Here is a 98055-nt window from a genome sequence, read left to right as displayed (position 1 = left end):
GTGAGGGAGGCGGGTCGCGGGGTCAGTCGAGGCCCAGGGCGCCGGAGAAGACGGCGTAGGGAACGCTGTCGGCCGGGGTGCCGGCGACGCCCTTCAGCGGCAGGGGTTCGAGGCTCTTGGCGAGATCGATGCGGTAGGCCACGACGGCCGTCGACACCGAGGCGGCGGTGCCGACGTACCAGGCCGCGGTGTCGTCCTGGGTGGTGCCGGTCTTGCCGGTGACGCGCGGGGCGGAGGCGGCGGTGGCCGGATGGGCCAGCGCGAAGGCGTCCCGCAGCGCGGACCGGACCTGCTCGGCCACCTTCGCCGGCACCGCGCGCCGGGAGGCGGGCCTGGCCAGCCGCACCTCGGAGCCGTTGCGGGTGATCCGGGCCACCGAGTACGGCTCGACATGCGTGCCGGCGGCGGCGAACGTGGCGTATCCGCTCGCCATCCGGATCGCGCTGGGCGTGGCACTGCCCAGGGACAGCGCCGGGACCTGCGGCCCGAAGCTGGAGCCGAGCAGCCCGGCCGCCTCGGCCGTCCGGCGCACCCTGTCCAGGCCGGTGTCCATGCCGAGCTGCATGAACGGCGTGTTCACCGACAGGGCGAGCGCCCTGTGCAGACTGATCCGCCCGTGGTCCTCCCCGCCGTCGTTGCGGGCCTTGACCTGCTTGCCGCCGCGGTCCCAGTAGGGGCCCTCGGGCGTCATGACCGGGATGCCGTCGTCGCCGTCGTACAGCGTCTGCGGCGTCACCTCGGTCGCGGCGCCGTCGCGGGTCTTGCGGACACCGTGGTCGAGGGCGGAGGCGTAGACGAAGGGCAGGAAGGCCGAACCGGCGGGCACGGTGGTCGCGTTGGACTCGTTGTAGCCCTGCGTACGGTGGTCCGGGCCGCCGTAGACCGCGAGGATCCGTCCGTCGGCGGCGACCGACGCGGCGCCGTAGTGCGCGGTCTTCGCCGTCGCCGGGTGGTCCTTGCGCGCCTGCTCGCGGGCCTTGGTCACGGCGTCGGTGAGCGCGGTCACCCTCTTGCGGTCGAACGTCGTGTAGATCTGGTAGCCGCCGAGGTCGAACTGCTGGTCCGTCAGACGCGCGGCCTTCTTGGCGTACTGCGCGGCCAGCTCCACCAGGTAGTCGCTCTGCTTGCCGGTGTCGTAGCCCTGCGCCTGCCGCAACGGCTCGGGGAACGTCCGGTACCGCGCCCGCTCGGCCGGCGACAGCCTGCCGATGTCGACCATGCGGTCGAGGATCCAGGACCAGCGCTCCACCGCCCGCGCGTGGTTGGCCCGGCTCAGCGCGGGGTCGTAGAGGGCGGCGCCCTTGAGGAGGGAGGCGAGGAACGCGGCCTCGCTGACGTTCAGCTCGCCCACGTCCTTGCCGTAGTAGGCCTGGGCTGCGCGCTGCATGCCGTAGGTGCCGCGGCCGAACCAGCTGGTGTTGAGGTAGCCCTCCAGGATGTCGTCCTTGCTCATCCGGTTGTCGAGCTTGAGGGCGAGCATGGCCTCGGTGAACTTGCGGCCCACCGAGCGGTCCTGGTTGAGGTAGACGTTCTTGACGTACTGCTGGGTGATCGTGGAGCCGCCCTGGGTGTCGCCCTCGCCGAGGGTGCGCCACACGGCTCGGGTGACGCCGCTGAGCGAGATGCCGGCGTCGGAGTAGAAGCCGGCGTTCTCCGCGGCGAGCACCGCCCAGCGGACGTCCTCCGGTATGTCCTCCAACGGCATGTCCTGCCGCCGCACCCAGCCGGTGCGGGCCATGGGCGTCCCGTCGGACCAGAAGTAGACGTTGTCCTGCTGGGTCGCGTACGCGTTGAGGTTCTCCGGGATGTCCGTGGCGGCGTACGCCACCGTCAGGGCCGCGGTGGTCAGGCCGAGGAAGGTCAGCGCGGCCCCGAGCCACTGCCGCCAGGAGGGCACCCAGCGGCGCCAGCCGGTGCGGCCGGGGCGCGGGTACCGGGGCCGCAGGCGGCGCAGGCGGCGCAGGCGGCGCAGGTGCGGTGCCCATCGGGCGGCGGCCGTCCTGAGACGGGACAGGGCCGCCTCGCGCGTGGCCTTCCGGCGGTGCCCCGGGGTGCGGGGCTCCCTTGTGTCGCGTTCGCCCGTGCGGGATAACTCCGCATCCACCGTCCGCAATTGCACGGTCTCGTCCGGCGGGAGCGCGGGGACCTTCAGCTGCATGGTCTCGTCCGGCTCCTGCCCAGCCCTGGTCACGGCTGCGCCCCTCCCCGCATTCGGTCGTGCCCGCGAGGAAGGGCATGGCCGCCGCGGTCAACGGCAGCGCGCCCCCTGTTCCCCCGGCCTTACGGCTCCTCGCGGCGATCGAAAAGTATCAGTGACCTTTTCAAATTCTCCACACCGGTACCGGACAGGGTTGACCGTGAGCTGATCGCAAACGGTCGCAGAGAGGGGTGTATCCGGTCAGGCCGATTAGTCTTTGACCATGCCTCGCTATGAGTACCGGTGCCGCAGCTGCGGTGACACGTTTGAACTGAGCCGTCCGATGGCGGAGTCCTCCGCGCCCGCCGCGTGCCCTGCGGGGCATGAGGACACGGTGAAGCTTTTGTCGACGGTGGCTGTGGGTGGGACGGCGTCCGCCCCCGCGGTGCCCAAGGCGGGCGGCGGGGGCGGTGGGTGTTGTGGTGGGGGCTGTTGCGGTTAGTCGCCTACGGGGGTGCCGCGCGGTGCCATCATGCGGGTGCGGCCTCGTTGTGGCTGGTCGCGCAGTTCCCCGCGCCCCTATTGGGGCGCTGTCGTACGGGTTGCCTTCAAGAACTCCCTGAGGATGCGCTCGCCCGCCAGTGCTCCCCGTTCCGGGAGGGCGGTGATCATTGGGGCCGTCCAGTTGGCGTCCGCCAGCTCGCCGTGTCCAGGCCGCCAACCCCGGTCCGCAGCAAGCAGCAGGTCGGCGTCCAGCAGGGAGTCGCCCGCGGCCAGTGTCAGGTCGGCGCCCGTGCGGCGGGCGACCTCGTGCATGGCGGCGCTCTTGGTGAGGGGCTTGGGGACGGCGTAGATCTTGCGGCCCTGCAAGGAGACCGTCCAGCCGCGGTTCTCCGCCCACACCGCGAGCTCCTTCACCCACTCCTCGGGCAGCAGCTCGCGCTCGACGACGAGGTAGGCGAAGAGGTCCTCGGCGATGCGGTGCTTGCGCACCCATGCCGGGGACGCCGTGGCCATCAGGTGGTCCTGGATCTCCGCGAGGGGCGCGCACTGTTCGGCGAGGCGGGCCTGGACCTGGGCGTGCCAGTCGGGGTCGGTGACGCCGTCCACGAGCAGATGGCCGCCGTTGGCGCAGATCGCGTACTTCGGGGCGGGCCCCGGCAGGTTGATGCGCTGGTACTGCTTACGGGTCCGGGTCGTCGTCGGCACGAAGACCGCCGCGTCGCCGAGGTCCGTGAGCAGCTGGGCCGCCGTCTCCGTCATGTACGACAGGGGCCGCGCCTCGTGCACCTCCACGCACAGCAGCCTGGGCGCCCGCGCGTCCGGCATGGTCAGCGCGAGGGCCGCGGCGGAGTAGATGAGCGTACGGTCGAGGTCGCTCGCCACCAGCACCGGCATCAGAGGTTCACCGCCCTGCCGTCGGCACCCGTCGCGCCCCGCGTGTACTTGGGGTGGATCAACCCCACGCAGGTGTACGGCAGTTCGGTGACCTCTTCCACCGGTACCCCTCTCTGTTCGGCCAGCAGACGTACATGGTCCAGGTCGGCGCCGGCACCGGCCCGCGCCAGGATCTTCCAGGGCACCCGGCGCAGCAGCACCCGCGTGGTCTCGCCGACGCCCGGCTTGACGAGGTTCACGTCGTGGATGCCGTACTCCTCGCTGATCCGCTCGACGGCGGCCCAGCCCTCCCAGGTCGGCGCGCGGTCGGCGGACAGCAGCTCCTTGGCGGTCGCCTCGACGGCGTCCACGACCTCCGGGAAACGGGCGGAGACGGCGTCCAGGAAGGCCACGGAGACGTCCGCGTCGGCGAGTTCGCGGTAGAACTTCGCGCCGTGGTAGTCATGCGGGCCGACCAGGTCGGCGCGCAGGACGGTGCGCGAGATCAGGCCGGAGACGGTGGAGTTGAGGCACGCGGACGGGATGAGGTAGTCGTCGCGGGTGCCGTACGTCCGTACGCACGAGCCCGGGTCGGCCAGTACGGCGATCTCCGGGTCGAAGCCGGTGATGCCGTCGGATGCCTCGAACTCCCGTATCGCCTCGGCCAGTTCGCGGGTGATGGCGCCCTTGCCGGTCCAGCCGTCGACGAAGACGACGTCACGCGGGTCGTGGTGGGCGGCAAGCCAGCGCAGGGCGTTGGCGTCGATGCCGCGGCCGCGCACGATCGACACGGCGTAGTGGGGCAGTTCGAGGCCGTGCCGGAACTGGGCCCAGCGGCGCATGAGGACGCCGACGGGGGTGCCGGCGCGGGCCAGGGAGACGAGCACGGGGCGCGGTGACCGCTCGGCGAGGACGAGCTCGGTGACGGCACCGGCCGCCTGTGCCAGGCGCGCCGCCGTCTCCTCCAGCGCGGCGTGGAACAGCGCCTGGTACTGCTCGCTCGGCTGGTACTCCACCGGCAGCGACTCGGCGTAGTGCGCGCCGCCGCTCTGGATGGCTTCCTCGCGCTCCTCGGTCGGCGCCTCCAGCGTCACATCCGAGAGGTCCTGGAGCAGCCAGCCGACCTCTTCGGGGTCGTACGAGGAGAAGGCGGGGCCGCGGAGGGGCTCGGGCAGCATCGGGGGCCTTTCGGGACGGGCTGAGGGTGCGCCGGGGACGTACGACGGTACGACCGCGAGCAGGACGTGCGGGGTGTGCGCGGCGAGCTGCGCCAACAGGCCCTCGGGGGCGTGCAGTTCGGGGGTGTCGGCGGCCGAGTCGACGACGGCTATGACGGCGTCGAAGCCGGCGCCGGCGACGTTGTAGGCGTAGCGCTCGCCGGGGCCGTCGGCCGGGTCGTCGTGGGCCGGGAACGCGAGGCGGGTGCGTATCGCGTACCCCGGGTCGTCGACCGCGAGGACGGGTGAGCGGGTGGTGGTCGAGTAGCGGACCTCCACGTCGGCGCTCCGCTCCAGCTCGCGGGCGATGCGCAGGGGGGCGTACATCAGCTCCTCGAAGCCGAGGACGAGGACGCGGCGGGTGTCGGCGGGGAGTGCCTCTGCCAGGCGGGCGGCCATGGCGGGGAGGGCGGCTTCCAGCCGGATGCGGTGAGCGGGCGTGAAGCCGTGACGGCCGCCGTCGGGGAGGCCGGGGGGCCAGTGCAGATCGATGCGGGCGGGGTCGTTCGTCGCCTGCGGGCCGGTGGGGGCTGGTCGCGCAGTTCCCCGCGCCCCTGGGGGGTTGCCCTGCTGGTCGGCTTCAGCGGCAACGCCGCCGCTCGGGGGCGCGGGGAACTGCGCGACCAGCCCCGACGCACCCGCACCAGACGACGAACCCTCCGCAGCAACGCCACCGCTCGGGGGCGCGGGGAGCTGCCCGGCCGACCCCGACGGCGCCGCAGACGACAAACCACCCTCCGCGACAACGCCGCCGCTTGGGGGCGCGGGGAACTGCGCGACCAGCCCCGACGCACCCGCACCCGACGACGAACCCTCCGCAGCAACCCCGCCGCTCGGGGGCGCGGGGAACTGCGCGACCAGCCCCGACGGCGCCGCAGACGACAAACCACCCTCCGCAGCAACCCCGCCGCTCGGGGGCGCGGGGAACTGCGCGACCGACCCCGACGCACCCGCACCCGACGACGAACCCGCACCCGCACCCGCACCCGCACCCGACGACGAACCCGCCGCAGCACTCTCGGCCTCGTACCGCGCCACCAACGCCTGCCCCCGCTCCAACACCCCCTCCGGCAGCCGCACGGTCCCAGAAGCGGCCGCCACCAGATCCACCCGCGCCCCGATCTCCCGCGCGAACTCCTCCAGCCGCCCCACATCCGCCGCCGACCGCATGTCCACCAGCGCGACCACCACATACCGCCGCCGCGGATACCGCGCATGCAGATCCCGCACGGTGTTCAGCACGGTGTTCCCCGTGGAGAACTCGTCGTCCACCAGGACCAGCGGCCCGTCGCCGGCCAGCAGGCCGGGATCCTCGGGCAGCAGCAAGTGCGACGTGGCATGCGAGTGGGACTCCTCGAAGCCCCCCGCAGGGGCGACCCCGGCGACCGGACGCCGCGTCGAGTGCAGATACGGCGCGTCCCCCACACCGTCGGCGACGGCGTGCCCGAGCCCGGTCGCGGTCTCCGCGTAACCGAGGACGACCGCGTCGCCCGCTTCCGCCGCCCCCAGAAGCTCCCGCACCCGGCGCCCGAGGGCGAACCCGGCGCCGTACACGACGGACGGCGACTGCGGCACATGCTTGCCGAGCACGTTGGAGACCAGCAGATGCGCCCGCTTGGGGTTGCGGCGCAGGGCGAGCCCCAGCATCTGCTTGAGCTCGTCGTCGCCCACGAGCTGGACTCCGAGCCGCTCGGCGACCCAGCTCCCGGACCAGACCCCGTTGTTCACTGCGTTGTTCATACGTCCCTTGGGTTGAGAAGCCGGTCGGCCCGGTCAGGCCGGGATGCCGGCGGCGAGCAGCTCCACGAAGCCGATGTCCTCGTTGGCCACACCGAAGACCTCGGCCCGCAGCAGGGTCCGCTCGGCCCAGGCGCGGTGCGGCTTCACCTCGTTCATCTTGTTCGTGTACTGCGACCTCAGTACACCCCCGCCGCAGCGCTCCGGCCGCAGGATGTCCTGGGCGTCGCTGAACTCCTCGTGACTGACCACGGACAGCGCGTGCACGGGCAGTACGTGGGAGGGGTGGATGCAGGTCTTGCCGAGGAGGCCGTTGGCGTGGTCCATGGTGATCTCGCGCAGCAGGCCGTCCATGGAGTGCTCGATGAGGGCCTCGCGCAGCTCCTCGGCCTGGCCCTCCAGGAAGGGGCTGCGGCGCAGCAGGGGCTTGAACATACGTTCCTGCACCCGGAAGTACTCCCACACCGGCCCGGTCACCGTGAACCCGGTGCCGTCGGCTCTGCCCAGCATGTTCACCACGTCGGCGATCACGGAGGCGACGATCTGGACGTCGTACGCCGTCATGTCCGGGGCCCGCCGCAGGCCGTACGACGAGCAGAAGTCGGTGACCCCGAGCCGCAGCGCCAGCACCCGCTCGCGGTACTTGTCGACCGCGCGGGAGACGCCCTCCAGGGTCTCCACGCGCGACTCCCGGTACATCAGCTCGGGCGACTCCAGCACGGGCATGGCGAACAGCCGCCGCCCGCTCTGCGCCTCGGCGCTCGCGAGGGCCTCCAGGAAGGGCATGCCGCGCTCTTCGGTGAACTTGGGCAGCACGAACCCGGACAGCAGCCGTACGGCGGGTCCGAGCCGTCGTACGAGGTCGGGGATCTGCTCGGGGGTGCGGACCCGGACGAAGAGCAGCGGCGGCTCCACCGGGCCCTGGCGTCCGGCGAGGTCGGCGAACTGCCGGACGAGGTTCTCCTCGCCCTCCGCCACGTCCTCGTCGCCGATGGAGTCCTCCAGGCACAGCACCATCGAGACCACGCCGCGCCCGGTCTGCTTGACGATGTCGTCGGCGAGCCGCGGCCGGGTGGCCGGACTGTAGAGCGTGGCACCCAGGGCCGCGGAGAGCAGCCGGGCCGGGGAGTCGGCGGAGAACTCGCACGGCTCCTGGTGGAACAGGCGCTGACGCACCTCTGGGGCGATGTGCCCGAAATGACGCATAGAGCTCCCCCGTGGTGACTCAGTGTCCCCTGTGACTGGTTCACAGGTGGCCGGTAATAGTACGTAGATACCCATGTCAGGGGTTCCCGCAGGGCATGAATTTCGGGTAACGCGGACGAACACAGGCGCGCACGGTCCGTCGCACCCCCGCGTTGTCGTGACCAGGACGGAGAGGGCAGGATGACCGTATGACGCACGCGATGTTGAAGGGGTCGAACGTCCCGCTCGAAGCCACGACGGTACGCGCCGTGCTGCGCTGGACGCCCGGGCAGGGGGTCCCGGATGTCGACGCCTCGGCACTCCTCCTCGGCCCCGACGGTCGTGTGCGCTCCGACGAGGACTTCGTCTTCTACAACCAGCCCCGGCACCCCTCCGGGAAGGTCTGGCGACTCGGCAAGAAGCGGGGCGCCGAGGGCCTCACCGACACGATCCAGACAGATCTGGCCGGTGTCGAGTCCGGCGTCGGTCAGATTCTCCTGGTCGCTTCGGCGGACGGCGTAGCCTTCGACCGCGTACGGGATCTGCGCATCGTGCTGTACGACGCCGCGGCCGCCGACGCCGATCCGCTGGCGTACTTCGACATCAAGCCGGAGACGGGCCAGGAGACGGCCCTGATCTGCGGCGAGCTGTACCGCCGCGGCGAGGGCTGGAAGTTCCGCGCCCTGGGCGAGGGCTACTCGGACGGCCTCAAGGGCCTGGCCACGGACTACGGCATCTCGGTGGACGAGTCCGAGGCGATGGACGGCCCCGCCCCGGCGCCCGCACCGGAGGTCTCCCAGCCCCTCCCACCGGAGCAGCCCACGACCGTGGTCCCACCCCAGCCGTCCTACGGCTACCCCCAACAGCCCCCACCGACCCAGCCGGCCTACGGCTACCCCCAGCCCACCTCCCAGTCGGGCTACGGCTACCCGCCCCCGGTGACGGCAGCAGCCCCGGGCCAGGAGTTCCGCCTGCCCCCACAGGGCCCGCAATTCATCGGACGGTGAGGGATGCGCCTTCAGGGGCGCGGGGAACTGCGCGATCAACCACGATCAACCCGCAGTCGCCACACAACACCAGGCCCCGAGCTCTCAGGCGACTACTTCTCCGCTTTGGTCTTGTATCCACGCCCCCACTGCAGCCCCCACCCGAACAACCGATCCAGCTCGGCCTGAAACCCGTAGACGAACTTCACCTCACGCCGAACCCAGATCTCGCCCTTCACGTTCTCGATCATCACCACCGCACAGGACCGAGCCTGCGGATGCCGCTCGTCGAGACCTATCTCGATCCGGGGCCCGTTGCTGGGATACAGCGTGACGATCGCATGCGTACGGTCGAACGCCGGCGTCTGGTCGTAGATGTACACGAAGACCAGCAGCCGCTTGATGTTCTCCTTGTGATCGAGGTTGACGTAGATCGTCTCCCCGGACGCCGACCCGAACCGGTCGTCCCCGCTGAGCTTCACGTACGGCGGCGCGTTCACGTCCCCGAGGAACCCGCCCAGCGGCTGGACGACCCCCTTCGTCCCGTCGGTCAGCTCGTACAGCGCCCCGAGGTCGAGGTCGACGTTGACCATGCTCTGGCTGTGCCCGAGCACCTCCGGCGGCTTGAGCGCCTTGAACGGGTGCCGCAGCAGACTCTCCCGCTGTGACCCCCCGATGTCGGACGTCCGCATCCGCCAGGTCAGGTTGATCCGCAGATGCCCGGTGGCGGCGCCCTGCTTGGTGAGCGACACCCGGTCGTGCCGTTTCGTCAGCTCTATCGAGTTCGATGACGCGCTGCCCGAGTCGAACTCGGCAGCCCGGCCACGCCAGAGTCCGTCCAAGAAGCCCATTCCGCCCCCACGTCCCACACGAAAGACCCACGTTCACTGGAAAACCAGCGGGGCGGCCGGAGGCCCGGCCGCCCCGCTGAGAGCGTTCCTCAACCGCAGGGTTGTCACACCCCGGACGAGACCTCAGTCTTCTCGTCCGAGGCCTCCGCTTTTCCCTCCGCGGCTGCCAGCGCGCGGTTGCGGCGCACCGAGGACCAGAAGGACCAGCCGATGAGGATCACACCGATCGAGCCGGTGATGAGCTCGTGGATCTCGTACTGGATGGTGACCAGCAGGATCATGGCGAGGGCGCCGATGGCGTAGTGCGCGCCGTGCTCGAGGTAGACGTACTCGTCGAGGGTGCCCTGGCGGACCAGGTACACGGTCAGCGAACGGACGTACATCGCGCCGATACCGAGACCCAGGGCCATCAGGACGATGTCGTTGGTGATGGCGAAGGCGCCGATGACGCCGTCGAAGGAGAAGGACGCGTCCAGGACCTCGAGGTAGAGGAACATGAAGAAGGCGGCCTTGCCGGCCATGGCGACCGCGGAGCGGGGCTTGCCGGTGCGCTCGGCCTCTTCCTCGGCCTCGTGCTCGCGCTCCTCCTCTTCTTCGAGCTTGTCCTCGAAGTAGCCGGAGAGTCCGCCGACGATCATGTAGGTGATGAGGCCGGCGATGCCGGAGAGCAGGACCGTCTCGGCCTTGTCGACGTGGGCGCCGCCGTGCTGGTGGGCGTGGGTCGCGAAGGTCATCGCGCTGATGAGCAGGACGATCAGGGCGATGCAGACGGACAGCATGTCGACCTTGCCGAGCTTGGCGAGCGGGCGCTCCAGCCAGGCCAGCCACTTGATGTCGCGGTCCTCGAAGATGAAGTCGAGGAAGATCATCAGCAGGAACATGCCACCGAACGCGGCGATGGCCGGGTGGGCGTCGGTGACGAGCTGCTGGTACTGGTCCTTGTCGCTCAGGGCCAGGTCGACGGCCTCGATCGGCCCGAGCTGGGCGCTGATGGCGACGATGACGACCGGGAAGACCAGTCGCATACCGAACACGGCGATCAGGATGCCGATGGTGAGGAAGATCTTCTGCCAGAAGGCATTCATCTTCTTCAGGATTCCGGCGTTGACCACCGCGTTGTCGAAGGACAGCGAGATCTCGAGCACGGAGAGGATCGCCACGACCCCCAGGGCGGTCCACCCCCCGAAGAGGAGCGCCGCAACCAGACCGAGCGCGGTGACCGCGAACGACCAACCGAAGGTTTTCAGAACCACTGGCTACCCAATCCTGTGTGTACGGGGCTCCCCCGCGCCGCACTCGGCTTTACGAACTTTTGAAGCCGAAGTCTAGTTCGGCACCTCTTCGCACCCCACCCGGGCCCGGCTTTTGCTCATATCGCGTTATGAGACGTTGACCCCGAAGTCGAGTGCGATGCCCCGCAGACCGGAGGCGTAGCCCTGTCCCACGGCCCGGAACTTCCATTCGCCCTGGTAGCGGTAGACCTCGCCGAAGATCATGGCGGTCTCGCTGGAGGCGTCCTCGCTCAGGTCGTAGCGGGCGAGTTCCTGCCCGTCGGCCTGGTTGACCACGCGGATGAAGGCGTTGCTCACCTGGCCGAACGTCTGGCCGCGCTCGTCGGCCATGTGGATCGAGACGGGGAAGACGATCTTGTCGCAGTGGGCCGGCACCTTGGAGAGGTCGATCAGCAGCGACTCGTCGTCGCCGTCGCCCTCGCCGGTGAGGTTGTCGCCGGTGTGCTCCACCGAGCCGTCCGGGCTCTTGAGCTGGTTGTAGAAGACGAACCACTCGTCGCCCAGGACGCGTCCGCCGCTGCACACCAGTGCGCTGGCGTCGAGGTCGAAGGGGGCTCCGGTGGTGGAGCGCGCGTCCCAGCCGAGCCCGATCATCACCTGGGTGAGATTCGGTGCGGCCTTGGACAGGGAGACATTTCCTCCCTTGGCGAGCGTGACGCCCATGTGCTGGTCCTCCCCGCGTGTTGCTTCTTTGGTTGTCCTGCGCATCCGGCGCCGCACCCAAACGAATGCGGCGCCGGACTCAGCCGGTGGTGTCCTGGACGGTCCCCCCTCGGATCGAACTCAGACGTTCACACCGAAGTCCTGCGCGATGCCGCGCAGACCCGACGCGTAGCCCTGGCCGATGGCGCGGAACTTCCACTCCGCGCCGTGCCGGTACAGCTCGCCGAAGACCATCGCGGTCTCGGTCGACGCGTCCTCCGAGAGGTCGTAGCGCGCGATCTCGGTGCCGCCGGCCTGGTTGACGACGCGGATGAACGCGTTGCGCACCTGGCCGAAGGACTGCTGGCGGTTCTCGGCGTCGTAGATCGAGACCGGGAAGACGATCTTCTCCACGTCGGCCGGGACGCCCGCGAGGTTGATCTTGATCTGCTCGTCGTCGCCCTCGCCCTCACCGGTGAGGTTGTCGCCGGTGTGCTCGACGGAGCCGTCGGCGCTCTTGAGGTTGTTGAAGAAGACGAAGTTCGCGTCGCTGCCGACCTTGCCTTCCGGGTTCAGCAGCAGCGCGCTGGCGTCCAGGTCGAAGTCGGTGCCGGTCGTGGTGCGGATGTCCCACCCCAGACCGACGATGACCGCAGTGAGGCCCGGGGCCTCCTTGCTCAGTGATACGTTGCCGCCCTTGCTGAGGCTGACTCCCACGAGTCCTCCATTGGTTTCCAGGGGCGGGGAGCCCCGCCGTGCGTTTGATATCGGATCAACGACTCGATCCTAGTGACGGGTTCCCGTGGCTCGCATGCCTTGGTACCGAAGAATCAGAGGGTGTCGAGCGCCTTGACGTACTCGTTCAGGTCGCGCGCGTCCGGCAGGGCGTTGACGACCGTCCAGCGGACGACGCCCTCCTTGTCGATAACGAAGGTGCCGCGCACCGCGCAGCCCTTGTCCTCGGCGAAGACGCCGTAGGCCCGGCTGACCTCGCCGTGCGGCCAGAAGTCGCTGAGCAGCGGGTACTCCAGGCCCTCCTGCTCGGCGAAGACCCGCAGGGTGTGGATGGAGTCGTTGGAGACGGCGAGCACCTGGGTGTCGCGGTCCGAGAACTGCGGCAGGTTGTCGCGCACCTCGCACAGCTCGCCGGTGCACACGCCGGTGAAGGCGAAGGGGTAGAAGAGCAGGACGACGTTCTTGGAACCGCGGAAGTCGGAGAGCTTCACGGTCGCGCCGTGGTTGTCCTTGAGCTCGAAGTCGGGGGCCTTGTCGCCGACCTGGATCGCCATCGTCGTAGATGTCCCTTCGTGGGGCTGTTCGGGTGGAACCCACCCTACGCAGCGATCACCGGGGGCCACGCAGGAGGCGGGGGCGGGACGCGGACGCCCGGCCCGGCCGGGCGCAGGGGCGGGGGCGGGCGTGGATGCACGGGCGGGACACGGATGCCCGGCCGGGCGCAGGGGTGGGGGCGGGGGCGGGGGCGGCCGTGGATTCGGGGCCGGGCGCAAGGCGGGGGCGAGACGCGGGTGCGGGGGGGGCCGGACGCAAGGCGGGGGCGAGACGCGAAAGCGGGGCCGGACGCAAGGCAGGGGGCGAGACGCCCATGCGGGGCCATGACGCAAGGCAGGGAACGAGCGCCCATGCGGGGCCGGACGCAAGGCGGGGGCGAGACGCGAAAGCGGGGCCGGCACAAGCCAGGGGACGAGACGCCCATGCGGGGCCGGACACAAGCCAGGGGACGAGACGCGGATGCGGGCCTCGGACGCAGACGCCGGGCCGGACGCGGATGCGAGGCCACGCAAGTGCCGGGCCGCCCGGGGATGCCGAGGCGGTGGCGGACGTGGATGCCAGGCCGCACGGGTGTCGGGCAGGGCGCAGAATGCTGGGCGGTACGCAAATGCCGGGCCGGGCTTCTCAGCCCGGCCCGGCACCATCAGCCCGTCCGGCGATTGAGGACGAGGCCCTTTCAGGGCCGATGCGGGGGTCTGGGGACGCGGCCCCCAGGGACGGCCACCCCAGTGGACGGCAGCGTTTCAGCCGACGGCCACTTTCGAACCGCTACTTCTTGGACTTCGCGGCCTTGGGCGTCACCAGCCGACTGCCGCTCCAGTCCTTGCCGACGCTGACGCTCTTGGATGCCGACAACCCCGCCGTGGTGGAGGCTTCCGAGATTTCGCTGGGCTCCACGTAGCCGTCACGGCCGGTCTTCGGCGTCAGCAACAGGATCGCGCCGCCCTCTTCGATGTACGTGGTGGCGTCCACCAGTGCATCCGTCAGGTCGCCGTCCTCGTCGCGGAACCACAGCACCGCGGCATCGGCGACGTCGTCGTAGTCCTCGTCCACGAGCTCTGTGCCGGTGACTGACTCAATGGCCTCGCGGAGTTCCTGGTCTACGTCGTCGTCGTAGCCGATCTCCTGGACCACCTGCTCGGGCTGGAACCCCAGCCTCTCGGCAAGGGTCCGCTCCTCCGCGTGGTCCGCGGTCGCGCTCACGGTTTGCCTCCTGATCATGTTTTGGGAATGTCTCAGCCACGCGCGTGCGCGAAGCATTGGCCGTAGTCCACACGGGCGGGGCGGATCGCGCAAGTACCCGGCCGTTCAGACCGCCGAAACGGTGACGATCGTGAACGTGTCACCGCAACTCCAGGCACGCCCTCATCGTCTCAGGGTGACGCGCACCACACCAATCTGCCCCCTTTGTGCGTTTGGGAATCATCGGTCACGGCTCCACCGTTGGCCAGGAAACGGTTACCTCGCAGTAGAGATGACGTTTGGCCCCCCGAGGTACACGATGGGGAGCGGTGCAGACGCCCAGAAACCCCCGAAACACAGCCCTCTGACAGGTAAGGACCAGCGTGGCTTCCGGATCCGATCGCAACCCGATCATCATTGGCGGCCTTCCGAGTCAGGTTCCTGACTTCGATCCCGAGGAAACCCAGGAGTGGCTCGACTCCCTTGACGCCGCTGTGGACGAGCGCGGCCGGGAGCGGGCCCGCTACCTGATGCTGCGGCTGATCGAGCGGGCCCGCGAGAAGCGTGTCGCCGTCCCCGAGATGCGCAGCACGGACTACGTCAACACGATCGCCACCAAGGACGAGCCGTTCTTCCCGGGCAACGAGGAGATCGAGCGCAAGATCCTCAACGCCACCCGGTGGAACGCCGCGGTGATGGTGTCCAGGGCCCAGCGTCCCGGCATCGGCGTCGGCGGTCACATCGCCACCTTCGCGTCCTCCGCCTCACTCTACGACGTGGGCTTCAACCACTTCTTCCGGGGCAAGGACGAGGGCGACGGCGGCGACCAGGTCTTCTTCCAGGGCCACGCCTCGCCGGGCATCTACGCCCGCGCGTTCCTGCTGGACCGCCTCAGCGAGCAGAACCTGGACGCGTTCCGCCAGGAGAAGTCGAAGGCGCGGTACGGCCTGTCGAGTTACCCGCACCCCCGCTCGATGCCGGACTTCTGGGAGTTCCCGACGGTGTCGATGGGCCTCGGCCCGATCGGCGCGATCTTCCAGGCCCGGATGAACCGCTACATGGAGGCGCGCGACATCGCGGACACCTCCAAGTCGCATGTGTGGGCGTTCCTGGGCGACGGCGAGATGGACGAGCCGGAGTCGCTCGGCCAGCTGTCCATCGCCGCCCGCGAGGGCCTGGACAACCTCACCTTCGTGGTCAACTGCAACCTGCAGCGCCTCGACGGCCCGGTACGGGGCAACGGCAAGGTCATCCAGGAGCTGGAGTCGATCTTCCGCGGCGCCGGCTGGAACGTGATCAAGCTGATCTGGGACCGCACCTGGGACCCGCTGCTCGCGCAGGACCGCGACGGCATCCTGGTCAACCGGATGAACACCACGCCGGACGGCCAGTTCCAGACCTACGCCACCGAGACCGGCGCGTACATCCGGGACCACTTCTTCGGTGACGACCAGCGGCTGCGCGCCATGGTCGAGGGCATGACCGACGACCAGATCCTGCACCTGGGCCGCGGCGGTCACGACCACAAGAAGATCTTCGCGGCGTTCTCGGCGGCCAAGGCGCACAAGGGCCAGCCGACAGTGATCCTCGCCAAGACGATCAAGGGCTGGACGCTCGGTCCCAACTTCGAGGGCCGCAACGCCACGCACCAGATGAAGAAGCTGACGGTCGACGACCTCAAGCGCTTCCGCGACCGGCTGCACCTGCCGATCGCCGACAAGGACCTGGAGAGCGGGGTGCCGCCGTACTACCACCCGGGGCGGGACTCCGAGGAGATCCAGTACATGCACGACCGCCGCCAGGGGCTCGGCGGTTACGTCCCGACGCGCGTCGTGCGGTCGAAGCCGCTGGCGCTGCCGGAAGACAAGACGTACGCGACCGTGAAGAAGGGCTCCGGTCACCAGTCGATCGCGACGACCATGGCCTTTGTCCGGCTCCTCAAGGACCTCATGCGGGACAAGGAGATCGGCAGGCGTTTCGTGCTGATCGCGCCGGACGAGTACCGCACGTTCGGCATGGACTCGTTCTTCCCGAGTGCGAAGATCTACAACCCGCTCGGCCAGCAGTACGAGTCGGTCGACCGTGAGCTGCTCCTCGCCTACAAGGAGTCGCCGCAGGGCCAGATGCTGCACGACGGCATCTCGGAGGCCGGCTGTACGGCCTCGCTGATCGCGGCGGGTTCGGCGTACGCCACGCACGGCGAGCCGCTGATCCCGGTCTACGTCTTCTACTCGATGTTCGGTTTCCAGCGCACCGGCGACCAGTTCTGGCAGATGGCGGACCAGTTGGCGCGCGGTTTCGTACTGGGCGCGACCGCCGGCCGTACGACCCTGACCGGTGAGGGACTCCAGCACGCGGACGGCCACTCGCAGCTGCTCGCCTCGACCAACCCGGGCTGTGTCGCGTACGACCCGGCGTACTCGTACGAGATCGCGCACATCGTGCAGGACGGTCTGCGGCGGATGTACGGGGGCTCCGAGGAGCACCCGCACGGTGAGGACGTCTTCTACTACCTGACCGTCTACAACGAGCCGATCCAGCACCCGGCCGAGCCGGAGAACGTGGACGTCGAGGGCATCCTCAAGGGCGTCCACCGGGTCGGCGAGGGCACGGCGGGTTCCATCCCCGCGCAGATCATCGCGTCCGGTGTGGCCGTTCCCTGGGCGGTCGAGGCGCAGAAGATCCTCGCCGAGGAGTGGAACGTGAAGGCCGACGTGTGGTCGGCGACCTCGTGGAACGAGCTGCGGCGTGAGGCCGTGGAGTGCGAGGAGCACAACCTGCTGCACCCGGAGGAGGAGCAGCGGGTGCCGTGGGTGACGCGGAAGCTGAGCGGGGCCGAGGGGCCGTTCGTGGCCGTTTCCGACTGGATGCGGTCGGTGCCGGACCAGATCGCGCGGTGGGTGCCGGGTACGTACCAGTCGCTGGGCGCGGACGGTTTCGGCTTCGCGGACACCCGTGGCGCGGCTCGCCGCTTCTTCCACATCGACGCGCAGTCGATCGTGGTGGCGGTCCTGACCGAGCTGGCGAAGGAAGGGAAGGTGGACCGGTCGGTGCTGAAGCAGGCGATCGACCGGTACCAGCTGCTCGACGCGTCGGCCGCGGACCCGGGGGCGGCGGGCGGCGACGCGTAGCCTCCGGCGTCCGTCAACCGTTTGACGGGGTGGTGTGCCCGTGGGTGACCCGCGGGCTACACCACCCCTTCACATTTCCTACGATGCGGCCATGAAGCGAGCGGTGGCACAAGCGCGTTGGGAACGGCACACCCAGCGGCCCCTTTTCGGTCTGGCCCTGGCGTTCGCCGTGGCCTACGCGGTGCCGATCGTCGACCCCGACGCGAGCGCCTCCGTGGTGGAGGTGTGCCTCGCGGTGGAGTGGGTGGTGTGGGGCGCCTTCGCGCTGGACTACGTCGTCCGGCTCGTACTCGCCGGGCGGCGCCGGGAGTTCGTACGGTCGCACTGGCTGGACCTGTGCGCGGTGCTGCTGCCGTTGATACAGCCGCTGCGGCTGCTGCGGCTCGTCTCGACACTGCTGTTGGTGGGGCAGCGGGCGCGGATGGCCTCGCAGATACGGCTGACCACGTATGTCGCCGGGGCGGTGGTGGGGCTGCTGATGTTCGGGTCGCTGGCCGTGCTGTCCGTGGAACGGGACTCGCCGAACGGGAACATCAAGACGCTGGGTGACGCGGTGTGGTGGTCGTTCACCACGATGACGACCGTCGGGTACGGGGATCACGCGCCGACCACGGGCGTGGGGCGGATGCTCGCGGTGGGGCTGATGCTGTCCGGGATCGCCCTGCTGGGCGTGGTGACCGCGAACATCGCCGCGTGGTTCATAGCGCGGTTCGAGATGGACGACGTGGAGGAGCGCCGCCAGACGGAGGCGATACACCTGCTGACGGAGGAGGTCCGTGCCCTGCGCGCGGAGGTCGCCTCGCTGTCGGGGGCGAGGGTGCCGGGGCAGATGGGTGAGGAGAGGGGGCGGTAGGGGACGCCTACGGACTCGGGGCCCTGGGTGCGACGGCGGCCGCGGGTGGTATGTGGCTGGTCGCGCAGTTCCCCGCGCCCCTGGGTGGGCCGCCGCAGCGCCGGCCGTCCAGCTGCTGTGGGCGCGCAGCGCCCTCTGTCCTGGGTGCGACGGCGGCCGCGGGTGGTGTGTGGCTGGTCGCGCAGTTCCCCGCGCCCCTGGGTGGGCCGCCGCATCGTCGGCGGTCCGGGTGGTGTGGGCGCGCAGCGCCCTCCTGGGGGCGGGGGGAACTGCGCGGCCAGGCACACACCACCCGCAGCCCGCGACGGTCGGTACCCCTACGGCGTTTCCGGCCGGCCCGGCCCGCCGCAGGCGAACGCGCGATCCGGCCCGGTCCGTGACCACGTCCGGCCACGTGAGCGGGGGCGCCTGCGCGTACCGTCAACTCCCTGATTCGGCGTTCGACTTGGCGAGTACCCACGGTGCGCTTCTCATGCCTGCGTGTCCGGGCCGCGGCGCGCTGACCCCCTCCGGCAGCGCGCCGCAGGCCCTGGCTTGACCCACTGTGACCTGCGGCGCACCCCGGCTGGGAGGGATCTTCAGGGCTGTCACCCTGATAGGGGAACTCAGATGTGCGCGGCCCCCGCGCCCGCCTCCGCGTTCTCCCCTCGCTTGGTGAGGAAGGCCACGAAGACCGCGACGACCGCAACGCCCGCGGCGACCAGGGACGCCAGGCTCATGCCCGAGATGAACGTGTCACGCGCCACGTCCGTGATCTTCGCGGCGATGGCGTCCGGCGTGCCCGGGGCCAGCGGCGCCACGCCGACCTGGACCGCCTCGGAAGCCTGGGCCTCCTGCGCGGCGGTCAGCGGCGGCAGCCCCGCGGACGTCCAGTTGCCGGCGAGTTCGCTGTCGACCTTGGAGGCCATGACGGCGCCGAGGACGGCCGTACCGAGGCTGCCGCCGATCTGCATCGCGGCCTGCTGGAGACCGCCGGCGACACCGGACAGCTCCATGGGCGCGTTGCCGACGATGACCTCCGTGGCGCCGACCATGACCGGCGCGAGACCGAGGCCGAGCAGGGCGAACCAGAGCGACATCACGCCGCTGCCGGTGTCCGTCTCCAGCGTGGACATGCCGTACATGGCGATGGCGGTGAGCGCCATGCCGCCCGCCAGCGGGACCCGCGGGCCGAGCTTGGTGATCATCGCGCCCGCGAGCGGGGAGCCGACGATCATCATGCCGGTGAGCGGGAGCAGGTGCAGACCGGCGTAGATGGGGCTCATGTCGTGGACGTTCTGGAGGTAGAACGTCACGAAGAACAGGCCGCCCATGAACGCGATGGCCATCAGGACCATCAGCACCACGCCCGCCGACAGCGGGATCGAGCGGAAGAGGGCGAGGGGGATCAGCGGCTCCCTCACCTTTGTCTCCCAGAGGGCGAAGAGCGCGAAGCCCACCACCGACCCGGCTATGAACAGCCATGTCTTGCCGTCGGCCCAGCCCCACGCCGGGGCCTTGATGAGCGCCCAGACCAGGCAGAACATCGCGGCCGACAGCAGGACGATGCCCAGGATGTCGAAGGAGCGCGGGGCGTTCTCGGCGCGGTGGTCGAGCAGGATCAGCACACCGAGGACGACGGCGAGGATGCCGACCGGCACGTTGATGAAGAACACCGACTGCCAGTTGACGTGCTCGACGAGGACGCCGCCGAGGATCGGGCCGCCGGCGGTGGAGGCGCCGATGACCATGCCCCAGATACCGATGGCCATGTTGAGCTTCTCGGCCGGGAAGGTCGCCCGCAGCAGACCGAGCGCGGCCGGCATCAGCAGCGCGCCGAACAGGCCCTGGAGGACACGGAAGACGACGACCGCGCCGATGCTGCTGGACAGGCCGATCGCTCCGGAGGCGGCGGCGAAGCCGACGACGCCGATGAGGAAGGTCTGCCGGTGGCCGAACCGGTCACCGAGCTTGCCCGCGGTGACCAGGGAGACCGCGAGGGCGAGGAAGTAGCCGTTGGTGATCCACTGCACCTCGGCGAAGGACGCGCTCAGGTCCTTCTGGATCGCCGGGTTGGCGATGGCCACGATGGTGCCGTCGAGGGCCACCATCATGACCCCGACCGCGACGGTGATGAGGGTGAACCAGGGGTGGCCGCGCAGCCCCTTGGCCGGCGCCGCGTCCGACGGGGCTTCTGGTGCCCGGTCCCCCGTCCCGGTCGTCTTGATGGTGGTCCGACTAGTCATGTGTTCGAGGCTAGTGACAGCCACTGACAATTGACAAACCATTTCACAAGTCGCTAACTGACACCTATGGAATCACTGCGCGAACGCAAGAAGCAGCGCACCCGGGAAGCACTGCTGCGTACCGCGCTGGAGCTCTTCACCACCGAGGGGTACGAGCGCACCACGGTCGACGACATCGCGGAGGCCGTCGATGTGTCGCAGCGCACGTTCTTCCGTTACTTCGCCGGCAAGGAGGAGGCGGCCCTCGCCCTGATGGAGGTGACAGTCGCGCACTTCCTCCAGTCGGTGCGCGAGCGCCCGCCGCACGAGGCCCCGATGGAGGCGCTGCGGCAGGCGGTGCTGGAGGGCTGGGACACGCTCAACGACGTGATCGAGGCCATCGCGCCGGTCGAGCTGTATCTGCGTATGTGCCGGGTGGTCGAGTCGACGCCCGCCCTGCTCGCCGCCCATCTGCGCCGCTCGGCCGAGGTCGAGGAGACGCTGGCGGCCGTCCTCGCCGAGCGTGAGGGCGTCGACCTGGACACGGATCCGCGGCCGCGGCTGGCGGTGGCGGTCTTCGGCGGCGTGATGCGGCTGACGGAGCGTCAGTGGAGTGTCGGGGAGGATTTCAGCCTGGACGCCATGCGGGCACTGACCGTCTCATATCTCGAACAGGTCGGCCCGGCACTCAGCGAGAGCTGGCGAACACACTGAGGTCATGGGCGTGTTGCCGCCACCTTGATCAAAACGTGATACCCATCACTTGGTTAACGCGAGACCCTCTCGTTCTCCTAGTGTGTCCTCCCAGTGACTTCCTTCGACACGTCCCCGCAACTGAACGTCTGGCGCGCTCTGCTCGCACTGGCCGTGGTGTTCGTGATGCTGGCGACCACGGGCTGGACCGCCCTGCGTCACCACCGGACCGCCTCTCCGCTCCAGGCCTCGCTCAGCGCCTGGGAGGACGGCAGCGTCGCCGGACACCGACTGCCGACCGCGACGTCCTCCCCCACGCGGCTCGCCCGGTTCTTCACCTCGCTCACCGACACCCAGCGCACGGATCTCGTACGCCGCTATCCGCTCGCGGTCGGCAACATGAACGGCGCTCCGGTCGACCTGCGCTACCGCGCCAACCGGCTCGCCCTCCACGAGGCACGCGAGGTCGAGCGCAAACGCATGTACGACAAGAAGCTCACGCCCGACGGGCAGCGCGAGGCGGGCCGCCGTATGCACCGCTTCGAGTCGATGATGCGGACGGACCGGAACATCCTCGCCTTCGACCCCGAGGGCTCGGGACGGGCCGCCGAGGTGTTCGGCGACCTGGCCAAGGCCGAGCGGATCTCGGTCGTCGTCCCCGGCGTCGACACCGACCTGCTGACCTTCCAGCGCACCAGCCGCAAGTACTCCGCGCCGGTCGGCATGGCCCAGTCCCTGTACGACGCCGAGCGCGAGGCCAGCCCGTCGACGCGTACGGCCGTGATCGCCTGGGCCGACTACACGGCGCCGAGCGGGCTGGGCATCGACTCGGCGACCGCGATGCGGGCCGCGGGCGGGGCCGTACGACTGGAAGCACTGGTGCGGGCCCTGCCCGGCGTCTCGCCGGTCTCCCTCTTCTGCCACAGCTACGGCTCGGTGCTGTGCGGGATCGCCGCGCCCGCGCTGCCGGAGCGAGTGGCCGACATAGCGGTGGCCGGCAGCCCCGGCATGCGGGTCTCGAAGGCCTCCCATCTGCGTACGTCCGCCCATGTGTGGGCGATGCGGGACGCCGACGACTGGGTGCAGGACGTGCCGTATCTCGAGGTCGGCGGGCTGGGACACGGGGAGGACCCGGTGTCCTCGGTGTTCGGCGCCCGGGTGCTGTCGGCGCGGGAGGCCAAGGGGCACGGCGGCTACTTCGAGCCGGGCACGGACAGCGTGGCGAACTTCGCCGAGATCGGGGTTGGCGCGTACCGCTCGGTGCGGTGCGCGGACGATGCCGAGGCCTGTCGGGCGGGTTTGTCCGACACGGCGTCGGCCGGACGCGCGTAGAGGCGCAGGAATTGCGGTGTGCGCGGGGTGGCGACGGAGGAGCACGTGCCGCATACGATGAGCCGCATGGGTGACGTACTGGCCGGATTTCATGCCGCCTGGGAGTTCGAGTCCGACTCCGTGCTCATCCGTTACGAACGTGGCATTCGAACACCCAAGCTGTTCCAGGCACTCGGGGAACGCCGGGTGCCTCTTGAGGCGATCGGCGGGGTGACGCTGACGCCGGGGAAGCGCGGGACGGTGGTGCTGCGCCTTGAGCTGCGGCCCGGGGCCGATCCGTTGATGGAGGCGGCGGCGGGGCAGCTGAAGGAGGGCGGCGACCCGTATCGGCTGGTGCTGCCGGCCGAGCGCGAGACGCTGGCCGAGTACTACGCCGACGAGCTGCGGGCGGAGCTGAAGGAGTCGGGGCCGGCCGAGGAGTTCCTCGTGGGTGCGCCCGAGGTGCCGATGCAGTTCAAGGCGTACGACGGGAAGGCGTCCTTCGACGGGCAGACGGTGCGGTTCCGGTGGTTCTGGACCGGGGCGTCCTCGGCGAAGTGGAAGGCCGGGGACCAGAGCTTCTCCGTCGCCGAGTTGAGCGGGGTCGAGTGGCGGTCGCCCGAGGTCTTCGAGGGGTACCTGCGGTTGCTCCGGCGGGACGGCGTCGACGGGCGGCCCGTGCCCGAGCAGGTCGACCACGATCCGGCCGCGGTGGTGTTCGGGCTGGGATACGGGCCGGTGCACGAGTCGTTGCCGTTCGCCGCGGCGGTGTTGTCGGCAGTGCGCTCCGCTGGGGGCGCGGCTGTCCCGGCCGGGGCTGTGCCGCGCCGGGACCCCGCGGATATCGCTGAGCGGATTCGGCACCTCGGGGAGTTGCATCAGGCGGGGCTGGTGACGGATGAGGAGTTCTCCGTCAAGAAGGCCGAGTTGCTGGCGGAGCTGTAGCGCGGAGCGTCTGCCGGGTTCGGCTGTCGGGCGGCGGCGGGGCGGTTGTGGCTGGTCGCGCAGTTCCCCGCGCCCCTGGTGGGGCTAGGCGGTGGCGTAGTCGGACAGGGCGGGTTCCAGCAGGCCGAAGACGTGGGCGGCTTCGGCGGTGATGGTCTGAGCGATCCGGTCGTTGGGGTGTCCGGCGAGGGTGAGCTCCTGGATGCGCTGGAACAGCGTGCGGTGAACGGTGCCCAGCAGTTCGGCGACGGTGCGGACGGTGATGTCGTCGGGCTGAGCACCGGTGGCCTCGGCGAGTGCCTGAGCGAGGTGGTGTGCGCGCTGGTCGTGCAGGCCGCGCACACAGGTGCTCAGGGTCGGACTGTCGGCGATCATGCGGGCGAACTCCTGACCGGAGAACCCGGCGACCGGGTCCTGGGAGGCGACGGAGTCGGCGAAGGCGCGGCGCAGCGCGGCCAGCGCTGATTCCCCCGGGAGTCGAGCGTCCACGGCTCGGGCCAGCGAGGCGGCGAACTGCTCCTGATGGTCCAGCGCCAGGTCTTCCTTGCGGGGGAAGTAGTTGGTGACGGTCTTCTTGGCGACGCGGGCGGCTGCGGCGATCTCGGCGATGGTCGTCTGCTCGAAGCCCTGGTCGATGAACAGTCGTGTCGCGTGGTCGGAGATGAGCTGCCGGGTCTCCTGCTTCTTCGTCTCACGAAGCCCGGCCGGGGGAGCCGGCATCTGGCCGCCTCCGCCGTCTCGCTGACCGTTGACGACGTCACCCGTTCACAGACGTTCTTCACCACCCACCTGGGCTACGTCGTCCGGCATGCCGCCGACGGCTTCGTGTCCCTGTCGCACGACGACGCGATCGACGTCATCCTGCTCGCCCGCGGTATCGAGGTACTGCCGCCCGAGCAGCGTGAGCAGCGCGCGAGCGGTCTGATCCTGGCCTTCACCGTCGCCTCCGGCCTGCAGGAGCAGGAAGAGCGGCTGCGTGCGGCCGGAGTTCGGATCACCATGCCGCTGCGCCAGGAACCGTGGGGCGAGCGCCTGTTCCAGGTCACCGACCCCAACGGAGTGATCATCCAGTTCGTCGAGTGGGCTGCTTCCGAGCAGAGCTGACCCCGTCCGGCACAAAGGATCGCGGGCTTGTCGCCCGACCCTCGCCGCTCACCGCCCGCTACCCGCTGCCCGCTGCCCGCTGCCCGCTGCCCGCTGCCCGCTGCCCGCTGCCCGGCAACCGACCCACAAGGAACCCTCTGTGCGCAAGCTCGTGTACTACATCGCCGCCACCCTCGACGGTTTCATCGCCGGGCCCGACGGCGCCGACCCCACAGGACCTGACGGCTTCTGGCCGATCCCCGGCGACTATCTGCGGCACCTGGCCGCGGAGTACCCCGAGACCCTGCCCGCCCCGGCCAGGAAGGCCCTGTCCATCACCGCGGAGGGCACGCACTTCGACACCATCCTCGAAGGGCGCAAATCGTACGAGATAGGCCTCGAAGCCGGTATCACGGACGCCTACCCGCATCTGAGGCACCTGGTGTTCTCCACCACCTTGGCCAAGAGCCCCGACCCGGCCGTGGAACTGGTCACGGGCGACCCGGTGGCGAGGGTGCGGGAGTTGAAGCAGGAGGACGGCAAGGACATCTGGCTGGTCGGCGGGGGCGGACTGGCGGGCGCCCTGTACACCGAGATCGACCAGCTGATCGTCAAACTGGGCCCCTTGACCATCGGCATCGGAATCCCGCTCTTCGGTCGCACAGCCGCATTCGATCCGCGTACCTGGAATCTGACGGACCATGTCGTCCTGGAGAGCGGGACAGCGTTCCTCACCTACACCCGCGACTGAGGGCGAGAGCCTCTACTCCCCGCCCGCCGACTACTCCCCGCCCGCCGACTACTCCCTGCCCGCCGACGCGAACCGCATGTCCGCGTACCTGTCGCCTGCCACCTGTGCCGCGATCGGGTCCAGGAGGGCCAACTCCTCCTCGGTCAGGACGATTCGCGTCGCCCCGGCGTTCTCCTCCACTCGGGTCGCCTTGCGGGTGCCCGGGATGGGGATGACGGGGAGGCCGTGCAGGGCTGCCTGTTGCTGGACCCAGGCCAGGGCGATCTGGCCCGGGGTGGAGCCGTGGGCCTCGGCGACGGTGCGGATCGGGGTGAGGAGCGCGGCGTTGGTCGTGGCGTTCTCGCCGGTGAAGCGGGGCTGTTGGCGGCGGAAGTCGTCGGTCGTCAGGTCCTCGGCCTTGGCGAAGGAGCCCGTGAGGAAGCCCCGGCCCAGCGGGGAGTACGGGACGAGGGCGACGCCCAGTTCGCGGGCCGTCGGCACCACGTTCGCCTCGATGTCGCGGCTGAACAGGGACCACTCCGACTGCACGGCCGCGATGGGGTGGACGCCCTGCGCGGCACGCAGTTCCGCACCCGTCACCTCGCTCAGGCCCAGGTGCTTGACCTTGCCCTCGCGGACCAGGTCGGCCATCACGGCGACCGTCTCCTCGATGGGTATGTTCACATCCCGGCGGTGCATGTAGTAGAGGTCGATCACGTCGACGTCCAGACGGCGCAGGCTCGCCTCGACGGCCTGGCGGATGTACGGCTCGTCGTTGCGGATGACGCGGCGGGTCGGGTCGTCCGGCGGGATCGCCAGAGCGAACTTCGTGGCGATGACGACCTCGTCCCGGTGCGCCTTGAAGAACGGCGACAGGAACCTCTCGTTCTCCCCCGCCCCGTACGCGTCCGCCGTGTCGTACAGCGTGACGCCCAGTTCCAGCGCGCGTTCCAAGGTCGCCCTGGACTCGTCCGCGTCGGCGGGACCGTACCCGAAGCTCATGCCCATGCAGCCGAGGCCCTGGACGCCGACCTCGGGGCCCGTCGCGCCGAGTCGTGCCGTCGCGATCCTGCTGTCCGTCATCCGGCCTTCTCCACCTTCTCCGTGCTGTTCTGCTCGTACGTCTTGTCCTGCTCGTACAGACGCCCCGCGTCCGCGTAGAAACTGATCTTCCGGTCGAGTACGGCCAGCGTGTCCTGGAGCTCGGCGATCCGGGCGAGGACGTCGCGGCGGGTCGTCTCCAGCAGCTCGAAGCGCTCGCCGAACGTGTGGTCGCCCTCGCGCACCAGCTCGGCGTACCGGACCATGTCGGCGACCGGCATGCCGGTGAGGCGCAGCTTGCCGACGAGGTCGAGCCAGTCCAGGTCGCGGTTGCTGTAGCGGCGCTGGCCGGTGTGCGAGCGGTCGACGTGCGGCATGAGGCCGATCCGCTCGTACCAGCGCAGGGTGTGGGCCGTCAGACCGGTGAAGGCGACGACCTCGCTGATCGTGTAGCTGTCCTGGCCCTGCGGCCGCCGGTGCGGATGCGGCGGAGCCGCACAGCTGTCGGTCCTGGTACTCGTGGTCTCCATCACCGTCATGCGCTCAACGCTATGGCCTTGGAGTGCGCTCCAAGCAAGCGGAAACGGTAAGAAAAGCACGGGACATGGCGTGATCGTCGACGCCTTGCGGAACACGGACCCTCGATGCGGCCGTACCGGTAGGCCGCTTAGGCTCGTGGGCATGTCCTTGCAGAGCCTCGCGTTGATCGAAGACTGGCCGGTTCCCACCGCCGCGGCGGGTGTCGTACGGGCGGACGGGACCGTCCTCGGGACCCACGGCCCCGTCGGGCACCGTTTCCCGCTCGCCTCGGTCACCAAGCCGCTGGCCGCCTACGCGGTGCTCGTCGCGTACGAGGAGGGGGCGGTCGAGCTCGACGAACCCGCCGGGCCGGAGGGGGCGACCGTACGGCATCTGCTCGCGCACACCTCGGGGCTGGCCTTCGACGAGCACCGGGTGATGGCGCCGCCCGGGGCGCGACGGTTGTACTCCAACGCCGGGTTCGAGCAGCTCGGGGACCATGTCGCGAAGGCGACGGACATTCCGTTCGCGGAGTATCTGCGGCAGGCGGTCCTGGAGCCGCTGGGGATGACGGCCACCTCCCTGGAGGGCTCCCCGGCGAAGGACGGGGTGTCGACCGTCGAGGATCTGCTGCGGTTCGCGGCGGAGGTGCAGGCGCCCAGGCTGCTGGACCCGCGGACGGTCGCCGAGGCGATGACCGTGCAGTACCCGGGGACGAAGGGCGTGCTGCCGGGGTACGGGCACCAGAACCCCAACGACTGGGGGCTCGGCTTCGAGATCCGGGACGGCAAGTCGCCGCACTGGACGGGCGCCTCGTCCTCGCCGCGCACCTTCGGGCACTTCGGGCAGTCGGGGACGTTCCTGTGGATCGACCCGGACGCCGGCGCGGCCTGTGTCGCGCTGACGGACCGGGCGTTCGGACCGTGGGCGGTCGAGGTGTGGCCGGGGTTCACGGACGCGGTGCGCGCCCAGCTGTAGTCCCGGCCGTGCCGAGGGCCTCGCCCGCTCCCTCGGTGTCGATGTGCGGGAGGATCCTGTCCAGCCACCGGGGCGTCCACCAGGCGTGTCTGCCCAGCAGCGTCATCACGGCGGGCACCATCAGCAGCCGGACCACCGTGGCGTCGATGAGCACACTGACGGCGAGTCCCAGGCCCAGCATCTTGACGACGATGTTGTCGCTGATGATGAAGGCCGCGAACACGCTCACCATGATCAGCGCCGCGCAGGTGATCACCCGCGCGGTGATCTCCAGGGCATGGGCGACCGAGTCCTTGGCGTCCCCGGTACGCAGCCACGCCTCGTGCACCCGGCTGAGCAGGAAGATCTCGTAGTCCATGCTGAGCCCGAAGATGATGGCGAACATCATCATCGGCACATAGCTCTCGATGGGCACCTTGCCGTGCACCCCCAGCGCGGGCCCGCCCCAGCCCCACTGGAAGACCGCCACGACGACGCCGTACGAGGCCGCGATCGACAGGACGTTCAGGACGGCCGCCTTCACGGCGACCAGCAGGCCGCGGAAGACAGCCAGGACGATCAGGAAGGCGAGGCCCACCACGACGGCGATGATCAGCGGCAGCCGCTGCGCGACGATGTCGCGGAAGTCGACCTGGGCGGCCGTGGTCCCGGTGACGTAGCCCTTGGCGTCGGTGCCGGCGGCCGCGTCGGGGAGGGTGTGGTCGTAGAGCCGGTTGGTGAGGTCGGTGGTGTCCTTGTTCTGCGGGGACACCGACGAGTAGACCGTGCCGACCAGGACGTCGCCGTCCTGCGTCGGCTGCAGCGGGCTGACGAAGGAGGTCCCGGACGCGTCGTTCAGGGCCTGCTGGGTCTTCGAGGCCAGGTCGGAGCGTTGCGAGTCCGGTACGTTCGTCTGGTCCACGACGACGGTGAGCGGCCCGTTGGAGCCCGCGCCGAAGGCGTCCGTCATCAGGTCGAAGGCCCGGCGGTCGGTGAAGGACGTGGGGTCGGCGCCGTCGCCGATGTGGCCGAGCTGGATCGAGAACACGGGGATGGCCAGCACCGCGACGGTGACGATGCCGGCGGACAGGTACCGCCACGGATGGTGCTCCACGCGCTTGGCGTACCGGTGCCAGGTGCCCTGGGACGTGTCGCCCCCGGCCGCTGCCTCGGTCTCGGCGATGGGCTTGCGCACATGCCAGCGGTCGACGTTGCGGCCGATCAGCCCCAGCAGGGCCGGGACCAGGGTCAGCGCGCCGAGGACGGCCGAGACGACCGTGACGGCCGCGGCGACGCCGAGCAGGCCGATGAAGTCCACGCCGGACACCCACAGGCCCATCAGGGCGACGATCACCGTCGTACCGGAGACCAGGACCGCGCGTCCGCTGGTGGCGGCGGCGTGCCCGGCGGCGCGCACCGGGTCGGCGCCGTCCATCAGGTTCTGCCGGTGCCGGGTCAGCAGGAAGAGGGCGTAGTCGATGCCGACGCCGAGGCCGATCATCGTGGCCAGCGTGGGCGAGACGGTGGCGAAGGTGAACGCGATGGCGAGCAGCCCGAGGCAGGCCAGTCCGCCGACCACGCCGATCAGGGCCGTGACCAGTGGCAGTCCGGCCGCGAGCACACTGCCGAAGCCGATCAGCAGGACGACGATGGCGACGCCGAACCCGATCGCCTCGCTGATCCGGTCGTTGCCGGCGGGCCGCTCCAGCTCGCCGAGCGATCCGCCGTACTCGACGTCGACGCCGGCCTGTCTGAGCGGCTCCACGGCGCTGTCGACGCCGTTCAGATAGCTGTCGCCCAGCAGGGAGGGCTGCTCGTTGAAGCGGATGGTGATGTAGCCGGTCTTCCCGTCCGATGACAGCGGCCCGACCTTCGAGGAGGTGGCCTCCAGCGGGTTCTGCACGCTCAGCACGTGCGGCAGCTTCTGGAGGTCGGCGACGGTGGTCGACATCTGCGAGCCGACCGAGGTCAGGGACTTGTCCGCGTCGTGCATCACGATCTGGCTGCTGTAGCCGCCGGCCTGCGGATCGTGCGCCTTGAGGACGTCCAGGCCCTTCTCGGACTGTACGTCGGACAGGGCGAAATTGTCCGAGTACTCGCCGCCGTGGATGTGGTTGAGGGCCTGGAGCACGCCGAGCGCCACGACCCAGGCGACGATGACGATCACGAAGTGGTGGGCACACCACTCACCGAGCCGTCGCAGGCCCCCCTTTTTCGGGGCGTCGCCCCGTCCCCCCTCGCTCGTGCGTCTCGCCATGGGCTCGGCTCTTCTCTGCCGGGCGGGTTGTCAGACACCTCCATTTGACGTCGCTCCGACCACTTAGGCATCTCGAGCCCCACCACTACCCGGGCTACCCGGGCTACCCGGAGTGCAAGGACTGCCCGGACTGCCCGGACTGCCCGGACTACCCGGCCATCTCCCAGATCAGCAGCTCCGCCGCGCCCATCCCCACCGCCTCAATCCCCTCGGCGCCGGTGATGCGTGCCGCGTCCCCGGCGCCCAGTTCCTCGCCGCCCAGGCGCACCGCACCCCCCACGACATGCACGTACAGGTACGCCCCGTCCGGGACCGCCGTCCGCTCCCCCGCCGCCAGCCGCCGCACATGGAGCATCGTGCCCGCCTCCGGGACGGCGTACGGCGTCGAGTCCGCGATGCCGTGGACGATCTCGTACGCCGGGTCGCCGCCCGGGGTCAGCGGGGCGAGCCAGGTCTGGACGAAGGTCAGGGGTACCTCGGCGTCGTTGCGCTCCACGTGCCGTACGCCGCCGGCCGAGCTGAGCCGCTGCACGTCGCCGGGCCCGACCCGCGTCTCGTGTCCCGTGGAGTCCCGGTGCGTCAGTTCGCCCTCCACCACCCACGTCACGATCTCGGTGTGGCTGTGCGGATGTTCGTCGAAACCGGCGCCGGGTTCGAGGCGCTCCTCGTTGCAGGCGATCATCGCGCCGAAGCGGAGGTTGTCGGGGTCGTAGTGCGGTCCGAAGGAGAAGGCGTGGCGCGACGAGATGCCTGCTGCCGGATCCCCTCCGGGGTAGCGCTCCGCGGCGCGCCGTACGTCCATCACGGCCCCACGGTATCCCTGCCGGGCCGGACAGCCGGGCCTCGACGCCACGCCCTCCGGTGCGTTTCCTCGCCCCCGCCGCCCCTACCCGTCCCATCCCTTGAAGGGGCTCCGCCCCTTCGACCCCACTGGGGCTGCCGCCCCAGACCCCGCCATCGGCCCTTCGGGCCTCGTCCTCAAACGCCGGACGGGCTGAAAGTGCGCCTCGTCCTCAAACGCCGGACGGGCTGGGGGTGCCCGGGCGGGCGGAGTCCCCTCGGGTTCCCACCCACCCGCGCTGTCTGCCGGACACCGGCCGCGAAGAGAGCCGCAGGCGACATGTGGCGCCCCGAAGGCGAACGAAGCAAGAGATTCAGCACCCCACCCCCGAAAGCACAACACAGCCCACCGAGCCACGAACCCCCACCACAACCCCCTCCGACACGCACCCCCGTCCCGATAAGGCAGTCTTGTCCCCGTGCCCGAACCCGTAGCCCGTAAGTCCGAACCCGCCGCGCACGACGTCCACCCGCACTCCGCGACCTTGAAGCGGCTCGAGAAGTCCTCCGGTTCTCTCGCCGCGCAGGCCATCGCGCGGATGGACGAGACGCTGCCGTGGTACCGGGCCATGCCCCCGGAGAACCGTTCCTGGATCGGTCTGGTCGCCCAGGCCGGTATCGCCGCCTTCACCGAGTGGTTCCGGCATCCCGACGCGCCCCAGGCGATCTCCACCGATGTCTTCGGGACCGCGCCGCGCGAGCTGACCCGCGCCATCACGCTCCGTCAGACCGTGGAGATGGTGCGCACCACCATCGAGGTGATGGAGTCGGCCATCGACGAGGTCGCCGCTCCCGGTGACGAGAGCGTGCTGCGGGAGGCGCTGCTCGTCTACGCCCGTGAGATCGCGTTCGCCACCGCCCAGGTCTATGCCCAGGCCGCGGAGGCACGCGGTGCCTGGGACGCCCGTCTGGAGTCGCTCGTGGTCAACGCCGTGCTCAGCGGCGAGGCCGACGAGGGCGCGGTCAGCCGTGCCGCCGCGCTCGGGTGGAACTCCCCCGAGCACGTCTGTGTCCTTCTGGGTACGGCGCCCGACGGGGACAGCGAGCTGACCGTCGAGGCCATCCGGCGGGCCGCCCGGCACGCCAAGCTCCAGGTGCTGACCGGGGTGCTCGGGGACCGGCTCGTCGTCATCGCGGGCGGCAGTGACAATCCCATCGCCGTCGCCAAGTCGCTGATCGGGCCGTATGCCGCCGGGCCGGTCGTGGCGGGGCCCGTGGTACCCGATCTGCTGGCCGCGACCCGGTCCGCGCAGGCCGCCGCCGCCGGGCTGAAGGCGTGTTCGGCCTGGCAGGACGCGCCGCGGCCGGTGCTGGCGGACGATCTGCTGCCGGAGCGCGCCATCGCCGGGGATCCCAGTGCGCGCGAGCAGTTGGTGGAGGAGATCTACAGACCGCTGGAGGAGGCCGGATCGGCTCTGCTGGAGACGCTCTCGGTCTATCTGGAGCAGGCGAGCAGCCTGGAGGGGGCCGCACGGATGCTCTTCGTGCATCCCAACACCGTGCGCTACCGGCTTCGACGTGTGACTGACGTCACCGGCTGGTCGCCTTCCGATGTACGCTCCGCGTTCACTCTGCGGATCGCGCTGATCCTGGGGCGTCTGGTCGACGGCGATCTTCAGCTCTAGGGTTTTGTCGGGGGTCCACAAAACCCCCTCGTGTTCTTCGTCCTTGTCCCCACGGGCGGCCGTGCCCGTCCCCAAGAGAGAGTGTGAGAGTGCTCGTACTCGTCGCTCCCGGCCAGGGCGCCCAGACGCCCGGCTTCCTGACTCCCTGGCTCGAACTCCCCGGTGCCGCGGACCGCGTCGCCGCGTGGTCCGACGCCATCGGACTGGACCTCGTCCACTACGGCACGCAGGCCGACGCCGACGCCATCCGGGACACCTCCGTGGCGCAGCCGCTGCTGGTCGCGGCCGGCATCCTGTCCGCCGCGGCACTGGGTGACATTGTGCCCGGGGCCGTGGCCGGCCACAGCGTCGGTGAGATCACCGCGGCCGCCTTCGCGGGCGTCCTCGACGACACCGCCGCGCTGACCCTCGTACGCAAGCGGGGTCTGGCCATGGCCGAGGCCGCCGCGATCACCGAGACCGGTATGTCGGCGCTGCTCGGCGGCGACCCGGACACCTCGCTCGCGCACCTGGAGAAGCTGGGTCTGACCCCGGCGAACATCAACGGCGCCGGTCAGATCGTGGCCGCCGGCACCATGGAGCAGCTCGCCGCGCTGAACGAGGACAAGCCCGAGGGGGTGCGCAAGGTCGTCCCGCTGAAGGTCGCGGGCGCGTTCCACACGCACCACATGGGCCCCGCGGTCGAGAAGCTGGCCGAGGCCGCCAAGGAGCTCGTGCCCGGCGACCCGCGGGTCACCTACGTCTCCAACAAGGACGGTCGGACGGTCGTCGCCGGCTCCGAGGTGCTGGAGCGTCTCGTCGGGCAGGTCGCCAACCCGGTCCGCTGGGACCTGTGCATGGAAACCTTCAAGGAGCTCGGTGTCACGGCCCTGATCGAGGTGTGCCCGGGTGGCACGCTGACCGGTCTGGCCAAGCGCGCGCTGCCGGGTGTGACGACCCTGGCGCTGAAGACCCCCGACGACCTGGACGCTGCTCGCGAGCTCATCGCAGAGCACGCCTGACAAGGAGCCCGAGCATGGCGAAGCTGAAGCCCAGCAAGGGCGCCCCGTACGCGCGCATCCTCGGCGTCGGCGGGTACCGCCCGACCCGGGTGGTGCCCAACGAGGTGATCCTGGAGAAGATCGACTCGTCCGACGAGTGGATCCGCTCGCGCTCCGGCATCGAGACGCGGCACTGGGCGAACGACGAGGAGACCGTCGCCGCGATGTCGGTCGAGGCGTCCGGCAAGGCCATCGCCGACGCCGGGATCTCCGCCGAGCAGATCGGCGGCGTGATCGTCTCGACCGTCTCGAACTTCCGGCAGACCCCGGCCGTCGCGACCGAGATCGCCGACAAGCTCGGCACGAACAAGGCCGCCGCCTTCGACATCTCGGCCGGCTGCGCGGGCTTCGGCTACGGCCTGACCCTCGCCAAGGGCATGATCGTCGAGGGCAGCGCCGAGTACGTCCTGGTCATCGGTGTGGAGCGGCTGTCCGACCTCACCGACCTGGAGGACCGGGCGACGGCGTTCCTGTTCGGTGACGGCGCCGGCGCGGTCGTGGTCGGCCCCTCCGAGGAGCCGCACATCGGTCCGACGGTGTGGGGTTCCGAGGGCGACAAGTCCGAGACGATCAAGCAGACGGTGCGGTGGACCGACTTCCGCATCGGCGATGTCTCCAAGCTCCCGCTCGACAGCGAGGGAAACGTCAAGTTCCCCGCGATCACGCAGGAGGGCCAGACGGTGTTCCGCTGGGCCGTGTTCGAGATGGCGAAGGTCGCCCAGCAGGCGCTGGACGCGGCCGGAATCACCCCGGACGACCTGGACGTCTTCATTCCGCACCAGGCCAACGAGCGGATCATCGACTCGATGGTGAAGACACTGAAGCTGCCGGAGCACGTCACGGTCGCCCGCGACGTGCGCACCACCGGCAACACCTCGGCCGCCTCGATCCCGCTCGCGATGGAGCGGCTCCTGGCGACCGGCGAGGCGAAGAGCGGCGACACCGCGCTAGTCATCGGATTCGGGGCGGGTCTCGTATACGCCGCGACGGTCGTTACTCTCCCCTAGGCACTCCGTGCCGGATCTTGTGAGCCGGCACGGGAACCGCACCACCCGTCGCTGCCGCGGCGGGAGCGAACACTCGCTGAACAACCTGAACAACAAAGAAGGAGCGCCAAGATGGCCGCCACTCAGGAAGAGATCGTCGCCGGTCTCGCCGACATCGTGAACGAGATCGCCGGCATCCCGGTTGAGGACGTCCAGCTGGACAAGTCCTTCACCGACGACCTGGACGTCGACTCGCTGTCCATGGTCGAGGTCGTCGTCGCCGCCGAAGAGCGCTTCGACGTGAAGATCCCGGACGAGGACGTCAAGAACCTCAAGACCGTGGGCGACGCGACCGACTACATCCTCAAGCACCAGGGCTGATCCTCCGATCACGCTTCTGGGCTGACTGCCCCGCCACCCGGCGGTGGCGCCGCTGAATCCCCATTCCTTGGAGAAAGAATTCCCGTGAGCCCGACCAATCGCACCGTGGTCGTCACCGGTATCGGCGCAACCACACCGCTGGGTGGCGACGCAGCCTCTACCTGGGAGGGCCTGATCGCCGGCAAGTCCGGCGTCAAGCCCCTGGAGCAGGATTGGGCCGCCGACCAGGCGGTCCGTATCGCCGCGCCGGTCGCCGTGGAGCCGACCGAGGTCATCCCGCGGCCGCAGGCCCGCCGACTGGACCGCTCGGCGCAGTTCGCGCTGATCGCCGCGCAGGAGGCGTGGAAGGACGCCGGGTTCGAGGCCAAGGCCGGCGAGGACCCGAACGTCGACCCCGACCGCCTCGGCGCAGTCGTCGCCTCCGGCATCGGCGGCGTGACGACGCTGCTCGACCAGTACGACGTGCTCAAGGAGAAGGGCGTCCGCCGCGTCTCCCCGCACACCGTCCCCATGCTGATGCCGAACGGCCCCTCCGCGAACGTAGGCCTGCTCGTGGGCGCCCGTGCGGGCGTGCACACGCCGGTCTCCGCCTGCGCGTCGGGCGCCGAGGCCATCGGCTACGCCATCGAGATGATCCGCACCGGCCGCGCCGACGTCGTCATCGCGGGTGGCACGGAGGCGGCGATCCACCCGCTGCCCATCGCCGCGTTCGGCAACATGATGGCGATGTCCAAGAACAACGACGACCCGCAGGGCGCGTCGCGTCCCTACGACGTCGCCCGCGACGGCTTCGTCCTCGGTGAGGGCGCCGGCGTGATCGTCCTGGAGTCCGCCGAGCACGCCGCCAAGCGCGGGGCGCGGGTGTACGCCGAGGCGGTCGGGCAGGGCATCTCCGCCGACGCGCACGACATCGTGCAGCCCGAGCCCGAGGGCCGCGGTATCTCGCAGGCCCTGCAGAACCTGCTGGACCGCAACGACCTGGACCCGGCGGAGATCGTGCACGTCAACGCGCACGCGACGTCGACGCCTGCCGGTGACATCGCCGAGCTGAAGGCGCTGCGGAAGGTGTTCGGTGACGACGCCGACCACATGGCGGTGTCCGCGACGAAGTCGATGACCGGGCATCTGCTGGGTGGTGCCGGTGGTGTGGAGACCGTGGCGACGGTGCTCGCGCTGTACCACCGGGTGGCTCCGCCGACCATCAATGTCGAGAACCTCGACCCGGAGGCCGAGGCGAATGCCGACGTCATCCGTGGGGAGGCTCGGAAGCTGCCTGTCGAGGGGCGGATCGCCGCGCTGAACGACTCGTTCGGGTTCGGCGGGCACAATGTGGTGCTGGCGTTCCGGTCTGTCTGAGATCGGCGTTGGTTGAGAATGGCCCGGACTCTGGGAAGAGTTCGGGCCATCGCCGTTGGTGGTGATTGTTGTCGGCCGACTGCGGGCCATCGTGGGCTGGTCGCGCCCACGCGGCGGAGCCGCAAATCGATACAGCCCCGCGCCCCTGAAAGCCCCTGCCCAGGTCTCTTCAGACGACCTGGTGGAGCCAGCGGACCGGCGCGCCCTCGCCCGCGTACCTGAAGGGCTCCAGCTCGTCGTCCCAGGGCTTGCCCAGCAGTTTGGCGATCTCGGCCTCAAGTTCGGTCTCGCCGCGCTGTGAACGGGCCAGGGCCGCCCTCAGTCGGTCCTCGGGGATGAGGATGTCGCCGTGGATGCCGGTGACGGCGTGGAAGATGCCCAGGTCGGGGGTGCAGCTGTAGCGCTCGCCCTCGGCGGTGGGGCAGGGCTCGGCGGTGACCTCGAAGCGCAGGAGGTGCCAACCGCGCAGGGCGGAGGCCAGCTTGGAGGCGGTACCGGCCTCGGCCTGCCAGGAGAACTCCGAGCGCCAGGTGCCGGGCGCGGCGGGCTGCCGGATCCAGTCGAGGTTGACGCGCGTGCCGAGCACCCCGGCGATGGCCCACTCGACATGCGGGCACAGCGCGCGCGGCGCGGAGTGCACGTACAGAACTCCACGTGTCGTCACCGGGACCTCCGGGCAGAGCGGACATCTTGCGAACTGGCGGACGATAGTGGCCGGACGGCCACGTTGATGGCGAGGCTACCGTGCGGCGGCGCAAGGAGTGTGACGTACCGTCGGTCCCGGTGGCGCGAAACGCCCGCCATTCACCCGGCAGGACGCTTGTACGGGTGTGAGCCGTTGCATGAGCCGGATGGGAACCCTCGTGCGTTGTCATGGGTTGGAGACCAATGACGGGGCCGAGCGAGGGGATGGACCACCGATGCCGAAGCGACGGCACCTTTCGCGCGCGGTGTTCGCCGCCGTGACCGCGACCGTGCTGGGAGTCGCCGGCTGTGACGCCGTCGGCGGCGACTCCCCGGCGCCGTCCGGCACCGGGGCGGGAAGCGCGCGCCCGTCGCCGAAGCCGACGCCGGCGTGGGACCGCAGTCCGGCGTCGATCGCGGCTGTCGGCGACTCCATCACGACCGGTTTCGACGCCTGTACGGTCCTGTCGGACTGCCCCGAGGTGTCGTGGGCGACCGGCAGCAGTCCGCAGGTCGACAGTCTCGCCGTACGGCTGCTGGGGAAGGCGGACGCGGCGAAGCGCAGCTGGAACTACGCGGTGACCGGGGCGCGGATGGCGGACGTGCCGGGGCAGATGGCACGGGCGGTGGCGCACCGGCCGGAGCTGGTGGCGGTGATGGCGGGGGCGAACGACGCCTGCCGGGACACGACGGACGCGATGACGTCGGTGGCCGAGTTCCGCTCGCAGTTCGAGGACGCGATGGGCACGTTGCGGGAGGCGCTGCCGAAGACGCAGGTGTATGTGGCGAGCGTGCCGAACCTGAAGCGGCTGTGGGAGCAGGGCCGGACCAGTCCGGTGGGCCGGCAGGTGTGGAAGCTGGGCATCTGCCCGTCGATGCTGGGCGACGCCGAGTCGCTGACCGCGGCGGCGAACCAGCGGCGCGAGACGGTGCAGGGGCGGGTGGAGGCGTACAACAAGGTGTTGGAGGAGGTCTGTGCGAAGGACCGCCACTGCCGGTTCGACGACGGCGCGGTGTACGACTTCCGGTTCGGTGCCACTCAGCTGAGCCAGTGGGACTGGTTCCATCCGAGTGTGAACGGTCAGGCACGGCTGGCCGAGATCGCCTACCGGAGGATCACGAACTAGTGTTCCGCTCATGAGCGAACACTTCGGCACACTTTCCGACGGTACGCAGATCCATCGCTGGACGCTGGAGCGCGCTGGCGTCCGGGTTCGGGTGCTGTCGTACGGCGGGATCGTGCAGTCGCTGGAGGTACCGGACCGGCACGGGCACCCGGCGAACGTGGTGCTGGGCTTCTCCGACCTGGACGGGTACCTCACCCACCCCGGGCCCTATCTCGGCGCTCTCATCGGGCGGTACGCCAACCGGATCGCGGGCGGCCGGTTCCCGCTGGACGGTCTGACGTACGCGCTCCACCCGAACAATCCGCCCAACTCCCTGCACGGTGGCGAGCGCGGCTTCGACAAGCGCGTGTGGGAGGTGACGCCGGTCGAGCACGGTGTGCGGCTCGGCCGGGTCAGTCCGCACGGCGAGGAGGGCTTCCCGGGGCGGCTCGACGTCTCGGCGACCTACACGCTGGACGAGAACGGGGCGCTGCGGATCGCGTACGAGGCGGTGACGGACGCGCCGACCGTGGTGAACCTGACCAACCACAGCTACTTCAATCTGGCCGGGGCGCAGGCGGGGAGCGCGGACGGGCACGAACTGCGGCTGGCCGCCTCCCGGTTCACTCCGGTGGACGCGGACCTCATCCCGACCGGCGCGCCGGCGGAGGTCGCGGGCACGCGGTTCGACTTCCGTGAGGCGCGGAAGGTCGGTGCGGGGTACGACCACAACTTCGTGCTCGACAAGGGGGTGACGGGGAGTGCGCGGGAGGTCGCCGAGCTGTACGACCCGTCGACGGGGCGGGCGCTGACGGTGGCGACCACCGAGCCGGGACTCCAGCTGTACACGGCCGACCATCTGACCGAGCCGTTCTCGCCGGGCGACGGCATCGCGCTGGAGACCCAGCACTTCCCGGACTCCCCGAACCGGCCGGAGTTCCCGTCCACGGTGCTGCGGCCGGGCGAGGTGTTCCGTTCGGAGACGGTGTACGGCTTCTCGGCCCGCTGAGCCCGCTGAGCCGCTGAGCCGGAGACAGACCAAAGCCCCGGCCCGGGCGTCAGGACCCGGGCCGGGGCTGTTCCTGGGGTACTTCTCCCGACTCAGACGTTAATCGCCGCCGTCACCCGGCGGTCGGTGATCGAGCGACTCACCTGGATCTCGTACGAACCCTTCACAAAGGTCCACGAATTGGTCGTCTCGTCCCACGTCTCGAAAGCGCGGCGCGGCATCTCGATCACCGCTTCGACGGTCTCCCCCGGCCCCGCCTCCACCCCGGCGAACCCGGCCAGCCACCGCGCCGGACGGCCGGCGTCGGGCTCGCCCGGCGCCAGGTACACCTGCACGACCTCGTGCCCCGCACGCTCACCGGAGTTGCGGACGCGGACCGTGACCGTGGTCCCCTCGACCTTGGCGGACTCGTACGTCCACTCGGTGTAGCCGAGGCCGTGCCCGAAGGGGTACGACGGGGCGCGGCCCTCCTTCTCCCAGGCGCGGTAGCCGATGAAGACGTCCTCGGTGTACGGGAGTTCACCGTCCGTGGGGACGACCTGGGTGACGGGTGCGTCGGCCAGGGAGCCCCAGGTGGTGGGCAGCCGGCCGCCGGGCTCGTGCGCCCCGGTGAGGACGTCGGCCAGGGCGGCGCCGCCCTCCTGGCCGGGGAACCAGCTGAGCAGCACGGCCGCGACCTCCTCCCGCCAGGGCAGCTCCACCGGGGAGCCGGAGTTGACGACCACGACGGTGTGCGGGTTGACGGCGGCGACGGCGCGGACCAGGTCGTCCTGGCGGCCGGGCAGGGTCAGGTCGGTGCGGTCGAAGCCCTCGGACTCCACGCGGTCGGTGGTGGCGACCACGACGACGGCCGTGTCCGCGTGCCGGGCGGCCTCGACGGCCTCGGCGATCAGCTCGTCGGCGTCGCGCTGGGGCTCCTGGTGGGAGAGCGTGAAGGCGACGACCTTCATGGGGATGTCCTCGGCGAACTCGACGACGTAGGTGAGGGAGACCTCGACCGGTTCGCCGGCGGTGAGCTCGGGGCGGGCGTGGGGGACGGGGGCGCCGAAGAAGGTGATGAAGGGGTCGTCCTTGGCGGGGCGCTGGTCGTCGTCGAAGTACGTGGTCCCGTCGACGGTGAGCTTGAAGGCGCCGATGCCCTTGATGCCGAAGGTGTGCGCGCCGGTCTCGCGCGGGGTGAAGGTGCCGGTGAGTTCGACGGTGTGCAGCGACTCGTGGGTCACGCCGTCGGGGAGGTCGTCGCCCATCCACTGGATCTGGCCGCCCGGGACGGAGCCGGTGCCGATGACGTTCCCGTCGGCGTCCCGGCACACGGCGCGCAGCTCGAAGCCCTTGTCGGCGACGCCGAGTTCGGTGTTCGGGTCGGCGCCGACGGCGTACGTCAGGGCGCCGTCGGGGAGGGCGGCGGTGAGGCCGTCGAGCGGGGAGACGATCCGGTCGGGGAAGACGGTGGCGGAGCCGCCGCCGAGGACGCGGGCGTCGCGGGCGGCGGCGCCGACGAGGGCGACCGTGCCGTTCGGCCGGAGCGGGAGGGCGCCCTGGTTGCGGACCAGGACGAAGGAGCGGCGGGCGATCTCGCGGGCCAGGCCGGCGCCGTCGACGGGCCCGGGGTGCTCGGTGACGGCCGGCTCGGCGCCGTCGAGGATGCCGACGCGGGCGGCGAGCCGCAGCACGTTGCGCACGGCGTCGTCGACCTTGGCCTCGGCGACCTGTCCGTTCCGTACCGCCTGGGCGAGGGCCTCGCCGTAGACGGTCTGCGGGCCGGGCATGGCGGCGTCGAGGCCGCCCTCGATGGCGGCGACGGTCGACCGGGCGGCCATCCAGTCGGAGACGTTGTAGCCGTCGAAGCCCCATTCGCCGCGCAGGACCTCGTTCACCAGGTGGTGGTGCTCGGTCATGGTCGTGCCGTTGACCGTGTTGTAGGCGGTCATGATGCCCCAGGGGCGGGCGTTGTCGACGATGATCTCGAAGGGCGCCAGGTACAGCTCGCGCAGGGCGCGTGCGCTCACCTTGTTGTTCACGGTGAAGCGCTCGGTCTCGGCGTCGTTGGCGACGAAGTGCTTGACGGTGGTGCCGACGCCGCCGGACTGGACGCCGTTCACATAGCCGGCGCCGATCGTGCCCGTCAGGTACGGGTCCTCGCTGTAGGCCTCGAAGTGCCGGCCGCCGAGCGGGGAGCGGTGGAGGTTGACGGTCGGGGCGAGCAGCACGTGGACGCCCTTGCGGCGGGCCTCCTGGGCGAGCAGTACCCCGGCCCTGCGGGCGAGTTCCGGGTCCCAGGTGGCGGCGAGGGCGGTGGGCGAGGGCAGGGCGACGGACGGGTCGTCGGCGGTCCAGCGCACACCCCGGACGCCGATCGGGCCGTCGGACATCACGAGGGACTTCAGGCCGATCCCGGGAAGCGCGGGCAGGGTCCAGGTGTCCTGCCCGGCGAGCAGCCGCGCCTTCGCGTCGAGGTCGAGCCCGGCGAGGGCTGCCTCGACGACCGCCTCACGCGCTTCGTCGGCCTGGGTGCGGGTTCCCGCCATCGTGGTGCCTCCTCGTTGAGTCCGTAGACCTTTGAATCCCACGCCATGGCGTGGTCTACTCCCGTCTCGGGATACTTCCGGCGTCCTGCACGACACACGCTCCGCCTCACCCCCCACCGTGACGGAAGGACCGTAACTCCCTTGAATTCCATACGTGTTCGGATCGGCGTCCTCGGACTCGCCCTGCTGGCCGGCCTCTCGGCTCCGACGGCCGGGACCGCTGTCGCCGCCGGGACGGCGGTCGCGCCGACCGTCGAGGAACAGCGCCTCGACAAGGCGGCCCCGCAGGAGATCCTGCGCCGCTCCGGATTCGACGTCCCGGCCGAGCAGTTCGCCGACGACCTCGCCGCCGCGCGCTCCTACGCCGAGGCCCGGCGTCTCGTCGTACGCGAAGGGTCGGCGCTGTGGCGGAGGGCCGTGGAGCGGGCGCAAGGGCGGGGGCCGGACGGGGGTGATCTGAGCCGGGACGACGACCGGCCGCTGTACTGGGCGCGGTTGTCGATGACGCGGGAGGTGCGGAGCTGGGAGCCCGGGTTCGGGCTGAGTGACGGTCAGCGGGCCGCGTTGCTGGACGCGTTGGAGCGGGGGTCCCGTGGGCAGATGGACATCCGCTATCCGCGGGGCGAGGGCGTCCGGCGCGTCCTGGTCACCGGGTTCGACCCGTTCACCCTCGACCATGACATCCGTATCTCCAATCCGTCCGGGGCGAGCGCGCTCGCGCTCGACGGGACGGTGATCCGGACGGCGCGGGGGCCGGCGCGGGTGGAGACCGCCGTGTTTCCGGTGCGCTGGTCGGACTTCGCCGCGGGGACGGTGGAGCGGACGTTGCGGCCGTATCTGGGGCAGGTCGATCTGTTCACGACCGTGAGTCAGGGGCGGGTCGGGCGGTTCGATGTCGAGCGGACCAACGGGGCCTGGCGGGGTGGGTTCGGGGACAACGAGAACGTGGGGCGGACCGGGACGATCCCTGTGACCGATCCGGCCTCGCAGCCGCAGTGGACGACCACGACGCTGCCGTATCGGGCGGTTGTGGCCGCGGACACCGGGCGGTTCCCCGTGTACGACAACACGAGTGTCACCGAGATTCCGGCGGGGGGTACGCAGGTCGTGGTGCGGCCGGACGGGCCGTCGGCCGGGTCCGCCGCGCGGGCCGGGGGCGGTGGGGACTACCTGTCCAACGAAATCGCCTACCGGGCGACGCTGCTGCGGGACCGGCTCGGGCTGCACGACACCCTGCCGGGTGGGCATGTGCATACGCCGGTGCTTCAGTTCGGGGCGGGTAACTCCGATCCGGCTACGGGGGCTGTGACGGATCCGGAGTTCGTGCGGAATCGGCTGGACATCGTGGCGCAGGTGCGGGCGGTTGTGGGGGTGGCGGTGGGGGCCTCGTAGGGGCCGGGCGGTTTTTCGCCCCCGCCGCCCCTACCCGTCCCCTCCCTTGAAGGGGCTCCGCCCCTTCGACCCCACTGGGGCTGCCGCCCCAGACCCCGCCATCGGCCCTTCGGGCCTCGTCCTCAAACGCCGGACGGGCTGGAGGTGCGCCTCGTCCTCAAACGCCGGACGGGCTGAAAGTGCCGGGGCCGGCGTCGGGAAGTGAACCCTTGTCCCGGTCCTCCTCGGTCTCCTCCCCCATCAGCTCCCGTGCCATCAGCGTCGCCCCCGCGACCGCCCCCGGCATCAGGAAGACCGCGACGAACGGCACCAGGAAGGCGGCGGCGAGGGGGGTGCCGAAGCCCCAGACGAGGGTTTTGCGGGAGCGGAGGAGGGTGAGGCGGGTGCGGAGTTCGACGCGGCGGCGTTGGAGGGCGACCGCGGTGAGTTCCTCGGTGAGGAAGAAGCCGGTGACGAAGACGCCGATCACGGGGACGGCCGTCTGGCCGATGACCGGGATGAAGCCGAGGGCGAAGAGCAGGACGCCCCAGAGGGCGGCGCGCAGGACGATGCGGAGGCTGTCGCGGCCCGAGATCCACAGCTCGCGCCAGAGCGGCAGGCCGGACTCGGGAGCGGTGCCGTCGGGGGAGACGTCGCGGTCGACCTTCTCGGAGAGGTTCTCGTAGAAGGGCTGGCCGACGAGGAGCGTGACCGCGGTGAAGGTGATCACGGAGAGGAGCAGGCCCAGGGCGAAGAGGACGGCGGTGAGGAAGCCGCGGAAGAGGCCCTGCCAGGGGCTCGACCAGTCGTCGGCGAACGGGGTCGACCAGGAGACGAAGTCCTCGCCCCAGAGCGCGAGCGCGACCAGGGCGGCCGCGTAGAGCAGCAGGGTGATCAGGCCCGGGATCAGCCCGAAGCCGTACTGCTTGCCGTGCCGGGCCACCCATCGCTGGCCCTTGAGGAGATATCTGAACCCGGTCCCAAGATCGCGCATGGACCGAACTCTAGTCGGGCCGTGTCACGCGTCAGTCACGGTCGCTTCGACGCCCGGTCACCACGGCCCCGGGGCGGGGAGATGCGCCATCCGGGGCATCCGTGACACCAACTCCCTCTTGTTGCGGTTGAGTCGAACAGGTACACCTCGCCGTACCGATCTCAGGAAGTTCCCGGAGGAGGTACGCGTGCGCAACACGAGAGGCGTTCCTGCGAGACCCGTTCCACTCATCGCCCTCGCCGTCACCACGGCGGGCTCCCTGCTCCTCGGCCCGGACGCCGGCGCGGCGGAACCCCGGCCCCCGGTCCACCGGGAAGCGGCGCTCGACCAGCAGGTGGCCCGGGCGCCCCTGGGCGCGGCCCAGCGGGCCCTCAGCGGTGCCGGGGCCGGGGCCGCCGCGGAGGCCGTCCTCGGTGACGACGGGCGCGGCTATCCCCGGCAGCAGGTCCTGCGCGCCGATCCCGTGAACCCGGGCGACAAGTCGATCAAGCTGGGGCTCACCCCGTATCACGGCCTCGCGCCGAAGTTGAACGCCCTCCAGGCTCTCGGCGACCGGGTGAGCGTCGAGGTCGCGGGTCGGTCGGCGGGCGGGCACCGGCTCTATCTCGTCACCGTCACCGCTCCCGAGACGGCCCGTCAGGCCCGCTCGCAGGCGCGGATGCGCGAGCTCATCGAGAAGACGCCCGCTCTGGCCGCCAAGTCGCCCGGAATCAAGCGCAGTTACAAGGCTCCGGTGTTCGTCAACAACAACATCCACGGCGACGAGTGGGAGGGCACCGACGCCTCTCTCAAGCTCATCCAGCGGCTGGCCACCGCCCAGGACGCCAGGACGCGCGACCTGCTCGCGCACAGCCGCCTGTACTTCAACATCACCGCCAACCCGGACGGCCGTATCGCCGGAACCCGCGCGAACGCGAACGGGTTCGACATGAACCGGGACTTCGTCACCGCCTCGCAGCCCGAGGTGCGGGCGATGCGGCAGATCATGGTGGGCAAGCAGCCCACCGTCATGCTCGACCTGCACGGCTACGTCAACGGCACCCTCATCGAGCCCACCACTCCCCCGCACGGCGAGAACTACGAGTACGACCTGTTTTTGAAGAACTCCTACGCCAACGCCCTCGGCATGGAGGCCGCCGTCAACGGGCTGGGGTACACGCCGCGGAAGGACGGCGTCGAGCCCGCGCAGATCCCGTTCCGCGACCTGGACGAGGGCTGGGACGACTGGCCGCCGATCTTCACCCCGCAGTACGCGGCCTTCCACGGCACGGTCGCCGCGCACACCGTGGAGATCCCGATGGAGGTGAACGGCTCCCTCTACGACACCCTGCCGGTCACCGAGCTGCGCCGCAGGTCCGCGATCAACGTCGACGTCGCCGGGGCCGCCCTGCGCGCCACCCTCGACTTCGTCCGGACGAGGCGCGCCTCGCTGGTGGCCGACCAGATCGAGGTCTTCCGTCGGGGCGCCGCGGGCGCCGCGCAGGTCCCGGTGTCGCCGGCGACCGTCCCGGGCGTCCCCGGCATCGGCCCCGAGGACGTCTACACGACCACCTTCCCCCGGGCGTACGTCATCCCGGCGCCGGGCACGACGGCCGCCGCCCGCCTCGTCGACCACCTCCTCGCCAACGACGTGCGCGTCAGCCGCGCCACCCACTCCTTCCGGCTCGGCGGCCGGACGTACGCCAAGGGCTCGTACGTCGTCGACATGCACCAGCCCAAGCGGGGGCTCGCGAACGTGCTCCTGGCGGACGGGCGGGACATCAGCGACAAGGTGTCGGCGATGTACGACATCTCCGGCTGGAGCCTCGGCCGGCTGTGGGGCGCGACGGTGCGGACCCTGCCGCGGATGCCGTACGGCGGTGTCCTGCGCCCGGTCCGTGCGGCGGCCTCGGTCGCGTACGTCGCCCCGCGCGGCGACCTGCGGCTGCGGCTCGACGACCCGAACGAGGTCGCCGCGCTCAACTCCCTGCTCCGCGACGGCGTGCGGGCGCGCCGGGCCGCCGACGGCAGCGCGATCGTGCCGGGCTCGGCACGGCGACAGGCCGGGGAGGCCGCCCGCCGGTACGACGTCGCCTTCCACGCGACGAAGCTCACCGGTACGGCACCGCTGCACCGCACCCGGGTCGCCGCCGCCGTCACCGCGGGTGAGCTGTTCGCGCTGCGGGAGATGAACTTCGAGGTCACGCCGGTTTCGACGGACGTGCTGAACGAAGGGTTCGACTGGTCGTCGGTGGACGTGCTGTTCGTGTCGGTGGGCTTGGACTACGGCGACCTGGGCGCCGAAGCCCGCACCGACCTCGACGCCTTCCTCGCCGGACACGGCCTCGTCGGCCGGGGCGTCACCGGCGCCGAGCTGAACACCGCGGCCGGACTGCTGCCGGTGAAGCCGGTCGAGGGGAACGGGGAGGCCAACGGTGTGGTTCGGGTGCGGAACTCGGGCAGCCTTCTGATGTCCGGCGCTCCGGACCACGGGTTCGTGTACGCACCCGTGTGGTTCACCGACCTGGGTCCGGAGGTGGAGGTCGAGCAGGCGTACGGCACCGGGAACCCGCTCGTCTCCGGGCACTGGCGGCCGTCGCAGGACGGTTCCGGCGGGCCGTCGGACGCGGCGGGGCGGGCGTCGGTGGTCAGCGGGCCGGGCGCCGTCCTGTTCGGCACCGAGCCCCTCTTCCGGGATCATCCGAAGGGGGAATTCGCCCAGGTCGGACGGGCGTTGTTCAGCATGGCGCAGGCCAGTGGCACCAGATGAGGAGAGCGGATGACGCAAGGGATCCACGGCACCGTGGCGGACGGCTTCGAGGCGGTGCGCGAGGAGTTCGCCACGTTCGTGGCGGGTGAACGGCCCGACTACGAAGGCCAGTTGTGCGCGTACGTGCACGGCCGGAAGGTCGTCGACCTGTGGGCCGGTGACGGCTGCGAGGCCGACTCGCTGTACGGCGTGTTCTCCTCCACCAAGGGCGCCGCCCATCTCGTGGTCGCGCTCCTGATCCAGGACGGCACGCTGGAACCGGACCGCAAGGTGACGTACTACTGGCCGGAGTTCGGTGCCGAGGGCAAGGCCGCGGTGACCCTGCGCGAGCTGCTCTCCCACCGGGCCGGGCTGGTCGGGCTCGACGCCGGGTTCACCCGGGACGAGCTGGCCGACGACCGCGCCATCGCCGAACGCCTCGCCGACCAGCGGCCGTTCTGGCGCCCCGGCACGGCCTTCGGTTATCACGCGCTCGTCATCGGCGCGCTGACGGGTGAGGTCGTACGGCGGGCTACCGGCCGGACGCTTCAGGAGGTGTACGAGGAGCGGGTGCGGGCGCCTTACGGCCTGGACTTCCACCTCGGGCTGCCCGAGGAGCTGGAGCCGCGCTTCCGCTCCGTGCAGCCGATGGCGCCGACGCCGGAGCAGCAGGCGGTGCTGGACTCGGTGCCGCAGGGGCCGCACACCCTGTCGTCGATCGCGTTCAACACGCATGTGCCGGAGCCGGGTGAGCTGGTGGACTACGCCAACTCCCGTGCGGTGCGCGCGAGCGGGCCGGCGTCGGCGGGCGGGGTCGCGTCCGCGCGCGGGCTCGCCGGGATGTACGCGGCGGCGATCAGTGAGTTGGACGAGCGGCCGCCGCTGCTGAAGCCGGACACGGTGGCGGAGGTGGGGCAGATCCATTCGACCGGGTACGACCTGGTGGCGCGGGCGCACAAGTCGTACGGGCTGGGTTTTCAGGCGACGGCGGACACGTGGTATCCGTTCCTGGGGGCCGGGGCCTTCGGGCACAGTGGGGCTGGGGGGTCGCAGGCGTTTGCGGATCCCCGCGCTGGGCTGGCTTATGGGTATACCCGGCGCCGGTGTGCGTTTCCTGGTGGGGCCGCCCCGGAGAACGGGCGGTTTGTGAGGGTGGTCCATGGCGCGGCACTCGCGTGACGCCGACTGCGCCTAGGAGCTCGGGGGGGGTTCGGTCGTGTCGCGGGTGCGGCTCTGTGGGGGCTGGTCGCGCCCACGCGGCGGAGCCGCAAATCGATGCAGTCCCGCGCCCCTAGGGGGTTGCGCCCGCCGCCGATGAGGCCGCACCCCGCGTCCAAGGGGGGACCCGTGGGAGCCGGTCGTGTCGCGGGTGCGGCTCTGTGGGGGCTGGTCGCGCAGTTCCCCGCGCCCCTGGGGGGTTGCGCCCGCCGCCGATGAGGCCGCACCCCGCGTCCAAAGGGGGACCCGTGGGAGCCGGTCGTGTCGCGGGTGCGGCTCTGTGGGGGCTGGTCGCGCAGTTCCCCGCGCCCCTGGGGGGTTGCGCCCGCCGCCGATGAGGCCGCACCCCGCGTCCAGGGGGCGCGGACCCGCGGGGACTGGTCGCGCCCACGCGGCGGAGCCGCAAATCGATACAGCCCCGCGCCCCTAGGGGGTTGCGGCCGCCGCCGATGAGGCCGCACCCCACGTCCAGGGGTGCGGCCTCCCCGTGGCAACGACCGTGTCAGGTGAGCGTCACGGTGATGTTGCCGCGGGTCGCCTTCGAGTACGGGCAGACCTGGTGGGCCTGCTCAATGAGGGACTTGGCGGTCTCGGTGTCGACGTTCGGGATGTCGGCGGAGATCTCGACGATGATGCCGAAGCCGTCCTCGTTCTTGCCTATGCCGACCTTCGCGGTGACGGTCGAGCCGGAGATGTCGGCCTGCTCCTGGCGGGCGACGACGCCGAGGGCGCCCTGGAAGCAGGCGCTGTAGCCGGCCGCGAAGAGCTGCTCCGGGTTGGTGCCGGCGCCGCTGCCGCCCATCTCCTTGGGCGGGTTGACGACGACGTCGAGCTTGCCGTCGTCGGTGGCGACCCGGCCGTCGCGGCCGTTCTCGGCGGTGGCGACGGCCGTGTACAGGACGTCGGACTGCTGGATGGACATGCGGTGTCTTCTCCTTCTCGGTCCGCCGTGACTCGCGCCCACGATCGACGGCGGTTTCGGAAAGAAGTTATCGCATGCCGGAAATCAGCAGAAGAGGCGAGCCCATCGGACGGCTCAGAGCTTGACGATCATCTTTCCGGTGTTGTCGCCGCGCAGGACCCCGAGGAACGCCTCCAGGTTGTTCTCGATGCCCTCGACGACCGTCTCGCGGTACTTCAGCTCGCCGGCGGCCACCCAGGGGCCGACCTCGGAGACGAACTGCGACTGGAGGTCGTAGTGGTCGCCGACCAGGACGCCCTCGACGCGGAGCCGGTTCTGGAGGATCTTGACCATGTTGCGCGGGCCGGGGGCCGGCTCGGTCGAGTTGTACTGGGAGATCATGCCGCAGATCACGGCGCGGCCGCGGAGGTTGAGCGCGCCGATGGCGGCCTCCAGGTGCTCGCCGCCGACGTTGTCGAAGTAGACGTCGATGCCGTCCGGGGCGGCCTCCTTCAGCTGCTCCCAGACCGGGCCGTTCTTGTAGTTGAAGGCGGCGTCGAAGCCGTACTCCTCGACGAGGAGCTTGACCTTTTCGTCCGAGCCGGCCGAGCCGATGACCCGGGAGGCGCCCTTGAGCCTGGCGATCTGGCCGACCTGGCTGCCGACGGCGCCCGCGGCACCGGAGACGAAGACCGCGTCACCCTCCTTGAAGGCGCCGACCCGCAGCAGGCCCGCGTACGCGGTGAGGCCGGTCATGCCGAGAACGCCGAGGTAGGTGGAGAGCGGCGCGGCGTCCGGGTCGACCTTGACGGCGCTCTTCGCGTCCACGGCGGCGTACTCGCGCCAGCCGAGGAAGTGCAGGACGTGGTCGCCCACGGCGATGCCCTCGGCGTTGGACTCGACGACCTCGCCGACGGCGCCGCCCTGCATGACCTTGCCGAGCTCGAACGGGGCGACGTAGGACTTGGCCTCCGACATGCGGCCGCGCATGTACGGGTCGACGGAGAGGTACTTGTTGCGTACGAGCACCTGACCCTCGGCGGGGGTCGGCAGCTCGGCCTCCACCAGGGCGAAGTCATCGGCCTTGGGCCAGCCGACGGGGCGGGACAGGAGGTGCCATTCGCGGTTGATCATGGGGGGTGCCCTTCCGATGTACTGCGGGTGTGCCGCGCTGCAATTACTTCAGTAGATGAAACAACCATGCTCCTGAATATTTCAGGATGTCAAGTAACGGGGGTACCCTGAGAGCATGGCCACTACACCCGAAATTCGCCGCCCCGATGAGCTGACCCTCGAAGTCGTCGACCTCATCGGCTCCGTCGTGGCCCGCTACCACGAGGAGTACGAGGAGGCCGCCGCCGAGCACGCGCTCACCGGTGCGCAGGCGCGGCTGCTCAGCCTGCTGTCACTGGAGCCGCTGCCGATGCGGAAGCTGGCCCAGCGGCTGCGCTGCGAGCCGTCGAACGTGACCGGAATCGTGGACCGCCTGGAGACCCGTGGCCTGGTGGAGCGGCGCCCGGACCCGGCGGACCGCCGGGTGAAGCTGGCGGCCGCGACGGACGAGGGCCGGCAGGTGGCCCGCAGCCTGCGCGACTCCCTGCGGTTCGCCCGGGAGCCACTGGCGGGGCTGTCGGAGGAACAGCGACTGACCTTGCGGGATCTGCTGCGGCGGATGCTGGGCGTGGAGGTCTAGGGGTGGTCTAGGGGGTGTTTTGAAGGTCCCGGGCGCCGGGGGCGTGGGTTGCGGGGCGAGGGGCCCGGAGCGAGGATCGGTACGTGGTGTCGTACCGCTCGGGCAGCCATGAGGGGTCTGACGGGCGTGGCGGGCGGGTCGTCCCGGTGGGGGTGACTCCGGACGGTGACCCGGTGCTCGCCGCCCGGCTGACCGTGCCGACGGTTCCGGAGACGTTCGTGCGCAGGGAGCGGCTCGTCGAGCAGTTGGCCGAGGGGGCCGGACGGCCGCTGACCCTGGTCAACGGGCCCGCGGGGGCGGGCAAGACGCTGCTGGTCGCCGACCGGGTCGCGGCCTGCGAACCGGGGACCGTCGCCTGGCTGACCGTGGAGTCCCAGGACAGCGCGCCCGGTGTCTTCTGGTCGTACGTGTTGCACGCCCTGCGGCACCACGGGATCGCCGTGCCCGAGTACATCCGCGGCCCGGCCCGGCCCGGCGAGGTGGACCACTCACTGCTGGCCCGGCTCGCGGCCTGGCTGAACGGACGGGACAGCCGGGTGATCCTCGTCCTGGACGAGTTCGACCGGGTGGCCGGCTCCACCGCGGTCGCCGACGAGCTGCAGTTCGTGCTCCGGCACGCCGGCGACGGACTGCGCCTGGTGATCATCAGCCGTACCGAGCCGCTGCTGCCGCTGCACCGCTACCGGGCCGCCGGTGAGCTCGTCGACATCCGCGCCGACGACCTGGCGTTCCGCGCCGAGGAGACGGCCGCCCTGGTCGACCTGCACGGGCTGCCGCTGTCGGCCGAGGCCGCGCGCACGCTGACCGAGCGCACCGAGGGCTGGGCGGCGGGGCTGCGGCTGTGCGCCCTGGCCGCGCAGCGGGCCGCCGACCCGGAGAGCTTCCTGAACGACTTCGAGGCCGGCCACAGCACGGTGGCCGACTTCCTGCTGGGCGAGGTGCTGCGCGCCCACCCCGCCGAGACCCAGGACCTGCTGCTGCGCACCAGCATCCTGGAGAAGACCCACCCCGACCTGGCCAACGCCCTCACCGGGCGGGACGACGCGGAGCCGGTCCTGGAGACGCTGCAGCGGACGAACGCGTTCGTCGAGCCCCTCGGGCACTCCTGGTACCGGCTGCACTCGCTCTTCGCGGAGATCCTGCGGGTGCATCTGCGGGTGCGGCACCCGGGCCTGGAGCCAGAGCTGCACCGTACGGCCGCCGAGTGGCTGAGCCGGGCGGGCCTGCTCGACGAGGCGCTGCGGCACGCGGCGGACGCGGGTGACTGGGAGCTGGCCGCCGCCGAGCTCGTCGGCCATCTGGCGATCGGCCGGCTGCTGACCGGGCTGGCCGCCGAGCGGCTGGACGGTCTGTTCGCCCAGATGGCGCCGGAGGCGTCCGGCCCCGCGCCCGACCTGGTGCGCGCGGCGCGCGAGCTGGCCCACCACGACGTCGACCGGGGTGTCACGTATCTGCGGCGTGCGGAGGAGAACCTGCCGGAGCGCGGCACCGACGACGCGGCGGCCGTGCGGCTGAGCTGTGCGGTGCTGCGGGTGCTGGCCGCCCGGGTGGTGGGCTCGGCGGACCTGGCGGAGACGGCGGCGCGGGACGCGGCGGATGCGGAACAGGACCTGCCCGCCGACCGGTTGGAGCGCAGTCCGGAGCTGACGGCCCTGATGCTCACCGACCTCGGTTCGGCCCAGCTGTGGGCGGGCCGGTTCGACGCCGCGCGCGCCACGCTGTCCGCCGCGGTCGAAGCCGCCCAGGGGCTGCCGACGGCGTTCCCCCGGCACGAGGCGCTCGGCCGGCTGGCGCTGATCGACTACCTGCACGGCCGGCCCGGCCAGGCCGAGGCGCATGCCCGGGACGCCGTCGCCGAGGCGGAGCGTTCGGGGCTGCCGGTGTCGTACCGCACCGGGATGGCCCAGCTCGTGCTGGCCGCGGTCGCCGTCGACCGGTACGACCTGACGGCCGCCGAGGAGCACCTCGACCTGGCGGCCGCCACGTCCGCCGCCGCCCGCGATCCCCTCGTGGCCGTGGAGCTGGCGATCCTGCGCTCCCGGATGCTGGTCGCCAGGGGCGACTCCCGGGCGGCGCTGCCGGCCCTCGACGACATGACGCGGCAGCCCCTGGTCTCCGCCGAGCCCTCCCCGTGGGTGAGCGACCGTATCGCCATGGCGACGGCGGCGGCGCATCTGGCGGACGGTGATCCGAAGGCGGCCGTGAAGGTCTTCGAGGAACAGCCGCTGCACAGCCCGGAGAGCCGGGCGGCCGAGGCCCGGGCCCGGCTGGCAGCGGGCGACGGCGAACGGGCGCTGCGCATCCTCGACGGCCTCCCCGAGCCCCACGACCAGGGTCCGGCCGTCGACGTGTGGCTGCTGCTGACCCGTGCGCAGGTCGTCGAGGCGACCACCGGTGACTCGCCGGCCGCGGAGGGTCTGCTGCTGCGGGCCCTGGCGGCGGCCCGTCCGCATCAGCTGAGGCGGCCGTTCCTGGAGGCGGGGCCGTGGCTCGGCCGGCTGCTGCGGCGCCGGCCCGCGCTCGCCCGGGAACACACCTGGCTGACCGGCGCGCTCGCGCCACGGCCGGCGCCGGCCCCGCGGCGGGAGGAGCCCGCGCGCCCGCTCACGGAGCCGCTCAGCGCGCGGGAGCTGGACGTTCTGGAACGGCTGGCCCAGCTCATGTCCACCGAGGAGATCGCCGCCGACCTGCATCTGTCGGTCAACACGGTGAAGACCCACCTGAAGAGCATCTACCGCAAGCTCGCCGCGAGCCGGCGCGGCGAGGCCGTCCGCCGGGCCCGCGAACTGGGGCTGCTCTGACACACCCGGGCAGCTCTGACGTACCCGTACCCGGGCCGCTCTGCCGTACCCGGACCGCTCTGCCGTGTCACCTCGCCCGGGTGATGCCACCCCGCGCCCGGTCGCCCAGCATGAGGGCATGCGCTACGAGATCCGCGTCGACGGGGAGATGTCGGACGAGCTGGCCACGGCCTTCCCCGAGTTGAAGACGTCCGTCGTCCCCACCCAGACCGTGCTGTACGGCCCGGTCGACGACGAGGCGCATCTCTACGGCCTGTTGGTCCGGTTCCAGTCGCTGGGGCTGCGCGTGGCGGAGTTCCGCCGCATCCCGGACTGAGGGCGCGGGTATCCGGAGCGGTGTGGGCGCGGGTTCGCTCAGCCCGCGAGGACCTTCGCCTTGGCCTGCTCGTACTCGGCGTCGGTGATGTCGCCGTGGTCGTGCAGTCCGGCGAGCCTGGTCAGCTCGTCCACGCGGGTCGCCCGGGCCTCGTCGGTGGCCGGGGTCCCGGCGGCGGCCTCCTGGACGTAGGAGCGGAACGCCTGCTCCTGCCGCTGCATCTGGCGCACGTCGCGCTCGCCCATGCCACGGCCGCGGGCGATCAGGTAGACGAAGACGCCGAGGTACGGCAGCAGACAGACGAAGACCGTCCAGCCCGCCTTGGCCCCGCCGCCCATGGTGTCGTCCCGGAAGATGTCGCCGATGACCCGGAACAGCAGCACGAACCACATGACCCACAGGAAGAACCAGAGCATGGTCAGGAACGCGTTGAGCAGCGGATAGTCCACGGTGTCCTCCACTTGCCGGCCGCCATGGGGCCACGGCGGCGCTCGAAGCTGACGCTCTCCACGCTGCGCCTGTCGGCCCGGGACGGCATCACCCGCGGCGGGTGGGTGGCGTCGTGGGCCGGGGTGCGGTCGCCGGGGCGGCGGTCAGGCGAGGATCAGCACGATGAAGACCACGCAGACCACGATGTTGATCAGCCAGCTGTGTGTGTTCATCCAGTCCCGCACATGCGGCATGGCGGCGGTCGCCCTGCGGTGGAAGAGCAGCAGGGACAGCAGGGGCAGCGCGGCGATCAGCACGGTGGCGCCGATGAACGGCAGCGCCTCGGCGAAGTTCGCGTCCGCCTGGGCGAGGTTGGTGCCCACCGTCAGCATGACGACGATGTCCGACGGCATCAGCAGGATGACGAGCAGTCCGACCTTCAGCGCCCGCTTGGCGTCCGCCGACATCAGTGTGCCCAGCCATTTCGGGGGCTGGACGGTCTCCCGCCGGATCCAGTTCTTGAGGGCGGACGCCGCCAGGAGGCCGACCAGCACATACTGGATGATCTTGCCGGCGGAGCCGCCGTCGTCGGGGTCGCCCAGGTCGAACGCCGAGGCGAGGCCGAAGGTGATCGCGGTGCCGGCGGTGGCGGCGACGGCGACGCCGAGGAGGAAGCCGAGCGAGACGCGGACGGCCCGGGGTGCCGTGACGAAGATGATCGCCGACATGATCTGCGGGCCGATCATCATGGTCACGGCCAGGGGCAGCACGTTCAGACCGTCCACGTCCGCCTCCGCGTCGGATCGAAGGTCGCCGGGTCGCCGTGTCGTCGGGTCGCCGTGTCGTCGGGTCGTCGGGTCGTGGGGGGCGTCAAGTCCTCAGGTCGTCAGGACCTTGGACTTGGCCCGCTCGTACTCGGCGTCGGTGATGGCGCCCCGGTCGTGCAGCGCGGCCAGCCGGCCCAGTTCGTCCGCCTTGGTGCCCGGCGGCTTCGGCTCAGGTGCGGCGGCCTGCCGGACGTACGCCCGGAACGCCCGCTCCCGGTCCTGTGCGCGGTGGAGCTCCCGCTCGCCCATCCCGCGGCCGCGGACGACCAGGTAGGCGAGGACGCCGAGGAACGGCAGCACACACACCGCCAGCGTCCAGCCGGCCTTGCCCCAGCCGCTGAGCGCGTCGTCCCGGAAGATGTCGGCGACCACGCGGAACAGCAGCATCAGCCACATGATCCACACGAAGAACCAGAGCATGGTCCAGAACACGTCGAGCAGGGGGTAGTCCATGGTGTTCCCCCATCGCTAATCGGACATGGGGTCCTTCCGGACCACGCAGAGCGCCCAGATGATGAACGCGTACAGCGCGATCAGCGTGAGCGACCAGACCGGGTAGTACGGGATGGACAGGAAGTTGGCGATCAGCAGCAGGGCCGCGATGCCGACGCCGACGACCCTCGCCCATGTCTTCGCCGTGAACAGGCCGAAGCTCACGATCACGGCCAGCGCCCCGAACAGCAGGTTGATCCAGCCCCAGCTGGTCAGGTCGAACTTGAAGATGTAGTTGGGGGTGGTGACGTAGACGTCGTCCTCGGCGATCCCCATGATTCCCCGGAAGACATCGAGGATCCCGGCGATGAACAGCATCACTGCGGCGAACAGCGTCAGGCCGGTGGCGGCGGTCTGCGCCCCTTCCCGATGCTGGGGGCGACTGGTGGTGGCCATGGCGGCCTCCCTTTCCTCGACGGGCTGCGGCGCGCAGCCGTACACCCCGAGCCTGATCCACGAGGCGCCGTCCGTCGTCACCCCCGGCGGGTGAGGGCGCGTCGGCCGAGGTCACGCCGCCGGATCGGTGCGGGCGGTGACGCGGCCGTCGGCGACCGCGTCGGCCAGTTCCCGGTGATCGCGTTCGTTCTGGTCGGCGTAGGCCTCGGCGAACCGCACCAGCGCCCGGTCGAAGGTGTCGCGGCGGCCGAGGTAGGCGGCGATGGCGATCGGGTCGCCGGAGCGGGCGTGCGCCCGGGCCAGTGAGGCGCCGCACAGCCGGGCGAACAGGCCCAGGGTCCCGGGGTCCATGGTCTCGGGCCGGGCGATGCCCTTCCAGTCCCGCAACTGCCGTACGTAGAAGTCGCGTTCACGGCCGTCGATGCCGGTGACGTGCTCCCAGCCGAGGAAGATGTCGCTGGCGGCCTGCATCAGCCGTTGCCCGGTCACCACCCGCTCGCCCTGGTTCTGGAACGGGCTCGCCCCGCAGTAGGGCGCGAGGACCGACTCGCCGGCTTCCTTGGCCTGCAACAGGAGCGGGTCGCCGTCGTCGCGGCCGAGCAGCAGGATGATCCAGCAGCGGGTGCCGACGCTGCCGACCCCGACGACCTTCCGCGCCATGTCGACCACGTGGTACCGGCTCAGCAGGTGCCGCCGCTCGGAGGACAGGCTGGAGCGGTAGTCGTGGACGAGGGTGCGCAGCATCCGTGCCAGGTCCTCGCCCTCGGCGCCGGGCAGCAGCTCCGCGAGGCGGGTGATCAAGGGGGGATCGGAGACGATCCGGGGGGTGCCGTCCACGACACGGGTCAGCTTCGCGGCCGCCTGGAGGCTCGTCCGGCTGCGGGCCTTGGCCGCCGCGCGGGTGGCGCGCCGCTCGTCCTGCTTGCCGGGCCGCTCGGGCAGCAGCGCCGCGATCTGGTCGAAGTCGTCGCGCGCGTACCAGACGTCCAAGGTGGGTGTCCCGGCGAACTCCCGCATGCGCTCGCGGTAGGCCTCCACTCCGGCGCGCACGACCGTGGCGCACTGCCTCACCGGGAACCCGTTGGCCCGGCCGGCGATCACCAAGGACGCGGCGAGCCGCTTGACGTCCCACTCGAAGGGGCCCGGCAGGGTCTCGTCGAAGTCGTTGATGTCGAAGACGAGATGGCGTTCGGGCGAGGCGAGGAGCCGGAAGTTCAGCAGGTGGGCGTCTCCGCAGAGCTGGGCGTAGAGCCCGGTGTGCGGCCCCGCGCCCAGGTCGGAGGCCATGATCGCGGCGGCTCCCCGGTAGAAGCGGAACGGCGATTCGAGCATCCGGCCGTAGCGGACGGGGATCAGTTCGGGGACCCGGGTGGCGGACTGCCGCTCGATGATGTCGAGGGGGTCGGGCCGCTTCTGGTCGGGCTCGAAGAACGCGTGGGCGGAGCGCGGGACGCGGGCGCGCGCCTCCTTGCCGAGTGCCGCGCGCTCGTCCGGGGAGAGCGGACCGTCGGGCACAGGTGCGAGCGGGCTGTCGTACGTCGTCGCCATGACCGGACCTCCTTGCCCGCATGGTCACAGCGGCGCGCGGCGGCGGGATCACCCGGAGCAGGTGATGCGGGGCCGGGGCGCGGGCCATGGGATGCCCCTGTGGGCGGTACGCGCAAGCCCGTTCAGACCTCCGGCCCGGAGCACCCTCCCCGCGCCGGGGCTCGACGGTGGGCGGCCCGCCTGGCCCTGCTGGTCGCGGGCGGCGCGATCGCTCTGCTACTGACGGCCGCCGGGGGCAGGAGCCTGGCGCTGCTGGTCGTCGGCCTGGCGGGGCTCGCCGCCACCGTCGCCGCCCTGTGGTGGGCCCTCGCCCGGCACGGAGCGGCACGGGCCGTCTCCGCCGCGCTCGCCGCGCTGGTGCCGCTCGCGGTACTGGTGTCCTACGCCACGGTGGGCCTGCTGTGGGCCGTGCTGTCGGTCCTGGTGCTGTGGGCCCTGGCGATGCTGATCGGGCGGGCCGCCCTCGCCGCCGACATCGAGCCGGCCGGCCCCCGCCAGTACGCGACCCCACCGCCGCGATCGCCGTTCCTGATCATGAACCCCCGCTCCGGAGGCGGAAAGGTCGGCCGGTTCGACCTCGTGGCCAAGGCCCGGGCCCTGGGCGCCGAGGTCGCCGTGCTCGACCCCGCTCACCCGCAGGACGTCGCGGAGCTCGCCCGCCGGGCCGTGGCGCGGGGCGCGGATCTGCTGGGGGTGGCCGGCGGGGACGGCACCCAGGCGGAGGTGGCGGGCGTGGCCGCCGGGCACGGGCTGCCGTTCATGGTGATCAGCGCCGGGACCCGCAACCACTTCGCGAGGGACCTGGGCCTCGATCGCACCGATCCGTCGACGGGGCTCGCCGCCCTCACCGACGGGGTCGAACTCCGTCTCGACCTGGGCGTCATCGGTGAGCGTGTCTTCGTCAACAACGCGTCCTTCGGTGTGTACGCGGCCGTCGTGCAGAGCCCGGCCTACCGTGACGGCAAGGTGCCCACCATCCTGCGGGAGCTCCCGGAGCTGCTGACCCACCGGACCGGACCGCGGCTGACGGTGCGCGCGGGCGGCACGGTCATCGACGCGCCCCAGGCGGTCCTGGTCAGCAACAACCCCTACCAGCTGGGCGACGCCGCCGGACTCGGCCGGCGCGCACGGCTGGACTCCGGTGTCCTCGGCGTCCTCGGGGTCAACGTCGACAACGCGGCCCAGGCGGCCGGGCTGCTGCGCGGTCACCACGGGCGCGGGCTCACCACGCTGGCCGAGCACGAGGTGGTGGTCGACGCCGACGCCCCGGACATCCCGGTCGGCGTGGACGGCGAGGCCCTGCTGCTGCCCACACCGGTCACCTGCCGTATCTCGCCCGGCGTGCTGCGGGTCCGCGTGCCGCGCGACCGCCCGGGAGCACCCGGTACGAGGCCGACGGTGGACTGGCGGACGCTGGGCCGGCTGGCGTTCGGACGCGACGTTCCCGCAAGAGCTGACGACCCCGCGGATTCGCGGAAGTGAACGGTTTACGTGGTTACGTGCACCACCACAGGAACCGGTCGCACTCCGTCTCCGACGGCGAGGGGTCGGGGGTCGGGTCGGAGGTGGTCGGGTCGGCGGTGGGCGCCGGGGCCTCCGGCTCGGACGTCGGGGTGGGGGCCGAGGTCGCGCCGGAGCCGCCGCTGCCCGTCGTCGCGGACCGGCCGTCCTTGTCGGGGGTCTTGTCCTCGTCCTTCTTCTTGTCGTCGTCCTTCGGCGACTTCGAGGCCGAGGGGGACGACGAGGGCGACGACGACGGCGAGTTCCCGTCGGTCCTCGTCGCGCCGTCCTTCGCGTCGGGGGACGCGGTCACCTCTTCCGAGGCCGCGCCCTCCGCCGACTCGTCCCCGGCGGCCGCCGGCTTCGGGCTGGAGCCCGGGGCGTCCATGCCGAGTTCCGCGAGGCTCAGGCCCCCGGCGGCCAGGACGAACCCGGCGGCGATCAGCAGGGTCCGGCGACGGCGACGGCGGTGCGCGGCGGCCTTGCGATCGCGACGGCTGGCGCCGGCCGAACCGGACTCCTCGTCCAGGTCGCCGTCGTCCTCGTCGTCGTACTCGTCCTGCTCGTCCTGCTCGTCGTCCCCGGCGGCGTACTCGTCGCGCTCGTCGTGACCGCGTCTGCGGCCGCGCCGCTGCGCCGCCCGCCGCGCGGCCCGTCCGCCGACCGGCGCGACATCCGCGGCCTCGGCCGGGGTCTCCTCGCCGTGCGTCTCGGAGTGCGGTTCGGAGTGCGCCTCGGCATAGCGGTCGTCGTACTCGCCGCCCCCGTACTGCCCGTACTGCCCGTACTGCCCGGCGCCGGTCCCGTACTGCCCCTCGTACGCCGCGTACCCACCCGGAGCCCCCGCGGCCCCCACAGGTGCCTGCACTGGCCGCTCGGCCAGCTGCGGGTACACCTCGCCGGGCACACCCGCGCCCGTGTAGGCGCCCAGCTCGTCGATCGCGGCGCCGCACCCCGGGCAGGCGAGGGCGCCGTTCAGGTGCCGTTGGCACGGGTGGCAGTAGTCCATGACGCGGGAAGACTAGGGAACCCACACACACCTTTCCTAGCGACTGCTGTGAAGGTTGTGTGCGGAACTGACCTTTCCGGTTTGGTCGGTGGGGTCAAGCCCGGCCATTCGGTGCGATCCTCCGCGCCAGATCCGTACGCCAACGTAAGGTGGCCCGTCGCACGTTCGCCGTGCGACGGGCCACGTCGGGCCAAGTGCCGAGGTCCGGCCTATGTTTGCTTGCGTGCCGTCATCGCCCGCTGGATCAGGATGAACGCGCACAGCAGCACACCCGTGGCGATCTTCGTCCACCAGGAGCTGAGCGTGCCCTCGAACTGGATGATGCTCTTGATCAGGCCCAGCACGAGGACGCCGAACAGGGTGCCCAGGACGTAACCGGAGCCGCCCGTCAGCAGCGTGCCGCCGATGACGACCGCGGCGATCGCGTCGAGCTCCATGCCGACGGCGTGCAGCGGGTCACCGGACTGGATGTACAGCATGAACAGCAGGCCGGCCAGCGCCGAGCAGAAGCCGCTCACCGTGTACACGGCGATCTTCGTGCCGCCCAGCGGAAGCCCCATCAGCAGCGCCGACTGCTCGTTGCCGCCGATGGCGTACACCCGGCGGCCGAAGCGCGTGTAGTGGAGTATGTAGAAGGCGGCGGCGAGGACGACCAGGGCGACGACGGCACCGATCGACAGCTCCCCCAGTCCGAGCGGCACCCGGGTCTGCGCCATGCTGCTCACCGTGGAGTCGCTGATGGAGATGGACTCCTTGCTGATGACCAGGCAGAGGCCGCGGAAGAGGAAGAGGCCGGCGAGGGTCACGATGAACGGCTGGATCTCGAAGTTGTGGATCACATAGCCCATGAGGAAGCCACCGAACGCGCCCACGCCCAGGGCCAGCGGGATGACCAGCAGCAGCGGCAGGCCCTGACGCTCCACCAGCCATGCCGTGAACATGGTGGTGAAGCCGATCAGCGAACCGACGGACAGGTCGATGCCCCCGGACAGGATGACGAAGGTGGCGCCGACGGCGGCGACCAGCAGATAGCCGTTGTCGATGAACAGGTTGAGGAAGACCTGCGGTTCACCGAAGCCGTAGTTCTGGTAGCGGCTGAGACCGCCGATGTACATCGCGAGGAACAGGCCGGCCGTGACCAGGACGGGCAGCCGCCGGTCGCCGAGCAGACGCGCGGCCGTGGACGCCTGCGCCGGCGTGGACGGCGTACGGCCTTCCGCTGCCGTACGGGTCTTGGTGGTCGCGCTCATCGCGACACCTCCATCTTCGGGGCGGCGTCGGCCGGGGTGGCGGGCTCCGCCGGGGCGGTAACCCGGGCGCGTCCCTTCGCGCCGAAGACCTTGGCCCGGAACTTCGGGGACTGCAGCAGGCAGACGACGATGACGACGGCGGCCTTGAAGACCAGGTTGGTCTGGGTGGGCACGCCGATGGTGTAGATCGTGGTGGTCAGGGTCTGGATGACGAGGGCGCCGATCACGGTGCCGCCGATGGAGAACCGGCCGCCGAGCAGCGAGGTGCCGCCGATGACGACCGCGAGGATCGCGTCCAGCTCGATCCACAGGCCGGCGTTGTTGCCGTCCGCGGCAGAGGTGTTGGAGCTGATCATCAGCCCGGCGATGCCCGCGCACAGGGCGCAGAACATGTACACCATGATCTTGATGCGCATGGAGCGGATGCCGACCAGACGGCTGGCCTCGGCGTTGCCGCCGACCGACTCGACGAGCAGGCCGAGCGCCGTACGGCGGGTGAGGGCGACGGTGACGGCCACGACGGCGGCCACCACGAAGATGGAGAAGGGCAGGGTCAGCCAGTAGCCGCCGCCGATGAGCTTGTACGGCTCGCTGTTGATGGTGATGATCTGGCCGTCGGTGATCAGCTGGGCGACACCGCGTCCGGCGACCATGATGATGAGGGTCGCGATGATGGGCTGGATGCCCATCCGGGCGACCAGGAAGCCGTTCCACAGGCCGCAGACCACTGCCGCCACCAGGCCGATGCCCATGGCGAGGAAGACCCCGGCCAGCGCGTTCTGGTCGGCTTGGTCGCTGATGTACGAACAGGTCAGGGCGCCGGTGATGGCGACCACGGCGCCGACGGAGAGGTCGATGCCGCCGGTGGCGATGACCAGGGTCATGCCGACCGCCACGAGGATCAGCGGCGAGCCGAACAGCACGATCGAGACGAGGCTGCCGTAGAGGTGGCCGTCCGCCATCCGGATCGCGAAGAAGTCGGGTGTGAAGGGGACGTTGACGAGCAGCAGGGCGACCAGGACCGCGACCGGCCAGAACAGGTGATGGTGCGTCAGTGCTCGCCAGCGGGCGGGGGTGGTCGCTGATGGGGTGCTCACTGGTGCTCTCCGCTCGCGATGGTCTCCAGGATCCTGCTGGTGGTGATCTCCGGCCCGTTGGTCAGCTGCGCCACCAGCTTGCGGTCGCGCAGCACTCCGATGGTGTGGCTGAGGCGGAGCACCTCCTCCAGTTCGGCCGCGATGTACAGCACGGACATGCCGTCCTCGGAGAGGGAGACCACGAGCTTCTGGATCTCGGCCTTGGCGCCGACGTCGATGCCGCGCGTGGGCTCGTCGAGGATCAGCAGCTTCGGCTGGGTGATCAGCCAGCGGGCGAGCAGCACCTTCTGCTGGTTGCCGCCGCTCAACTGGCCTACGCGGGCCTCGGGGTTGGCGGGGCGGATGTCGAGGGCCTTGATGTACTTGGCGACGAGTTCGTCGCGCTGGGAGGCCGGGATGGGCCGGGTCCAGCCGCGGGACGCCTGGAGGGCGAGGATGATGTTCTCGCGCACCGTGAGGTCGGGGACGAGACCTTCGGTCTTGCGGTTCTCCGAGCAGAACGCGACCCCGGCGCCGATGGCGTCGTTGGGGGCGCTCATCGGGACCTGCTTGCCGACGATCGTCACCTTGCCGCTGTCGGGCTGGTCGGCGCCGAACAGCAGCCGGGCCAGTTCGGTGCGGCCCGAGCCGAGCAGTCCGGCGAGGCCGAGCACCTCGCCCTTCTTGATCTCCAGGTCGAACGGGGCGATACCGCCGGTGCGGCCGAGGCCCTCGGCCTTGACGAGCGTCTCGCCGACGTCGGAGCGCAGTTGGTGCTCGTGCAGCTCCTCCAGCTGGTCCAGGGCCTTGCCGATCATCAGCTCGATCAGCCCGACCTGGTCGAGGTCGGCCACCATGTGCTCGCCGACCAGGGTGCCGTTGCGCAGCACGGTCATGCGGTCGCAGATCTCGTAGATCTGGTCGAGGAAGTGCGACACGAAGAGGATCGCGACGCCCTCGTCCCTCAGCCGCCGCATCAGGCGGAACAGTTCGAGGACCTCGTCGCGGTCGAGGCTGGAGGTGGGCTCGTCCAGGACGAGCACCTTGGTGCCGGAGCCCTCGCCGTCGCTGTCGCCGTGGCCCACCGACCGTACGATCGCGACCAGTTGCTGCACGGCCAGCGGGTACGAGGACAGCGGCGCCGTCACGTCGATGTCGAGGCCGAGCCGGTCGACCATCTCCGCGGCCTGCTTGCGTATCTGCTTCCACTGGATGCGGCCGGCGCGGGTGGGTTCACGGCCGATGAAGATGTTCTCCGCCACCGAGAGGTTGGGGCAGAGGTTGACCTCCTGGTAGACCGTGCTGATGCCGGCGTGCTGCGCCTGCAGCGGGCTGCCGATCCGTACGGCCTTGCCGTCGAGGGTGATCGTGCCGCCGTCCAGGGGGTGGACGCCGGTCAGCACCTTGATGAGGGTGGACTTCCCGGCCCCGTTCTCGCCCATGAGGGCGTGGATCTCGCCGGGGAAGAGCCGGAAGTCGACGCCCGACAGAGCCCGTACCCCCGGAAACTCTTTGACAATGCCCGTCATCTCCAGGACGGGCCGCGGCTCTGCCATGGCAGCGCTCCTCTTGAAATGCGTTCAGGCCCGCAGGGAGCCTCCCGGGACCGGATGGTCGCCGGTCGGCCGGAGACTCCCTGCCGGTGGGTGCGGTCGGTCAGTACTTGCGGGTGGGGAGCGCGTCCTTGGCCTGGTCCTGCATGAAGTCGCTCTCCTTGGTCTTGATCCAGCGCTCGACCTTGCCGCCCTCGTGGACCGTCTTCACGACCTCCATCAGCTGGGGGCCGAGCAGCGGGTTGCACTCGACGATGGCGTTGATCTTGCCTTCGGACATGGCGATGAAGCCGTCCTTCACACCGTCGACCGTGACGATGAGGATGTCCTTGCCGGGCTTCTTGCCGGCCGCCTCGATGGCCTGGATGGCGCCGAGGCCCATGTCGTCGTTGTGCGCGAACAGCACGTCGATGTCCGGGTTGGACTGCAGGAAGGCCGCCATGACCTGCTTGCCGCCGGCCCGGGTGAAGTCACCGGTCTGGCTGACGACGATCTCCCAGTCGTCCTTGTGCTCGGCGTCCATGACCTCCTTGAAGCCCTTGGCGCGCTCGATCGCGGGGGCGGCACCGGTGGTGCCCTCCAGCTGGGCGATCTTCACCTTGCCCTTGTGGCCGGCCTTCTGAAGGACCTTCTCCAGGATCTTGGCGGCGCGGCGGCCCTCGTCGGTGAAGTCGGAGCCGACCAGGGCGACGAACAGGGACTCGTCGCTCTCCACGGACCGGTCGGTCAGGACGACCGGGATCTTCGCCGACTGGGCCTCCTTGAGCACGGCGTCCCAGCCGGTGACGACCACCGGCGAGAAGGCGATGACGTCCACCTTCTGCGCGATGAAGCTGCGGATCGCGGAGATCTGGTTCTCCTGCTTCTGCTGCGCGTCGGAGAACTGCAGCTTGTAACCGGCCTCCTTGGCGGCCGACTTCACCGAGTCGGTGTTGGCGGTGCGCCAGCCGCTCTCGGAGCCGACCTGGGAGAAGCCGAGGGTGATCGTCTTGCTGCCGCCGGAGGAGGAGCCCGTGGAGGAGCCGTCTTCCTTGGCGCAGGCCGCCAGGCCCGCCGTGGCCGCCACGCCGACCGCCGCGGTGAGGAAGTTCCGTCTGTTGAGCATGTCTTCTCCTTCGAAGAGCCGGTCCGGGGACGGACCGCTGGTACGCGGTACTCGGTACTCAGCACTCGGTGAGTGCTCGTGTGGACAGGCTGCACTGCGTCCAGCCTGTCGATCATCGTTCGAAATATCGGGCACGCTTGCTCAAAGGGCGACAAGCGACCGGGTGGTACGGCGTCAGCCGGGAGCGACTCCAGGCTGAGGCAGGTACGGGAACGTGCTTGCGCGGACGACGAGTTGGGGTTCGATGGAGACCTGGGACGCCCCGGAGGGGGTACGGCCCTCGATCAGGTCCAGCAGCAGGGCGATGCTCCGCTTGCCCACCGTCGCGAAGTCCTGCCGGACGGTGGTGAGCGGCGGGGCGAAGAACTCCGACTCCGGAATGTCGTCGAAGCCGGCCACCGCGACGTCCTGGGGCGTACGCACGCCCGCCTCACGCAGCGCCCTCAACACCCCCAGTGCCATCTGGTCGTTGGCCACGAAGACGGCGGTCAGGCCGCGCCCCACCCAGCCCGCCAGTTCCTGGCCGGCCCGGTAGCCCGACAGCGGGCTCCAGTCCCCCCGCAGCAGCATCGGCGGTTCCACGTCCGCCTCCGCGAGGGCCGCCCGCCAGCCCTCGACCCGGTCCACCGCCTCCTGCCAGTCCTCGGGCCCGGCGAGATGCCAGACCCTGCGGTGGCCCGCGGCGAGCAGATGGCCGGTGGCCAGCCGTGCGCCCAGATTCTGGTCCACGTTGACGCTGGGGACCCCGGCGCCCGAGCCGGTGCCCACGGCCACCACCGGGAACGGGTGGCGGAGTTCGGCGAGAGCCTCGACCGCCGACCGCTGCGGGGCGATGGCGACGACCCCCTCCACGCCGCCCTCACTGAGGCGGTCCAGGGCCTCGGACAGCGTCTTGACCGTCAGCCTGCGCAGACTGACCGTCGAGACCAGATAGCCCTCGGCACGTGCGGCCTCCTCCAGCGCGAACAACGTACTGGCCGGACCGTAGAGCGTGGTGTTGGAGGCGACCACGCCCAGGGTGCGGGTGCGCCGGGTCGCCAGGGCCCGTGCGGAGAAGTTGCGGCGGTAGCCCATCTCCTCGATGGCGCGCAGCACCTTGGCCCGTGTCTCGTCCCGCACGTTGGGGTGGTCCCCCAGCACGCGGGACACGGTCTGGTGGGACACACCGGCCTGGCGTGCCACGTCGGCCATGGTGGGCGGCCGAAGCTGCGAGTGGGTCACAGCCGCACCTCCTTGGCGGTCGCCTGCCGATAAGACCTGCACCGAGGGCCGATGGTTCGGCGCGGGCCGCGTCATGCCGATGTTCCCGAAAGGCCAACGGCACGGGCCGGGAAGGCGAGTTGAAGCACTGCTGACACGACGCTCGTACCTCCTTGCATGCCGTCGGGGTCGACTGGTGAATGCGGACGTCATTGTGAGCGCTAACAATTCATGCCGGTCAAGGGGGCTGCGACAGAGAAGTCGTCACGGTTGAATAACGCGACGAGCGGCGAAGGCCGCGGGATCGATGGCGTTTCACCTGGTCAGGAGCGCTCCGAGCACCCACCATGGGAGACATGCACGCGCCTTCGACGAGCCCGGCACCCCGCGTGGCACACCCCGTCCCATCCGCCTCGCCGGCCGTCTCCGCCGCCAGTGCGAAACCGTTGTTTGTAGACCCATTGACACTCGCATGTGGTCGTCCCTACTGTCGCGATCAGCATTTCGAACGAGTGCCGAAATTTCGAACAACCGAACAGACCGAACAGATCGAAGAGGACAGGGAGTACCGTGCGCATCACGGGAATCAGCACACACGTGGTCGGAACGCCGTGGCGGAACCTGACCTACGTCCAGGTGCACACCGACGAGGGACTCACCGGCGTCGGCGAGACCCGCATGCTGGGCCACACCGACGCACTGCTCGGCTATCTGCACGAGGCGAAGACCAACCACATTCTCGGCTCCGACCCGTTCGCTGTCGAGGATCTCGTCAAGCGGATGAAGTACGGCGACTACGGCCGGGCCGGCGAGATCGTGATGTCCGGCATCGCCGTGATCGAGATGGCCTGCTGGGACATCAAGGGCAAGGCGCTGGGCGTGCCGGTCTGGCAGCTGCTCGGCGGCAAGGTCACCGACAAGGTCAAGGCGTACGCCAACGGCTGGTACACCACCGAGCGGACGCCCGAGGCGTACCACAAGGCGGCCCAGGGGGTCATGGAGCGCGGTTACCGGGCGCTCAAGATCGACCCGTTCGGGACCGGCCACTTCGAGCTCGACCACGAGCAGAGCCTCTACGCGGTCTCCCTGATCGAGGCCGTGCGCGACGCCATCGGCCCGGACGCCGAGCTGATGCTGGAGATGCACGGCCGGTTCTCCCCCGCCACGGCCGTCCGCCTGGCCAAGGAGCTGGCGCCCTTCAAGCCCGCGTGGCTGGAGGAGCCGGTGCCGCCGGAGAACCTGAAGGCGCTGGAGAAGGTCGCCGCCAAGGTCGACATGCCGGTCGCCACGGGTGAGCGCATCCACGACCGCATCGAGTTCCGGGAGCTCTTCGAGAGCCAGGCCGTGGACATCATCCAGCCGGACGTCGGCCACATCGGCGGCATCTGGGAGACCCGCAAGCTGGCCGCCACCGCCGAGACGCACTACATGCTGGTCGCGCCCCACAACGTGGGCGGGCCCGTGCTGACCGCCGCCTCCCTCCAGGTCGGCTTCACCGCCCCCAACTTCAAGATCCTTGAGCACTTCAACGACTTCGCGGACGCGGAGATCAAGAAGGTGATCAAGGGCGCCCCCCAGGTGAACCCGGAGGACGGCTGCTTCCACCTCTCCCACGAGCCCGGTCTCGGTGTGGAGCTGGACGTCGACGCCGCCGCGGAGTTCCCGCAGCAGCAGGCCCGGTTCGACCTGTGGGCCGACGGCTGGGAGCAGCGCAAGCCCAAGGGCACCGTGTGAGCGCCCACACCCGTCGGCCCGGCCCCAGGGAGTCCCAGTGAGCACCGCCGTCGTGATCGAGGCCCCGGGCGAGCACCGGCTCGTCCCGCACGAGCCCCGGCAGCCGGAAGCGGGCGAGGCCCTGGTCCGGGTGCACGCCTCGGGGATCTGCGGCAGTGACCGCGAGGTCTTCCAGGGCAACCGGCCGGAGGGGTACGTCCGCTATCCGCTCACGCCGGGCCACGAGTGGTCCGGGACGGTGGCGGCGGTCGGCGACGGCGTCCCCTCGGGCCTGGTGGGCCGCAAGGTCGTGGGCGAGGGCTTCAGGAACTGCCAGGTCTGCGACCGCTGCCACGCGGGCGAGACGACGCTGTGCACGGCGGGCTACGAGGAGACCGGCTTCACCCAGCCGGGCGCCATGGCCCCCACGCTCACGCTTCCGGCCCGGCTGCTGCACGTGCTGCCGGACGACGCGGATCTGACGGCGGCGGCGCTGCTGGAGCCGGCCGCGTGCATCGCGGCCGCCGCGCTCAAGGCGAAGGCGGTGCCGGGCGAGCGGGTGGCCGTGGTGGGCACCGGCACGCTCGGGATGTTCGCCGTTCAGTTCCTGAAGGCGGGTTCGCCGGCCGAGCTGCTCGTCGTGGGGACGCGTCCGGACCGGGCCGAGCTGTCGAAGCGGTTCGGCGCGACGGACTTCCGCACCAAGGACGAGGAACTGCCCGGCGACTTCGACGTCGTCATCGAGACCGCCGGGTCCGCGGACGCGGCGCGCACCGCCGCCGCCCTGCTGCGCCGCGGTGGACGGCTGATCCTGACGGGCATCCCGGCGCCGGGCGCCGACGGGCTCGACCCGACCGATCTCGTCGTGCGGCAGCTGGAGGTGCAGACCGTGTTCGGCGCGGCACCGGATGCCTGGGCGCACACCGTGCGGGTCTTCGGCGCCGGCCTCCTCGACCCGCTCCCGTTGGTCACGCACGAACTGCCGCTGGAGGAGTTCCCGCAGGCCATCGAGTTGGTGGGGTCCGGCGACCCGAAGGTCGGAAAGGTCCTGCTGCGGCCGTGACACACCCCTGAGCCGTACGCCGGTACGGGGTACCTGACGACTTCGTACCGGCGTACACCCAACGCCCCGCGCGACCAGAGCCGCGACCATCGTCCGAAATATCGAACAGAAGGACAGCTTGTGACCGACACCCACGCCCCGACGCCGCGCCGCCCCGGCGAGCAGGCGCTCGCCGCACTCGGCCTGGAGGCGCCCGCCCTCGACCCCTCCGACGCCTCTCCGCACACCTTCCCCGGCGGAGGCCGCTGGCGCACCGAGGTTCCCTCCGTGGAGGGCCCCGAGGCGCTCGCCGTGGTCCTCAAGGAGTCTTCGCGGCTCGATGTGCCGGTCCACCGGATCAGCCAGGGCAGCGGCATCTGGATGCTCACCGACGCCGAGATCACCGAGATGGTGGAGGCGACCGCCGAGCGCGACATCGAGCTCTGCCTGTTCACCGGCCCGCGCGGCACCTGGGACATCGGCGGCTCCACCCGTACCGACTCCAAGGGCGCCGGACTGCGCGCCCGGGGCCACGACGCGGTGGCCGGGTGCGTCGAGGACGCCGTCAGGGCCACGGAGTTGGGCGTCAAGTGCCTGCTCGTCGCCGACGAGGGCGTGCTGTGGGCGCTGCACCGGGCGCGCACCGCCGGGATCATCCCGGCCGACACGACGCTGAAGGTGAGCGCGCTGATCGGCCCCGTCAACCCGGCCGCGTACGCGGTGTACGAGAACCTCGGCGGCGACTCGATCAACGTGCCGAGCGACCTGACGCTCGACCACCTCACCGAGATACGGCGGGTCTCCGCCGCCCCGATGGACATGTACATCGAGGCCCCGGACGATCTCGGCGGCTACATCCGGATGTACGAGGTCGCCGAGCTGATCCGGCGCGGCGCACCGCTCTACTTGAAGTTCGGGCTCTCCAAGGCCCCGGGGATCTATCCCTACGGGCACCACATGAGGGACCTGACGCTGGCCACCGCCAAGGAACGCGTGCGGCGCGGACGCCTGGCGTTGGACCTGCTCGCACGGCACGGAGCCGACGGCGACATGGCGCCTCTCGGTTCACGGCTGCCCGGGACGCTGAAGAGATTCGAAACTCCCGCATAACGTTCCGGACAAACCCCCTTCACAGAAGACGACGCAGTCGAACACAATCCGACACACCCGGGGTCTGCACCGTTCAACCCTCGAAGCGTCCTCGCCACCGCCCCACCGAGCCCTGCTCACACACATCAAGGATGATGACCATGCGCACTCGCAGAGCCGCACTCGCCGCCATAGCCGGAGCCGCCTCCCTCGCCCTGACCCTGTCCGCCTGTGGCCAGAGCGGAGAGGGCGGCAGCAAGGAGGAGGGCGGGGACACCAAGGGCGCCACCATCGGCATCGCGATGCCGACCAAGTCCTCCGAGCGCTGGATCGCCGACGGCAAGAACGTCGTCGCGGACCTGGAGTCGAAGGGCTACAAGACCAAGCTGGTCTACGGCGAGGACGACCCGGACCAGCAGGTCTCGCAGATCGAGAACTTGATCACGCAGGGCGTCAAGGCGCTGATCGTCGCGGCCATCGACAACAAGTCGATGAACAACGTGCTCCAGCAGGCCGCCGACGCCAAGATCCCGGTGATCTCCTACGACCGCCTCATCCTCGGCACCAAGAACGTCGACTACTACGCGTCGTTCGACAACGAGAAGGTCGGCGAGCTCCAGGGCAACTACATCGTCGAGAAGCTCGGCCTGAAGGACGGCTCGAAGAAGGGCCCGTTCAACGTCGAGCTGTTCGCCGGCTCCAACGACGACAACAACACCCGCTACTTCTTCGGCGGCGCGATGAAGGTCCTGCAGCCGTACATCGACAAGAAGCAGCTCGTCGTCCGCTCCAAGCAGACCGCCCTGAACCAGGTCACCACCCTGCGCTGGGACGGCGGCACCGCCCAGAAGCGCATGGACGACATCCTGACGTCGGCCTACAAGAGCGAGCGCGTCGACGCGGTCCTCTCGCCGTACGACGGCATCTCCATCGGCATCCTCTCCGCCCTGCGCTCGGACGACTACGGCTCCAAGACCAAGCCGTGGCCGATCGTCACCGGCCAGGACGCCGAGGTCGCCTCGGTGAAGTCGATCATCGCCGACGAGCAGTCGATGACCGTCTACAAGGACACCCGTGAGCTCGCCAAGGTCGCCTCGAACATGGTCGACGCGGCGCTCAACGGCAAGAAGCCCGAGACGAACGACACCAAGACGTACGACAACGGCGCCAAGGTCGTCCCGGCCTACCTGCTCACCCCGGTCAGTGTCGACAAGGCCAACTACAAGAAGGAGGTCGTCGACACCGGCTACATCAAGGAAAGCGACCTCAACTAACCGCCGGCACACTCTGATTGGAAGGCACGACCATGGCGGGACCCGTCCTGGAAATGCGCTCGATCGTCAAGACCTTTCCCGGCGTCAAGGCGCTGTCGGACGTCACGCTGACCGTCCAGCAGGGCGAGGTCCACGCCATCTGCGGGGAGAACGGCGCCGGTAAGTCGACCCTGATGAAGGTCCTCTCCGGCGTCCACCCGCACGGCACCTACGAAGGGGACATCCTCTTCGAGGGGGAAGTCTGCGAGTTCAAGGACATCCGGGCGAGCGAGCACCGCGGCATCGTCATCATCCACCAGGAACTGGCGCTGTCTCCGTACCTCTCCCTCGCGGAGAACATCTTCCTCGGCAACGAGCACGCCAAGGGCGGGTTCATCGACTGGAGGGAGACCCTGCGGCACGCCACCGAGCTGCTGCGCCGGGTCGGTCTCAGCGACCACCCGGACACCCGCGTCGCCGACATCGGTGTGGGCAAGCAGCAGCTGGTGGAGATCGCGAAGGCGCTGTCGAAGAAGGTGAAGCTGCTCATCCTGGATGAGCCGACCGCGGCCCTGAACGACGAGGACAGCGGCAAACTCCTGGATCTGATCCTGGAGTTGAAGAAGCAGGGCATCACCTCGATCATCATCTCCCACAAGCTCAACGAGATCCGCAAGGTCGCCGACTCGGTGACGATCATCCGCGACGGCCAGACCATCGAGACGCTCGATGTGAAGGCGCCGGAGACCACCGAGGACCGGATCATCAGCGGGATGGTCGGCCGGGACCTGGAGAACCGGTTCCCGGACCGCACCCCGCACGAGCCGGAGGAGGGCTCCGCCCCCGCGCTGGAGATCCGCAACTGGACCGTGCACCACCCGATCGACCAGCAGCGCAAGGTCGTCGACGACGTGTCCCTGTCCGTGCGGCGCGGCGAGATCGTCGGCATCGCGGGCCTGATGGGCGCCGGCCGCACCGAGCTCGCGATGAGCGTCTTCGGGCGGACCTACGGCCGCTACCACGGCGGCACGGTCCTCAAGGACGGCAAGGAGATCCGTACGAAGTCCGTCCCCGAGGCGGTCAGGAACGGCATCGCGTACGTCACCGAGGACCGCAAGCACTACGGCCTCAACCTCATCGACACCATCAACCGCAACATCTCGCTCAGCGCGCTGGGCAAGGTCGCCAAGGGCGGTGTGGTCGACGAGCACGAGGAGCGGCAGGTCGCCGAGGGCTTCCGCAAGTCCATGAACATCAAGGCGCCGACCGTCTTCGAGCCGGTGGGCAAGCTGTCCGGCGGCAACCAGCAGAAGGTCGTCCTCAGCAAGTGGATCTTCGCGGGTCCCGATGTGCTGATCCTGGACGAGCCGACGCGTGGCATCGACGTCGGTGCCAAGTACGAGATCTACACGGTCATCGACCAGCTGGCCGCCCAGGGCAAGGCGGTCGTCTTCATCTCCTCCGAGCTGCCGGAACTGCTCGGCATGTGTGACCGCATCTACACGATGGCCGCGGGGCGGCTGACCGGTGAGTTCTCGCGGGCCGAGGCCTCGCAGGAATCGCTGATGCGTCAGATGACAAAGGACAAAGAGGTATCCCGATGAGCACGGATGTGACCGCCAAGACCCCGGCCCCCGCGCCGCCGGGCAAGAGCGGAGGGGCCGCGGGTGACGGCCTGCTCCAGCTGGTGCTGGACGGCATGCGCCGCAACATGCGGCAGTACGGCATGCTGATCGCCCTCGGCCTGATCGTGGCGCTGTTCGCCGTGTGGACCGACGGTGACCTGCTGCTGCCGCGCAACGTCTCCAACCTGGTCCTGCAGAACAGCTACATCCTGATCCTCGCGATCGGCATGATGCTGGTCATCATCGCCGGCCACATCGACCTGTCGGTCGGCTCACTGACGGCGTTCGTCGGCGCCATGGCCGCCGTGTTCATGGTCAAGCACGACATGCCATGGCCGCTCGCCGTGCTGCTGTGCCTGGCCGTCGGCGCCCTCGCGGGTGCGGTCCAGGGCTTCTTCATCGCCTACGGCGGCATACCGTCGTTCATCGTGACCCTCGCGGGCATGCTGATCTTCCGTGGTCTCACGGAGATCTTCCTGGAGGGCCAGACCCTCGGCCCGTTCCCCGAGGGCCTGCAGAAGGTCGCCAACGGCTTCCTGCCCGAGGTCGGTCCGAACACGAACTACCACAACCTCACACTGCTGCTCGGCTTCGCGATGATCGCGGTCGTGGTCTTCCAGGAGTTCCGTGACCGCCGCCGCCAGCAGGAGTTCTCCCTCGACGTCCCGCCCTTCAACCTGTTCCTGCTGAAGCTGGTGGCACTGGGCGCCGCCATCCTCACCCTCACCATGCTGCTGGCCAGCTACAAGGGTGCCCCGATCGTGCTGCTCATCCTGGGCGTGCTGCTCGTCGGCTTCGGCTACGTGATGCGCAACGCGATCATCGGCCGCCACATCTACGCGATCGGCGGCAACCTGCCCGCGGCCAAGCTGTCGGGTGTGAAGGACAAGAAGGTCACCTTCCTGGTCTTCCTGAACATGGGCATGCTCGCGGCCCTGGCGGGTCTGGTCTTCGCCGCCCGCTTCAACGCGGCCTCTCCCAAGGCCGGCCTCAACTTCGAGCTGGAGGCCATCGCCGCCTCGTTCATCGGCGGCGCGTCGATGAGCGGCGGCGTCGGCACGGTCCTCGGCGCGATCATCGGTGGCCTGGTCCTGGGCGTGCTGAACAACGGCATGAACCTCGTCGGCATCGGCACCGACTGGCAGCAGGTCATCAAGGGCCTGGTGCTGCTGGCGGCGGTCGGGTTCGACGTCTGGAACAAGCGCAAGGTCGGTTCGTAAGTACAGCAGGAGGGCCCCGCCGGAAGGCGGGGCCCTGTTCTTTTCAGCGACGGAGGCAACACGCCGGTGAAGTCCCTCTTCGGCACCCTCGCCGACGGCACCACGGTCCACAGCTGGTCGCTGGCCAACGGCGGCACGCGGATGAAGGTCCTCTCCTACGGCGGCATCGTGCAGTCCCTGGAGGTCCCGGACCGGCGCGGCCGGTACGCCAACATCTCCCTGGGCTTCGACAACATCGAGGACTACGTCGCGGGGAGCCCGTACTTCGGCGCGCTGATCGGCCGGTACGGCAACCGTATCGACAAGGGCCGGTTCACTCTCGACGGCGACGCCCACCAGGTCGATGTCAACGACGGCGTGAACAGCCTGCACGGCGGCGCCAAGGGCTTCGACCAGCACGTGTGGGACGTCGAGCCGTTCGCCAAGGGCTCCGACGTCGGCCTGCACCTGCACCACACCTCCGTCGACGGCGAGATGGGCTACCCGGGCACGCTCAAGGTGAAGGTGACGTACACCCTCACCAAGCACGGCGACTGGCGGATCGACTACACGGCCACCACCGACAAGGCCACCGTCGTCAACCTCACCAGCCACGTCTACTGGAACCTCGCCGGCGAGGGCAGCGGCACGATCGAGAACCAAGAGCTGAAGATCGCCGCGTCCCGCTACACCCCCGTCGACGCGGGCCTCATCCCCACCGGTGAGCCGGCCCCCGTCGCGGACACCCCCTTCGACTTCAGCCGCACCAAGCGCATAGGCGAGGACCTCCGCGAAGCCCACCAGCAGCTGCTGTACGCCAAGGGCTTCGACCACAACTGGGTGCTCGACAAGGGCATCTCGCCGCGCCCCGAGTGGATCGCGACGCTGAAGGACCCGTCGTCCGGCCGCACCCTGCGCATGGCGACGACGGAGCCGGGTCTGCAGTTCTACTCCGGCAACTTCCTCGACGGCACGCTCGTCGGCTCGGGCGGCAACGTCTACCGGCAGGGCGACGCGCTCTGCCTGGAGACGCAGCACTTCCCGGACTCGCCGAACAAGCCGTCGTTCCCGTCGACGGTGCTGCGGCCCGGGCAGACGTACCGCTCGACGACGGTGCACTCGTTCACCTGCTGACGGATCTTCACAGGTGGCCCACAAGTTCTCACCGATTCCTCAGTGGTTGAACAGCGCCACCCCAGCCTCCGTATGTAAAGGCGGCCCGTGCTCCCCCGCGCGGGCCACCCAAACTCGGAGGTTCCATGGCCGACAACGTCACCTCGCTGTTCCGCAGCACGGCGGCACACAGCCCGTCGATGGCGGCGCTGACGCGTGAGGGCGGCGAGGGAGCCGGTCCGGTCGACTTCTGTATTCCCTGCAACCCGTACTTCCCGACGCCGGAGATGTTCCAGGACATGGGGGCCCGGCTGCGGGACATCATCACGTACTACCCGAGCAGCGCGGACACGATCACGGCCGAGCTGTGCAGCCTGCTCCAGCTCCCGCCGCAGTGCGTGGCCATGGGCAACGGCTCCACCGAGCTGATCACCTGGATCGACCATCTCCTGGTCCGTGAGTCCCTCGCCATCCCCGTCCCCACGTTCGGCCGCTGGACGGACCAGCCCATGGAGACCGGCAAGCGGGTCGACATGTTCCCGCTCCAGGAGTCCAGCGGTTTCGCTCTGGACCTGGCCCAGTACGCCGAGTTCATCCGCGCCCGGGGGACCCGGGTGGCCGTGATCTGCAACCCGAACAACCCCGACGGCGGCTACCTCCACAAGCACGCGCTCGTGCAGTTCATGGACGCGATGGCCGACCTGGACCTGGTCATCGTCGACGAGTCGTTCCTGGAGTTCGCGGACGCCGAGCAGGAGCCCTCGGTGGTGCAGGAGGCGATGCTGCGCCCGAACGTCATCGTCCTGCGCTCCCTCGGCAAGAACTTCGGTCTGCACGGCATCCGCTTCGGCTACCTCGTCGCCAACCCGGCCCTGGCCGGCATGGTCCGCTCGATGCTGCCGAAGTGGAACCTCAACGCGTTCGCCGAGCACGTGGTGTTCATGCTCAAGAACCACGGCGCCGAGTACGCGCAGAGCCTGCACCAGGTGCGCCGGGACCGTCTCGACATGGCCAGCCATCTGGCCCAGCTGCCCGGCCTGACGGTGTATCCGTCGCAGGGCAACTTCCTCTTCGTGCGCCTTCCCGTCGGCGCGGAAGGCACCGTGGTCCGCGACCGGCTGCTCACCGAGCACCGGATCCTGGTCCGCGAGTGCGGCAACAAGATCGGTTCGTCCAGCCGCTTCCTGCGACTCGTGGTGCGCCCCCAGGTGGACGTGCGTCGCCTGGTGTCCGGCCTGGAGCAGGTGCTCTACGGGTCCAGGAGGGGAGCCGCCGTGCCCGAGCTGGGTACAGGGACCAACTACAGCTCGGGTACGGCGGCCGTGGATCGGTTGGTCAGCTCCACCAACGGCTCCGGCATGCCGGGCCTGGCCGCGCAGGCCATGGGCACCGCGATGCCTGCGGCGGCTCAGCCGCAGCCGGCCGTCGCGCAGATGCCGACGCCTATGCCTACGCCTATGCCTACGCCGATGCCGACTCCCATGCCGACTCCCATGCCGGCGCCCATGCCGGCGCCCGCACCTGTCGCTCCGGCCCCGGCCCCGATGCCGGCCCCCGCGCCCGCCGCGCCCGCCCCCGCGCCGATGCCGTTCCCGTCGCCTGTGGCGCCCGCCGCTGCTGTGGCGCCCGCCGCTGCTGTGGTGCCACCCGGGCCCACGCCGCCCGGGGTGCCGGCCCGGGGTGGGCTCACGGCGGCGCAGGTGCGGGGTACTACGGGGCCGGCGCCCGGATTGTCGCCCGCGCCGGCGACCGGATGGCCCAACAGTCAGAGTTGGCCCAATGCGGCGGGGATGCAGACCGGGTAGCGCCTTTTCGCCGTAGGGGGCGGGTATTTGTGCGACTGATCGATCGTCGTGGCTTGTCGCGCAGTTCCCCGCGCCCCTAAAAGACAGGGCGTTGCCGTTACGCCGGGTTCAGGCGCCACTGTTGGCAGTTGTTGCCCAGCCAGGACCACTGGCGTACGTCCGTGCCGTCCGTCGTTCCGCAGTTGGCGACGTCGGCGACCTTGCCGGTGGCCTGGTTGGTGATGCGGACGTAACCACCGTCAGTGGCGATGAATCGGAACCGCTGGCAGGGGTTGTTCAGCCAGGACCACTGCCTCAGGTCGGCGCCGTCGGCGGAGGAGCAGTCCTGGGTGTCGAGGACCTTGCCGGTTGCGACGTTCACGAGTCGGTGGGTGTCGTCGCCCAGGTCCTCCAGGCGCCACTTCTGGTTGTTGCCGCCGCTGCATGCCCACTGCTGGACGTTGGCGCCGTCGGCGGTCGAACTCCCCGCCACGTCAAAGCACTTGCCACTGTTGCGGTTGGTGAGCGTGTAGGTGGTGGAGGCGGTGGAGGGCTCTCCGGAGGGGCCTGTCTGGGAGGCGCCGAGGCGGACCGGGGTGCCGAAGTTGGGGGTGCCGTCGGAGTTCCAGGTGAACTTCTGGGCCCGGGTCGTACGCCCGTTGTCGCAGCCCTCGCTCGCGCTGTCGTTGGCGTGGTAGACGATCCAGTTCTCCCGGCCGTCGGGCGAGGTGAAGAAGCCGTTGTGGCCGGGCCCGTAGACCCCGTTGGCGTCATTGCGCTGGAAGACGGGCGTGGACTTCTTGGTCCAGGAGGCGGCGGCCAGCGGGTCGGAGCCGGTGAGTTCGAGTTGGCCGAGCTTGTAGTCGGGGGTCCAGCAGCCGCTCGCGGAGTAGATGAGGAAGGTCCGGCCGCCGCGTTGCAGTATCTCCGCGCCCTCGTTGACCGTGCCGCCCTGCCGCTCCCAGTCGTACGTCGCCCTGGAGATCGTCGAGTAGGAACCGCTGACGGTGTACGGGTTGGACATCGGCGCGATGACGAGGTTCTGGGTGCCGCTGGTGATCGCGCTGCCGAGCATGTACAGCCGGCCGCCCACGTTCAGGACGCTCGGGTCCAGCATCCAGGCGGAGTTGAGCTGGCCCTTGTAGGTGTACGGCCCCATGGGGTCGGAGCCCGCGCTCTCCAGCACATGGCTGCGCTGGGTCGGGTTGTAGTCGGCGATGTTCTGCCCGGCGACGTAGTACAGGTACCAGCGGCCGTTGAGGGAGTGCAGCTCCGGCGCCCAGATGTTGCAGCAGCGCGAGGCGGCGTCGCCCTGCCACACCTGGATGCTGGGGGCGGTGGCCAGGCCGGCGAGGGTGGTGGACTTGCGGATGGTGATGACGTCGGTCCAGCTCGTCGTCACCAGGTAGTAGTTGCCGTCGTGGTACGAGATCCAGGGGTCGGCGCCCTTGACCGACTTGACGGGGTTGGCGAACGAGGCGGCGCTGGCGGAAGGCTGGCCGATCGAGAGGGCCAGCAGCAGGGCTGCCAGCAGGGTCAGTAGGCGACGGGCCATCCGGTGCTCCAGCTCAAGAGGTTGATGCCCAGCTTGGGCGTGCCGTTGTCGTTGCCGTCGTAGTAGTGGTAGACGATCAGGTCCCCGTCGGCGTCGTTCATGATCGACTGCCCGCCGGGGCCGATGACGCTGCCGTGCGACTCCAGGACCGGGGTGCCGCCGTTGTTCATCATCGAGACGCCGTTCTTGTCGGTGTACGGCCCGGTGATGCTGGTGGCGCGGCCGACCTTGACCTTGTAGGTCGAACTGGTCCCGGCGCAGCAGGTGTCGTAGGACGCGAAGAGGTAGTAGTAGCCGCCCCGCTTGACGATGAAGGGTGCCTCGACGGCCTTGGTCCCGGTGGGGCGGGAGGCGAGCGAGTAGCGGGTGGTGTTGGAGCTCAGCTGCTTCCCGGTGGACGGGTTGATCTGGATCATCTTGATCCCGGTCCACCAACTGCCGAACGACAGCCACCACTTGCCGTCGTCGTTCACGAAGAGGTTCGGGTCGATGGCGTTGTAGTCACTGGAGGAACCGGACGTGTAGACCGTGCCCTGGTCCGTCCAGCTGCCCGGCTGGCCGGTGGTGGAGGTGGCGAGACCGATGGCGGACGTGTTCGAGCCGAACTTCGAGACGGAGTAGTACATCAGGTACTTGCCGCCGTGGAACGAGATGTCCGGCGCCCAGGCCTCCGGCACGGAGGAGTAGTTCGACCACCAGCCGGGGCGGCTGGAGAAGGCGTCGGCGCCGTTCCTGAAGGCCGTGCGGTCACTGGAGGTCTTGTTGGCGATGCCCCCGCCGGTCGCGTAGAGCAGGTACTGCCCGGACGAGGTACGGATCATCGACGGGTCGTGGGTGCGGACGTCGCCGGTGACCCGGCCGGGGTTGGGGTACGCCGAGGCCGTGGACGGGATCAGGGCGAGCAGGGCGGCGGTGGGGAAGGCGATCAGGGCGGTTCGTTTGCGGAGGGTGCGGGGCGTGCGGGGCGTGCGGGAGGCGCGGGAGGTGCGCGAGGTGCGGGAGGTGGGGCTCATGCGGGTCCTCCTTGCGGTGGGGGGTGACAGGTCGGCAGATATCTGGCCGCATCTGACCGATATCTCGAACAGTGCTCGCAAGTTCGAACGGACCGTAGAATCGAACCTCTTGCGCGTCAATGGTCCGCGCAGGATCAGCCGTAAAGATCGACTTCTGCACGGACGGTCTTACCGGGCGACCCGTCCCGCTCCACCACCTCCCACCGGTCGGCCAGCGCCTCGACGAGAACGAGGCCGCGGCCGTGTTCGTCGAGGGGGTGTGGCGGCGTTACGTCGCCGGGTTTCGGGGGGTGGGACTCCGTACGGGTGTCACTGACCTCGATACGGATGCTGCCTGTCGGGAGGGACACCCTCAGCTCGAAGTCCCGGCCGGCGACCCGGCCGTGGGTGACCGCGTTGGCGGCCAGCTCGGCGACGATCACGGCGACGGCGTCGGAGGCGGTACTGCCGTGCGGGATGCCCCAGGCGTGCAGCTGGTTCAGAGCGAGGTGCCGGGCGAGGCGGGCGCCGCGGGGGGTGGCACTGAGTCGCTGGGTGAGCGGTACTGGCATGCGCTCAATCTGGCGACCCTGCCGGGCAGTTCACCAGGTCGACGCCGCGTACGGTGCGGGAGCGTACGCGGTTACCCGCTGGACAGTACGCGTGACTGACCGTGACCATGTGCTGCGGGAGGTGACCTGCCTTGGTCGAGTGTGGTGAGCCGGAGTCGTCGGACAGTCTGCGGACGTTCGGGGCGGTTGTACAGGCCCTGCGGGAGCATGCGGGGTTGAGCAGGGAGGAGTTCGGGGACCGGGTGGGGTTGTCGAAGCACACGGTGGCTTCGCTGGAGTTGGGGCGGCGGATGCCGGATCCGACGTTTCCGGAGCGGTCGGAGCCGGTGCTGGGGAACACCGGGGCGCTGACGAAGGCGGCGCAGCATTTGGCTCGGCAGCCGGGGTTGGCGGCGTGGTTTCGGCGGTGGGCTCAGCTGGAGACCACGGCGATCACGCTGTACACGTATGAATGCCGGTTGATTCCGGGGCTGTTGCAGACCGAGGCGTACGCGCGGACTCTGTTCACGAACCAGCTGCCGCCGCTGAGCGACGAGCAGATCGAGGCGCAGTGGGTAGCGCGGGCGGAACGCCAGCGGTTGCTGCGGGAGCGGCCGAACACGGCCTTCGCCTTCATCCTGGAGGAGCATCTGTTTCGACGGCACACGGGCGGGATGGAGGTCACGCGTGGGCTCATCGACCATGTGCTGGAGATCGCTCAACTGCGGAACGTGGAGCTTCAGATCATGCCGACGGAGCAGGAAACACACGCGGGGCTGGACGGCCCCATGCGCCTGCTGGAGACGCCGGAGAACAAGTGGTTCGCCTACTGCGAAGGGCAGGAAAGCGGCCAGTTCATCGCTGACTCGAAGGTGGTCAGCATGCTCCAGATGCGGTATGCCAGGATGCGCTCACAGGCTCTCACTCTCAAAGACTCCATGAGCCTGTTGCAGCGGATGCGAGGAGACCTATGAGCACCGGCGAACTGGCCTGGTTCAAGAGCAGTTACAGCGGCGGGTCCGGCGACGACTGCGTCGAAGTGGCCCTCGCCTGGCACAAGTCCAGCTACAGCAGCGGCAGCCAGGGCGACTGCGTCGAGGTCGCCACCTGCCCCCACACCATCCACGTCCGGGACTCCAAGGCCCCGGAGAAGCGTCAGCTGGCGGTTTCGCCGGAGTCCTGGAGGGAGTTCGTCTCGTTCACCTCCGGCACGGCGAGGTGATTGATGACGTGGGCGCCGAGCATGTCGGCGCCCACAATGCTGGGATGTGACCCAGCAGTGCCCTGAATATGGACCTGACCCAGTCCTGGGAGGTCCCGCAGGTCCGTCAGATCGAGGGGCGCTACAACATCCGTGGCAAGGTCAAGTGTCAGTGTTTCCACACTCGGGAAGACGAGACACACCGCCGCCAGGGGACTGTAGTCCCGCATCCTGGTGAGCTGCAGACTTCGGACAGCAGGCAGCGGCGCAAGCTCGGTCAGGAGGTCGAGCGATTCCACCGCCAGTTCCAGACTCGCCAACCGCGGCGCCAGGGCAGCGGCTCGCAGTATCGTCCGCGTGACTTCGGCGTCACCGGAGAAGGACAGGCTCTCAAGGCTCGTCCAGCCGTCGAGGAGCTCGGACCACTCGTCGTTCTCGGATTCGAGTGCCGTGCACGCAATCACCTTCAGCCCTTGCAAATGCTTCCGCCTGCGTAGAAAGTCCAGGCGGGTCAGGGTCTTGTTGCGCGTCAAGGCGATCTTCACGACGTTCCGCGTCGGCAGACAAGCGTCCAGTTCCTCCGCGCGGTACGACCCCGCCACCGTGATGTCGCGGATCGAGTCGAGGTACGGCAGCTGAGCCAACTGCGAGCTGTTCAGCACGAACAGGCGTTCAATGCACGCCCCGGCCAGTACCTCTCGGGCGTACTGCTCCGCAGGTTGATCAACCCACCCGAGGGCAACCTCGAACTTGAGGCTGGGCAGGGGACTCAGCGCGAACAGCTTCAGCTTCCTTCGTGCCTCCTCCGTGCGGATCCTCGTAAGGGCATTGATGGTTCCCATGGCCCCGGAGACGTTGTCCCCTTCCGGCCCCGGCAGCAGTTCCACGACCCAGTCACCCAGGCTCGCGACGTCACGGGACTCCGAAAAACTCACCGGCGGCATCAGAGCCCGCACCCGCCCCCGCACGACCTCCATCAGCGCCGCGTCCAGCGACAGCAGGCTGCTGGCACACTGCGCCGCCAGCACATGCAGGTACCACTTCTCCTCACGCCCCTCCACGACGTCTCCGAACATCACCAGCTTCTCGATGAGCACCTGCGCATCCGTCCGCGTCGCGTGACCGACGGCCAGTACGATCACGTCCCGCCAGGTTTCCTCGCCCGCGTGGTTGAGGAGTTCCAGAACGTACCCGCTCTCGTGGAACTCCTTCGCCGCGAGGAAGTCCTGGAACGTCCGGTGGATGAACTGGATCGCGTCGTCCGTCCGTTCCTGAAGCAGTCCGCTGCGTTCGATGAGGTAGCGCAGGGCCCGGTCGGGTGTGGTCTGGGCCCGGATCTGCGGCATGTCACGTGTCGCGAGGTCGAGTTGCTGGGCCGCCTGCGCGTGGGTCATCTGCTGCTGTTCGGTCCGTACGAGCCAAATGGCCAGCCGTTGGAGCAGCACGTGCTGTTCGTCCGAGTCGAGGCTGATGTCGTCGGGGCGGGAGACGCCGCGCGCCGCGTCACGGCCACCGAGGAGCATGGCGAGGGCGGCTCGGTACAGGGACCAGCGGGTCGTGGGGAGGAGGCCACGGCGGCGGCGGTGCAGGGCACAGATGACGGCGCACAGGAGTGGGGTGCGGGCGAGGTCGCGGAGGGCTGTGTTCTGCTCCAGCTGGTGGGCGAGGTCGTGCTCCAGGGAGGAGAGGAGGTCTTTCTCGTCGCCGCAGCGGCGGACATCGTAGACGTACTCGGATTCGAGGCGGGCGGCGTTGTGCCAGGCGGAGACGAAGGCCTGGACGTCCTCGTCGCTCATGGGCAACAGCGTCAGTTCGGTGAAGCCCTCGGCGCGGAGCCAGTCCTTCTCCACCGCGTCCGGGCGGACGGTGGCCAGGCAGCGGGTGTCCGGATACCGGGCGAGGAGGCGGGAGAGCCAGTCGCGTGCCTTTTCCCGCTCCCCCGGCGGGACTTCGTCCAGACCGTCCACCAGGAGCAGCGCTCGGCCGGCCTCCAGGACGCGGCCGGCCCAGCCAGGCGGGGCGTCGTCATCGACGACCCGTCCGGCCGAGAGCAGCTCCGACACGGCCGGGAAGCGTCCGCCCCGCGCGTACACCTCACGCATCGGGATGATGAAGGGCACCAAGCCGTTCAGCTTCCAGAGCTCTTTGTCGAGGGTGCCGTTCGCCGCGTGGGCGGCGAGCCACCACACCAGGGTGGTCTTGCCGGCGCCGGCCTGGCCGCGCAGCAGGGCGCGGGGGCGTGTGACGAGCAGGCTGTCGATCCGCTGCGCCGAGTACCTGGCTTCCTTCCGGTCGCCCGGCGCGGCCGTGGCCTCGGCCTCCAGGCTCAAGTAGGCGGTGTCGAGGTCCCAGCGGGACTCGGTGCGGCCGAGTTCCTCGATGCCGAAGATCTCCGTCTTGCGGTACTGCGTGGCCAGGTCCTTGGCGTACCGGACCTCGAACAGTTCGTCCCGCGGGTGGACATCGGTGACGGTCTCGGCCTTGAACCCCCATCGGAACGACCGCGCCTCGGCCAGCACCGTGGTGATGGGGACCGCTTCGATCCTGAGGTGGGAGCGGCCCCGGGGCACCTGACGCACGACCCCGAGGAGCACCGCTCCGGCGAAGACGGGAGCTCCTGACAGCCCTGCCAACGGTGAGGCCCCGCTGCCCCGTTCCTCCGCGCCGGACACGTCGAGTTCGCAGACGAGGAGGTCCCTCATGCGTCCGGCCAGGGGTAATACGGTCGCGCGGAACTGGTCGTACTCAAGGTCCTCGGCCGGCTCGCCGTAGCGCTGGATCTCGGGGAATCCCACGATCTGGCAGTGCGGCAGCGGAGCACCGGTGCCGACGCCGCCCACTCGGATCTGCCCCAGGGGGCCGGACAGTTCGGGATCGATCACTTCCGAGTCCGCGAGAAGCACAGCGGCGTCGAGGGTCTCGTCGGCCCATGTGACGAAGCAGGGGACGGGATGCCGTTTCGACGGGTGGATCACCTCGACGTGCTCCCCGGCGCCCACGACGTGCTGCGCGGTGAGCACCAGGTTGGGGGCCAGCAGCACTCCGCTGCCCTGCCCCTCGCCGAAGACCGCTACGACCCGTTCCGAAACACTGCCCGCGATCACCGCTCGGCGCCGTCCCGGCCGAACCGCGCCACGCTCCCCCGGCTCTCGTTCCGCACCTTCCACGGCTGCCCGGTCACGGCGTCGACGGCCTTGAGCGTGACCGTGACCCGATGAGTACGCGTGGTGCCGCCACCCGCGTTTGCACCGGCCTCGACCACCCACGCCTTGACCTTCACCCCGCCCTTGACCTCCTTGCGCAGCTCGACGCCGAACTCCAGCTCGATGTCGCCCACTTCGAAGATCACGTCCTGCCCGGACGAACGGGCCGCGGCGGTGATCAGTTCGTCCCGTACCGCCTGTACGGCGTCGGCCAGTTCGATCCGGTTGTCGTCGGTCATGCACCCAACGCTAGAGAGACCTTGGCCTCCACCGCCATCGGTTCACGCCAAGGGCCCCGGAATCAAATGATCCAGGGCCCGTCGCAATCGTTTCGTCAGTGAGCGGCAGCGTGCGCGTTCACGCCCAGCGCGACGCCCTCCGGCGAGACCGCCGCGAAGACGTCGGCGCAGGCGACGGCGGACACGGTGTCGGTGAGACCGGCGACGCTGCCGGAGAGGGAGCCCGCGAGACCGAGGGCGGCGGCGCCACCCGCCTGACCACCGGAGATGTTGTCCAGAACGGTGTCGGCGATCTCAGCCGTCTCAACCTGAGAGGTGTAGCTCATAGCCTGCGGTTCCCTTCGCGTGAACGTACTGCGATAACGGCGGGGCTGCCCGATTCCCGGGCCCGGAATTCATTCCGACGCCTCCGGCCATGCGCAGGATCAAAGCACCCAGCAGAAGAGACCGCCAGCCGCATCGGTGCGACGCACGCCCCATTCCGGCGACCGGCTTCACCATTATGACCGCCGGGTCACCGAATACGTCGACTTCTTCACGGGACCTGTCGCTTTACCGCGTACATGGCTGTTGCGACCCGAGTTCCAAGGCGGACACTTCGGCGACAAGACGGCGCGTGGCGACCGGGGGCCTGTGAACGACAGGCCCCGCATGAACACCTGGTGCGCTGGTGTGGACGTTTGCCGGAGGTTCGGGCCGGTCACGCCGAACGCCGCACCGGAGGGGCTGAATCACCGTCCAGCAGCGACATCCCCAACGGTGTCACCGTATGCAGTACGGCCTTCCCCGCCTTGCAGGTGCTGACCAGCCCCGCCCGCCGCAGAATGCCGACGTGATGGCTGGCCGTGGCCGGGGAGACCCCGGTGTCGTGGGCGAGTTCCGTGGTCGTCACCCCGTGGTCGGCGACCGTTTCGAGGATCCCGGCGCGGGTGCGGCCGAGGAGGGCGTTCAGGGAACGGAGCCCGCCAGTGCTCCCGCCCACGCCGCCGCTCAGTACCGTCTCGTGGGTCATCGGGTAGACCACGACGCACGGCAGGGCGGGATCCTTCAGCAGGGTCGGCTTGCGCCAGCAGAAGTAGGAGGGGAGGACCAGCAAGCCCCGCCCGTCGAGCCGGACGTCACGGTCCGTCGCGCCCAGCCCCGTCACCTCAAGGACCGGTCGCCGCCAGACGAGGCCGGGATGGAGGGCGCCGAGCAGGGCGCCGAGGTCGCCGTCGGCCAAGTGCCGACCGTGGGCGGCCCGTTCGGCGTCGAAGCGGGCACGGACAGGGCCCCACCAGGGCGCCAGCGCGGTCGCGAAGTACGCCCGGAACGCGCGCGCGAGATGGACGACGGCCGCCTTGTCACCGTCGGCGAGCGGCCTCGCCCAGGAGGGCAGTCGCCGTCCGGCACGGGACAGTTCGACCATGTCGCCCCGGAGCCGCTGCGTCGGCGTCGACAGCAGGGCGCCGAGCCCGGCGTCCAGGCCGCCCGCGCCGGCGGCCGGGGTGAGGAAGTCCGCCGAGTAGCCGACGGGTGGGGCGAGACGGAGCAACGGGCGTACCGCCGTGGGAAGTTCGCGGCGCACTCTGCTCCGCCAGCCGCCGAAGACGGCGGAACCGGTGTTGGTCTGGAGCATGTGCATGCTGAGCAGCGCCTCCCACATGGGGTCGGGAGCCTGGGCCAGCCTGATGCCCGCGAGATCGTCGTCGGTTAAGTGAATGCGTACCACCATGTGAGCCATCCCCGTTCGGCACATCGTGCGTGCCCTCACATGGTCCGAGGATCTTCGGCTCTTGCCATCCTCAGATGTCATGGGGCTGTCCCCCTCCGGGCAGAGGGGGACAGCCCAAGTAGCCGTAGACCTGTCAGCAGGGCTCGACGGAACTCACCTGGTCACGCACCGGCGACGCGAGGTCGAGCGCCTGCCCGTCCAGGATCACCTGGATCTCGTTCTCGTAGTTGGCGTCCCGGTACAGGCACCAGTCGTCGCCGGAGATGTTCTTCACCGACCACACGTGGTCGTTGAGGCCGCCCGGCAGCTGGCCCAGGTTGGAGGCGCCGTCTGACAGCGAGTAGTGCGCGCCGCCGCCCTGGCCGTCGTGGTAGATGCAGAACTCGGACGGGTCGCAGGGCCAGGTGGCCGGATCGCCGGCCGCCTGCGCGGACGTGGGGATCGCCAGCATGGCGGCGCTGCCGACGAGGGCGGCCAGGCCGAGGGAGAGACGGTGCTTGCGGACGGAACGGATGGACATGAGGTCTTCCTTTCCCCGTGGTCTTGCGTACGACGTCCAGCCTGCGGTCCGGCCCCCCGCCCCCGCACCCGCCTTCGATCTGGATCGAATCGAACTCGCATGGCGGGGTCGAGGAACATCTGCGCCGACCCTTCACCTGCCGGTGAGACGCCAGAGTGAGGTGACTTCCGCGGCGCGGGCGGCGTGGAGGGGATCGGCGGTGTCCCTCGCTCGTGGGTGCCGCGGCCTGGTGTCGGTTCTGTCCACCACACGCAGGCCCGCCGCTTCGATGTCGGCCAGCAGTTCGCCGCGGGTCCTGAGGCCGAGGTGCTCGGCCAGGTCCGACAGGATGAGCCATCCCTCACCTCCTGGTTGGAGATGGGCGGTAAGCCCCTCCAGGAAGGCGCGGAGCATGCTGCCGCCCGAGTCGTAGACGCCCTGCTCCACGGCGGAGGTGGGGCGGGCCGGGATCCAGGGCGGGTTGCAGACGACGAGGTCCGCGCGCCCGTCCGGAAAGAGGCAGGGGCCGACGATGTCGATGCGCCCGGTGAGGTGCAGTCGGCGGACGTTGTCGCTCGCGCAGGCCAGGGCACGGGGACTGATGTCGGTGGCCACGATGTGGTCGATCCCCCGGCGGGCCAGGACGGCTGCGAGCACCCCCGTCCCGGTTCCGAGGTCGAACGCGGTGCGGCGGCCCGCGCGCCGGTCAGCGGGCGTGGGCAGTGGTGCCCGTGCGACGAGGTCGACGTATTCGCCCCTGACCGGGGAGAACACGCCGTAGTGCGGGTGAAGGCGAGCGGCGAGGGCCGGTACCGCCACGCCCTTCGTACGCCACTGGTGCGCTCCGGTCACGCCGAGCAGTTCCGTGAGCGAGACAGCCATCGCCTGGGACGGCGGACCGTATGCCTCGCTGCACGCCTGGCGCACGTCGGGGGCTCTGCGCAGGTTCAGACGGTAGTCGTCCTCCAGCAGAACGAGGAGCCTGCCCAGCACGCGGGCCCGGTGGTTGCGGGCCCGGCGATGCAGGCGGAAGGCCTCCGCCGGGCTGGCTGCCGGCCCGGCAGGCTTCCGGTTCCGGTTCCGGTTCCGGTTCCGGTCGATGCGGCGGCCCATCGCCTGGAGGAGTTGACGTGCGTTGTGGAAGTCGCCCCGCCACAGCAAGGCGGTGCCTTCGCAGGCCAGTCGGTAGGCAGTGTCGGCCGGCATGCGGTCGTCGGCGCCGATGACCCGACGGGGAGGGGCTGTGGCGTTCTCGGAATGCCAGTGGGCGGAACGGGGGGTGTTCTTCTCGGTCCAGTGGATGGTGGGCACCGGGGTACTCCTCGTGATCGAAATGATCGAACGTGCGGGGCACGAAGAGCACTTCGACGAGGAGCAGGGCAAACGGCCCGTGCTGCGGCACGGGCACGTGTGTCAGGGCAGGTGGGGCTACCGCTCCCGCGTCGAAGCGCGCGAGGAGAGGTCGCCGAGGACCATGCCGAGAACCATGCCGCGGGTCATGACCAGCCTTTCAGACAGATGACGTCAACAGGGTCGCACAGCTGCGTACTTGTGGGTGCCGGTGTCGGTGTCGGTGTCGGTGCCAATGCCGGTGTCAGCCGGACATACCCCCGGCGAACGGCATCGTCTCTGGTGAACGGACTCCGCCCGCACGCTCCTGGCCGCCGACCGGGGGATCGGTCATTCTTCTCTGCCGGGCCGAGCCGTGTTCTGGAGGAGATCGGCAGCGGAATCGATCGCCTCCGCAAGAGTGACCGCGTTCCTCACTCCACCCCCCGACGCGGTGTCCTCGACTCGGTAGGACCCTCCGGTGACCGGACAGATCTGGATCTCCCGCGCCCCCTGTCGCCCCAACTCTGTGGAAAGCCGCAGCATCCCGTGGCTGAGATAGGGGTAGAGCCCACGGAGGCGGCCGTCCCTATGGGCCGCCTCCACCAGAGGCCTTCGCCTTCGTAGACCTCCGCAGTCCGCAGCCATTCCCACTGAGCCGCGTTCGGATCACCGCTCTCATGCGCTCGGGCGAGTCGGCCGAGGCGCATGAACGGAAAGGTCCCGGCGAACTCGTCCACGGGCATTCCGCTCCGCCAGGCCGCCACCGCGCCGACCAGCTCCCGCAGATCGTCCGTCATTCCGTCCGCCCACGTGAATCCGCGCCCGCGAATGTCGAGGGAGAACATCCGCTCGTGCTCCCCGAGCAGCATGGACATCCTGCCGCGCTCGGTTTCGACGACGGCACTCTTGTAATGCCCCGGCCCCGATGCGTGACCGCCCCTTTCGATCAGGTCCAGGTACAGAGTGGAGTCCAGGAACGGGGACAAGTCCAGAAAGGAGTCGTTCGTCTCCACAGCGGAAAGGCTCCCGGTCAGCCGGAGGCGAAGAACTCGACGACGTGGCGGGCCACTTCGTCGAGTGTGTCGAGGGAGTACTCCCGGGGCTCCGGCCCGCATTCCTCCACACGGAATCCCGGCCCGTCCCTCCGAAACCGGAACAACCGCTCGTCCCGCAGGGGCGGGGGCATCGTGAAGCGGAGGTCGCCATAGCTGATCTCCGGATAGAAACTCCGCAGTTCGTCGAAAGGAGCGAGACTGACGAGCAGCCGCTGGCCGCCCGTGTGGTACTCCGAAGCCAGCAGGTCCTGCCACTGGGCTTCGGCGACCCTTCCCTCCAAGAATGCGTGGGCCAGCCTTCCCGGCTCCATGAACGGGAACTCCGACACGAAGTCGTCGAGAGGTTCACCCTCCTGCCAGGCGGCAACCGCCCGAAGCGCCTGCTCGACGTCCTCGGTTCCTCCCCTCGCCCACTCAACGCCGGGCTGGCTGATTGCCACGGAGAAGTCCCTCTGCCAGGCCCCGACATTGATCCAGACGTTACCGCGATCAGTGGCAAGCATTGCCCCGGGGGTACAGTCGAAAATCCCCTCGATCATCAACCCGATCCCCGCAGCTCGGCGCTCAAGCGCCTTGGCCAGGCCCTCGGACACGTCGAGGTCAGGGTAATACAGGGCCGGATCCCATGAGTCTTCCGGCAGCCTCTTGCTATTCATCCCAGGGAACCGACCCTTCACATTTGCACATGGTGAACGGACTTCTGACCGGATCGAGTTTGCCGAAGGTAGACCAATCAGGCTCAGCGAGGCGGGGCGCTGGGACGGACTTTCCACCCGGACCCACCTCGTAGAAGTGCACGGAATCCCATGAACGCTGACCATTGGCCACCGCCCTGGCGATCCAGCTCATCTCAAGCTCCGTGGCCAGGCCCCCCTTGAGACCGTTCCTCACCGCGCCCTCGAAATCCGTCTCCCACCCCGTGATGTTGACGCGAAGCGTGACATTGGGGTCGCCGATCATTCGCTCCACGGGGAACTTCCAGCCGTCATCGGGGTTGGCCAGCATGTGGGTGTAGCCATTCGCCTCCGCCCACTCCCCGGTCCCCTTGGTGCGCCACCCCAAGGCCAGGTTGCAGTTGTGCACCAAGACCGGCGTGGAACCGGCGAGCACATAGTACGTGTGCAGTTCCTCGACCGTGAGGTTGAACATCTCGGCCGCACCGGCCCGCTGCCGCACGCCGACCAGCCGGACGTCGCCGTCCTCCGCGGTGCTGAGGTCGTGGCCCACGGTGAGTTCGCCGGCCGGGATCCACGCGTGTGCCGTGGCGTCCCAGAAGGGGTGCTTGAACGTGGTGGGGATGGTGACGGTACGGCCTTGCTTGTCACGGATCCTCAGGTCGACCAGGTCCGTGTCGCGGTGCCCGCCCTGAGCGGTGACCGTGCGCGGCCCCTCGTGCCGGCCAGTCTTCGGATCCGCGGCCTCCACCTTGTCGCCGGGCTTGATCTTCCCGATCTCCTTGGTGCGCCCGTCCTTCATGAGCACGCGGGTCGAGGGGGTGAAACTGCACAGCACCCGCCCGGCCTTGCTCATCGCGCCGATGAACCTGGTGGCACCCCTCGCGATGGCACCGGCGTCCCCCGTGGACATGGCCAGGCCGAGGGTGTCGCACTTGTCCTGGTTGTCGTTGAAGGCGCACTGGTACCAGGGTTCGAGCATCGTCATATCACCGAAGGCGGACATGACGGTCTTCAGGAGCTGCTTGTCGTTGTCGATCTCCGCCTGGGTGTAACAGGTGTCGTACTTCGCGAGCGGCAGGACCGGATTACCGAAGCACTTCGACGGCTTGAAGAAGTAGTCGTAGAGTTTCTGCGCCTCCTTCTGCCGCTTCTTTCTGAAGTATTCCTCCGTCGCCTTGTTGGCCTTGTTGACCTTCTCGATGTTCTTCTTCACGCACGCCGAGTCGCAGCTGTTGTCCTTCTTGCCGCACAGCTCGGGATTGACGTCGCACTTCGTGCGGCCCGTGGGGTCGCTGTAGGTGACCGGGTTGTTCTCCGTGTAGCTGTAGCCGTTCATCTGCTGCGGGTCGGCCGAGTCCATGACGGGGTCGACGCTGATGAAGCGGCCGGTCGTGATGTCGTACTCGCGGGCGCCGAGGTGGGTCAGCCCGGTCGTCGTGTCCTCGGTGCCTCCGATGAAGCCCTTTTGGCCAGGCCATGAGGCCGGGGCCTCGCCCCGGGCGGCCCCGAAGGGGGTGGAGCGGCGCTGCTGCATGGACAAGTCGGTCGCGGCGACGGCAAGTTCGGAGGTGCCGTGGTGGTCGCCGATGAGGAACGACAGCTTGCCGTCGTCGGTGCGGATCGCCTGGTTACCGCCGCCGAGGTCGTAGTAACGGGTGGCCTTGGCGGTGCCGGCACCCTTGGCGAGGGTGATCTCGGTGGAGCCGAGGTAGAGGGTCGTGTCGGCGTCGGTGCGGCGGATCAGGCGGTTGCCGTCGGCGTCGTAGACGTAGGAGGTGGTCTTGGTCCCCTCGGTGACCTTGGCGAGGTGCCCCTCGGCGTCCCAGTCGAGGACCTGCTTGTCACCGCCGATGGTGCGGGTACGGGTGTTGCCGACCGTGTCGTACGTGTAGGTGTCGATCGCCGTGCCGCCGGGCCCGGCGGTGGTCACCTGGGTCAGACCGTGCGGCCGCGGGGACTTGGGCGCGGGATAGTCGTAGGTGCGCTTGACGTCCTTGGTGGCGTCGCCGGTCAGGTCGTGGAGCGTTTCGGTGCGCCGGTTGCCGGTGGCGTCGTAGGTGTACGACTGCCAGTAGGGTGCGGGGCCGCCGAGCAGGGACCCGGCGGTGGCGGAGCAGCCGGTGGTGCCCTGGGCCCAGGCTTCGGTGAGGCGGGCGAGGTGGTCGTAGCGGAAGCACTGGTTGTCGGTGCCGTCGCGCGACACGTCGCTGATCGACGTGATGTTTCCGGCCTCGTCGTAGCCGAAGGTGGACGACTTGTCGACGCCGGGCACGGCCTCGCGGTCGACCCGGGTGTTGTCCAGGCGCTGAGTGCCCCACTGGTAGGTATTGGTGACCTGGGTCTTCTTGCCGCCGCTCTGATAGGTGAACTGCAGCGGCTTGCCGGTGAAGCTGTAGGCGGTGTCGGTGATGTAGGTGACGCCGCCCGTGCCGGAGAGCGTGACCGGGCGCAGGACATCGTCGTACGTCGGAGTGAGGACGTCGGCGGCGAGGCTGCCCGCCGCCGGGTAGCTGCTCGACTGGACCGTGCCGTCGAGGTTGTACTTGATGTTCGACTGGTAGGCCCCGGCCAGGGCGCCCTCGGAGGCCGGGATCGTGGTGGTCACGCGGTTGGGGCGGTAGAGCGTGTCGTAGATGTTGTACGTGGTGGTGTACGCGCTGCCGCTCGCGCCGCCGACGTAGCGGGTGGCGGAGGCCGGCTTGCCCTCGTAGCCGGCCGGGTCCCAGACGCGCTTGGTCAGCAGCGGGCCGGTGTCGGTGCCGTCGTGGGTCTCCAGCTCACGGCCCAGGCCGTCGTAGACGTGGGTGATGGTCTGCTTCGGCTCGCGGTCGTCGGTGGTGGTGACCAGCTGATTGCGGTCGTCGTAGGTGTAGGTGGTCTCGCCCTTGTCGGGGTCCGTCGACCCGGTCTTGTTGCCCCGCTGGTCGTAGCGGTACGTCCACTGGTTGCCGACGGGGTCGGTGACCGCGGTGAGCCTCCCGGCGGGGTCGTAGTCGTAGTGGGTCGTGGACGGGGTCCCGGTCGGTGTGGCGGCGTTGTACTGCAGGAGGTCGGTGGTGCGGCCGCGGGCGTCGGCGATCGTGGTGCTCGGGGTGCCGCCGGCCGGCGGGGTGACCGTGGTGCGGTCGCCGAGGTAGCTGGTGCTGGTGGTGGCGAGCACCGTGCCGCCGTCGCCGTTGCCGGCCACCTGCTGGGACTTGGTGACGCGGCCGAGGCCGTCGTAGGTGTTCCAGGTCTGGGTCTCCACCGCCAGGGCGTCGTCGAGCTTCAGCAGGACTGTGGAGGGTGCGCCGGTGTTGTAGTACGGCGCGAAGACCTTGGCCGTCAGTCCGCGTTCGTCGTAGAAGACGTCGTTGACCAGCATGCCGCCGGACGGGCCGGGGGCCTGGGTCTGGCGGGCTCGTAGAAAGCCGTCGTACAGCGTGTACGAGGTGCGCTGTCCGCCGTCGTTCTTCAGCGTCTTCGTGGCCACCGCCACCGGCTTGCCATCGGTGATGGTGTAGTCGAACTCGTAGTTCGGCGTCTGGCTGTTGGCCTGGGAGCGATTGGGCAGCCAGATCCTGAGGGTGCGGCCGAGCGCGTCGTAGGTCTTGTCGGTGCGCCTGTTGTTGGTGTCCAGCACGGTCACGGGCATTCCGCGCAACGTGTCGTACGTGGTCGTGCTGGTCTGGGTGGTGGAGGCGGTGCCCGGGGTGGCCGGCGGGCTGGTGACGGTGACCGTGGTCGGGAAGCCGGTGGTCGGGCTGTACGCCGTGGTCGTCGTCCGGCCGTCGGTGCGGTCGGTGCGCGCCGGGGCGCCGGTCAGGGTCGCGGTGACCGTGCCGGTGATGTCGGTGCTGGTGAGCTGGCGACCGTAAGTGCTGTCGTAGGTGAGGCCGGATTCCAGGTAGGTCGCGGTGGTGCCGTTGTGGGACTTCAGGCTCGCGATCCGTGTGGGGGCGCCCTTGGTGGGGGCGGCGTTGTACGCCTGGCCGTCGTAGGCGGTGCGGATGTCGGACAGCACGTCCTTGGAGCGGTCCGGCGTGGCGTCACACTTGACGGCCACGGTCTCCACGCGCGAGGGCTTGGTCAGAATCCAGGCGGTGGTGTTGTCGACATAGGTGGTGCGGGTGCACTGGTCGTCGGTCGCGGTGCCGGTGTCGCCGAAGTCCTCGAGCTGAGTGACTCGGCCGGCGGTGTTCTCGTGGGTGTTGGTCTGGTACGTCTGCCGCCACTTGTCGCCCGCGCCGTCGTCGAGAGAGGTCCAGGTCCGGACGGAGGCGGTGCCGGTCAGGTTCGCGGTGGTGGTGCCCCACGCACGGACCCGGCTGGCCGTCTGGTGGTGCCAGGGTGTGCTGACGGTCTTTTCGAGGACCCGGCCGCCGGGCCCGCTGTAGTCCTCGGTCTTGTACTCGAATCCGGCCGCGGAGTCGTGGTCGGTGATGGTGCCGCCGTTGTCGTCGGAGACAGTGACGGACTTGGTGCCGTCAGTGGTGGACGGGCCCTTGCGGTCGCCGTCCATGCCTCGCAGGAAGTAGTGGTCGGTCTGCGACTTCATGCCGACCGGGTCCTGGCCGCCGGTGCGTTCCCGTACATGGCCGTACCCGCGCCACTGCGACCAGGTCTTGTACTTCTCCTTGGTCAGGCCGTCGTCGTCGGCGTAGTGCCAGGCCGCGCCGTCGAGGTAGTCGTAGCGGGTGACCATGTCGGGCGAGGAGTTGGTGCGGTCGGTCTCGGTGACCGACTCCACCACGTACTTGTTGAACCACTGCAGGGTCGGGTCGGCGTCGCCGGACTTGGTGAAGTAGACCGGGTAGCAGCGGGTGGTGTTGGTCTGCGGGGTCGGCAGGTTGCCCGCGTCGCAGGCCGCCGCGGAGTAGTTGACGTCGATCTGGCCGCCGGATTCGTCGGCGACGGTGGCAAGGCGTTCCTTGACGAACGGCGCGGTGTCGTCACCGGCGATGTCGAGGCGGTTGGCGTCCTGGTGGTACCCGAAGGTGACCTTGGGCAGGGTGATCTCGGGGGTGGCCGACCTGCCGGTGTGCTGGACCGAGTCGAGCAGCAGCTGGTAGTCGATGTCCGCCATGCCCCAGCGGTGGCCCAGCGACCAGGTGTCGATCGGGGCGTACGTGCCGTCCGGCTTCAGCACCTGCGTGGTGACCGCCGTCAGCCGCTTGCGGGTCCAGAAGCTCGGGGAGGCGGACTTGGTGCAGTCCTCCCCGGCCTTGCAGTTCAGGTCCCACGGCGTGTCGTACCAGTAGAACTTCTTGTCGTCGATGGTCGAGGCGTCGCAGGTCACACCGGTCTGCGGCAGGCAGCGCTCGGCCGAGGCGAAGGTAACCTTGGCCAGGGCCTTGGCCGAGTAGACGGCGTCCTTGCGCAGGCCGTACTCGATCCGGTCCAGGTAGCCGCCGCGGTCGTAGGCCGTCTCGTCGGCCACCTTGAGGTTTCGGGCGTAGTAGTTGGCTTCCTTCTTGTAGTAGTAGGCGATTGCGTTGCCGTGGACGTCGACGGCGTAGTCGAGGTTCCAGCGGTAGGCCTGTCGGCACCAGGAGTCGGCGAAGGTGGCGGCGTGGCAGGGCTCGCCCTCGTCGTCGCCGTAGACGGGGGTCGTCCAGGTGGAGTCGGTGGTGTCCTTGCCCGACGCCCAGCCGGGCAGACGGTTGTAGCCGAAGAAGTACTGGGTGCCGTCGGTCGTGGTGACCTTCCAGTACTCGTCGTTGCGGGCGCCGTTGGAGCGCACGTCGGTGGTGCTGCCGTAGACGCGCTGGACCTTGGTGCCGTCGTCACCCTTGACCCTGAAGGTGTCGTCACCGTCCGGGATCAGCTCGCCGGCGCGCCCGTTGAACGAGATGGTGGCGTTGTCGTAAGCCCAGCACATGTCGCCGGGCTTGTTGCCGTCGGCGTTCTTCACGTCGTCGTCGGCACAGCCCTTGTAGCTGCGCTCGATGGAGCCGGGCCACAGGTTGAATCCGTCGCCCGCCCAGGAGGACTGGTTGTTGGTCGACGAGGTACGGCCGTCGATGGCGCCGGAGGAGTAGGACAGGCCCACGCTGGGCGCGAACTTGCCCGGCACGCCCGGCACGGGCATGTCGTACGACCAGGAGAAGCTGCCTGAGTTCAGGCTCGTCGACCAGGTCGCGGAGGGGGACAACTGGCTGGCGGTGAAGTCGCCGTGGTCACTGGAGGCGCCGTCGGTGGCGGCTGTGGTGGCCGCCAGCATCATCGGCTCGGCGCTCGCGACGCTGACGTCGCCGGACAGCTTGGCGCCGTCGTTGTGGGCGTCGATCGGCCGCTGCGTACGGCACTGTGCGCGCTGCGGGGTCGTCGCGGCGCAGGCAGGCAGCCGTACCAGCTTCAGTCGGGCGGCGTAGGCGCCGCCGTAGGCCTGCGCGAAGGCTGAGGAGTCGACGCTGACGCCGACCTTGGCGCCCTTGGCCCCGGTTGCGCGCCGCACGGAGAACAGCAGACCTTCGACGCCGGCCTTGCGGGCCGCCGTCGCGTCCAGCACTCGTACGGTGGCGGCACCCGAGAACGCCTTCGGTACCTTCTTCGCCGCAGGCGCCGTCAGCGACACCGGCAGGGTTCCGGCCCGCCGCGTCACCGACTTCTCTCCCGGCCGCAGGGTCACCGTCGCCGACCCGGCCCTCGGCCATGCGTGCCGCGGCGCCACGGACGGCATCTTGCGCTCCCCGCCCGTACCCCGCGGCAGCGACTTCACCGTGTGCCCGGACAGCGCCTTCTCCGAGGCGGGGACCCCGGGCATGTCATCCGCCTGTGCCGCCGACGGCGTGAACGCCCCCTGCAGCAGGGTTCCGACCAGCACCGCGGACACGGTCACGGCGACTCTTCGCCGCGTTCTCGCCCAGGCCCGTTCAACCAAGATCATGCGTTGCCCCCTCACCCGCTGGTTCCTTTCGACGCCACGGCGAATCGGCGGTCCCATCGGGACCGTGGCTGCTTGTGTGAAGGCCGGCCATGCGCGAGGGCGGGCGTTGGGTCCGCCCCCGCACTGGTCAGCCGGTTGTCACGGGCCGGGGACCGTGGCCAGGTCCGTGCCGTTGGCCAGCCGGGCGATCTGCTCGTCCGAGGCCACGCCCTGGAGCGTCCACACGTCGTCGATCACGCCGGGCCAGTACTCGCCCCAAGTGCCGTCCGTCCGGCCGCGGCCAAGCTGAAGACCGGCGGTGGCGTTGAACGGCAGGACGTTGGAGTTCCAGGACACCGAGTCGGTGCAGCCCGCGACATCCGGGCTGCCGTCCTCGTCGCTGTCGGTGCAGACGACCTGCTGCAGGTTGCCGTCCACGTAAAGCCGCATCTGATCGGCGAAGGCGTCGTAGACCACCGCCAGATGGTTCCAACTCGTGTTGTTCATGAAGTTGGGATGCTCGGCCGTCGCCACGGTCGTGCCCTTGGCGTCGGAGCCCGGCATCGCCAGCTGCCACCGGCCGGCGTTCGCCGGGTCGGTCGCACTGGGCACGTACCGCACCGCGAAGCCGCTGTTGACCGAGCCCGCCTGCGAGAACACCGTCACTGGATGATCAGGCCGGGCCGCGGTGCTCACCCATGCGGCGGCGGTGAAGCTGGTCCCGGTGGAGACGGGCGAGGTGGCCGTGGCGGCATAGTCACCGTCGCCGTCCAGCAACAGCCCACCGGTGCCCACATAGTTGGAGCTGCCCGAGACATCGATCGAGGCGTTGCCACCCAGAGTCAGCGCCCGGTTGCCCGAGGAATCGTCGGTCGAGGTCAGCGGCGTACCGGAGCCGGAGTCCAGTTTCCAGCGCCCCTGCACCACCGGACGGGCCTTGTTCAGCTCCTTGACCTCGTCGCCGGACAGAGCCCGGTCGAACAGACGGACGTCATCGAGGTCGCCCTTGAGGTTGCCGCCGGTGCCGGTGGTGTAGTCGGCCGCACCGAGAGTGACCGGGCCGGAGGAGAGCCACGGGGTCGTGAAGGGCTGGGTGTCCTTCAGTGCCCCGTCGACGTAGAGCCGGATCTGTCCGGCGTCATAGTCGTAGACGCCCACGACATGCGTCCATTCGCCCAGTCTGGCGGCCGCACAGCTGACGTTCGGATCACAGGCGTTCTGCCGGGCCCGCACCAAGGGGGCGTCGGTGGTGTCGGCACCGGCCCGCATGAAGACCCAGCCGCCGAGTGCCGAGGAGTGGTGCAGGTCGAAGCCGCGTTGCTGGGTGCCGCCCTGGGTGACGGCGACCATGGCGCGCTGTTCCTTGTCCTTGGGCAGCCTGGCCCAGACCGAGACCGCGAAGCTCTGGTAGGTGTCCAGGACCGGTTGTGCGGTGCGCACGACGTCGTCGGTGCCGTCGAGGGTCACCGCCGTGCCGTCCACGCCCGCGGAGCCGAGCCGGGCGCCACCGGCCACGGTGGCGGTCACCTGCTGGGCCCGACCGGTGACCGAGGTGGCGTCGACGTCCTCGTCCATGGGCCAGACCACCTTCGCCGGGCGGAAGGTGTTGACCGGCTGTTTGGCGTACAGGCGGCCGATCTGGGCGTCTGTGAGTTGGTAGTCGAAGAGCTGGGCCTCGTCCAGATCTCCGGTGAAGTAGTTGCTCAGGGTGCCGTAGAGCTGGGTGGCCCCGAGGAGGGTGCGGCCGCGGGAGTCCCACGGCGTGGTGAACGCCGCGCTGCCGGCCAACG

At 69.9% G+C, this 98055-nt stretch carries 78 protein-coding genes and 1 pseudogene (1 of these 79 cut by a window edge); 34 read left to right on the top strand and 45 right to left on the bottom strand.

What is annotated here, in order from left to right; translation table 11 throughout:
* Positions 1–22: 22 nt before the first annotated feature.
* Complete coding sequence (locus AQJ67_RS39490; protein ID WP_425264220.1) at positions 23–2191, bottom strand: transglycosylase domain-containing protein; 2169 nt, start codon at positions 2189–2191, stop codon at positions 23–25.
* 229 nt (positions 2192–2420) lie between these two features.
* Between AQJ67_RS39490 and AQJ67_RS46260 the strand changes: the two genes are divergently transcribed.
* Positions 2421–2639, top strand: coding sequence for an FmdB family zinc ribbon protein (locus AQJ67_RS46260; RefSeq protein ID WP_079056472.1), 219 nt, complete (start codon positions 2421–2423; stop codon positions 2637–2639).
* A 77-nt stretch (positions 2640–2716) separates the two neighbouring features.
* Here the strand turns inward: AQJ67_RS46260 and AQJ67_RS39485 are convergent, their stop codons facing one another.
* Genes AQJ67_RS39485 through AQJ67_RS39475 form a run of 3 tightly spaced genes read right to left on the bottom strand, consistent with a single transcriptional unit; the run spans position 2717 to position 7674 of the window.
* Positions 2717–3535 carry an HAD family hydrolase gene (locus AQJ67_RS39485; RefSeq protein WP_062724317.1) on the bottom strand — a complete coding sequence of 273 codons (819 nt, stop codon included), beginning with the start codon at positions 3533–3535 and terminating at the stop codon, positions 2717–2719.
* The gene (locus AQJ67_RS46255; protein ID WP_079056471.1) at positions 3535–6471 is read right to left on the bottom strand and encodes a phosphoribosyltransferase domain-containing protein; all 2937 of its coding nucleotides are present in this window, start codon (positions 6469–6471) and stop codon (positions 3535–3537) included. Before AQJ67_RS46255 ends, AQJ67_RS39485 begins: the two co-directional genes overlap by 1 nt.
* 33 nt (positions 6472–6504) lie before the next feature.
* Positions 6505–7674, bottom strand: coding sequence for an HpcH/HpaI aldolase/citrate lyase family protein (locus AQJ67_RS39475; protein WP_062724316.1), 1170 nt, complete (start codon positions 7672–7674; stop codon positions 6505–6507).
* Positions 7675–7862: 188 nt separating this feature from the next.
* On the opposite strand from AQJ67_RS39475, the gene AQJ67_RS39470 reads away from it, so the two are divergent.
* Positions 7863–8660, top strand: coding sequence for a TerD family protein (locus AQJ67_RS39470; protein ID WP_062724315.1), 798 nt, complete (start codon positions 7863–7865; stop codon positions 8658–8660).
* Positions 8661–8752: 92 nt separating this feature from the next.
* Here the strand turns inward: AQJ67_RS39470 and AQJ67_RS39465 are convergent, their stop codons facing one another.
* The 6 genes from AQJ67_RS39465 to AQJ67_RS39440 all read right to left on the bottom strand — a co-directional run bounded on the left by AQJ67_RS39465 (position 8753) and on the right by AQJ67_RS39440 (position 13917).
* Complete coding sequence (locus AQJ67_RS39465; protein WP_062724314.1) at positions 8753–9490, bottom strand: TerD family protein; 738 nt, start codon at positions 9488–9490, stop codon at positions 8753–8755.
* 104 nt (positions 9491–9594) lie between these two features.
* Complete coding sequence (locus AQJ67_RS39460) at positions 9595–10743, bottom strand: DUF475 domain-containing protein (protein WP_062724313.1); 1149 nt, start codon at positions 10741–10743, stop codon at positions 9595–9597.
* 126 nt (positions 10744–10869) lie between these two features.
* A complete protein-coding gene (locus AQJ67_RS39455; protein WP_062724312.1) occupies positions 10870–11445 on the bottom strand; it encodes a TerD family protein in 576 nt (191 codons plus the stop codon).
* Positions 11446–11565: 120 nt separating this feature from the next.
* Entirely contained in the window at positions 11566–12141 is a 576-nt protein-coding gene (locus tag AQJ67_RS39450) for a TerD family protein (protein ID WP_062724311.1), read from the bottom strand.
* Between the two features lie 113 nt (positions 12142–12254).
* Positions 12255–12713 (bottom strand): peroxiredoxin, encoded by a 459-nt coding sequence (locus AQJ67_RS39445; RefSeq protein ID WP_048582333.1) that lies wholly within the window; start codon positions 12711–12713, stop codon positions 12255–12257.
* Positions 12714–13482: 769 nt separating this feature from the next.
* Positions 13483–13917 carry a DUF3052 domain-containing protein gene (locus tag AQJ67_RS39440; RefSeq protein WP_062724310.1) on the bottom strand — a complete coding sequence of 145 codons (435 nt, stop codon included), beginning with the start codon at positions 13915–13917 and terminating at the stop codon, positions 13483–13485.
* A 362-nt stretch (positions 13918–14279) separates the two neighbouring features.
* Between AQJ67_RS39440 and aceE the strand changes: the two genes are divergently transcribed.
* Together aceE and AQJ67_RS39430 are read left to right on the top strand one after the other, a co-directional pair.
* The gene (gene aceE, locus AQJ67_RS39435) at positions 14280–17027 is read left to right on the top strand and encodes a pyruvate dehydrogenase (acetyl-transferring), homodimeric type (protein WP_062724309.1); all 2748 of its coding nucleotides are present in this window, start codon (positions 14280–14282) and stop codon (positions 17025–17027) included.
* Positions 17028–17118: 91 nt separating this feature from the next.
* Positions 17119–17880 carry a potassium channel family protein gene (locus AQJ67_RS39430; protein WP_062724308.1) on the top strand — a complete coding sequence of 254 codons (762 nt, stop codon included), beginning with the start codon at positions 17119–17121 and terminating at the stop codon, positions 17878–17880.
* A 605-nt stretch (positions 17881–18485) separates the two neighbouring features.
* On the opposite strand, the gene AQJ67_RS39425 is transcribed toward AQJ67_RS39430, so the two are convergent.
* The gene (locus AQJ67_RS39425) at positions 18486–20105 is read right to left on the bottom strand and encodes an MFS transporter (protein ID WP_062724307.1); all 1620 of its coding nucleotides are present in this window, start codon (positions 20103–20105) and stop codon (positions 18486–18488) included.
* A 66-nt stretch (positions 20106–20171) separates the two neighbouring features.
* Between AQJ67_RS39425 and AQJ67_RS39420 the strand changes: the two genes are divergently transcribed.
* The 3 genes from AQJ67_RS39420 (at position 20172) to AQJ67_RS39410 (ending at position 23033) form a co-directional block, all read left to right on the top strand.
* Complete coding sequence (locus tag AQJ67_RS39420) at positions 20172–20798, top strand: TetR family transcriptional regulator (RefSeq protein ID WP_062724306.1); 627 nt, start codon at positions 20172–20174, stop codon at positions 20796–20798.
* Between the two features lie 93 nt (positions 20799–20891).
* On the top strand, positions 20892–22109 hold the full coding sequence (locus tag AQJ67_RS39415) for an alpha/beta hydrolase (RefSeq protein ID WP_062724305.1): 1218 nt from the start codon (positions 20892–20894) through the stop codon (positions 22107–22109).
* A 57-nt stretch (positions 22110–22166) separates the two neighbouring features.
* Positions 22167–23033 (top strand): DUF4429 domain-containing protein, encoded by an 867-nt coding sequence (locus tag AQJ67_RS39410; protein WP_062724334.1) that lies wholly within the window; start codon positions 22167–22169, stop codon positions 23031–23033.
* 84 nt (positions 23034–23117) lie between these two features.
* Here AQJ67_RS39410 and AQJ67_RS49885 read toward each other — a convergent pair whose 3' ends face one another.
* Positions 23118–23753: a TetR/AcrR family transcriptional regulator gene (locus tag AQJ67_RS49885; protein WP_062724304.1), complete on the bottom strand. Its 636-nt coding sequence runs from the start codon at positions 23751–23753 to the stop codon at positions 23118–23120.
* Here AQJ67_RS49885 and AQJ67_RS39400 point away from each other — a divergent pair, their 5' ends adjacent.
* Together AQJ67_RS39400 and AQJ67_RS39395 are read left to right on the top strand one after the other, a co-directional pair.
* Complete coding sequence (locus AQJ67_RS39400; protein WP_062724333.1) at positions 23754–24137, top strand: VOC family protein; 384 nt, start codon at positions 23754–23756, stop codon at positions 24135–24137. It begins immediately after the preceding gene.
* Between the two features lie 139 nt (positions 24138–24276).
* Complete coding sequence (locus AQJ67_RS39395; RefSeq protein WP_062724303.1) at positions 24277–24867, top strand: dihydrofolate reductase family protein; 591 nt, start codon at positions 24277–24279, stop codon at positions 24865–24867.
* Between the two features lie 48 nt (positions 24868–24915).
* Here AQJ67_RS39395 and AQJ67_RS39390 read toward each other — a convergent pair whose 3' ends face one another.
* Together AQJ67_RS39390 and AQJ67_RS39385 are read right to left on the bottom strand one after the other, a co-directional pair.
* A complete protein-coding gene (locus AQJ67_RS39390) occupies positions 24916–25929 on the bottom strand; it encodes an aldo/keto reductase (protein WP_062724302.1) in 1014 nt (337 codons plus the stop codon).
* Positions 25926–26426, bottom strand: coding sequence for a MerR family transcriptional regulator (locus AQJ67_RS39385; protein ID WP_062724301.1), 501 nt, complete (start codon positions 26424–26426; stop codon positions 25926–25928). Before AQJ67_RS39385 ends, AQJ67_RS39390 begins: the two co-directional genes overlap by 4 nt.
* A gap of 142 nt (positions 26427–26568) precedes the next feature.
* Between AQJ67_RS39385 and AQJ67_RS39380 the strand changes: the two genes are divergently transcribed.
* The gene (locus AQJ67_RS39380) at positions 26569–27384 is read left to right on the top strand and encodes a serine hydrolase domain-containing protein (RefSeq protein ID WP_062724300.1); all 816 of its coding nucleotides are present in this window, start codon (positions 26569–26571) and stop codon (positions 27382–27384) included.
* Here the strand turns inward: AQJ67_RS39380 and AQJ67_RS39375 are convergent.
* Together AQJ67_RS39375 and AQJ67_RS39370 are read right to left on the bottom strand one after the other, a co-directional pair.
* Positions 27356–29620, bottom strand: coding sequence for an MMPL family transporter (locus tag AQJ67_RS39375; protein ID WP_062724299.1), 2265 nt, complete (start codon positions 29618–29620; stop codon positions 27356–27358). The genes AQJ67_RS39380 and AQJ67_RS39375 overlap by 29 nt on opposite strands.
* Positions 29621–29768: 148 nt before the next feature.
* Positions 29769–30422, bottom strand: a complete 654-nt coding sequence (locus AQJ67_RS39370) for a pirin family protein (protein WP_062724298.1) — start codon at positions 30420–30422, stop codon at positions 29769–29771.
* 457 nt (positions 30423–30879) lie between these two features.
* Here AQJ67_RS39370 and AQJ67_RS39365 point away from each other — a divergent pair, with 457 nt between their 5' ends.
* The 5 genes from AQJ67_RS39365 to fabF all read left to right on the top strand — a co-directional run bounded on the left by AQJ67_RS39365 (position 30880) and on the right by fabF (position 35848).
* The gene (locus tag AQJ67_RS39365) at positions 30880–32085 is read left to right on the top strand and encodes a PucR family transcriptional regulator (RefSeq protein ID WP_062724297.1); all 1206 of its coding nucleotides are present in this window, start codon (positions 30880–30882) and stop codon (positions 32083–32085) included.
* An 89-nt stretch (positions 32086–32174) separates the two neighbouring features.
* Complete coding sequence (locus tag AQJ67_RS39360; RefSeq protein WP_062724296.1) at positions 32175–33086, top strand: ACP S-malonyltransferase; 912 nt, start codon at positions 32175–32177, stop codon at positions 33084–33086.
* A 14-nt stretch (positions 33087–33100) separates the two neighbouring features.
* Positions 33101–34132 (top strand): ketoacyl-ACP synthase III, encoded by a 1032-nt coding sequence (locus tag AQJ67_RS39355; protein WP_062724295.1) that lies wholly within the window; start codon positions 33101–33103, stop codon positions 34130–34132.
* A 111-nt stretch (positions 34133–34243) separates the two neighbouring features.
* Positions 34244–34492 (top strand): acyl carrier protein, encoded by a 249-nt coding sequence (locus AQJ67_RS39350; protein ID WP_004001566.1) that lies wholly within the window; start codon positions 34244–34246, stop codon positions 34490–34492.
* Between the two features lie 84 nt (positions 34493–34576).
* Entirely contained in the window at positions 34577–35848 is a 1272-nt protein-coding gene (fabF, locus tag AQJ67_RS39345) for a beta-ketoacyl-ACP synthase II (protein WP_062724294.1), read from the top strand.
* A gap of 169 nt (positions 35849–36017) precedes the next feature.
* On the opposite strand, the gene AQJ67_RS39340 is transcribed toward fabF, so the two are convergent.
* Positions 36018–36512 (bottom strand): DUF3145 domain-containing protein, encoded by a 495-nt coding sequence (locus AQJ67_RS39340; RefSeq protein ID WP_062724293.1) that lies wholly within the window; start codon positions 36510–36512, stop codon positions 36018–36020.
* Between the two features lie 256 nt (positions 36513–36768).
* Here AQJ67_RS39340 and AQJ67_RS39335 point away from each other — a divergent pair, with 256 nt between their 5' ends.
* Together AQJ67_RS39335 and AQJ67_RS39330 are read left to right on the top strand one after the other, a co-directional pair.
* Positions 36769–37659, top strand: a complete 891-nt coding sequence (locus tag AQJ67_RS39335; RefSeq protein WP_062724292.1) for an SGNH/GDSL hydrolase family protein — start codon at positions 36769–36771, stop codon at positions 37657–37659.
* Positions 37660–37669: 10 nt separating this feature from the next.
* Positions 37670–38647, top strand: a complete 978-nt coding sequence (locus AQJ67_RS39330; protein ID WP_062724291.1) for an aldose epimerase family protein — start codon at positions 37670–37672, stop codon at positions 38645–38647.
* A gap of 92 nt (positions 38648–38739) precedes the next feature.
* Here AQJ67_RS39330 and AQJ67_RS39325 read toward each other — a convergent pair whose 3' ends face one another.
* The gene (locus AQJ67_RS39325) at positions 38740–41175 is read right to left on the bottom strand and encodes a glycoside hydrolase family 3 protein (protein ID WP_062724290.1); all 2436 of its coding nucleotides are present in this window, start codon (positions 41173–41175) and stop codon (positions 38740–38742) included.
* Between the two features lie 141 nt (positions 41176–41316).
* Here AQJ67_RS39325 and AQJ67_RS39320 point away from each other — a divergent pair, with 141 nt between their 5' ends.
* Positions 41317–42567 carry a pyroglutamyl-peptidase I gene (locus AQJ67_RS39320; RefSeq protein WP_062724289.1) on the top strand — a complete coding sequence of 417 codons (1251 nt, stop codon included), beginning with the start codon at positions 41317–41319 and terminating at the stop codon, positions 42565–42567.
* A 157-nt stretch (positions 42568–42724) separates the two neighbouring features.
* Here AQJ67_RS39320 and AQJ67_RS39315 read toward each other — a convergent pair whose 3' ends face one another.
* Complete coding sequence (locus tag AQJ67_RS39315; protein WP_062724288.1) at positions 42725–43540, bottom strand: EI24 domain-containing protein; 816 nt, start codon at positions 43538–43540, stop codon at positions 42725–42727.
* Between the two features lie 187 nt (positions 43541–43727).
* Here AQJ67_RS39315 and AQJ67_RS39310 point away from each other — a divergent pair, with 187 nt between their 5' ends.
* Both AQJ67_RS39310 and AQJ67_RS39305 read left to right on the top strand, forming a co-directional pair.
* Positions 43728–46289, top strand: a complete 2562-nt coding sequence (locus AQJ67_RS39310; protein ID WP_062724287.1) for a M14 family zinc carboxypeptidase — start codon at positions 43728–43730, stop codon at positions 46287–46289.
* A gap of 9 nt (positions 46290–46298) precedes the next feature.
* On the top strand, positions 46299–47447 hold the full coding sequence (locus tag AQJ67_RS39305; protein WP_062724286.1) for a serine hydrolase domain-containing protein: 1149 nt from the start codon (positions 46299–46301) through the stop codon (positions 47445–47447).
* A 541-nt stretch (positions 47448–47988) separates the two neighbouring features.
* Here the strand turns inward: AQJ67_RS39305 and AQJ67_RS39300 are convergent.
* Together AQJ67_RS39300 and AQJ67_RS39295 are read right to left on the bottom strand one after the other, a co-directional pair.
* Positions 47989–48408: an organic hydroperoxide resistance protein gene (locus tag AQJ67_RS39300; protein ID WP_062724285.1), complete on the bottom strand. Its 420-nt coding sequence runs from the start codon at positions 48406–48408 to the stop codon at positions 47989–47991.
* 114 nt (positions 48409–48522) lie between these two features.
* Complete coding sequence (locus AQJ67_RS39295) at positions 48523–49521, bottom strand: NADP-dependent oxidoreductase (protein ID WP_062724284.1); 999 nt, start codon at positions 49519–49521, stop codon at positions 48523–48525.
* Between the two features lie 115 nt (positions 49522–49636).
* Here AQJ67_RS39295 and AQJ67_RS39290 point away from each other — a divergent pair, with 115 nt between their 5' ends.
* The 3 genes from AQJ67_RS39290 to AQJ67_RS39280 all read left to right on the top strand — a co-directional run bounded on the left by AQJ67_RS39290 (position 49637) and on the right by AQJ67_RS39280 (position 53197).
* Positions 49637–50080, top strand: a complete 444-nt coding sequence (locus AQJ67_RS39290; protein WP_062724283.1) for a MarR family winged helix-turn-helix transcriptional regulator — start codon at positions 49637–49639, stop codon at positions 50078–50080.
* An 83-nt stretch (positions 50081–50163) separates the two neighbouring features.
* Positions 50164–52881, top strand: coding sequence for a helix-turn-helix transcriptional regulator (locus AQJ67_RS39285; RefSeq protein WP_244190749.1), 2718 nt, complete (start codon positions 50164–50166; stop codon positions 52879–52881).
* A 118-nt stretch (positions 52882–52999) separates the two neighbouring features.
* Positions 53000–53197 (top strand): hypothetical protein, encoded by a 198-nt coding sequence (locus tag AQJ67_RS39280; RefSeq protein WP_062724281.1) that lies wholly within the window; start codon positions 53000–53002, stop codon positions 53195–53197.
* Positions 53198–53235: 38 nt separating this feature from the next.
* On the opposite strand, the gene AQJ67_RS39275 is transcribed toward AQJ67_RS39280, so the two are convergent.
* The 5 genes from AQJ67_RS39275 to AQJ67_RS39255 form a co-directional block, all read right to left on the bottom strand.
* The gene (locus tag AQJ67_RS39275) at positions 53236–53613 is read right to left on the bottom strand and encodes an SHOCT domain-containing protein (protein WP_062724332.1); all 378 of its coding nucleotides are present in this window, start codon (positions 53611–53613) and stop codon (positions 53236–53238) included.
* Between the two features lie 177 nt (positions 53614–53790).
* Positions 53791–54411 (bottom strand): GAP family protein, encoded by a 621-nt coding sequence (locus AQJ67_RS39270; RefSeq protein WP_079056465.1) that lies wholly within the window; start codon positions 54409–54411, stop codon positions 53791–53793.
* A gap of 93 nt (positions 54412–54504) precedes the next feature.
* Positions 54505–54906, bottom strand: coding sequence for an SHOCT domain-containing protein (locus tag AQJ67_RS47285; RefSeq protein ID WP_062724280.1), 402 nt, complete (start codon positions 54904–54906; stop codon positions 54505–54507).
* A 15-nt stretch (positions 54907–54921) separates the two neighbouring features.
* Positions 54922–55341 (bottom strand): DUF7144 family membrane protein, encoded by a 420-nt coding sequence (locus tag AQJ67_RS47280; RefSeq protein ID WP_062724330.1) that lies wholly within the window; start codon positions 55339–55341, stop codon positions 54922–54924.
* A 111-nt stretch (positions 55342–55452) separates the two neighbouring features.
* A complete protein-coding gene (locus tag AQJ67_RS39255) occupies positions 55453–56889 on the bottom strand; it encodes a DUF2252 domain-containing protein (RefSeq protein ID WP_062724279.1) in 1437 nt (478 codons plus the stop codon).
* A gap of 99 nt (positions 56890–56988) precedes the next feature.
* Between AQJ67_RS39255 and AQJ67_RS39250 the strand changes: the two genes are divergently transcribed.
* Complete coding sequence (locus AQJ67_RS39250) at positions 56989–58371, top strand: diacylglycerol/lipid kinase family protein (RefSeq protein WP_062724278.1); 1383 nt, start codon at positions 56989–56991, stop codon at positions 58369–58371.
* A gap of 13 nt (positions 58372–58384) precedes the next feature.
* On the opposite strand, the gene AQJ67_RS44535 is transcribed toward AQJ67_RS39250, so the two are convergent.
* The 6 genes from AQJ67_RS44535 to AQJ67_RS39220 form a co-directional block, all read right to left on the bottom strand.
* Entirely contained in the window at positions 58385–59398 is a 1014-nt protein-coding gene (locus tag AQJ67_RS44535; protein ID WP_063807415.1) for an SCO2400 family protein, read from the bottom strand.
* 209 nt (positions 59399–59607) lie between these two features.
* Positions 59608–60648 (bottom strand): galactofuranose ABC transporter, permease protein YjfF, encoded by a 1041-nt coding sequence (gene yjfF, locus AQJ67_RS39240; RefSeq protein ID WP_062724277.1) that lies wholly within the window; start codon positions 60646–60648, stop codon positions 59608–59610.
* Complete coding sequence (locus AQJ67_RS39235; protein WP_062724276.1) at positions 60645–61745, bottom strand: ABC transporter permease; 1101 nt, start codon at positions 61743–61745, stop codon at positions 60645–60647. The genes yjfF and AQJ67_RS39235 overlap by 4 nt, the downstream gene beginning before the upstream one ends.
* Positions 61742–63280, bottom strand: coding sequence for a sugar ABC transporter ATP-binding protein (locus AQJ67_RS39230; protein ID WP_062724275.1), 1539 nt, complete (start codon positions 63278–63280; stop codon positions 61742–61744). Before AQJ67_RS39230 ends, AQJ67_RS39235 begins: the two co-directional genes overlap by 4 nt.
* 100 nt (positions 63281–63380) lie before the next feature.
* On the bottom strand, positions 63381–64382 hold the full coding sequence (locus AQJ67_RS39225; RefSeq protein WP_062724274.1) for an ABC transporter substrate-binding protein: 1002 nt from the start codon (positions 64380–64382) through the stop codon (positions 63381–63383).
* A gap of 174 nt (positions 64383–64556) precedes the next feature.
* Positions 64557–65603 carry a LacI family DNA-binding transcriptional regulator gene (locus tag AQJ67_RS39220; protein WP_062724273.1) on the bottom strand — a complete coding sequence of 349 codons (1047 nt, stop codon included), beginning with the start codon at positions 65601–65603 and terminating at the stop codon, positions 64557–64559.
* A gap of 549 nt (positions 65604–66152) precedes the next feature.
* On the opposite strand from AQJ67_RS39220, the gene AQJ67_RS39215 reads away from it, so the two are divergent.
* The 8 genes and pseudogenes from AQJ67_RS39215 (at position 66153) to AQJ67_RS39180 (ending at position 76421) form a co-directional block, all read left to right on the top strand.
* Positions 66153–67316: a mandelate racemase/muconate lactonizing enzyme family protein gene (locus AQJ67_RS39215; RefSeq protein ID WP_062724272.1), complete on the top strand. Its 1164-nt coding sequence runs from the start codon at positions 66153–66155 to the stop codon at positions 67314–67316.
* Positions 67317–67353: 37 nt separating this feature from the next.
* Entirely contained in the window at positions 67354–68358 is a 1005-nt protein-coding gene (locus tag AQJ67_RS39210) for a zinc-dependent alcohol dehydrogenase (RefSeq protein ID WP_062724271.1), read from the top strand.
* A gap of 120 nt (positions 68359–68478) precedes the next feature.
* On the top strand, positions 68479–69447 hold the full coding sequence (locus AQJ67_RS39205; RefSeq protein WP_062724270.1) for a glycosyltransferase family protein: 969 nt from the start codon (positions 68479–68481) through the stop codon (positions 69445–69447).
* Positions 69448–69587: 140 nt separating this feature from the next.
* A complete protein-coding gene (gene chvE / locus AQJ67_RS39200; protein ID WP_425264219.1) occupies positions 69588–70700 on the top strand; it encodes a multiple monosaccharide ABC transporter substrate-binding protein in 1113 nt (370 codons plus the stop codon).
* A 32-nt stretch (positions 70701–70732) separates the two neighbouring features.
* Positions 70733–72283 (top strand): multiple monosaccharide ABC transporter ATP-binding protein, encoded by a 1551-nt coding sequence (gene mmsA / locus AQJ67_RS39195; RefSeq protein ID WP_062724268.1) that lies wholly within the window; start codon positions 70733–70735, stop codon positions 72281–72283.
* On the top strand, positions 72280–73524 hold the full coding sequence (gene mmsB / locus AQJ67_RS39190) for a multiple monosaccharide ABC transporter permease (protein WP_062724267.1): 1245 nt from the start codon (positions 72280–72282) through the stop codon (positions 73522–73524). Before mmsA ends, mmsB begins: the two co-directional genes overlap by 4 nt.
* 51 nt (positions 73525–73575) lie before the next feature.
* Positions 73576–74637: pseudogene (locus AQJ67_RS39185) on the top strand (aldose epimerase family protein); the annotation flags it as partial.
* A gap of 125 nt (positions 74638–74762) precedes the next feature.
* Positions 74763–76421, top strand: a complete 1659-nt coding sequence (locus AQJ67_RS39180; RefSeq protein ID WP_062724265.1) for a pyridoxal phosphate-dependent aminotransferase — start codon at positions 74763–74765, stop codon at positions 76419–76421.
* A gap of 97 nt (positions 76422–76518) precedes the next feature.
* On the opposite strand, the gene AQJ67_RS39175 is transcribed toward AQJ67_RS39180, so the two are convergent.
* From AQJ67_RS39175 to AQJ67_RS39165, 3 genes are all read right to left on the bottom strand, one after another.
* Positions 76519–77955 carry a family 43 glycosylhydrolase gene (locus AQJ67_RS39175; RefSeq protein ID WP_062724264.1) on the bottom strand — a complete coding sequence of 479 codons (1437 nt, stop codon included), beginning with the start codon at positions 77953–77955 and terminating at the stop codon, positions 76519–76521.
* Positions 77937–78968: an arabinan endo-1,5-alpha-L-arabinosidase gene (locus AQJ67_RS39170; RefSeq protein WP_244190748.1), complete on the bottom strand. Its 1032-nt coding sequence runs from the start codon at positions 78966–78968 to the stop codon at positions 77937–77939. Before AQJ67_RS39170 ends, AQJ67_RS39175 begins: the two co-directional genes overlap by 19 nt.
* A gap of 134 nt (positions 78969–79102) precedes the next feature.
* A complete protein-coding gene (locus AQJ67_RS39165; protein WP_062724263.1) occupies positions 79103–79519 on the bottom strand; it encodes an ATP-binding protein in 417 nt (138 codons plus the stop codon).
* 131 nt (positions 79520–79650) lie between these two features.
* Between AQJ67_RS39165 and AQJ67_RS39160 the strand changes: the two genes are divergently transcribed.
* Positions 79651–80472 (top strand): helix-turn-helix domain-containing protein, encoded by an 822-nt coding sequence (locus AQJ67_RS39160; RefSeq protein WP_062724262.1) that lies wholly within the window; start codon positions 79651–79653, stop codon positions 80470–80472.
* Positions 80469–80720 (top strand): DUF397 domain-containing protein, encoded by a 252-nt coding sequence (locus AQJ67_RS39155; protein ID WP_062724261.1) that lies wholly within the window; start codon positions 80469–80471, stop codon positions 80718–80720. The genes AQJ67_RS39160 and AQJ67_RS39155 overlap by 4 nt, the downstream gene beginning before the upstream one ends.
* Here the strand turns inward: AQJ67_RS39155 and AQJ67_RS39150 are convergent.
* The 10 genes from AQJ67_RS39150 to AQJ67_RS39100 form a co-directional block, all read right to left on the bottom strand.
* Complete coding sequence (locus AQJ67_RS39150) at positions 80654–83803, bottom strand: NACHT domain-containing protein (RefSeq protein WP_062724260.1); 3150 nt, start codon at positions 83801–83803, stop codon at positions 80654–80656. The genes AQJ67_RS39155 and AQJ67_RS39150 overlap by 67 nt on opposite strands.
* Positions 83800–84141: a trypco2 family protein gene (locus AQJ67_RS39145; RefSeq protein WP_062724259.1), complete on the bottom strand. Its 342-nt coding sequence runs from the start codon at positions 84139–84141 to the stop codon at positions 83800–83802. The genes AQJ67_RS39150 and AQJ67_RS39145 overlap by 4 nt, the downstream gene beginning before the upstream one ends.
* A gap of 95 nt (positions 84142–84236) precedes the next feature.
* Positions 84237–84467, bottom strand: coding sequence for a hypothetical protein (locus AQJ67_RS39140; protein ID WP_062724258.1), 231 nt, complete (start codon positions 84465–84467; stop codon positions 84237–84239).
* Between the two features lie 374 nt (positions 84468–84841).
* On the bottom strand, positions 84842–85855 hold the full coding sequence (locus tag AQJ67_RS39135) for a winged helix-turn-helix domain-containing protein (RefSeq protein WP_062724257.1): 1014 nt from the start codon (positions 85853–85855) through the stop codon (positions 84842–84844).
* Between the two features lie 133 nt (positions 85856–85988).
* Positions 85989–86375, bottom strand: coding sequence for a peptidase inhibitor family I36 protein (locus AQJ67_RS39130; RefSeq protein WP_062724256.1), 387 nt, complete (start codon positions 86373–86375; stop codon positions 85989–85991).
* 132 nt (positions 86376–86507) lie between these two features.
* On the bottom strand, positions 86508–87665 hold the full coding sequence (locus AQJ67_RS39125) for a methyltransferase (RefSeq protein WP_062724255.1): 1158 nt from the start codon (positions 87663–87665) through the stop codon (positions 86508–86510).
* A gap of 369 nt (positions 87666–88034) precedes the next feature.
* A complete protein-coding gene (locus tag AQJ67_RS50860; protein ID WP_425264218.1) occupies positions 88035–88331 on the bottom strand; it encodes a DUF6193 family natural product biosynthesis protein in 297 nt (98 codons plus the stop codon).
* Positions 88332–88716: 385 nt separating this feature from the next.
* Positions 88717–89397 carry a hypothetical protein gene (locus AQJ67_RS39110; RefSeq protein WP_062724252.1) on the bottom strand — a complete coding sequence of 227 codons (681 nt, stop codon included), beginning with the start codon at positions 89395–89397 and terminating at the stop codon, positions 88717–88719.
* Entirely contained in the window at positions 89390–96238 is a 6849-nt protein-coding gene (locus tag AQJ67_RS39105; protein ID WP_062724251.1) for a polymorphic toxin-type HINT domain-containing protein, read from the bottom strand. The genes AQJ67_RS39110 and AQJ67_RS39105 overlap by 8 nt, the downstream gene beginning before the upstream one ends.
* 186 nt (positions 96239–96424) lie before the next feature.
* On the bottom strand, positions 96425–98055 hold the final stretch of the coding sequence (locus tag AQJ67_RS39100) for a LamG-like jellyroll fold domain-containing protein (protein ID WP_244190747.1). The gene runs 2632 nt beyond the window's last position; 1631 of the gene's 4263 nt are visible here — the last part of the coding sequence; its start codon lies off the right edge, out of view; the stop codon is at positions 96425–96427.

The organism is Streptomyces caeruleatus, from assembly GCF_001514235.1.
Classification (GTDB): domain Bacteria; phylum Actinomycetota; class Actinomycetes; order Streptomycetales; family Streptomycetaceae; genus Streptomyces; species Streptomyces caeruleatus.
Note: the sequence above shows the minus strand (reverse complement) of the source record. Positions and strands in the feature narration are given on the sequence as shown.

What these genes read in the sequence shown, in the direction of transcription:
- AQJ67_RS46260 (WP_079056472.1), top strand. Translation starts at nt 2,421, where the DNA reads ATGCCTCGCTATGAGTACCGGTGCCGCAGCTGCGGTGACACGTTTGAA.
- AQJ67_RS39485 (WP_062724317.1), bottom strand. Translation starts at nt 3,535, where the DNA reads ATGCCGGTGCTGGTGGCGAGCGACCTCGACCGTACGCTCATCTACTCC.
- AQJ67_RS46255 (WP_079056471.1), bottom strand. Translation starts at nt 6,471, where the DNA reads ATGAACAACGCAGTGAACAACGGGGTCTGGTCCGGGAGCTGGGTCGCC.
- AQJ67_RS39475 (WP_062724316.1), bottom strand. Translation starts at nt 7,674, where the DNA reads ATGCGTCATTTCGGGCACATCGCCCCAGAGGTGCGTCAGCGCCTGTTC.
- AQJ67_RS39470 (WP_062724315.1), top strand. Translation starts at nt 7,863, where the DNA reads ATGACGCACGCGATGTTGAAGGGGTCGAACGTCCCGCTCGAAGCCACG.
- AQJ67_RS39465 (WP_062724314.1), bottom strand. Translation starts at nt 9,490, where the DNA reads ATGGGCTTCTTGGACGGACTCTGGCGTGGCCGGGCTGCCGAGTTCGAC.
- AQJ67_RS39455 (WP_062724312.1), bottom strand. Translation starts at nt 11,445, where the DNA reads ATGGGCGTCACGCTCGCCAAGGGAGGAAATGTCTCCCTGTCCAAGGCC.
- AQJ67_RS39445 (WP_048582333.1), bottom strand. Translation starts at nt 12,713, where the DNA reads ATGGCGATCCAGGTCGGCGACAAGGCCCCCGACTTCGAGCTCAAGGAC.
- AQJ67_RS39430 (WP_062724308.1), top strand. Translation starts at nt 17,119, where the DNA reads ATGAAGCGAGCGGTGGCACAAGCGCGTTGGGAACGGCACACCCAGCGG.
- AQJ67_RS39425 (WP_062724307.1), bottom strand. Translation starts at nt 20,105, where the DNA reads ATGACTAGTCGGACCACCATCAAGACGACCGGGACGGGGGACCGGGCA.
- AQJ67_RS39420 (WP_062724306.1), top strand. Translation starts at nt 20,172, where the DNA reads ATGGAATCACTGCGCGAACGCAAGAAGCAGCGCACCCGGGAAGCACTG.
- AQJ67_RS39410 (WP_062724334.1), top strand. Translation starts at nt 22,167, where the DNA reads ATGAGCCGCATGGGTGACGTACTGGCCGGATTTCATGCCGCCTGGGAG.
- AQJ67_RS49885 (WP_062724304.1), bottom strand. Translation starts at nt 23,753, where the DNA reads ATGCCGGCTCCCCCGGCCGGGCTTCGTGAGACGAAGAAGCAGGAGACC.
- AQJ67_RS39390 (WP_062724302.1), bottom strand. Translation starts at nt 25,929, where the DNA reads ATGACGGACAGCAGGATCGCGACGGCACGACTCGGCGCGACGGGCCCC.
- AQJ67_RS39385 (WP_062724301.1), bottom strand. Translation starts at nt 26,426, where the DNA reads ATGACGGTGATGGAGACCACGAGTACCAGGACCGACAGCTGTGCGGCT.
- AQJ67_RS39380 (WP_062724300.1), top strand. Translation starts at nt 26,569, where the DNA reads ATGTCCTTGCAGAGCCTCGCGTTGATCGAAGACTGGCCGGTTCCCACC.
- AQJ67_RS39375 (WP_062724299.1), bottom strand. Translation starts at nt 29,620, where the DNA reads ATGGCGAGACGCACGAGCGAGGGGGGACGGGGCGACGCCCCGAAAAAG.
- AQJ67_RS39370 (WP_062724298.1), bottom strand. Translation starts at nt 30,422, where the DNA reads ATGGACGTACGGCGCGCCGCGGAGCGCTACCCCGGAGGGGATCCGGCA.
- AQJ67_RS39355 (WP_062724295.1), top strand. Translation starts at nt 33,101, where the DNA reads ATGGCGAAGCTGAAGCCCAGCAAGGGCGCCCCGTACGCGCGCATCCTC.
- AQJ67_RS39350 (WP_004001566.1), top strand. Translation starts at nt 34,244, where the DNA reads ATGGCCGCCACTCAGGAAGAGATCGTCGCCGGTCTCGCCGACATCGTG.
- AQJ67_RS39335 (WP_062724292.1), top strand. Translation starts at nt 36,769, where the DNA reads ATGCCGAAGCGACGGCACCTTTCGCGCGCGGTGTTCGCCGCCGTGACC.
- AQJ67_RS39330 (WP_062724291.1), top strand. Translation starts at nt 37,670, where the DNA reads ATGAGCGAACACTTCGGCACACTTTCCGACGGTACGCAGATCCATCGC.
- AQJ67_RS39325 (WP_062724290.1), bottom strand. Translation starts at nt 41,175, where the DNA reads ATGGCGGGAACCCGCACCCAGGCCGACGAAGCGCGTGAGGCGGTCGTC.
- AQJ67_RS39315 (WP_062724288.1), bottom strand. Translation starts at nt 43,540, where the DNA reads ATGCGCGATCTTGGGACCGGGTTCAGATATCTCCTCAAGGGCCAGCGA.
- AQJ67_RS39305 (WP_062724286.1), top strand. Translation starts at nt 46,299, where the DNA reads ATGACGCAAGGGATCCACGGCACCGTGGCGGACGGCTTCGAGGCGGTG.
- AQJ67_RS39300 (WP_062724285.1), bottom strand. Translation starts at nt 48,408, where the DNA reads ATGTCCATCCAGCAGTCCGACGTCCTGTACACGGCCGTCGCCACCGCC.
- AQJ67_RS39295 (WP_062724284.1), bottom strand. Translation starts at nt 49,521, where the DNA reads ATGATCAACCGCGAATGGCACCTCCTGTCCCGCCCCGTCGGCTGGCCC.
- AQJ67_RS39290 (WP_062724283.1), top strand. Translation starts at nt 49,637, where the DNA reads ATGGCCACTACACCCGAAATTCGCCGCCCCGATGAGCTGACCCTCGAA.
- AQJ67_RS39280 (WP_062724281.1), top strand. Translation starts at nt 53,000, where the DNA reads ATGCGCTACGAGATCCGCGTCGACGGGGAGATGTCGGACGAGCTGGCC.
- AQJ67_RS39275 (WP_062724332.1), bottom strand. Translation starts at nt 53,613, where the DNA reads ATGCTCTGGTTCTTCCTGTGGGTCATGTGGTTCGTGCTGCTGTTCCGG.
- AQJ67_RS47285 (WP_062724280.1), bottom strand. Translation starts at nt 54,906, where the DNA reads ATGGACTACCCCCTGCTCGACGTGTTCTGGACCATGCTCTGGTTCTTC.
- AQJ67_RS47280 (WP_062724330.1), bottom strand. Translation starts at nt 55,341, where the DNA reads ATGGCCACCACCAGTCGCCCCCAGCATCGGGAAGGGGCGCAGACCGCC.
- AQJ67_RS39255 (WP_062724279.1), bottom strand. Translation starts at nt 56,889, where the DNA reads ATGGCGACGACGTACGACAGCCCGCTCGCACCTGTGCCCGACGGTCCG.
- AQJ67_RS44535 (WP_063807415.1), bottom strand. Translation starts at nt 59,398, where the DNA reads ATGGACTACTGCCACCCGTGCCAACGGCACCTGAACGGCGCCCTCGCC.
- yjfF (WP_062724277.1), bottom strand. Translation starts at nt 60,648, where the DNA reads ATGAGCGCGACCACCAAGACCCGTACGGCAGCGGAAGGCCGTACGCCG.
- AQJ67_RS39230 (WP_062724275.1), bottom strand. Translation starts at nt 63,280, where the DNA reads ATGGCAGAGCCGCGGCCCGTCCTGGAGATGACGGGCATTGTCAAAGAG.
- AQJ67_RS39225 (WP_062724274.1), bottom strand. Translation starts at nt 64,382, where the DNA reads ATGCTCAACAGACGGAACTTCCTCACCGCGGCGGTCGGCGTGGCGGCC.
- chvE (WP_425264219.1), top strand. Translation starts at nt 69,588, where the DNA reads ATGCGCACTCGCAGAGCCGCACTCGCCGCCATAGCCGGAGCCGCCTCC.
- mmsA (WP_062724268.1), top strand. Translation starts at nt 70,733, where the DNA reads ATGGCGGGACCCGTCCTGGAAATGCGCTCGATCGTCAAGACCTTTCCC.
- mmsB (WP_062724267.1), top strand. Translation starts at nt 72,280, where the DNA reads ATGAGCACGGATGTGACCGCCAAGACCCCGGCCCCCGCGCCGCCGGGC.
- AQJ67_RS39180 (WP_062724265.1), top strand. Translation starts at nt 74,763, where the DNA reads ATGGCCGACAACGTCACCTCGCTGTTCCGCAGCACGGCGGCACACAGC.
- AQJ67_RS39175 (WP_062724264.1), bottom strand. Translation starts at nt 77,955, where the DNA reads ATGGCCCGTCGCCTACTGACCCTGCTGGCAGCCCTGCTGCTGGCCCTC.
- AQJ67_RS39170 (WP_244190748.1), bottom strand. Translation starts at nt 78,968, where the DNA reads ATGAGCCCCACCTCCCGCACCTCGCGCACCTCCCGCGCCTCCCGCACG.
- AQJ67_RS39165 (WP_062724263.1), bottom strand. Translation starts at nt 79,519, where the DNA reads ATGCCAGTACCGCTCACCCAGCGACTCAGTGCCACCCCCCGCGGCGCC.
- AQJ67_RS39155 (WP_062724261.1), top strand. Translation starts at nt 80,469, where the DNA reads ATGAGCACCGGCGAACTGGCCTGGTTCAAGAGCAGTTACAGCGGCGGG.
- AQJ67_RS39145 (WP_062724259.1), bottom strand. Translation starts at nt 84,141, where the DNA reads ATGACCGACGACAACCGGATCGAACTGGCCGACGCCGTACAGGCGGTA.
- AQJ67_RS39140 (WP_062724258.1), bottom strand. Translation starts at nt 84,467, where the DNA reads ATGAGCTACACCTCTCAGGTTGAGACGGCTGAGATCGCCGACACCGTT.
- AQJ67_RS39135 (WP_062724257.1), bottom strand. Translation starts at nt 85,855, where the DNA reads ATGGTGGTACGCATTCACTTAACCGACGACGATCTCGCGGGCATCAGG.
- AQJ67_RS39130 (WP_062724256.1), bottom strand. Translation starts at nt 86,375, where the DNA reads ATGTCCATCCGTTCCGTCCGCAAGCACCGTCTCTCCCTCGGCCTGGCC.
- AQJ67_RS50860 (WP_425264218.1), bottom strand. Translation starts at nt 88,331, where the DNA reads ATGGCTGCGGACTGCGGAGGTCTACGAAGGCGAAGGCCTCTGGTGGAG.
- AQJ67_RS39110 (WP_062724252.1), bottom strand. Translation starts at nt 89,397, where the DNA reads ATGAATAGCAAGAGGCTGCCGGAAGACTCATGGGATCCGGCCCTGTAT.